The organism is Butyrivibrio sp. FCS014 (assembly GCF_000526935.1).
In the GTDB taxonomy this organism is placed as follows: Bacteria; Bacillota; Clostridia; order Lachnospirales; family Lachnospiraceae; genus Butyrivibrio.
This window is the reverse complement of record NZ_JAHA01000006.1, coordinates 459,819-548,546: the sequence shown is the minus strand read 5'-3', so window position 1 is coordinate 548,546 and position 88,728 is coordinate 459,819. Positions and strand designations below refer to the sequence as shown.

Sequence of the window (88,728 nt, the reverse complement as noted above, 5' to 3'; positions counted from 1 at the left end):
TCGCCGCCGTCAACAGGCTTCTTTACGGGAGCCTTTGCATCAGCAGGTCTGTCCAAAAGAAGGCTTTGCTGCCTCTTCCTTTCGGGGAGCAGCGCTCTCTTTTGCAGCAGGAGCCTCTTTTACCTCGGGGAGCTTTCTTCTCCTCTTTGGCAGGCTCTGCCTTCTTGTCCAGCATTATCAGACTTGGCAGGCTTATCTTCTTTTCCTGAAGTCTTACCAAAGTGCTTCTTGGCCACTTCAGCGTCTGTCTCTTCGATAGAAACTGTTGGAGCGTTTTGCCTCTATCCCATTCTCCTGCAAAAAAGCTATCAGCTCTTTTGACTCGCATCCAAGCTCAAAAGCAAGTTCGGATATTTTAATTTTTGCCATTCACATTTCCTCCGTCCTCTTCTTCTATCATCAGTAAGTTCTTCCGAAGTGACTCAGACAGCCCTGGTGTCTGTTATTGCCAGACTTGTTCGAACATCCTTACCCTATTGCGTGTCCCAGGCTTTCCTTATCACCAAAAAGAAAACTATTGGGACCTTTGTAAAACTTACATTTATCACTGAACTGCTTGGTGGTGTTATCCGAAGCATCACTGCTTACTATCACCAGTTTGGCAGTTCCCCTTGCGGATAGCTTCCATGGTGGCAAACTCTCCGCTCTTTAGCTTCCCTGCCCTCATACAAAGGCCAAGAAGCGAATAAACTTTATTTGAATCCAATATATCAGCCAAGCTCCTTTTCAATACGCTCAAGCACATCGGCGGGAATTGAAGATTTAAGGGATCTCTCAAGGCCCTTGTTCCTGACAGCTTTTCTGAAGCACTCTGCATTGCTGCAGATGTATGCCCCTCTGCCGTTGGCCTTGCCGGTGGGTTCCACGAGGATCTCTCCCTCAGGGAGTTTTGATGATCCTGATGAGTTCCTTCTTCTCTTTCATCCTTCCGCATCCGACACATTTTCTGGTTGGAATTTTCTTTTGCATAGATAACCCGATCTACCTGGGATTACTCTTCTGAGCCCTCATCGGCTGCATCCTCAGAAGCCTCGGTATCGTATTCTTCATATCCCTCGTACTCTTCATCATCCTCGTCATCCATATAGTCCTCAATACGGAATCCGGGAGCATCCTTAGCCTGAGTCCTCGCTCTTGATATCGATCTTGTATCCTGTAAGTCTGGCAGCAAGTCTTGCGTTCTGACCTTCCTTACCGATAGCAAGTGAGAGCTGGTAATCAGGAACAACAACCTTTGCACTCTTCTCCTCGGGATCGGCAAATACTGCTACGATCTTGGCAGGTGAAAGAGCATTCTGGATCAGGTTACCGGGGTTCTCATCCCAGTTGATGACATCGATCTTCTCGCCGCTGAGCTCATCAACGATGAGGTTTACTCTGTTTCCGTTTACACCTACGCAGGCACCTACGGCATCAACGTTGGGGTTGTGGGAATAAACCGCGATCTTGGTACGGCTTCCTGCCTCTCTTGCGATGCTCTTGATCTCTACTGTTCCGTCCTGAATCTCAGCAACCTCCTGCTCGAAGAGCTTCTTAACAAGGTCGGGATGTGTACGGGAAACAAGGATCCTGGGTCCCTTTGAACCGTTCTTAACTTCAAGTACATATACTCTAAGACGCTGTGTAGGTCTGTAAACTTCTGTCTTAACCTGCTCGTTCTCATTGAGGATGGCATCTGCACGGCCAAGGTTGATGCTGATGTTCTTACCGATAAATCTCTGAACAACACCTGTTACAATGTCGTGCTCCTTCTCAAAGTACTCATTATAGATGGCGCCGCGCTCTTCCTCGCGGATCTTCTGAAGAATAACGTTCTTGGCATTCTGTGTGGCAATGCGTCCAAACTCCTTGGAGTTAAGGGATACGCTTACCATATCGCCAACCTTTGCCTTCTTGCTGATCTTCTTGGCATCATCCAGAGAGATCTCAAGCATGGGATCCATAACGTCATCGGCTGTCTCAACAACTTCCTTGTCGGCATAGCACTTGAAGTCACAGTTGTCTCTGTCAATCTCAACTCTGATGTTGTCAGTCTTGCCAAAGTTATTCTTGCAGGCTGTGATCAGAGAGTTCTCGATCGCATCAAACAGAGAATCCTTGCTGATGTTCTTCTCCTTCTCTAAAAGCTCAAGGGCATCCATTAATTCTTTACTCATCGTAATCTCCATTTCCGTCCGGATTAAAAATCCAGAGCAAGCTTAATAACTGATATCTCTTTTTCTTATAAAAGTTTCGTCTTTGTCATTTATAGTTACGGTAACTTCCGAATCGGTAAAACTCTTCAGTGTACCGGCGAACTCTTTAACACCGTCCCTTGGCTTGTAAAGCTTGAGCTCCACATCCTTCCCAAGAGAATTCTGAAGGTGCCTGTCCCTTCTTGAGCTGGCGGCCAAGTCCGGGACTTGAAACCTCCAAAGTGTAGGCTTCCTCAATAAAATCATCTTCATCAAGGGCATCCGACAAGGCATGATTAACATTGACCGCAATCATTGATGTCCACGCCCTCAGGCTTATCAATGTAAGCTCTCAGGTACCACTCCCCCGCTTCCTTGACATATTCCACATCATAGATGGAAACGCCGTTGGCCTGCGCGATAGGGATCAGGATATCCTCGGTCCTTTTTTCAAATTTCATTTTTCTTCATAGAATAACCTCGTTCATTTTCTTTATGCCTTTTCATGGCATAAAGAAAGTGGGCTCTTTGCAAGCCCACTCTCAACAGTTACCTTATATCCTCTGCTAAAATACCACAGTTATGCCCATTAGTCAAGTCTTAAACTTATCCCAGAGTGTAAAATACTACGATCCCGGCCAATATGAGCACGACACCGATGATCTTTCTTGGGGTGATCTTCTCTTTAAATACGATTCTCGAGAGGATCATGACCATGATGTAGGCCATGGGCTCCATTACAACAACCCCCATGTATCCAAGGCGGCCGTAACAGAAAATGGAAAGAACCATGGATAAAACCAGAAGGCCATAGCCACCTATAACAAGAATATTGAGGTATTCCCTTATAAATGAAGGATACTCTTTCTGGGCACTCTTCTTTAAAAGTATCTGAGATGTGGAGGCAAGAAGCTCCGCAAAGATCATAATAATAAAGAATACATTAATCATTGCTGCCACCTCCCAGATTCATTACTACAACTCCGGCCATGACAAGAAGTACACCGGCAACCTTCCCCGGTGTAATGCCCTGGCTGAAAGATCAGGAAGTTCCACAGCATCGACCACAATAAGGTCACAGACTTGTTGCAATAAGCGATGGACAGCTCAAATCTCTTGATCACCTGCTGCCACAGTACCGCATAAACCGCAAGGATTACAAACTCAAGTCCAAAGAACAGGATGTACTTCCCCGAGAGGAATTCATTCTGTCCCCGCCATATTACCCTGCTACTGTCGAAAGTGAATATACGACAACCGAAAGTTCCAGGAGAAGTAAATCTCCCAAAGCAATTTTCTTTTTCATTTAAAACAGTCCCCTTTCCCGGTAAAATACAGGCTTTTATTATAGCATAAAAAATTTTTTTGAAAAAATTTAAATTTAGGGCTTGCATTTTGTTTTTGATTTGTAATAATATAAACAAGTCGCCGCGATGCGGACGACTTAAATGCCTCGTTGGTCAAGCGGTTAAGACGCTGCCCTCTCACGGCAGAATCAGCGGTTCGATTCCGCTACGAGGTACTAGCTATTAAATGAATAGCCCAACCCGAAACCCGGAACACATCAGTGTTCCGGGTTATTTTTTTGTTTTCTCAGCCCGCGGCAAAACCCGGCTTTCCCCTATAAAAATGTAACATATTTTTTCATTTTCATTTTTTTGACTATTAAATTTTAGTATGAGAAAATTAAATATATCTGCTCACGTATCATCGTTTTTCTTGTAAAAGGAGTATCCATGGGCAAAAACTTCGATTCTGTTGACGGAAACATGAACATCCTCATGTACAACAATACAGTCAAGAAGATCAAGGATGTCAAAAAAGGCGATACTGTTTATGGTGTACGCTATAATGGGGACAAATACCAGTATGTCAAAAGCGAGGTCCTCATCATTAACAAGCGCAGGAGCAATGCCGTTAAGATCACCTTAAACGATGGACGAACTCTTATATGCAGTCCCACTCATCAGTGGCTTACAAAAATGGGCTGGATGTTTTCTTTTGATGATGACACCCTGGGCCACGGTAAGTTCTTTTTGGAAAAAGATGTCAAAATGTCCGGCATTTCAGGAAACCTGAAGGATTCCTACAAAGAGTCCAGGCTCTATATGCAGGGCTATTTTATCGGTTCCCAGATCAACTGCAAAAACATGACCCGCTTTAAAGGCGGCGAAACTGCGTCCTTAGTATTACAGGAAGCCGGAGTTACCGCCCGGCTGTACAATTATCTTCTGTACCTGGGTGCAGATGCTACTTTGGACTACTGTTTTGCCCATGATAACGACACCAATGAATATTACGTTACAGCAAAGCTCAGCATTCCATATGTTCAGCTGGTAACTTTCTCCGAGCGTTTCTCCAAAAAACAGGGATAAAGAAGATTTCCTAAGAGGCTTCGTTGGAGGAGCCTATGATGCGGAAGGCTCAGAAAATCCCATGGTCAAAAGAGTCCGCCGCTGCAAGCGGGATTTCCTCAATCTGATGAAACAGGGTCTTCAAATGTACGACTTTGAGTATGTATTTGACAGTCAGGAAATGACCGCTTCTCTCGTGGGCGGGCCCTCAGAGCTTCTTAGATTCTACAATGTCTTTCAGCCGGTCACCACGAGCAATATAGAAAACTTTGAGATCATATACAATCATCCTGACACTCTCAAGGTAATATCCGTTGAAGAGGCCAAATGTGAAGATATGTTTGAGATCATCACTTCCTCAAGGAAACTTTATCGCCAACGGAGTAATATCCCACAATTGCACCACCGGGCTTGCAAAGGAGGTGTGATATATGAGATATGTCAGCAGCAAAGACCTCCAGCCTGGGATGGTCATCTCCAGTAATCTGTATGACAACAACGAGAAGATACTTCTTAAAGCCAATACTCAGTTGACGGAGTATTTTATAAACAGGATCAGCAAACTTCAGTTTGACGGTGTCTATATCTTTGAAAAAGATGATGTGGCAAAAGCCAGACAGATCGTATCCGACGAAACAAGGATGAAGGCCATCAACAAACTGAAAAGGCTTGATATAAACGCCTGTATATTCCTGGCAAACGACATCGTAAACGAGATCAGAAGCTCAAAATCCCTGATCATTGAGCAGATGTCCTTAAGTTCCTATGACAGCTACACCTATGTACACAGCGTAAATGTTGACGTACTGTCCGTCATTATCGGAATAGGTATGGGGCTCAGGAACGAAGAACTTGAAAAGCTTTCCCAGGCGGCTCTTCTTCACGACATAGGAAAATGCGACGTTCCTCTGGAAATCGTAAATAAGCCCGCTAAACTAACCTCGGAAGAATACGAGGAAATGAAAAAACATCCTGAGTACGGACTTAAGAGACTGCGTGACGGAAGATCCCAGGGAACTGAAGAAATACACGCCGTTGTAAAAAATGCAGTATACTCACATCATGAAAACTGGAATGGAACCGGATACCCCAGAGGACTTAAGGGGGAGGCCATCCATTTATTTGCAAGGATCATTCACGTAGCTGACGTTTATGACGCTCTCACAGCCAAAAGAGCCTACAAAGATGCCTCGAATCCCTCAGATGCCATAGAATACCTGATGGCGAACAGCGGGTCCATGTTTGACATTGACGTAGTCAACACCTTCATTAAATACCTGGCGCCCTATCCTATCGGCTGTGATGTTCTTCTGTCCACGGGTCAGCAGGGTACCGTCATCGAAAATAATGAGAAGTACCTGTCAAGGCCCAAGATTAAGCTCACCTCAGGTGTCATCATCGATATGATGAAGAAACTGAATGTAACAATCCTGAAAATACTGAACTGACACTGACCCGGATCACTCCTGAGTGTTCCGGGTTTTCCATGCCCGTTAAGTTTATTTCACAATTGTTAAATATATGTTCATATATGAAATATTTCATAAATATTTCAGAATTTAAACCCAGACTGAACACAATTTGTATATACAATTAACTTGTGAATCTTGAGGGGGTGTTCCAATAAAACACTTACAGGAGGTAACAAATATGGGTGAATTGAAAGGTATCGCGCAGTATGAGGTAAATCTGATGAGGGACAGACTTCATGCGCAGGCACTGCATCGCAGGAATGTTTCTCTTCTGAAAAGAGAGGTTCAAAGAGAAGCACAGGAAATGAAAAAGTTACTCGGCAACCGTTAAGAGTGTAAGAAAAAGGCTGTAGCTCTAAGCGTCATCTACGCTTAAAGCCACAGCCTTATTTTTATTGTCTTATCTTCGCATTCCGAAATTCCGCAGATTCATCAGGCCTGTTTCATCAGGTCAAAGATACTGATCTGATTGGAATCCGGTATATCTCCAAGAAGTCCCATATCAGACATCTTGTCGATAACGGTCTGGGGACACTTGGTCCTCTGACGGAAGTCATCCTTTGAAAGGAAAGGACCGTCCTTGGCAGCTTCCACGATCTGGTCGGCAGCCTTCTCACCCATGCCGTCGATACTGGTAAGGGAAGGCATGATCTTATCTCCGATCACCTGGAACTCCCTTGACTTGGCCTTGAAAATGTCGATGGGCATGAAATCTATGCCTCTCTCATACATCTCCTCCACCAGTCTCATATCGCCGTACTCGGCCTGCTGGGCATTGGTAAGCTCGTCTTTCCTTGAATTGTAATCCTTCATGATCCTTCTGAGATGGGCTTCACCCTGGCACATGTGCTCATAGTTGAAGGCCTTGGCTCTTATACTGAACCATGCGGCATAGAATGCCTGAGGAACATAAACCTTAAAGTATGCGATTCTCCAGGCCATCATTACGTAAGCCGCAGCATGGGCCTTGGGGAACATATACTTGATCTTCTTGCAGGACCAGATGTACCAGTCGGGAACACCTGCCGCCACCATGGCCTCCTCCATCTCGGGAGTAAGGCCCTTACCCTTACGAACAGACTCCATGGTCTTGAAGGAAAGGGACTTGTCCATTCCCTTCTGGATAAGGTAGATCATAATATCGTCTCGACAGCAGATACAGGTGTCGATGGTAGCTGTGCCCTCCTGGATCAGGGTCTGGGCATTGCCCAGCCATACGTCCGTTCCATGGGACAGTCCCGAGATCCTTATAAGGTGGGACAGGGACGAAGGCTTGGCATCGATAACCATCTGCATGGCAAAGTCCGTACCAAACTCTGGAAGACCAAGGCATCCAAGCTTTGTTCCTCCGATCTGTTCAGGCTCTATGTTCAGAGACTTCGTATTCATGAAAAGACTCATCACGTTCTTGTCATCCAGCGGCACCGTCTTGGGATCAAGTCCGGTACAATCCTGAAGGAACCTTATCATTGTGGGATCATCGTGTCCCAGAATATCAAGCTTTAACAGGTTGTGGTCGATGGAATGGTAATCGTAATGTGTGGTGATGGTGGCCGTTGTCATATCATTGGCCGGATGCTGCACGGGACAGAAGGAGTTGATGTCCTCTCCCACAGGAAGAACTATGATTCCTCCCGGGTGCTGGCCGGTTCCTCTTCTGATGCCGGTACAGCCCTGCACTATCCTGTTGATCTCACTTTTTCTTTTTACTATTCCAAGTCCGTCGTAGTATTTCTTGACGAAACCGTAAGCTGTCTTATCCGCCAGGGACGCAATGGTTCCCGCTCTGAAGGTCTGGCCGTAGCCAAAGATAACCTCGGTATATTTGTGAGCTTTGGACTGATACTCTCCCGAGAAGTTAAGGTCGATATCAGGCTCCTTGTCTCCCTTGAATCCAAGGAAGGTCTCGAAAGGAATATCAAATCCGTCCTTGTACATATAGGTTCCGCACTTGGGACATTTCTTATCCGGCATGTCACAGCCGGAATTGCCGCCGTACTTAAGAACATCCTCGGAATCGAAATCGCTGTACTTGCACTTGGGGCAGACATAGTGCGGGCTAAGGGAGTTAACCTCCGTTATACCGGAAGTGAATGCCACAAAGGAAGATCCTACCGATCCTCTTGATCCAACCAGATATCCGTCCTCATTGGACTTCCAAACCAGCTTCTGGGCAATAATGTACATAACCGCGAAACCGTTCTTTATAATGGAGTTCAGCTCTCTCTCAAGCCTCTCCTTAACGATCTCGGGAAGCTCCTCGCCGTAGATCTCGTGAGCCCTGTCATAACAGATCTTGGTAAGGATCTCATCACTGTTCTCGATGACGGGAGCGCATTTGTCGGGACGAACGGGAGAAATACTCTCGCACATATCCATGATCTTTCTGGGATTGTCGATAACTATCTCTTTTGCCTTGTCCATGGAGAGATAATCAAACTCTGCCATCATCTCATCGGTGGTACGAAGGTAAAGGGGCGCCGGCTCCTCGTCGTCCATACCCTTACCTGCCTGGATGATGGTCCTGTAGATCTCATCCTCGGGATTAAGGAAGTGCACGTCGCAGGTTGCAACAACCGGCTTATTGAACTCCTCGCCCAGTCTTATGATCTCTTTATTTATCTCCCTGATATCCTCATCGCTGTTGATATCTTCATATCTCTCACTGGTTATCATGAAGCGGTTATTGCCAAGAGGCTGAACTTCAAGATAATCGTAAAAGCTCACAATATTTGCTATTTCCTCGGGGGGCCTGCCCTCAACAATGGCGCCGTAAAGCTCGCCTGCACAGCAGGCACTTCCTATGATGAGCCCCTCCCTGTACTCCATCAGCAAGCTCTTGGGAATAAGAGGGAATCGTCCGTTAAAGTAATCAAGGTGTGACTTGCTGACAAGGGTATAGAGATTAACCCTTCCCAGAGTATTCTTAGCAAGGATAATACAATGCTTGGGCCTTAAGTGCTTTACCATATCCGGCGTTGGCTTACCAAGGATGTTGACATCCGTAAGGTTAGCTGCTCCCTGCTCTTTCAGCATGGGAATAAATTTATTGAAAATAAGGGCCGTACATTCCGCATCATCCACGGCTCTGTGGTGATGCTCCAGCACAATGTTCATGATCTTTGCTACCGCATCAAGAGTGTGTTTGGCTCTTGTAGGGTAGAAATATCTCGACAGCCACATGGTATCTACAGTGGTGTAATCCACATCTATACCAAGGTCTGTACAGTTCTGGTTTATAAAGCTTATGTCAAAAGAGACATTGTGTCCCACCAGTACCGCGTCTTTGCAGAACTCAACGAACTTAGGGACGATCACTTCCCTGGTAGGTGCATCCATTACCATTTCATCGGTAATGCTGGTGAGTTTCTCGATCCTGTAGGGAATAGGTACCTGAGGATTGATGAACTCCGAGAATCTGTCGATTATCTCGCCGTTTTTGATCTTCACCGCACCGATCTCAATGATCCTGTTTTTGATGGGAGAAAATCCCGTAGTCTCGATATCGAAAACAACAAAGGTGGTGTCATCAAGACTCTGACCCTTATTGTTGGTTACAATCTCCTTGAGGTCATCCACAACATAGGCCTCTACACCCTGAATGATCTTGAAGAAATCCTGTCTCTCGATGGGCGGCTCTCCGGCCTCCTTGCGGCGCTTGTTCTCGCCCTTAAGGAGATCTTCCCAGGCATGGTTTGCATCGGTGAGCGCCTGCACAACGCCGTGATCCGTGATGGCAATGCCCGGCATGCCCCACTTATAGGCCTGCTTGACGATGTCCTTAACCTCGGATACACCGTCCATATCGCTCATCTTGGTATGGCAGTGGAGCTCTACTCTCTTGACCTCTGCCCTGTCCTCTCTCTTGGTGGTAAAGTCCGGTATCTTCTTGACACCAACCACTGACTGTATGGACAGCTCATGATCAAATCTGTCGATGGCTGCGATTCCCTTTATCTTTACGAAGGCTCCCATCTTGATGTCCTTGGTGATCTCGGGAACATCCTCTGTGTTTACAAACATCTTTACGGCTATGGAATCCGTAAAGTCAGTGATGGCAAATATGAGAATGGTCTTCTCATTCTTGATGTCTCTTGTATCAAATTCGATGATCTTGCCGTGGACGGTTACTTCACCAAGCTCGTCCATAAGGTCCACCAGCTTCATCGCATCGTCTTCAAAGTCTCTGCCATAAAGCACATCAGGATTATCGGATCTCTTGTAGCCGCCTCCGAAATCTCTTTTACCGCCCCATTTTCCGCCCTTGTTAAAGGCAGGCTTTGCGGTCTTTTCCGTGGTGGCGGTCTTTACCTCTTCTGCAGCTTCCTTTGCCTTCTCTTCCTTTGCGGCAAGAGCAGCTTCTTTTTTCTCCTCGGAAGCCTTCTCCATGGCCTCAAGCTTCCTAGCCATATCGGCGGACTCTGCGCCGTAATCAGGCGCCTCCTCCTTGTCCTCTACAGGAACAAATTCAGAAGAAAGACATGCTGAAAGACCGCACCTCTCGTTGATGATCTTTGACAGCACGCGAACAAGGTCGGGGCCTTTCTTCTTGCCAACGACCGTATCCTGCAGCTGCATTATTATGTTGTCCTGATCCGGATACACAAAAGACGCAGAGCGAAAAAGACTATACTGCATATGGTCATAGTCTTTAAGCTCCAATTCTATGCTCTCCCTGTACAGCTCCAGAAGATTCTCCGGTGTGTACTGGGCGGAAAGACTGAATTTCTCGTAGATCTTGATGGTTATATCCTGATTGTCAAAGAGCTGTTTCTTGATGCTCTTCTCGGTCTTAATGATATCTGTCTTGTCGATCAGCTTGTTACTGGAAATATATATACGAATAAAGTCCTGCTTCCTGGTGGTGGAAACCTTCTCCACCACTGCCTGCTCCATGATCTCCCTGACATGGCTCTCAAGCGTCAAAGAAGGGAACACTTCAAAAAACAACTTCCCCATACTACAAAAATCCTCACTACAAAAATCAAAAGGAAGTTCTGCTCTCGACTAAAGTCTCGCCAGAACACGTTCGAACTAAGCTCGAAAGAATCTCGCTAAGTTCTCACAGCCAGTTATCAAGTTCTTCCTTAAGCACTGAAAGAAGATCCTGTTCCGGTACCTTTTTAACTATCTCTCCGTTCTTGATAAGAAGGCCTTCCCCGATTCCGCCGGCAATTCCTATGTCAGCTTCCTTGGCTTCTCCCGGGCCGTTTACCGCACATCCCATAACTGCCACCTTGATATTAAGATGGTCATATCCCTGAACCATGGTCTCAACCTTATTGGCAAGTCCGATTAGATCGATCTTGGTCCTTCCGCAGGTAGGACAGGAAACAACCTCTATTCCGCCCTTTCTGATATCCAGAGTCCTAAGGATTGCCTTGGCGGATTTGATCTCCTCCACGGGATCTCCCGACAGAGATACTCTTATGGTGTCACCGATGCCCTCATTAAGGATGATGCCAAGACCTACAGCAGATTTGATGTTTCCGCCATAAACAGTTCCCGCCTCGGTAATGCCAACGTGAAGAGGATATGCGCACTGCTTAGCAAGAAGTTCATGAGCCTTTACGCAAAGCATGACATTAGAAGACTTGATGCTGACAACCATGTTGTCGTATCCAAGGTCCTCAATGATGCCCACCTTGTCCAGAGCGCTCTCCACAAGGCCCTCGGCTGTAACACCGTGATATTTTTCCACCAGCTCTTTTTCCAGGGAACCGCTGTTAACTCCAACTCTGATGGGAATCCCACGCTCTCTTGCGCAGGAAACCACAGCCTCGATCTTGTCCCTTCCGCCGATGTTTCCTGGATTGATCCTGATCTTGTCGGCGCCGTTCTCCATGGCTGCGATTGCCATCTTGTAATCGAAGTGGATATCCGCAACGATGGGAATATGTATCTGCTTCTTGATCTCCCCGAGGGCTTTTGCTGCCTCAAGGGTAGGGACCGTGCTCCTTATGATCTCGCATCCGGCCTCTTCAAGTCTCATTATCTGCGCTACGGTGCCCTCAACGTCCTCGGTCCTTGTGTTGGTCATGGACTGGATAAGGATAGGATTGCCTCCGCCTATCACTCTGTCACCGATATGTACAACCTTAGTATTATCCCTGTAACTCATATACATCCTTTCATAATGCAGTTCTGCTCCAACGCTTCTTACCTTGTAAACTTAGTTATGTCGTTAAACAGAACAAAGACCATAAGTCCCATCAGGGCAATCATGCCCACCATGTGCACAAAGCCCTCTTTCTCGGCCGGCACGGGTTTTCCTACGATCACTTCAATAAACTGGAACACCAGTCGTCCGCCGTCCAGTGCAGGAAGGGGCAAAAGATTCATCACTCCCAGGTTCACTGAAAGCAAAACCGTAAGGGAGAGCATTGTAAGAAGCACCGCGGAAATGCCGTAGGGCTTGACCTCCTCATAGGTGTCATCCACGATCTTGACCATTCCGACAGGGCCTGAAACATCGTCCTTTGAAAGTCTTCCCTTTACAAGAAGTGCAAGGCTTCTGTAGGTAGTCTTAAAGTAGTAGCGAACCTCATACCAGGCATACTTTAAGGTCTGCGGTCCTTTGATCTCACCGTACTGTCCAAGGTAGATACCCATGTAATAGCGGGCATCTTCCTCGCTGTACTTGGGGATAAGGGTAGTCTCATGAAGTTCACCGTCACGCTCGTACACGATATCCATTGGGCTGCCTTCGGCAAACTGGGAAATGAGGGTTACCTCTCCCGCCATGTATACCTTCTCCTTGTCAACGCTGATGATCTTGTCACCGGGCATAAGTCCTGCCTCGGCTGCGGCGGAATCATCCGTCATCTTGCTGATAACAGGGAAGTTCCAGGCTGAAAATCCAACCAGCACCACTGCAAGAAGATAAGCTATAAGGAAATTGGCAAAAGGTCCCGCAAACAGGGTTGCTATCCTTCTCCACACGGGAGCATTAAGGAAGGAGTGCTCGTCGTAATCCCCCTTCTCCTCTGCCACAGGGTCCATGCCGTCAAAGACGCAGGCACCGCCGATGGGAAGGAGCTTGATGCTGTAGAGGGTATCACCCTTTTGCTTTTTCCAGATGGTGGGGCCCATTCCCACAAAAAACTCGTTGACTCTGATACCGCCTGACTTGGCCACAAGAAAATGTCCCAGCTCATGGGAGGTAACCAGTACCCCGAAAATTATAAAAAAGATTATTACACTTACTATCATATGTTGTACTTCTCCGAAAGAAATCTGTAGGTTTCGGCCTCCGCCTCAAGGATTGCCGCAACATCGGGATTCTCTATCCTGTCATGATGCTGCATTGCCTCCTCGATCATATCGTAGATCTCAAGGTATCTGATATCTCCCTTTAAGAATCTTTTTACTGCCATCTCATTGGCTGCATTGAATACTGTCGGCATGCTGCCGCCGATCCCGGCAGAATCGTATGCAAGTTTAAGTCCTCTGAAAGTCTCGGTATCCGGCTTTTCAAAGGTCAGGCTTCCCAGTTCAAAAAGATCCAGTCTCTTCTCGGCCATTGGTCTTCTGTCCGGGTAAAAGAGTGCGTACTGGATGGGAAGTTTCATGTCGGGAACACCAAGCTGTGCGATCACTGCACCGTCCGTGAACTGAACGCCGCTGTGAACTATGCTCTGGGGGTGAACAAGAACCTGTATCCTGTCAAGGTCAACTCCAAAGAGCCACTTGGCTTCCATAACTTCAAGTCCCTTATTTACAAGGGATGAGGAATCGATGGTAACCTTGGGTCCCATATCCCAGTTGGGGTGCTTAAGGGCATCGGCTGCGGTCATATTCTCAAGCTCCGCTCTTGTCTTGCCCCTGAAAGGTCCGCCGCTGGCTGTAAGCAGGATCTTCTCTATCTTGTCCTTGGGCTCTCCGTTGAGGGACTGGAAGATAGCGCTGTGCTCGGAATCTACCGGAAGCATCTGAACACCCTTCTCTTTTGCAAGAGGCATGATGATATGCCCTGCGCACACAAGGGTCTCCTTGTTGGCAAGAGCTATATCCTTGCCGCTCTCTATGGCCCGTATGGTGGGACGGATTCCGATCATACCCACAACTGCTGTTAATACAGTATCTGCCTCGGGAACGGATACAATCTCCAAAAGTCCGTCCATTCCGGACAGTACCTTTATGCCGGTATCGCTGATCTTCTCCTGCAGCTCTTTTGCCGCATCAGCTTCATACATGCAAACGTAGCGGGGATGGAACTCGCGAACCTGCTTCTCCACATCCGCAACTCTGCTGTTGGCTGCAAGGCCCACAACCTCAAGCTCAGAGCTGTTATTTCTTACAACATCCAGGGTCTGGGTTCCGATGGAGCCCGTAGAACCCAAAAGTACTATCTTACGCATATTTTTCCCTCAAATGAAAAGCACCCTGCAGAGGTCTCCCAAACAGGGTGCATATCAAAGTTTTAATTAAGAAGTGGCACCAGAACCGCTGCCAGAAAATAAATACAAGGTGTCACGAATATGACACTGTCGAACCTGTCCATGATACCGCCGTGACCGGGAATGATATTCCCGTAGTCCTTGATCTGATGATCTCTCTTGATCCCTGAGGCAAGAAGATCACCAAGCTGGGAGATAAGGCTTCCCGCAAAAGTGATGATCATCAGGATGGGAATGACCATGGCATCATGAGTCTCGTTTCTGTAAAGAAGATATCCGAAGATCGCACCCACCAGCACTGAGCCTAAAACTCCGCCGATGGCTCCCTCCACGGTCTTCTTGGGAGACAGAACCGGAACCAGTTTATGCTTGCCGAAAGCTCTTCCGGCAAAATATGCACAGGTATCACAAACCCATGCTATAAAAGGTATCCACGCAAAATATATTCCAAGATGACTGATCCTTAGCAAATACACAAAGGAAATATTAACGGGTACATAGATAAAGCAGAAAAAACAGGTGATGGCCTGAGTTGATGTATACCTCGGGAACCTGAGTACGTAGCACACCATTATGAGAAAGAACGCAAACATAATGGAGAAAACGTAGTACCTGTAATCCTTTATCAGTATCATCTGGATGTAATGGACCAGAATGGAAATGTATCCGCCTATCTCCAGTCCGTTCATCTTCTGCCCCTCGGTATGGATCCCGGTAGCCCTTGTCAACTCAAAGAAGCCGATACAGGAAACCACCAGAAGTGCCGAGGCTAAGACATATCCGCCGGGTATAAGGACTGCCGCAAGAACTATGGCAATGACCACCCCGCTTATAACTCGTGTTCTCAACTTATCTTACCAGCCTTGTCATTATTGTCATTGTCACACCTGATCCTGTTTAAGTCCGCCGAACTTCCTGTTCCTTCCGGAGTAGGACTCGATGGCCTTTACCAGCTCCTGCTTGTTGAAATCAGGCCAGGCAACAGGCGTGTAGTAAAACTCTGTATAGGCGCACTGCCACAACAGATAATTGGAAATCCTCTGCTCATTACAGGTACGGATGAGAAGATCGGGATCCGGGAGGAAGTTTGTGTCAAGATTCTCGGCTATCATCTTCTCGGTGATATCCGCTGCCGCAAGCTCTCCCTTTTCTACCTTATCGGCCACTTTCCTTACTGCTCTTGTGATCTCGTCCCTGCTGCCGTAATTGATGGCAATGGTAAAGGTAAGACCGGTATTGCCCTTGGTCGCCTCTTCAAGCTCTGCGATGGCATCCTGAATGTCCTGTGAAAGTGCTGTTCTGTCACCGATGACACGGCACCTTACATTGTTCTTCATGGACTTCTTGATACTGGTCTTTAAGTAATTGCGAAGGATCGTCATGAGGGCGGAAACCTCCGCCTCGGGACGACTCCAGTTCTCTGTTGAAAATGCATAAACGGTAAGATATTTGATTCCCAGATCCCTGGCATCAACCAGGATATCCTCTACCGCTTTGGCTCCCTGCATGTGTCCGTAGTTTCTTGGCATTCCTTTGGCTTTGGCCCATCGGCCGTTGCCGTCAAGGATTATGGCCACATGTTCGGGAATATTTAAATTCTCTTCCATAAAACTTCCTTTATACGGTCATTACTTCCTTACATTTTTCTTCTACTGCAGCATCGATGTCCTTGATGAACTTGTCAGTAGTCTTCTGAAGCTCGTCGTTAAGATCCTCGATCTCATCCTCGGAAACATCGGTTCCCTTAAGCTTCTTGAAGGCATCATTGCCGTCACGTCTTACGTTTCTTACTGCAACCTTGGCATCCTCACCCTTCTTGCGGATGTCCTTGGTGAGCTGTTTTCTGCGCTCCTCAGTGAGCTCGGGGAAAACAAGTCTTATCACAGCGCCGTCGTTGCTGGGAGTGATTCCCAGATCTGAAGCCATGATGGCCTTCTCAATATCCTTGATAAGGCTCTTGTCCCAGGGTGCGATCTGAATGATACGAGCCTCGGGAATTGATACGTTGCCCACCTGCTGAATGGGTGTAGGTGTTCCGTAATAATCTACCTTGATCTTGTCAAGAACATGGGGATTGGCTCTTCCCGCACGGATACCTGCCAGATCATCCTTAAGGAAATCAAAGGATTTCTGCATTTTGTCGTTGTAAACTTTAAGCCTTTCGTTCATACCTTAACCTCCTTGATCAGTCTGCAGTAACGGTAGTTCCGTTGAACTTGCCGCTTGCAGCCTTAACGATACTGTTTTCTTCCTGAAGAGCAAATACTCTCATGGGCATCTTGTTGTCCCTTGCCAGAATGGATGCTGTCATATCAACAACCTGAAGATTCTCTTTGATGACATCATCGATGGAGATCACATCATATCTCTTGGCATCCGGATTCTTGGCGGGATCGCTGTCATATACACCGTCAATAGCCTTTGCAAGAAGCATATAATCTGCCTCAACCTCGATAGCCCTGAGCACAACGCCGGTGTCTGTTGAGAAGTAGGGATGACCTGTTCCTCCGGCGAAGAAAACTACCATATTTTTTGAAAAATATTTATTAGCTCTGTCCTTGGAAAAGAGCTTGGTAAAAGAGCCGCACTCAAAGGGAGTGAGGATGCTTGTCATCATTCCCTCGCTCCTGAAGATCTCGGAAACATAGATGCAGTTCATTACGGTAGCCAGCATTCCTATCTGGTCTGCCTTTACCCTGTCTATAGCTTCGCTGCTTCTTCCTCTCCAGAAATTACCGCCGCCGATGACGATACCAACCTGTGTTCCGGCATCTACAAGCTGCTTGACCTGCAGTGCCACCTTTCTGACGGTATCCTCGTCGAATCCGGTCTTTTTGTCGCCTGCAAGCGCTTCACCACTGAGCTTTAATAAAATTCTCATATCGTCTCCATTATAAGATTATTTATTCTTAAGTCCCTCAAAGAACTCTGAAGGATTAACATCAGCATATGCCTGTGAGCACATACCTTCGATAACAGCACCGTTGTTGATCTGCACGGACTGGGACTTGATGTTGCCCATTACGATGGCTGTTGTATCAAGAACAACAGGACCGTGAACGTCGATGTCGCCCTTTACAGCGCCTGCGATAACTGCGCTTGAGCCGAAGATGTTGCCAACGATAACTGTGCTCTGGCCAACCTTAACACTGCCCTTACTTCTAACCTCTCCGGTGATCCTTGCTGCCTCTGCATAGATCTCGGCTGCGTTTGAATCTCCGTTGATCTCGCCGGTAACGTTCAGCTTGCCAAGGCATCTGATGTTACCTGTGATCTTACCGATAAGTTCAAGTGATCCTGTGGTCTGAATGTCGCCGTTAACCACCATTCCCTCGGTGATGCTGGCAATCTCATCTGTAGGTGTCTGCTGTTCAAAATCCATTGTCTCAAATCCCCCATGCTTTGTTATTTGTTCTGTTTCTGCATTTTTATCTGCAACATATTTGTCGATATGAACAGGATCGATAGCTTCAAGAGCACTCTTGGGCTCCTCCACAACTTTTTCAAGCTCAGCCTCGGTCTGCTCCTCAATCTTCTGCTCAAGAGTCTCTTCCTTGGGCTCCTCAACTGCTTCCCTGAAATCGTCCTCTTCCGGTTCCTCCCCGGCAGGTTCTTCCTCGACAGGTTCCTCCTTGGCAGGTTCCTCTTCCTCCTCGGCAACGCTCTCGTCCAGCTTGATATCGTCCAGACGCTCCAGCATGCTGCTTAAGTCGGCGGGCTTGCGCTCCTGCTCAGCCTTGTTCTCATCAAGACTTTCTGTCATCTCAGGCTTCTCCTCAGGCATCAGCGTGTTCACCGCCTGAGAGAGATCGCTTTTCAATTCAGAAAAAAATCCCATCTTGATCTCCTCCATTTCAATCTTCTTAGTTGTTGTTGATATGTTGAACCGGTAACGTATTGTCCGTTATCGGAACTATCACTGTGTCATCCATGGCCTGGATCGCCTCGATGATCTGGGGCAATGCATCCACTGTACTCTGCTTGTCTGCAGCATCATGCATAAGCACGATGCAGTGTTTAAACTTCGGAACGTTGGTGACTATGTTTGAATAAATACTCTCCTTGGTAGCTCCCGCTCTGTCGTCTCCGGCAGATACATTCCAGTCATAGTAGGTGATCTCTGCGCTGTTCAGGTGATCGATGAGTTCCTTCATGTCCACCTGGCTCACACCGTTGGAGCTTCCTCCCGGGAATCTGTAATACCTGGCCCACACTCCTGTGGTCTCGTATAAAAAGATCCTAAGCTTATCAAGATCGTCCTTGAAAGAATCCAGTGAAGAATATATATCGCTGTATTTGTGGCTGTAGGAATGCATTCCCAGTGTATGTCCGTCATCCACTATTCTTGCATATACATCCTTGTACTTGGCGCTTGGCTTGCCGCACACAAAAAAAGTAGCCTTTACATCGTACTCTTCCAAAATATCCAGTATCTCGTCAGTTGATGAACTCGGTCCGTCATCAAAGGTCAGATAGACATATCTGGTGCCCTCAATATCCTCCGGATTCTGGGCTCCGCTGACATCAATGGTGGCATAGTCAACATCCATTTCCTCATCAGCTGAGGCATCGGAAGTACTTACGGGAGAGCTCTTCGTTTCGGTGGCCGGAGATTGGGGTTCACCCTCCTCTTCTGCTCCGAGGATCTCCATTTCGCTGCCATATCTTGATCTATACCATTCAAGGTCCGCACTTGCCTGTTTATATCTGTCATTAAGCCTGTCATACCTCACCGCAAGGATCACACATATACAGGTGGGAATCAGGCAGGAAGCTGCTACTGTCGTAAGGATGAGTCTGCGTAAACGGCGGATTCGACTGCTGTACTCTTTGCGCTCTTTTTTTTCCGCTTTGTTGGACTCCATTACTGCAATTCTCTTTCAAATAATTATATATAACCAAACCTTAGTATAGCATAGTTTAGTCAACTCAAAAAGGGAGTTTTTCATTATTGAAAAACTCCCTTAGCACTATCTTTATCATGTTTGAAGGCCTTACTGAACCGAGGTATAGGTCACCAGATAATCGTCATAATTTCCGGCGAACATTCCCACCTCCTGAGAATTGCTGCTGCCACCGTGGAAGGTGATCCCTTCATCGGCAATATTCACTGTATCAAAGGCAACTGCCTCTCCGTCTTTAAGAAATACTGTCCTTACACCAACACCCTGAAGGTCCTTGTCAGAGTAGTTTGTTGCACTTACTGTCAGGGCTTCATCTGTTCTCTCGGCATCCAGCTTAACTGAGTTGTAAGCGCATCTGTCGGTGGGGCTTACTTCAAAGCTGTAATCATAGTCGGAAACGCCTTCTATCCTGCTGTTGGCAAACTGGCCGTATATGATGAACTGCTGTCCGTCCCTTACCGCCTCGTGCTGATCGTTAACTTTGTAGAGAGAATTTCCGTCGTTATCCTTAGCCACAAAGTCCGCTTCAACCGCTATATCTTTTCCCGTGTTATTGGTCGCTACAACAACATAATATGTGGAAAATCCGCAGCTGTCGGGGATAATGTACTCACTGTCCACAGTAATGCCCTCATCAGGCTCCTGTGCGGCGTATGAAATTTGGGCGGGATTGATACTTAAGAAAAGGACTGTAAGAATAACCCCCGATGTGATGATAATTGAAAAAAGACCCTTCTTCATACCGATTCCCTCCAAGAAAAAACAACAGATTCTGCATCAAACGATCAACGTTTCTGCATGAACTAATTATGAAAGAAAATCGGTGTCTGTGCCATAGGTTAAGCCCAGATTTTATGCACATTTAAGAAAGATTATCTTCTGTTTATAATCTCTTAATTTTCCCTGTAGATGAGGTGGTATCCGCCGAAGTTTTCCACAGTGTAACCTGCGCTTTCAGGGAAAAGAGAAAGCTCGCTGCTGGCCACCACAAACACGTCATCCGCATACTGTGATTCAGTCACATCCTCGGGAAGCTCGAATATGAAGTTGCCAAAGCTTCTTGCTATCCTGAATTCAGCGTAGGGGTCCTTGTACTCCACAGTGGAATAGAACTTGTGGGGGTCATACTCCGTGTAATACAGAGTCAGCATGAAGGGCGCGGAAAGTCCCTCGTAGGTTGAGCGCACCTGCCGCTCATCCCCCGCGATGTCGTAGGCTCTTTTCATGGCATCCCCGTACCCCGGCATGTAGATGCTGGTGGCATAGTGAGAGTAATCCGTGAAGTAGTCCCTGGTAAAAGATAAAGCGGCTACAAGGACGATCCCCGCAAGAACCGGAAGTGTCTTTCTTGTATTCTCAAGAATGAACACTCCGCCCTTTACAAAGAAATAGATGCAGGGAACAAAGAGCATCACAAGTCTGTTGATATCCGGGATTATCACAAGACCCAGAACAATGCTGGCAGCGGCAAATGCCACGAACACTGCGTTCATAATGCCTGCTCCATCTTCTGTCTCATCTTTCTTCCGGGCAAAAAACTCTTTGACGCCCACCACGATCCCGAGGAAAGTAACAGGGAAGGTGAACTCGTAAAGGGATGCATATCCCGGGTAATAGTGCGCTATGGTATGGGCAGAATCCCCTATGGTAACCGCAAGGAGCACGGACTTGAGATTGTGCAGAAGCTTGGCGGGAAGATCTCCGTTAAAGGCAATAAAAGCTTCTCCGGTTCTTGCCGAAGTGAATTTGTTAAAGGAAAAGTACGGGGTGAGGATCTCGGGAAGCCCAAGATAATTAACACCGTAAAATACCAGCAGCGGGAGGAAGATCACAAGGAACGTAACTCCTGAGATAATGAGCTGCTTGAAGTTAAGGGCCCTGTTTATCATGGCGTATATGCAAGCGATAAGAATGGTGACGGGCACAACGATTGTTGCTGCGCCATAGCTGTACATACATACGGCAAAGGAAGCGGCACTGAGGGCATAAAATCCCGTGCTCTTCTTTCTTGCAACCAGTACGAAGAAATAGATGGCCAGCATCATGTTAAAGGGCATGATATTGCAGTCAAGGCTCCACCTGGAAAGGATGATATGCCAGGGGCAGACCGCAAGAAATCCGGCCCCGATAAGAGCTGCCTCGTTGCGATAGCTCTTTTCCCTGAAACCTTCCCTTAATGTTGCGAAAAGAAGCGGAATGGTGGCTGTTCCAAGGATTGCAGGGATGAGTCTCAGCTTTGTGATCCCTGTGCCGAAAAGCTTTGTGGAGATCACGTTGAGATAGATAAGAAGCGGGCTTCCGCCGCCGCACCCCCAGGTGATGGGGTAAATTGGCCAGGGATAGCCGTTTCTGTCAATTCCGTAGTTTACAAGGCAGAAGGCATCGTATCCGATGGAGGCCTCGTCCTGCTGAAGTCCAAGGGGGATCTGTCCGATCTTAAAGAGGCGAAGAGCCGCTCCCACCAGGAATATCACCGCAAAGGCGATCATGGCTGCCTTATCGCTAAGGCTCTTTCGAGAGCTCTTTTGCCCCTTTCTGAAAAATACAATAACGGCCGCTGCGACCAGAAGGACGCAGGCAGCCGTTGCTATATAGTTGTAGATGTCTATTATTCGCATGAATAAGTCTTCCTTTATCTGGCGTGCATGGCAGCTCCCCAATCGGTGATGCCCATATACTGCGCCGCCGCATTTATGTAGCTTCCCGCATTGCCGCCGCTCATCTGCTGGTAATACTCAAAGGCCAGCTTGCGGGATCCGTCGGTCCTTGTAAGGCCAAGGGCAAGGCCCTCTGAAATCTCCACAACCGAATCCGTCTGGCGGTTAAATACGATCATGGTGATATATCTGTTTGTCATAGCCCTCTGATAGGCATAGACAATGGCAGCCGCCTGGGCCTGATCTCCCTGGGTAGATGAATAGCCAACCTCTGTAAGAAGGATCGGGCGCACTGCTCCCTTTGTATTTAACATAGCCGGCTGGCACATGTAATCCGTCAGTGCCTCAATGTTCTCCATCGTAAGGAACGGAGTATTTATATCGTGGGTGACCATGGCTGCGTTCTTGGGTGTCCAGAAGCTGGTCCAGTTCATGGGATAATTGTAAGGATGCTCCGCCAGTCCCCAATCGATATTGCCCTGTGCAGTAATGCAGGCATTAACAGCCTCTATCATGCTGCGGGCCGAGTAATATGCGGCATTGTGGATGCGGGTCCAGTTCTGGTCCACGCTGATGCACACATAGGCATTGGCATTACGGCTCTTTATGGCATTGTAGCACACTCTTACCGAATCAGCATAGAGCTGAGCGTAAGTCATAAGATCAGATACGCCGGTCCAGTTCCAGATTGTCTTGGCATTTACCTCGTTGCCCACAACCCAGTTGTCCACCTGTCCGTAGCCGTTCTGGCCGTTATATCTGTATGCAAGATACGAAACCACTGCCTCCAGTGTCTCAAGACCCTGATCCTCAGAGGTATTCATCATGTAATAATGTGCCTTGCCGATTCCTCCTCTGGAATAGGGGGATATCATATATTCCTCACCGGGAACATAGGGGTTCAAAAGAACCATAGTCATTCCCATACCCTGTGAAGTACTGGTCCTTACGCAGTGATCATACTGACTAAGATATGCGGAATCGAAGTGATAGGTTTTGCCGTTGTAATCATAGGTAACAGCGCCGTTTCCGCCCACTACGTCCTCAAGATTTATGTTGTAGGCTGCCTGCTGGACTCCCAGCTGCACAGACTCGTTGTTGCCGTTGCCGATCTTGGCACCGTCAAGGATAAGACCCTTCTTGCCCCCGTTCCGTCTTCCGGGAGATGATGTGGCAAGGGCTTCGGGATTTGTGATATATCTTGCGCCTGACACCGCAACGAAGCTGCCACCCTGAAGGACGGCAACCTGGAACTTGTCATAGAGATGACAAGATGTGGTCTTGTAACCAAGTGAAAAACTAAAGACGGCTGAAGAGCCGATTGGAACCTGGGCCACGGGACTTCCGGCCGGTGACACCTGATAGGGCTTCTCCGCAAAAAGATAAAACATTCCGTCGTCACTTGAAGGCAGATCCGAAGCAGAAACGTTTACCACCACGTTCTCTCCTGCAATGGTCGCGGAATTAATGCTGACAGCCCCAAGGCCTGCAGCGCAGGATGTGATGCTAAAGCCGCTGAGTGTGCTGAGCATTATTGCAGCTGAAACTATAAATGTAACAAGGAATCTGAATGAAAATCGCCTTGATCTTTTCGCCAAAATAACCCTCCTATATGATAACTCTCAAAAAATACGGTTAACAATATAATGATAATAGATATTCGTGTTATAAATCAAGGGATTATCCTGGAGGTGATGTACCTGTAGCGATGGCGAGGATGGGATAATCTCTGAATCAATAATCTACCTTCATCATGCACAGCCCCTCAGGACGAGCTGTGGGTCCTGCCTTCTGACGATCACAGGCTTCAAGTATGTCCTTTACCTCATCGGGACTTATGTTGCCATATCCCACCTCAAGAAGAGTTCCCGTAAGGATCCTTACCATATTCTGGAGAAAGCCGTTGCCATGGAAGTAAAGTCTTATGTAATTGCCGCTCTCCTCGATGTTGATGGTATCTACGCTTCTTACGGTGGACTTCTTCATCTTGGTGTTGCCGCAAAAGCTCTTGAAATCATGGGTTCCCACAAGGTGCTCTGCCGCCTTTTTCATAAGTTCAACGTCGGGACGCTGTTCAAGGACAGTCACATATTTCCTGTCAAAGACCGGTTTTGAAGTACCGTACCAGCAGGTGTAGCGGTAGGTTTTTCCGATAGCATTATATCTTGCATGGAACCTGTCGGAGCAGGCTTTCACGTCGTTGACGCTGATATCCTCAGGAAGATATTCATTCATGTATCTTTGGATCTCTTCCTCTGTCATGTCTGTTTCAAGGATCGCATTGGCAGTCATGGCCCTTGCATGGACTCCCGCATCGGTGCGGCCTGCGCCAATAAGATTCACAGGGTTATCCTCAGGGGCATTTGTCATTCTTGAAAGAACCGACTCAAGCTTGCCCTGGATCGTCATGTCTTTGCCGGGCTGCCTCTCCCATCCGTAATACCTGGTTCCGTCGTAGCTTATGATGAACTTGAAATTTCTTTTACTTGCCATGAGTTTGACCTGCCTTGCTTATATTCTTTCGCTTGTATTCTCTATGATATTACGTCCGGGCTGAGTTGACAAACCATCTTAAAAGAAAAGCGCCCGCCATGAAGACGAGCGCTTTCCTTTGGTTAAGGAAAAAAGGTGTGGAATAAACTAATAAATAGGATTATTTCTTTCTGAAAACTCTAAGGTAAGCAATTCCGCCTGCTACCGCAGCTGCAGCGAGTGCTGCAAGTATTACGATAAGAAGGGTATTTGATCCCTGCTGTGCAGGTTCTGCTGCAAGAGGAGTTTCAGCATCTGCAATATCCTCTGTCTGCGCAGGAGCTTCCTTTGTTTCTGTCTCTTCGTTATCAATCACAACTTCAGCGGGTTCCTCTACTGCAGGTGCTTCTACTTCTGCTTCCTCAGTCTCTGCCTCGTTGTTGTCTGTATTGGACTCTGTTGTTGTGGTTGTGGTTGTTGTAGTTGCTGTGCTGCTCTTGCCGCTTCCGGATCTTCCTGAAGCCTTTGTGGTTGTACCTGCATTTGATGCAAGAGCTGTATCACCTGTTCTTGTTGCGCCAAGAACCTGTGAATTCTGGCCGGCTGCTGCCTGGTTTCCGGTTGTGCTCTGGTTTGAAGAACCGCTGCCGTGGTTTGAAGAACCTGAGCCGCTTGTGCTTCCTGATCCTGCATTTCCTGAGCCGGAACCTGCATTACCGGATCCGCTGTTGCCGGAACCAGCGTTGCCTGAGCCGGAGTTGCCTGAACCACCGTTACCGCCGGTTGAGCCGCCATTTCCGGAATTTCCACCGGTTGATCCGCCATTGCCGTTTTCGGGCTCTTCGTTGTCACCGCTACCGGTTACAGGAGCTTCAAAGTTGTCATCATCTACATTGTCATCATTATCAATATCAGTACCGGATGAAGTTTCTTTTACAAGATCAAGACTGATACCCTTGAAGGTGAAAGTCATATCTCCTGTAGCTGCGCTGTTACCGAAACCGAAGTTAAGGTGACAATCATCCATGGAAGCCTTTGATACAAATTCTGTCTCGTAGGTGTAGAATCCGTCTGCATCAGGTATAAGTCCGTTAGAATCAACCTTTACAACATCCTGCGCAACTGTCCATGATCCGCCGTTCTGCTGAACGATGTACTCAAAGGTTCCATTGTTAGTTCCGGTCATCTTGTACTTAAGTGAAAGCTTATACTTGCGGCCTGCCACGATTGAGAAGTTGCTGCTGCCAAGCTGAGGTGAATACCATGATCCGCCGCTGGCAATACCACTCATTGTCTTTGAACCGTCTGCGCCTGTAGTAACTCCGATTGAAGAACCTGCTCCGCTGTCTCCTGTCCATGTGGTTGAATCGTCAACAGGGTTCTCATCGGCGCCTGATGCCTGGTTCTCACCGGTCATCTTCACATTATCAATCTGTACGCTTGTGCCCTTAGCAAATGTCAGAACGATTGCTGCATTTGCAATGTCTTCTGTTGTCTCAAATGTAAGAGAATATCTTCTTACTCCATCATTAGCATTGTAAGAAGCCTTTGCGGAAGTAACTTCTCTTCCAAGGGATACTATATCACCTACAGTATTTGTAGTGTAAACAGAAGCCTTAACTGCTGAGTCTGTATCTGAGAACAGATCAAATGAGAGTGTGTACTTGTCAGCTGTCATCTTAATACCGGGCTGATAGATAGCAGGAGATCCGCCATTAGCAGATACCTCTCCTCTTCTCTCATAGTACTTGATACCATCCGGGATATTCTCATAGTTAGTCATGGATGCAATGTCTTTTACCTTTACATCTGATGACTGAAGAGCTCTTGTAGTATATCTGGGAACGCTGATGCTTGTTCCTGCTGCGGGCAGCCAATATGCTGTGTGGCCGTTGCCCTGATCAAAGGTGCCGTTGAAGATCATATTGCCGTCAGCAAGCACTCCGTGCGCTCCTGAAGGGTCTGTTGCACCTACAAGCTCGGGATCTACAATCTCAACTTTTACATTGCCGATATAAACTGTTCCTGTTCCCATTCCGCCGATGTTGAACTCGATACGGCAGTTGTCAAAGTCCTCTGACTGCTGGAACATGAAGGATCTTGTCTCAGGCTCTGCTCCAAGACTGAAGCTCTGGACTCCGTAGGTGCTCCATCCTGCGTATTCCTTGGAATCGCAGTTAACCTGCTTACCTACAAGGCCGCCCTCTGCATATGTATCATAAGTTACTCTGTATACATATCCTTTCTTGGCGTCATAGTGACCAATGAGCTGTACGCCATAGTCCTTGCTTCCCTGCTTTATAACATCTACCTTGGCCCACTGGGTTCCCTTATTATCTGTTACTACACTTGCTGTTGCAGAGGCATCATCCTGATTTGAAAGGTACCACTTACCGCTTCCCTTTGCGCCGTTATCATTATGTCCGCCGCCTGTTACATCAAGAGTTGCGTCTGTGATCTCTGCGATCTGGTTTATTCCTTCATACTCAGTCCAGTCAACAGCTGCTGATGAATCTGCTGACTTTGTTACAGAATCAGCGTATCCTTCGTTTCTCTGGAATACACGTACATAGTCAACATACATGTTGATGTCATCCTTGAAAGCTGCCTTGTTGGAGCTGCCGCCGAACTGACCGCTGTCTACAGCAAGGTTAAGGATCATATAGAAAGGCATATCAAAAGGTGCATCAAAACCAAGTGAATCTGAAGCTCCGGGAATTGCGCTTGACCAGTTGCTGGAAGTATAAATCTCTTTTCCATCATAATAGAAGGTCATCTTGCCGGGTTCCCAATCAACTGCATAGGTATGGAAATAGCTGATTTCAGAATCAAGTGCTGTATAGCCGCTTCCCTTGTATACATGGCTAGGAACACCCCAGTGAAGTGTAGAGCAAGCCTGATTGGTCTGAGTACCTGTTGTCTCAAGGATATCGATCTCACCTGATACAGGCCATCCGCCATAAATATCAGTGCTCTGAGGAAGCATCCAGAAAGCAGGCCATGCGCCGGGTGTCTGAGGAAGTGAGATTCTCGCCTCAACGTAGCCATAAGTGGTATTGAAGAGTTCACCGTTTGGCTTTGTTGTTCTAAGTCTTGCTGATGTATAGTTCTTGGCTGACTCATTGGCATACTGGTAACCGGGCTGGTTAACAGCAGAAATTCTAAGAACTCCTTCGCCCTGTCCGTCGCCGTCAAAGTCTTCGTTTACACCAACGTTGGTTTCCTTGTCTGTATAGCACTGGAGCTCATTATTACCCCAGCCGTAATTACCGCAGTCTGTTGTTCCGTCACCGAGCTGATATGCCCAGTTGTCAAGGTTAAGTCCGTTGGCATCTACGTTAGCTGATCCATAGTTTCCGTCAAACTCATCGGACCAGATAAGCTGGTAGCCATCTTTGCTTCTTCCTGGATCGGCATAATCAAATTCGGAATTCTTGTTGGCCCAATCGTACTCAGCGCCCTTTTCAGAACTACCTGTATTTTCGGAGGCCTCTGTAATCTTCATATTATTGATGACAATGGTACCTGCTAAGTCTGCAGCCTCACCTGCCATCTGTCCAATACCGAAGATGATGGATTTATCCCCGGTGAAAGTTCCGCACTCAACCTCTTCTTCATAGTGGGTAGTTACATTTGCTTTCAGATTAAGTGTAGTGGAAGTAAATCCCTGATTGTCGTTGTCAAGCTTAAAGAACACCTTCTTATCCACATTAGAAGTGATATCATACTCGATGTTATAAGTTGTATTGTCGATAAAAGGATATCCGTTGACAAAGTACTGCAACTGCCATTCACTGTTCTGATTACCGAAGCTTGTTGCATCGATAGTAAGAGTTGATCCGTCTTCTTTATAAATTGCTGCTGCATTTCCCCAGTTGCCTTTGCTGCCTTCATACCAGAACTGATCATACTCTTCGAAATTCACATAATCGTCTTCTGCTTCCTCTTCTCCGGCTTTTGTGATCTTTATGTTATCAATCACGAAAGTTCCGCTTCTGCCATCACCCTCGCCCATGTTACCAAGACCAAAGATGATATCCTTTGTTCCTGTAAACGTGCCGCAGTCTACAGTCTTGCTGTAGTGATATGGCTGACCGCCTGTAACAGAAACAACCTCCGCGATGAAGCCTGCTTCATTATCAAGTTTGAAAAAGAACTTCTTGTCAATCGTTGAAGTAACATCATACTCGATTGTATAAGTCTGATTGTCCTCAAACGCATAACCGCGGACAAAGTACTGGATTGCCCATTCATTGCCGCCATTACCAAAGTTAGCCACATCAAAAGTAACTTTACTGCCATCCTCGGTATATGTTGCAGCTGCGCCTGCCCAGTCACCTACGTACCAGTTCTCATCATAATCCTTAAGATTAAGATACTTGCCGTTTGGTGTATGAGGTGTTATGGGCTCTACGGGTGTAGGCTCTTCAATCTCACCTCCCTCGTAGATCTTCATGTTGCTGATAACAATCTGTCCACCTACGCTAGCGGGTTCTCCACCCATCTGGCCAAGGCCAAAAATAATATCCTTGTCACCGGCAAACACACCGCAGTCCACAGTTTTCTTGTAATGAAGGGTTTCATTTGCCTTTACGGAAACAGTATCAGAAACAAAACCTGCGTCTGCATCATTCAACTTGAAAAGGAATTTCTTATCTATAGTCGAATCAACATCATATTCGATAGTGTATCTTGTATTATCCTTAAATGGATATCCCTTTACAAAATACTGCATCTGCCATTCGTTTGACTCGGTTCCGAAGCTGGTTGCATCAATAACAAGAGAGGTTCCATTCTCTGTATAAGTAGCGCTGGCATTTCCCCAGTTATCCTGGCTTCCAACAAACCATTTTTCAGCATAGTCTCGATAATTTACATACTCGCTGCTTGTATTGTCTTCACCGGCTCCACCTTCTCCGGGATTATCGGTTCCGGACTCGCCGCCTTCGCCTTCATCACCGGTTCCCGTTCCGCCGCCTTCGCCTTCGTTGCCGGTTCCGGTTCCACTACCTTCACCACCGGTTCCTGCTCCGCTGCCTTCACCGGGCTCTTCCTGTCCGGATCCGTCTGAAGCAGCGCCGCCTGGGATAGTTATTGTAGCTGTAGCTGCCTGTGAAAGTTCGCCGTCCTGCTGGCCCTGGATCTCAATGAGATATTCTCCGGCTGCATATTCGTCAGGGTACCAGTAATTTCCCAAAGGCTGATTGGGATATACCTTCTCATAGTCATTGGCTTCACATGAGATAGTTACAGTATACAGATCGTATCCTGCAGCGCCCCATACAACATTAATACCTTTACCCTCTTCGTAATTAGCCACCTGGCCGAAGGGTATACCAAGGCCTTCGTTAATCGGTTCCTGTGCTGCAAAGGTCTGAATACCTGTCAGCATAGGTGACGAAAGTGACAGCGTAAGTGCGAATGCCAGTGCTATGGCCATTCTACTCTTATGATTTCGCTTCATCATAATAAAAAAACCTCCCATAAAAATAGTAAACTTGCCCCATTGGTATACTTATTGTAATTTAAACGATTAAGTATATTGAGGTGCTATTTTTCGTGAAGGTGTTTTTATTTTATAGAATATTTATACATTTATATTAATGTTTATATTTGGCTATGGTCTCCCTTATCCTGTCTGCAGGCTTAGTGAGCTGTGTCAGGCTTCCGCGCTTGTTCAGCGTATCGATGATAGCTGCAATATAGCGATTCATATTTACCGAACAGTAATACTCTTTGGAGAGCAGTTCCTCTTTCTGGTGAATAAGATTCGTTGTGAAGATCCTGGTGAAAAGACCTTGCTCATAAGCCTTATCGAATTTCTCAAAGCCGCTGGAGAAAAGGCCGAAGGTTGAAAAGATAAATACTCTCTTAGCTCCCAGTTTCTTGAGTTGTCCCGCAACATCGATCATGCTTCCGCCGGAAGCGATCATGTCATCCACAATCACCACATCCATTCCCTCAACGGAAGCTCCGCTGAAGTCATGGGCAACGATAGGATTTGATCCGTCGACTATCCTGGAGTAATCTCTTCTTTTATAGAACATTCCAAGGTTCACTCCAAACACCGATGCCAGGAAAACAGATCTTTCTGTGGCGCCCTCATCGGGAGCAATGAACATGAGATGATCCTTGTCTATCTGAATATCCTCATACTCTGTGAGAAACGACTGAACAAACTGAAGTGCCGGTGAGACATTGTCAAAGGATCTTAAAGGAGTAACGTTGCTCATCCTGGGGTCATGGGCGTCGAAGGTAACAAGGGAATGAACTCCCATATACTCCAGCTCTCTTAGCATAACCGCGCAGTCCAAAGATTCTCTCATGGTTCTTCTATGCTGCCTGCTCTCATAAAGAAAAGGCATCACAACGTTGATTCTTTCGGCCTTGCCGCTGCAGGCTGCGATAACACGTTTAAGGTCCTGGTAATGGTCATCGGGAGACATCCGGTTCTTTTCCCCGTCCATCTTGTAGGTCAGGCTGTTGTTGCAGACGTCCACTATGATATAGATGTCCTTGTCTCTTACGGACTCTCCTACGATTCCCTTGGCTTCGCCGCTGCTGAATCGCGGACATTCGCAGGGGATAAGGTAGTTGCCCCCGTCTCGCCATTTGGATATTATTTCATTAACTCTTTTCCCATTCTCAAGAGCTGATTCCAGCGCTATGATTCCCAGATTTTCATTCATGAATTAGTCCTCCTGTGTTGTAAATACGATTATCGCATGAATCCGGGGTAAAGTCAGCAAAAATGCGCTGTGAAATCATCTGCTGTTTGCGGCATCATCCATAAACTTGTCAATGACTTTGTAAATCTCGATGTTGGGATCGTCGGCCATATGGACATCGGTGTCAAGCTCAAGAAGCTTGTCCTGACCGAGCTGTCTCTTTTCCCATACAGGAAGTGCCTCGCCGGTGGAATTGCCCGTTCTATCAAGGATATAGCCGTTGGGATCTCCTGTTGCGGCGAAGTTGACCCAGTAGCTCTGCATGATATCAGAGAGCCTGTAATCCTCTTCGTCGTAGAGGCCTGGGTGTCTCCACAGATTGCCGTAGGCATATGGAAGCTCGCCCGCGTGGTAGTTGGAGAGAATGTTGTTGGTCTTAGTGAAGTGATACTCGTAGGCGGGACGCCCCTGCTCCACCATATAGTTGTTCCAGACGTAGTGTGAATAGCTGAACCACATGGCGCTGTAGGCTGTGTTCAGTGCTCCTTTGGCTTCTCCCATGGCATCAATGATAAAGGACTGATCCCTCTGAGGGAGTGTTGCGGGAACAACTTCTGCCATCTCCTGCGCATAATCCTTAATGTCTTCTGCAAGAAGTTCAACGTAATTGTCGTTTGTTGCCTTCGTATCAAGAAGGAAAGCATCCGCCTCTTTTGCATTAAAACCGTTAAGAAGAGCCTGCTCGTGATTCTCGCCCTTCTCGTAGGTGAGGTAGGGCTGCTCGACAATGGCATAGCCGTCAACGGTCATTGATGAATTCTGGGTCTTTGTCTGCACCAGTTTGTCAGCAGGGATATTGCGAAGCTCAGCGGAGGATGATACACCAAACTCCTCTCTCACTTCATCTCCCGTGGCAATGGCATCCTCAAAATATCTGAAGGTGTGGAAGGGCTCCTTGGGCACGATGCCGCTGGACTCAGCAATTGCGTATCTGAAAAGTCCCTTGGTAAGAGGAGAAACGCACAGAGCATTTACGCTGGAAGATCCTGCGGACTCACCTGCGATGGTGATCTTGTCAGGGTCGCCGCCAAAGGCCTCTATATTGTCATGAACCCACTGAAGAGCTGCAATCTGGTCGAGAAGGCCGTAGTTACCGGTGGTTCCGTTAGGGGACTCCTCTTTAAGATCGTCAGCTGCATAATATCCGAAAACGCCAAGTCTGTAGGCGCAGTTTACGAATACGACGCCTTTCTCAGCCAGGGACTCACCTCTGTATTCGGTATAGGAAGGCTGGCCTGTTGTAAGGGAGCCGCCGTGAATATAAAGGATAACGGGACGAAGCTCATCGCTGTCCTGCCCCGGTGTAAAGACATTGAGGTAAAGGCAGTCCTCGCTTACCTCCTCCACATACTCATCTCCGAATTTAACCTGATAGTCATGCCATCCAAGGATATGTGAAAGGGAATCGAACCATACAGAACCTCTCTGCTGCATGGCCATGGGACCGAAGTGATCAAAGGCTCTTACGCCATCCCAGCCTTCATCCTTCTGGGGCTCCTTGAATCTGAGCTCGCCCACAGGTGCCTTGGCAAAGGGGATTCCGGCATAGACTCTTGCTGTGTGATCTTCGTTATATACACCGGTGAGCTTTCCCTGCTCGATCTCGATGACATCCGTAACATCGGGATTCTTGTTGTCTACTGCGGGAACTCTCTTTACGGGAGGTGCTGTCAGGAATACATTGGCGATGAGCACAACTGCAAATATGGCAAAAGCAGCAAGGATGCCCTTTGCGCCGGTTCCTTTCCTGTAAAATTTAGCTCTGTATACCAGCATTCCGATCACAGCCAGGATTCCGATGATCCATCCGGCGATGACGTTCTTGGAAAGCTCCAGGAAGAAAAGATACAAAGCTCCGATCAGGATTACACAGATTGAATATAATACCATAGCGATTACCTCTGTTTAATTTGATGTGAATTATGTTGCGTTACAAAATGTATGTAGCGTATTAAATGTATGTCACGTTTTAGATTGTGTACGATTATATTGTTTAAGGCGGCGTTTGTCAAATCTAATCACATTTCTTCGTAGTCACTTCTTGGTGGCATTTATTGTTGGCGATTACTGCATGATTCTGATTTTCATTTCTGTACAGTAAAAAATTTGCTGTACAATATCATTTTTTCTGATCTGTGCCGTAGCACCGCACATCATTTACTGTACAGATTCTATTTTACATTTTCTACAGTAATAATTTCGTACATTTTCAGATTAATCTTACTGTATAAATTCAGTTTTTGTTTTTGTACAGTAATGAAAAAAAGTGCCTACTGTACAGAATTGAAATCCGATTCTGTGCAGTAAGCACCTTATATCATTTGAGTCAAAGAATGTCTCTCCAAACAGAAGCGTTCCACCGCTCTCACACGCTCTTAACGCCGGTGTTCTTGCGGTATTCGCTGGGGGATACCCCGACCATGGCTTTGAAGCTCTTCATGAAATGCTTCTCATTGTCGTAGCCGACCTTAGCGGAAATCTCATTGACCTTGAGGTCCGTCTCGGAAAGAAGGCGCTTGGCCTCATCCATTCGCAGCTCCTTGAGGTAGGTGACGAAGTTGGTTCCGGTGTAGTTCTTGAAAGCTGTGGAGAACAGCGAATAATTCATTGATACTTCATTGGATACAACAGCCATGTTAAGGTCCGAAGCGTAGTTCTCACGGATAAAGCGGACTGCCATCTGCATCCTGGCTTCCATCTGATCCTCGCCGGCGGCGTTCATCAGACGGCTGTTCTCTTCAAGGATGAACTCCATGAACTTCTCCCTGAAATCGGAAAGTGACACATAGGAGAAAGGCCGCAGGATGGACATGGGAATCTCTCTCTGATAAGTCTTGGAAAATTCCTCCGCAAACTGCTGCATTGCGGCTGCAAAATCCGAAGGAGTAACCTGGCCTCTTGAGGTAGCGGTAAAGAATCCGTTCCACTCCTTCTCAAGGCTGTCTACTCTGTCGGTTCCAACCAGCTGAACCCTGGCGGAGACGCTGCTCTTGCTGCAGAGCTTTAATCCATTCTCCAAGAGCTGCTCAGCCACATGAAGGTCTTCCACCTTGTCAAACAGTACTATATCTCTGCAAAAAGAAATCTCTCTTCTGCTCTTGGCCTGTCTGTAAGCCTTCTTAAGATCGGCGGCATTGAAATACACATCACTTATACCGGCATAGGATAAAAGATCTCCCTCAGACCCGGAAATCTTCTCTTTCAAAGCAAGAGCTCTTTCGCTGCTGATAAGGTAAACCACCATGCCGTCAACATCCATTACAGACTTGGAGTCCTTAAATTCCTCGTTGATGTCATCGTCCTCTGAAGAAACCAGAACCCTGTAAAGCTCTCCAACATCAGAACGAAGTCTCTTTTCCATCATCTCAAGACTCTCGCTCTGAGCCTCATCGTCAAGGAGAATGTATTTAAGAAGCTGCTTATCCATAGCTTCCGACTTGATATCGTTGTCTCTTTTTGCGGAGAGCTCTGCTTCAAGCTTCTCCATGATTTCCTTGAGCTTGTCTCGCTCCACGGGCTTTAAGATATATTCCCGGACGCCGTTTCTCATCATCTCAACAGCATATGAGAAGTCGTCATAGCCGCTGACCGCAATGGCAATGGGCGGTGAATCCAGTTCCTTCATGGCCTGCACCAGCTCGATGCCGTTCATCTTGGGCATGCGGATATCGGTGAATACCACATCCACCTTCTTCTCTCTTAGTACCTCCATTGCCTTAAGGCCGTTGGGGCACTCTATAACCTCATCCACAGGCACGCCGGTCCTCTTTATCATGGTGGCGATGCCCTGTCTTATTAACTTCTCATCCTCAACTACCATCACTGTACGCATAACACTGTCCTCTTAGTTCGCATATACAGGAGCAAGCTCATTTCAATGGCCTGTCCTCTCAGTTCGCATTTACATGAGCGGTGCTTTTGCCCACGCCTGTCCTTTTCATGGGAATCTTGACCCATACCTTAGTATAGCATCCCTCCATGGCTGCTACATCTATTCCATACTTATCGCCGTACTCCATCTTGATCCTGTCCTGAACGTTCTTAAGTCCGATTCCGTTTCCGGAGCCGCCGCCGGTCTGGATCTCGCCTGAGATCTTTTTCCGAAGGACCTCAAGTTCCTCCTCGTTCATGCCACGGCCGTTGTCGGTGATCTCGATGGTACAGTCATCACCGTTGACGATTCCCTTGACGTAGATGGTAGTATCGTCGGCCAGTTCCTCAATGCCGTGAATAATGGCATTCTCGATGATAGGCTGCAGACTCATCTTCGGTATCTTCTGTCTCATTATATCCTCAGGCAGGTTCACCGACAGATAAATCTCGTAGTCAAAACGAAGGTTGATAAGTGCCATGTAATTCCTGATATATTCCATCTCTTCGGATACCAGAACGGTATCGGAAGTCCACTTCATACTGTAGCGAAGGAGCTTGCCGAGGCTTGTGATGGCATCGGAGATATCATAGTCCTCCTTAACCTCAGCCATCATCTTGATGGATTCAAGAACGTTGTAAATAAAGTGTGCATTGATCTGGTTCTGGAGAGCCTTGATCTGGGAGTCCTTAACGATAACCTCCCTGTTGATGTTCTCCTTCATCAGATCCTCGATGTTATCAAGCATTCGGTTAACCTGATGGGCCAGCTCGCCCATCTCGTCGGTGTCACCCTCCTCAGGCGTTCTGACGGAGAGGTCTCCGCTTCTTACCTGCCTGATGGTGGTAAGAACCTCGTAGAACTTCTTGAGGACATGATTAACAAGAAGATCGATAACAAAGGTCAAAAGAACCAGTATCAAAATCATTCCTATAATGAAATTGGTCCTGAGTTTATATACTTCCGAAAGGGTACCGGAGATGTCATCCACAGATACCAGGGTTCCACCCAGCTCCGGGATATACATGCCGGCAATGATCCTCTTGGAGGATTTGTTGTAATTGGTCCTGATTCCAACGGCTTCACCTGATTCCGCAGCAGTCCTCATTTCCTTTGCAAGGCCCGTTGCGATGTCCTTGATGCTCTCATCCTGATTGCTTCCGTAGATGATCCTTCCGTTGTTGGTGACAAAGCAGCTGCTCTCTCCTTCGATATTCTCATACATGGAGGGGAACATGGTCTGCATTCGCATGTTGGCTTCAATAACACCGATATTGCCGTACTGCCTGTCGTACACGGGAGTTATAAGTGACAACAGCGGCGACGGGTCAGAAGTTGCAAACAGCCTGTCGCTGTAATCAAACACCCATCCGCCTCTCTCCGAAAGCGCATACCACTCCTGCTTCTGGAGCCTCGTATGGTTGAAAAGAACCGGCATCATCTCCTGGACGTTGTCGTTAACTGCATAGACCCTCACCCCTGCAAGAACCGGGTTGTTGTTGATAAGCCTCTCCAGCGCGGCTACATCGGTCCTGTAGATGGAGATCCATTCCTTGGTGGAATACTTGCCTCCTGTGGCAGCATTAATGAGCACCTTGTTCATGGTGTCGTTGGACAGGAAGAACTGGGTGGTCATATTGATGGAGTCAACGTTGGTGGCAATGCTGTCCCTGCGCCTTTGCATGGTGGATTCCATGAAGCTTACGTTCTCTCTGATGCTGGACTGTTCCATGTTGTAGAAAACAATACCGCCCAGTATCGCAACTGGTATCATAACAAACAGAAGGACAATGCCCGTGATCCTGGTATTCAGTTTAAGGCCTTTAATCCAGGCCCAGCTTTTTCTTAGCTTCCCTGACATATTGTAAATTCTTTTCCTGAAGCTGGTCGTATCCCAGCTCCGCTCTTTCCTGCTTAAAGTTCTCCAGTATCTCGTCAAACTCCTCGTCACTCTCCGAAAGAAGAAGTGCCGGAAGAGTCTTACTCCATAAGTTATCTATTCTGTCGCTGATGTATGCATCCTCGGTATCCGAGGGAAGGATCACATCGTATTGCCCCGTATAAGCTGAATATTTATAGGTCCACTCCTCGAGCTGAGCCGTGGGTCCGCTGTTCTCCGGCCTCCACTTCAGCTGCATTACATTATCCTGGAACATCCAGTAGGCGTCATCGGCGCCGTAGAGCTCATCATAGGTGGTCCTGTCTGTGTTAAGAAGCTCTAAAATCTCGGGCTTTACCACTTCCCTGCCATCCACAATGTCATAGGTAACTCCCTCTACACCGAGATAAACAAGCTTCTGGCCCTCCTCGGAGAGCATGAAATCTATGAACTTGATCGCCCGGTCCGGATGCTTGCAGTTCTTGGAAACAAAGGTGATGGTCCATCCGCTGACGGAGGATGTGGGAAGAACGTGGTCATCCCTGTTTTTGTTCTTGGGACCGTCTACTGCAATGTAGATGCTGTCGGGATTCTTGGCGTAAAGAGCCTTCTGCTGCGAGGCCATATCCGTTCTCTGATACAGCATGCAGAAATATCTCCCGTCCGCAATCTTCTCTTCCATCTGAACTCTCTGGTCAATAAAGATATCCGTGGCCAGATATCCCTGCTGGGCCAGTCTTCTGAACATCTTGAGCCATTCAATATATTCGGGGTCCGTGTTCCTGTCATAGAGCTTCCCGTCCTTTTCGTATGGAACGGCCAGGAAGTTCTGAAGATATTGGTCAAAAGAAACAGAGCCCGTATCGTCAAATATGTGTGAGCCCACAGGTATAAGGGGCTTGCCGTCAACCTCCGGGAACATGGCCGCTGCCTTTTTTACCGCAGCTTCAAAGCCTTCAATGGTGGTCATGTCCGGGCTTCCTATGGCTTCGTAAATATCCTTACGGACAAGGAAGGTCTGGTTGGACCCGATATTGTTATTGTTCTCAACATCGGCGGGGGTTATGGATGAATTGGGATACCCGTAGATATTGCCGTCGGACTGGGTATACCAGCTGACAGCCTGTGGATCTGAAACCTCCCAGAAATAAGGGTCATACTCATCTGCCAGTTCATTGAGAGCATAGACCATGTCTCCCTGAATGATCTCATTCATCTGCGGTTCCCACCAGCCCAGGGTAATAAGATCCGGAAGAGTTCCCGATGCTATCAGCGCATTGAGTTTCTCCTCCTCATTGCCCTGAGGGGTTATAAAGTTGATGTTAACTCCTGTTCTTCTGGTGATCTCCCTGGAAACCGCATTGTGTCCCCAGGGGGTGTTGTACCAGGAGTAATTGATGTACCAGTCAAAGGTTACCGTATCTTCCGGCAATGTATCTTTTTCAGACACAGAAACAGCCGGGGCTGAATCAGTCCCGGCGCCATCAGCAGCGCACCCTGTGAGAATTAGGGCCGAGAGTGCGCATGCTGCTGTTATGCTTCTGTATTTTCTCAAATTAAGTCTCATAATTGTCAAACACCATGATAAACGATCGCTTTCTGCAATCATTATACCATACGTTCCTTGAATTACTCCTTAACACTTCCTGCTGAAATACTGCTGATGATGTACTTGGAGCAGAATGCGAATACGATCATGATAGGCACTACCGAAATTGCTACGCCAAGATAGATTGCACCCTGGTTCTTCTGAAGATCCGTAGCCGCATTGAGGGTTGAGATCATTACAGGAAGAGTCATCTTCTTAGGTGTGTTCAAAAGGATCAAAGGAACAAGGTATGAGTTCCAGTTTCCGATAAAAGTACCGATTGACATGGTTGCAATTCCGGGAGCCATGATGGGAAGCACGATTCTGTGGAAGATGTGGATCTCTGAAGCTCCGTCGATTCTTGCAGCTTCCATAAGTGACTTGGAAAGTGTTGCCTTAACGTACTGACGAAGGAAGAACACGATTCCGGGTGAAGCAATTGCAGGAATGATCAGCGGAATATATGAATCGATAAGGTGCAGCTTCTGGCAGAGGTTGTAGAAACCGATAAGAGAAAGCTGACCGGGGATCATCATGAATACTACGATAATCTTGAATAAGAGGTTGTTTCCTTTCCACTCATACATAGCCATTCCAAATGCTGTGATAGCAGAGAAATAAGCTGTTAAGAGGGTTGCCGGGACAGCTACTTTTAAGCTGTTGAAGAATCCCAGGAAGAGATTCACGTAGTCGAAAAGGACTACCCAGTTATCATGCAGACTGTGTCCCGGCAGAAATGAAAAGGAATGCGTTATTTCTACACCTGAACGGGTGGCATTCACCATCATTAACCAGAAAGGAAGGAAACACGTAACACCCAGTGCAATGAGAAGTATGTAAAGAATACATCTTTTGATCTTTGTTGCCACTGTCTTAGTCCTCCTTTCCGCCGATGAACTTGAATTCCATAATGGAAACAAAAAGTATTATGAAAAACAGGGTATAGGCAATTGCCGCAGCAAAGCCAACCTGATGGGTTTCAAATCCAAATTTGTACAGATACATAACCGTAGTCTGAAGTGTTCCGCCGGGCTCACCTGCTGTGGAAGGACCGGTCATAAGGAACGGAAGATCAAAGAGCTGCAGACCACCGATAAGTGATGTAACTGCTACATACAGAAGGATGGGACGAAGAAGGGGAAGTGTAATGCTTCCGAATACTTTCCATCTTCCTGCTCCGTCAATGGCTGCTGCTTCAAAGTAATCAGAAGGAATACCCTGAACACCTGCCATGAGAATGATAAAGGAATTACCGAACCACATCCATGCCTGGATCACACCGATAACGGCCCATGCCGTAGATCTTTGTCCCATCCAGTTGATCTGCTGATCTACAAGATGTGTCATCAGAAGCAGCTGGTTGAATGATCCATACTTCCAGTCAAGAAGTGTCTTGAACAGGAATGCAACAGATGTTGCTGCTATAAGGTTAGGCAGATAATAAACTGCCCTGAAGATACCAAGGCCTCTTAATTTGTATTTAATATCAGAGAAAACAATGGTAAGAAGGAATGCAAGTCCCAGCTGAAGTACGATGTTCAGGGACCACATTTTTACTGTGTTGTAAAGTGAGCGCCAGAAGAACTTGTCTTTTAACACTCTGGTATAATTGGCGATTCCGTTAAAGGTCGGAGTGCCATATCCTTTATAAGTTGTAAAACTAAGATACAGTGTCCTTACTACAGGGTAAACACTGAAGATCAAAAATACGATGATGAAGGGGAGAACAAACAGATATGCTGCGTTATTCCTGTTTTTCTTCCTTGTCTTCACTGCTGCTTTCATATTGCCTCCCGGTCAGATCTTTTTTGAAAAATATCCGGGGCGAAAACCTTCGCCCCGAATACTATATGAGATAGAGATAAAAAAGAATTATCTGTTTACAGTGATCTCAGGATATGTAGACTCAACAACATCATAGAACTCGTTGATAGCTGTCTCTTTGTCTGCCTCACCTGTCTTGATAGCTGAAATAGCTGCGCCCCAAGCATCGCCGATAACCTTGTCATATCTTGTAACCTTTGAATAGTCGATGCCTTCAGCCTGCTTAAGCCAGAATGAGTAGAGGTGCTCACCGCCGTAGATGTCGTTTGCATCATCTTTGTGCTTGTCAAGAACAGAAACAAGTGAAACTGTGTCACCTTCTGACTTCTCGATCCACCACTCAGCTGTCTCCTCGTCAAGTGTTACCCACTTTACGAAGTCCCAGGCAAGATCTTTGTGCTCAGACATAGCTGAGATACCGATGAATGTACCACCACCGAATCCGTATGAAGGACCTGAGCAAACGCCCCACTTACCAGCGTTGTCGCCTACGTTGTCTCTCATTGTAAGAACGCCCCAGCTGGGAAGACCGAATGCGAATACTTCTGTCTTGTCAAGATCCTTAGTAGCCTCAGCGAATCCCTCTGCATCCCATACGTTGATGGAATCATCAGCATAGCTCTGAACAGCTGCTGTAAGGATCGGAACCTCACCGGCCATAGCCTGGTACCAAGGTGTTGACCACTGGTTAGCATATGCTGTAAGGTCATCCTGGTAAAGCTTTACTACGAGGTCCATGTAGTCAAGTCTAGCCTGATCTACATTAAGTGTGTCATTTACTACCCAAGCAGAATCGCCTGAGAAGTAGTTGATCTCTGCATCTGATGCGAAGATTCTGTAGCCTGCATCCTTAAGGGTCTGAGCTGTCTCAAGGATTGTGTCATAATCAGCAAAGAGCTTTCCGATCTCATCGGGATCATCTGTTCCGAATACTTCGGTAGCGATGTCTCTTCTGTAGTACATTCCGGCAGGTGTGATCTGGTAAGAGATTGCTCTCTGGATACCGTCAGCATCCTGACCAACTTTCCAAACGTAGTCAACGATCTGGCCTGCATAGTCCTGAGCGTTGTAAGGTGCTGCGTTCAGATCCTCGAAATATCCTGCCTCATAGAAATCCTCAAGCATCTGAGGCTCACCTACGATGATGTCAGGTGTTGTCTGTCCGCCGTTAAGAGCTGTCTGTACCTTTGTAACATAGTCAGCAGGCTCGATAACAACTGTCTCGATCTCAGCATCGTGAGTCTCTACATAGTGCTCAGCGAATGTCTGAAGATCCTTAGCCAGTGTCCAGATAACGAGTTTCTCGCCGCTTCCAACCTTCTCTGTGTTGGTGTTCTCTGCGGGTGCCTCGGTAGCCTCTGCTGTCTCAGTAGCTGCTGTTGTGTCAGCTGCTGTGTTAGCGCTTCCGTCGCTTCCGCATGCTGCAAGTGAAAGTGTCATAACACCTGCAAGTAAAGTCGCTATTACTTTCTTGTAATTCATTTACTTAATCCTCCCTCCAAATAGCGTTTGTTGGTTATGAACTCATTATAGAAATCGGGAGGGCACAAAAAAATGACACCTTTTTTATTAAGGTGTCATTTTTTAAAAACGTTTTAAAGCTGTTTATATCAGGCTATCGCAACAGTGATCTCCTTTACCAGACCGTCTCTGATATCCTTTGCAGTATCGCCGCTTGCAGTGCTGCCGCTGACATTCTGCTCCCTGCCGTCGGCATACTTAAGTGTCATACCTGTAATGCTGTATCCGCCCGGGAAGAAGTCGCCCTTCTTATTGAACTCGTAGGTAACCTTAGTCTTTCCAAGCATTGTGGAAGATACAAAGCACTTGCCGCCCTCTTCCTTAATGAGATACTCAGGGATTGCAGGCTGTGGTTCAAATACCAGCTCCCCATCCTTAAGGGAAAAGAGCTGTCGGCCAAAGAACATCAGCTTCCACATACTGATAAACTCGATTGTGGAGCCCGAAAGTCTTGCAACAAAGCCCTTGCCGTGGATCTGTTCGTTGGGGTTGAAGCTGCTGGCGATAAATGAAGAATTCTCCAGTGTGCTTCTTCCGTAGACCTCCTTATCAAGGAAAGGGACCGCTGCCTTTTTGAAGTCCTCGAAGAACTCCTTGTACAGGCCGCTTCTTATGAGCTCAAGCAGGTACTTGTACTCCATGTGGAGCCAGATGGACTCGTTCTCAAGCCATCCGGGAGTGAAGGACTTACATCTTCCAAGCTCGAAGCTTGCATTCTCAAGGGAAGCATTTACCTTGTACATGGAAAGCTTCTTATCATAGAGGTCGCTGCCCTTAACTCTCTCGTAGAGCTTCCTCTTCTCATCTTCCGTATTCTCAAGCTTAAGGAATCTTACCGGTCCCTCAAGGAAGAACGGCACTTTTCTAACCTCGAATTTCTTAGGATAGATGCCCTCTTCATCCTTGTCAAAGTCTGTAACTTCATAAGTAAAGTAAGCAGGAGCAATTCCGTCTCCCAGATCAAAGGCCTTGGAAATGCCATTCTCGATCCTCTTTGCAAAAAGATCAAGGATAGCCGCAGCTTCCTCAGTATCGAGAGTCTTCATATCTCCTGAGAGTTTGTCGTAAACAAGAGCTCTGTACTCTTCCTTGGCATCATTTCTCTTGTTCCAGGCATCCAGATCCGTGGTAAAAGAGCCTTCGATATCAGCAAGCTTCTTGGCAAATTCCACTGTTTCTGCGGGAAGCTCAACTCCGGCGCCAAACTTTCTTATGGAATCTCTTGTGTATCTGATCATGCGAAGGAGCTCATAGGTCTCATTCATGGAAGATCCGAACATTCCGGGCATTCCGTTAAGAGCATCGTACCAGCCGGGCTTTCCGCCTTCCATCTCAACACCCATTCCCTCTGCATCAAGTGCTGCAAACTTTACAGCTGACATAAGGAACAGCTTGGAGATCAGGGTGACATTGATCTGGCTGCCATCCTTTGAAAGCTCATAGGATCCGCCCTTTGCGGCATTGTCTCTTGCTGTCAGATAGTGGTACTGACGAAGTCCGTTTTCTGTCTCTTCATATTTCTTAGCCCTGGGAAGGATCTTAACCTTAGCTTCGAAGCTGCCAACCATTGTATCAAGAAGCAGCTCTTTTTCCTTGTCGGGATAAACCTCAAGGAAGTCGTCGATAAGATCTAAGTTGTAATCCCAGTGATCTGACCAGTAGCCCTCGCCGAAGTTGCCGTTGATGGTCTCGCAGGCGCTTTCCATAACCTTAGCGAAAGTCTCGTCAAGCTCTGCATCTGAGATTCCCTTCTTGGAATCCTTGATTGCTGAAATAAGCTGACCCGGTGTGAAAGGCTGTGCTAACTCAATTCCTGAAAGGGCGCTTTCAGGAGCTGTAAACTTGATCTGCTCGATTCCCAGAGGATTGTAGCCGTCCATCTGGATAAGGGAGTAGAATCTCTTGATATTCTCGTCCATGACGATGGGTGAGAAGAAATTGTCGCATCTTCTGTTCTGGTTAACGTCACGGAAGTTTCCGTTGCCCTGGGAATAGAACTCGGGAGACATTGCAAAGTAGTTGTAATCTCTCTCAAGATCGCCGTGCTTTCTTGAATAAACATAGAAGGTGTGGTCTCCCGGAAGTTTGATGGGAGTACCTCCTCTAAGCACGTTGTCCATATAGTTGTAACGTGTATAATCGTCAAAGGTCTTGTCTGAAGTCTCTGTAGCAACAGTATCTGTCAGCTCGTCTGTGAGCTTTTCTGCCTCTGCAAACTTCTCCTCAAAGTAAGCTGCATTTATGTCCTTTTTAAGGAAGTTGTCAAGGATCTCCTTGTTTCTTACCTGGCCGATGAGTTCAAAGAATGTGATGGATTCGCCGTTTCCCAGATTTGCTTCCTGTCCGAAGAAGCAGCAGGGGAACTCGTTGGAGTTGTTCTGCTTCTTTGCAAGAAGCCCGGAAAGCTTAGCATTTTCAAAGCCGATGGCCTCTGAGAGTGAAAGGTCATAGTCAAATACAACGCCGGGATCAACGATAGCAGCAAGCTTCTCACCCTTAGCGTTTACGGCAACTCCGAAGTTTCCGCCGGGAACTTTTTTAACAACGGCGGAGTCCTCCATGGAGAAACGAACCCTGAAGTAAGGTCTCTTCTCCTCATGGTCCTCAACCTGCATGTATGCCTTGGTGGTCTGAACCATGTTCTTCATTACGTCGATGTGACATCCGTAAGGGATAAGGGCAGGCATACCGTCAATAACCTCAAGGGCCATGTCCTTGCCGCTTTCGTTGGTGATGGTCACCACTCTCATAAGAGCGCCGATCTCCTCGCCGGGAAGTGTGGTGTAGCTTACCTTTGTGGAAAGGCCAAGCTCCCCGTTCTTCTCCTCAAGGAAAAGAGCATTCATATGTATCTCCATGCTGCTGCCGGCTGCCGGCTTCTGGAAAGGCTCATAGACAGCGCCGTTTGCCTTGATAAAGGTTCTGAAACCTGTGCGGTTTACGTTCTGATAAGCTGTGTGGGCGGGATAGAACTCCATGATGCTGTGGTCCTTGTCCTGCACACCAAAGCTGACAACCGCCTGGCCTCTGTTTACGTAGTAGCACCAGATGGGAGTTCCCTTGATGCCTGCGATTCCCGGAAGGAAGCTGGCAAAGGGAGTCTTTTTACCGAAATCGGTGATTGTATCCTTTACTGACACTTCATAATTCATACTCTCTTACTCCTCATAATCTATGTGATGGTTTTTGCCACAGTTCTTTTTACAGATATACTTCAAGTCTGTGATTTTCAGTGGTCCAACTGTCTATTCTGCTTGCGGGAACGCAGGCTGCATTCCTCTGATAGCCTGTGGCGTTTTCGCCGTCCACGATGAAGCGGCTTATCTCATACTCGCCAAAGGTCTTCCTGCCGGTGTTCTTAAACACAACCTCGAAGGTCTTGCCTCTGAAGGGAAGTGTTATGGAAGCCTCGCCCTTTTCATCGAACTGCTGGGGAAGGAGCTTGGGCTCAATATAAAGGTCTCCTGCATTTCCTCTTACACCAAAGTTCTCTGTAACAACGGTCATAAGATACCAGCTGGCAGCGCCTGTAAGGTAGTTGTAAAGGCCTCTTCCCTCGCTGTTGAAGTACTCGGGTACTCCGGGATAGATGCGGCTCACATCAAAGTTCATGGATGCCCTGTAAAGGGTATTAAGAGCCTTGAAGCCCTCTTTTGCAAAGCCCCTCTTATACAGTGCATTGCCGAACATAACTGCCATATGGGAAAAGACTGCTCCGTTTTCCTTATCACCATAGGAGAAACCGAACATTCTTCCAAGATCTGTTCGAAGCTCCTTAAAGTCTGTATTAAGGCGATATCCGCCGATGCCCTCGTTGTAGAGGTACTTGTCTGCACTGGCGATGATCTTCTTTACGCACTCCTTCTTGGCTGTGCCGGACATTACGGAGAATACCTGGCCTGTGAGCATCATTCTGATGTTCTTGCCCTCTTCGGTATCGAACTCTCCCTCAACCCTGCGGCCGAAATCGTCGTAGTAGCCGTTGAACCAGCCGTTGCCTTCTGAATCGGTAACCCACTCGTTCTCCCTGATCTTGTTCATCAGGAAGTCTGCCTTGTGATCAAGAGCTGTTGCGATCTCCTCGATCTTAAACTCTGCTCTTGCAGGTTCGATAGCGTGGCTTACTCTGTCCATGTATCCCCCAAGAAGTGATCTTCTTGCCTCGGGAGAATCAAGGAGCTTAGGATGTTCAGCAAAGATCAGCTCCCTTATTTCAGGTGTCAGAAGGCAGGTATCAAGGCCGGTCTTGGTCTTGTATATTCTGAGATAGGTGGCGATGTCCTTTAAGTTCCCCGCATAGCCGCAGGTAAAGGCAACGCTCTCACCCTTGTGGGTTGCCATGTCAAGAGCATCGTTCCAGTCCGCGCCGCGAAGTCTGATCTCTCCGTTGTCTCCCACATCAAAGAAGGCTGTGAGATTCTCAATAAGAAGATGCTCAAGAACGGTTCCTCTGTATATGTTTCCGTCTTCATCCTTCTGAATTACGCCGTAGTCGTCGTTGTACTTACTGTCTCTTTTCTCTGCTCTGTGAACCAGGCTGTCCTTGAAATAGGTGGCCTCCTCGCTGAGGATCTCCAGATCTCCTGTCTGGTCCATGTAGAGCTTAAGTGTAAGGAAGGGCCAGAAGCCGTGGTCCATCCACACTCTGGGGATTCCGTTTCTGTCTGCCTTGAACTCGCCGGGCTTGTCACCGATGATGGTGGCGTTGGTGCCGTCAAGTCTCACGCCCCCGAAGTTGTCCAGGATCATCTTCCTTACTCCGCTGGGATCCGTAAGAAGAAGCGCGAGGCAGTCCTGCCAGAGATCTCTCCATCCTCTTCCGCCCCGGCCGTAGTCGTGGTGAGGAAGGAAGGAGCATCCGTAAATTCTTCGCAGCTGGGGCTGGAATGCGATCCACTCCATGAAGCTGTCAAAGTCAGCATCTCCGGTCTTTACATGTATATTGGTAAGATTGTTCCAGTAATCTTTGATATCTTCAAAGGTCTTCTTAGCACCTGCCGCATCGGTTATGACCTTAAGGGCAGCCGCCATATCTTTTTCCGGCTCTGTGGTAGCACCGATGGCAAGAAGGAATTCCTTACTCTCACCGGCCTTTAAGGTGGTCTTCTCAAACTTCAGGGCTCCGATCATCTCTTTGCCGTCAACCTTAAAGGGCGCTTTTTTCCAGGAACTGCTCCTGTCCTTGCCGCAAAGAAGGCTTCTGGGACGAAGGAAAGTTCCGCCCTCTCCGATGAAGAGGTCTGCATCCGCGATGATCTCTGAAGGTGCGCCGCCCTTGTCATCTGAGCCAAGAACGTAGTAAGTGGTGTCGTTTATCTGATGTCCTCTCTCGTCAAAAGACAAAGTGGGCTTAACCACTACGCCTCTTTCAAGGACTTCACCTCTGTTAAGGAGCGAGGTCACGTGCCTGTGGTCCCTTAAGTTATCTGCACTTCTGGCATAAATGGGGATTGCTGCCACAGGGGTAAAAGAAATATCGCTGTCCGAACTGTTGGTGATCTTAACCGTCATGATCTCGCAGGATTCATCAAGAAGTGAGAACAGAGAAACCTGTGCTGTGATTCTGCCGCTGTTGTGCTTTCTTGTAACGGTCTGCCACATACGGCCGCCGGCAAGCTCAACCGCGTCCTCTCTGTCTGTAAATCTCGCTGCCTCCTGATCTGCGGAAGCACCGCAGGCTGACCACAGCTCATCTCCCATTACCACAAAGAAGTTTCTTGTGTCCCTGTCTGCATGGAGGTTGGATATGCTCTTGGGGGCAATCAGAAAGTGGTTCTGGTCCAGTTTGGCATCGCCGCCAAAGTCCGGGGAAACCGCACTTCTAAGTCCTGTATTTCCGGCAACCGGAAGATAGAGTCCGCTGGTATGCTGTGGATTCTTCATGGAAAAAGATCCGTGATCATCTGTAAATTTGTATCCGCTCATGTCTGTGTCCTTTGTAGTATGTGTGTATTAACGGTTCAAAATTCCTGATCAGTCAAACTTCAGGATAGTGTTTAAAATGTGCTCGGCGCAGGGCTCAAGGTCTGCTCTTGTAAGAGCGCCCATCTCCATTGCCTTCTTAAGTCTGTCGGGGAAGCCGCAGGCCATCTTAAGATCGTTGCCTGCCTTAACCTCCTTGTAGTGCTCGCCTCTGGTCCACCAGTCTGAGGTAACCATGCCCTTATAGCCCCACTCATCACGAAGGATTCCGGTAAGAAGGTCTCTTGACTCGGAAGCTCTCTCTCCGTTGATGGCATTGTAGGAGGACATGATGGTGTAAGGTTCGCATTCATGTACGATCATCTCGAATGCCTTGAGGTATATCTCACGCATAGCTCTCTCTGAAACTCTGGAGTCGCTGTGCTTTCTGTTGGTCTCCTTGTTGTTGCAGGCAAAGTGCTTAACGCTGGCGCCCACTCTGTTTCTCTGGATTCCGCGAACCATGGCTGCTGCCATGCGGCCTGTAAGGTAAGGATCCTCTGAGTAGTACTCGAAGTTTCTGCCGCACATGGGATTTCTGTGGATGTTGATGGCAGGTGTGAGCCATACGCAAAGGTTGTTCTCTTTAAGCTCCTCGCCGCCTGCAAAGCCGATCTCCTCGGCGATCTCTCTGTTCCAGGTGCAGGCGATAAGGGTTGAGCAGGGGAATGCTGTTGTAAGGATTCCGGTCTCGGGAGCGAGACGTACACCTGCAGGGCCGTCTGCTGTTACCGCATTGGGAACTCCGTACTCAGGCATGTTGCCCATTCCGAATACATTTCCAACACCTGTGTTGGGCTGTCCGCCTACCAGGTGGATAAGCTCGTCGTCTGAAAGCTGAGCCATAAATTCTTTTACCGTAAGTTTGCCTTCTGAAACCTCGAAGAAGTTCCTTGCACCCTCCTTGAAGGGCTTTGTGAGATAATGCATGCCTCTTGCCCTCTCGATGGGAGTAAGGGCCTCTTCTGTTCCGGGCTCGAGCTTTTCAAATATGCACTCGTTGATGTCCTTGTGCTGACCTAAAGGAAGCTCCTCGTAGCTTCCGTCGCAGAGCATTCTCTTTTTGAGCTCCACGGGAGCAAGCTTATGTGTAAGCTGACATACTGTGATGTCCTTGTCGTTGTTCCATGCAAAATCAACCTTCACCGCATCTCTTACGTTGCTTCCGATGAAGAATTCGTAAGTTCCTGCCTCGAGAACATAAGCTGCCTCCTGAACCTTTCCAAGGTCATCGTAGGAAGCCATTGTATAGCGGCTTACGCAGAGAGTAAGCTCCTGTGATGCACCGGGTGCAAGGTCAAGAGCCTTTGCAAAATCCCCAAGAGCTCTTGCAGGCTTTCCAAGCTTGCCTGCAGGTGCACCGTAGTAGAGCTGAACCACATCCTTGCCGGGTCTGTTTCCTGTGTTGGTAACTTTAACAGTAAACTCGAAGCCATCCTCTGTCTCTTTTGCCCCTGTTACAGCTGTCTCAAAAGAGCTGTAGGAGAGTCCGTAGCCGAAGGGATAGATAACCTTCTCTTTAGCTCCGGGAATGGTCTCGAAATATCTGTAGCCAACGTAAATGTCCTCTGTGTACTCAACGAAATCAAAGGACTCGTGGTAGTTCTCTGTGGAAGGATAGTCCTCAAGCTTACCTGCAAAGGTATCCACCAGTCTTCCGGAAGGATTGATGATGCCAAGAAGTGCCTCTGCTGCGGCATCTCCGCCTTCCATTCCGCCCTGTCCGATATAGAGAGCGGCATTTATCTTCTCATTATTTATGAAGCTGCAGTCGATGACTCCGCCGATATTGAGAACGACAATGATCTTCTTGAAGTTCTGCTTGGCAGTTTCAAGAAGTTTCTTCTCGTTGGCGGAAAGATAGAAGTCCCCGTCAGGGAAAATCTGTGCTGAAAAGGCGGGCATGCTGGTCTCGCCGGGCCATGGGTTGAACTCCCTGTTGCACTCGATGCTGCTGCGATCCCATCCCTCGCCTGAAAATCTGTTTATCATGAAAAGAGCAGTATCGGAAAACTCCGCTGCCTCTTTGACTAAATCGTCAGAAAGCTCGGGTTCTGCGGTCATGCCGGGCACTCGTCCAAGCTTATACTGCTCCCCTATCTCTTCTTTATAGAATGTGGCCAGTTTCTCGAAAACGCTGACACCACGGGCCTTGAGACCATCGTATACGGAGTGGATGTACTTGCAGTACACATCTCCGGATCCGCCGCCTCCCTTGACGTATTCTACCGATGCCTTGCCCAGAAGCACCAGATTTGTATCTTTATTAAGAGGAAGAGTTCCGTCATTCTTAAGAAGTACGATTCCCTCCTCAGCTGCCTTTCTTGAAATATCAATGTGTCCCTTGCTGCCGGTCACACGCCCCTCTTCATAAAGGGGAAGGTTCGGCTGAAAATTAAGTCTTGCCCATTTTTGCATAAAAAATCCACCTCCATTATCGCTTCCATAATTGTACCATCAAAGTACCGGCGTGAAAGGGTAATTTTTCTGTGAAGGTGGTTTTTTTATACTTTATTTATGAATATTCATATAGCTGCGTCTATAGCGAAGTTGTGCTCACTGGCATATTGCTTTATGAAGGCTCTGATGCCTGCGTCCCGATTAAGGCTGTCGGCAAAGCCGTAGCACTGACGTATCCTGCCGCCCCGCTCCTCTATGGTTATCAGGGGCTTGTCAGGTTTTGTGTTGTCCCGAAGAAACAGTATCCTGCATTCCTTTCTGGCCATAGCCTCAATATAGCCGCCGTGGCCCACGCAGTGGTGAAGGATCCTGCCTTCACGGATGATGTCAGTGGCATCCTTTGGCATTATTATTGAGTAATCCTTCCCGTAATACTCTATGTCTTTTGCCTCATGTTCTTTTCTTGAGATTATGTCCTTGTCGCACTCTGAGATGGTCTTATTTCTGGATAAGATTCCCACTATCTCACCCAGTTTATTGTGCATGTCATGGATCTTAGAGGGTTTGATATTGATGGGAGCATCTCCGAATGCAGCAATTTCCTGCCTTATGGGATCATCCTCTCGCATGTTCTCCATATAGGCCAGATAGCTTCGTCTCATCCTCAGGTAGTCTCTGTACTCAATGCTAAGCCTATATCTCTTTTCCCCGCTGTACTTCTCTATGGAGCAGATGGTGTTTGCTCCAAGACACAGATCAAGCCTTATCTGACGCGCGTCGTCCCTGTAGCATTCGAAGTAGCTGTTATAAGCCCAGTTCATGAATAAAGAGACAGCATATATGCGCTTTTGAATGTCGGGATAATACCGGATGAACCCGGCGTCCTTCATGTTCCGGCCAAATTCTTCAAGGTCATCGGTAAGATCGATTCCCTTAAAAAACTTAAGCTGCGGTCCGGTGACTCCCAGAAGCTCCGGAAGGGATCTTTGGCTGTCCCTTGTCTTTCCGCTGTATATACTTTCCAGAAGCCGGTGATACACAGGGCTCCCGGATTTTGCAGCCTGTTCTGCCGACAGGAAGCCCGCCTGGGCAAGGAGACTTCCGTATACTATCATATCAGGGTTGAGGCACCTGCCATGTACCGCATTTTCCGCAAACTGCTCCCCGAAGGTTCCCGTAAACAATTCCCTGTCTACAAGCCTTTCCCGAAGGTCCGTTTCAAGTTCAAAGTCTTTGGCAATTTCCTCCCTCTGCCACATTCCCGTCACTGCATTCTTTACAAAGTAATAGGCTTCTGTCGCATCAAAGTACACCCTTGTCTGTTCCTTAAAGTTCAGATAGCGACAGCTCTTTTCCCCGGTGACAACCACAAGATTTCTTGTAAGCCTCACGGCGCTGTGGTCCTTGTGACTTCTTCCGTAGAGTTCGTGGAGGATCAGCTTTGGGACAGAAGCAAAGGATTCATGGCGCATCTGCGCCCGGGCAGACGCCGATGCTTCATGGGGCAGCGGCTTTTGAGGGGAATGAAGAATTGCTCCGTCTTCCCGGCTTTTTATGTAGATTTCAAGGAACGGTTTGAATCCGAATTTTGGGTATCTGGTTTTTACATAGGGGAGAGTTCGAAGGATGGCCCACTTGTTTGAGATTTCCACTTTATCCCTGAACATATCAAAGAGCTTCCCGCAGAAGTAGTCATTGCTCTTTGCCGTGATGTCTTTGGCCTTATCACCGGTCAGGGTCTGCGGCGTAACTATCTCATAGACGCGGGTTCTGCTCTCTTTGACAATGATGTTTCTGTGGAATACATACCTGTAGTTCTCGCATGGCTTTCCGCTGATCATGGAGAAGCTGCGATATACCAGCCGGTCACCGATTATGGTGGCATATATGTAGTTGTTCTCCGCTCTCTCTGCTTCCGCCATTAGCTTCCCGGGGATGTCTTCGTCGAATCCAAGCTCTTCCCAGGTGGGTTCTATGTCCCTGAACAAGCAGGTGAAGCTTTCTTTTTCAATTGTCATCTCGGACATAAGGGCAATCTCCTCCTTATGAGTTTATCATAGGACGAATTGCCGGAAGAAACCATTAACCGCAGGTTTAGGTCCGATTGAGTCCATTGGATAATGAATTTAAAGAGACAGAAAAGTTATATCGTGCCGTATATCCGCCGGATGTCATGGACATGTTTTGGAAAAAAGATGGAACCATATCATCTGCTGCATTTGCTGATCCTAAAGGACTATCTGTCGATCGCGTGAATTACAGAACTGATTCTGAAGTCATTTCAGACATGAAAAAGAGATTTACCGGAAACATCGTATCTGTATATGTAAAAAACTGTTACGACGCAGGTGCAATAGTCCGATATCTTCCCTCAAAAAAGAATCAGTACCACAGTGAAATCCACGGTAGTACTGATACTCCTTTATTATCAAAATATCAACGCAGGTTCCTTGCCCAACGGGCAGTAACCGTATGTTAGAACTACATTGTTCCGGAAGTTAATGAAAGCCGTCACGACGACGGCTTTCTTAATTGCTCTATATACTGTCTGAGCTGGCCTTCCCAGTCTACGTTGTCTGAGAAGTACAGCGTCCCGAAGATCTCAGGATAGCTGTAATTCTGGTTGGAGCAGATGATTATGGGTACGTCCCACTTCTCTTTAAGAGCAATCTCCACAAGCTTATCTCCGCACTTCTCTTCGTCGGCTCCCCGGGTCGGCGGATACCACATGTCGGTGATAACAAGATCGTAGGGGTTTCCGGAGGCTATCGACTCCTTGTATGCGGATATGCCTTCATCAAGATATCCCACACGGTCTATGTCCGTAATCCTGCAGCTTTCCAGGACATCTCTGATCTTGCGATGCTTGATTGGTGTATCTTCAATGTTCAGTACTCTCATGAAACCTCCATATCTAATCAAATCAACGTAATCCCATTCCCACATGCTTCATGTATCTATTCTTCATGCATCCGTGCCCAGCTCTTCCATAAGGGCATCTGCAATTACATCTGCCATATAGAGCTTGTAGTCAAGCCTCGAGGACTGGCCGGGGACTTTACTGAAGTGCTCCTCTGTCCCGTATCTTGTGGCGATGGCAAAGTACACCTCTCCGGGAACGCTGTCCTCATTATTTGGATCAATATTTCCAAAGCTTCCTGTAACACCAATTCCTATATCAGCATCGTAGAAGTTTCTGCAGGCCATCGCCATTTCCGAAGCCGTTTCCCCGGAATAGACTCCGAATTTGTTGATCACATCGACGCTGACTCCGCACCTTATCTTGGCTTCATTGCTGTATGTGACAAAAGCTCCCTTCATTATGGCCGAAGAGCCTTCGGTATCCGTAATAAGGGATGCTATCTGTCCTGAAGTACAGCTCTCCATTGTGGTAATGGAGAGCTGCTTGCTTATCAGGGTATTTGTTATTCTTGTGTATTTCTCACGAACCGTATTTTCAAGCATTGTGATATTCCTGAAGGGATTTGATGTTGCCGCAGCCCTTCTCAAGAACCTCTTTGATTCCCTCTGCGGCTGCCTTGCCGGCTGCTACTGTGGTGATGTAAGGGATGCGGGCCTTGATGGCTGCTCTTCTGAGGTAACCGTCGTCGTGGGCTGCCCTGCGGCCGATAGGTGTATTGATAACCAGCTGTACTTCGCCGTTCTTGATAACATCCTCTACGTTGGGTCTTCCGCCCTCGTAATTCTTCATTATCTTCTTAGCTTCAATTCCGGCCTCGGTGATAAGCTCATGGGTTCTGCCTGTTGCATAGATCTTGAAGCCGCTGTCGGCAAAGCTCTTTGCAAGCTCAGCTGCATGTGGCTTATCTGCGGTATTAAGAGAGATAAGCACTGCTCCCTTGAGAGGAAGAGCCATGCCTGCTGCCTCTTCTGCCTTGAAGAAGGCTTCACCGGGAGTCTTGGCAAGACCAAGAACCTCACCTGTTGAACGCATCTCGGGTCCGAGAACAGGATCAACTTCAGGGAACATATTGAAGGGGAACACTGCCTCTTTTACTCCGTAGTACTCAGGCTCGGTGGTCTTCTTGTTCTCTATAAGCTCAGGTACAGGTGACTTTCTGCCTGTAAGCTCTGAGGTAATGATGTCTGTAGCAATGGGCACCATCTTGATGCCGCAAACCTTGGAAACCAGCGGAACTGTCCTGGATGCACGGGGATTGGCTTCAAGAACGTATACAGTGCCGTTCTCAATGGCGTACTGCATGTTCATAAGTCCCACAACGTTCATCTCTACAGCGATCTTCCTGGTGTACTCCTCGATGGTCTCAAGGTGCTCCTTGGAGATGTGCTTGGAAGGTATGATGCAGGCTGAGTCTCCTGAGTGAATACCTGCAAGCTCGATATGCTCCATAACAGCGGGAACAAAAGCATGGGTTCCGTCGCTGATGGCATCTGCCTCGCACTCAAGGGCATTCTGCAGGAATCTGTCTATAAGGATGGGCCTGTCGGGAGTTACGCCAACGGCGGCTCTCATGTAGCCCTCCATGCTCTCTTCGTCTCTTACTATCTCCATGCCGCGGCCGCCAAGAACGAAGGAAGGACGAACCATTACAGGATATCCGATCCTTGCTGCTATCTCCTTGGCTGTCTCTACATCTGAAGCCATACCTGCCTCAGCCATGGGGATTCCAAGCTTCTCCATCATGAGACGGAACTGATCTCTGTCCTCGGCAAGGTCGATAACTTCGGGAGTTGTGCCAAGGATGTTGACACCCTCTTCTTTAAGCTTGGCTGCCAGGTTAAGAGGCGTCTGTCCGCCAAACTGAGCGATAACTCCAAGAGGTTTCTCCTTGCGGTAGATCTGAAGAACATCCTCAAGAGTAAGGGGCTCGAAGTAGAGCTTGTCTGAGGTGTCATAATCCGTTGATACTGTCTCGGGATTGCAGTTTACAATAATGGTCTCAAAGCCCAGCTTCTTGAGTGCTATGGCTGCATGTACGCAGCAGTAGTCAAACTCGATGCCCTGACCGATCCTGTTGGGACCGCCGCCAAGGATCATGATCTTCTTAGCATCAGCTGCGCTGCCTGCATCGGGATTCTCAAGAGAAGCATCCTTCTTATAAGTAGAATAGTAGTAAGCGCTGCCATCGGTTCCGTATACGTGAACGCCGTCCCACTTCTCAGATAGGCCTGCATCCTCTCTGGCTTTTCTGATATCATCCTCGGAAACACCGAGCATCTTTGCAAGATATCTGTCGGAGAAACCGTCCTCCTTGGCCTTGATAAGAGCATCTGCAGAAGGTACGCTTCCCTTGCTCTCATCAATGAGCTGCTGCTCTTCGTCTACCAGTTCCTTCATCTGCTCAAGGAAGTAGTGCTTAACCTTGGTGATCTCATGGAGTTCTTCTACGGTAGCGCCCTTCTTCATGGCTTCATACATAAGGAAGTAACGCTCGGAGGAAGCTTCGTTGATCCTGATGAGAAGATCTTTTTTGTCCATCTTCTCGAATTTCTCGATTCCGCCCAGACCGTAACGGTCCTTCTCAAGGGAGCGGATTGCCTTCTGGAAGGCTTCCTTGAAGTTCTTGCCAATACTCATGACTTCGCCTACGGCACGCATCTGGGTACCGAGCTTGTCCTGTACGCCATGGAACTTCTCAAAGGCCCAGCGTGCAAACTTAACAACAACGTAATCTCCGTTTGGAACGTACTTATCCAGAGTTCCGAACTTGGAATCGGGAAGCTCTGCAAGGGTAAGACCTGTAGCAAGCTTGGCTGAAACAAGAGCAATGGGGAAACCTGTTGCCTTACTTGCAAGGGCTGATGATCTAGATGTTCTGGGATTGATTTCAATGACTATGATACGTCCGCTCTTGGGATCATGAGCGAACTGAACGTTGGTGCCTCCGATGACACCGATATGTTCAACTATCTTGTAGGCCTGACGCTGAAGCTCCTTCTGGAGGTCCTCGTCAATGGTAAGCATGGGAGCGGTGCAGAAAGAATCACCGGTATGAACTCCCACAGGATCTACATTTTCAATAAAGCAGACTGTGATCATGTTGTTGTCCTTGTCACGAACAACTTCAAGCTCCAGTTCTTCCCATCCAAGGATAGATTCCTCAACCAGTACCTGGTGGATGATGGAAGCCTGAAGGCCTCTTGAACAAACAGTCTGCAGCTCTTCTTTGTTATATACGAGGCCGCCGCCGGCGCCTCCCATGGTATATGCGGGACGAAGAACAACGGGATAGCCAAGGATATCGGCTTCCTCAAGAGCTTCCTCAACGCTGTAGACAGCCTTGGACCTGGCCATCTCTATGCCCAGCATATTCATTGTATTCTTGAACTCGGTCCTGTCCTCGCCTCGTTCAATGGCGTCTACCTGAACGCCTATAACCTTAACATTATATTTATCGAGAACACCAGCTTTATAAAGCTCGGCACAAAGGTTAAGTCCTGACTGTCCGCCAAGATTCGGCAGAAGTGCATCGGGTCTCTCCTTCTCAATGACAGCGGTCACTCTCTCCACGTTAAGCGGTTCGATGTAAGTCTTATCCGCCATTTCGGGATCTGTCATGATGGTCGCGGGATTGGAATTAACCAGTACGATTTCATATCCAAGACTTCTTAAAGCCTTGCAGGCCTGAGTTCCGGAATAGTCGAACTCACATGCCTGTCCGATGACAATTGGCCCCGACCCAATTATCAGTACCTTGTGAATATCTGTTCTCTGTGCCATGGTGCTCCCCTTTCAACTCTGTTCAATTTTTCTTCAAAACATTCTACCACAAAAAATGTTCTGTACAAAGGAAAATGATTGCACCAAAAAGTATATTTTTGAAGGGGCGGATTTACGCTTATTGTCCCAGTCTTGATTCGGGAAGCTTCACTGCATCTTCCCCTCCGAACTGATATTTTGTAACCTTAAGCTTGTTGGCCTTCACATAATCTGCGATCACAAGAGCATATTCTTTGTCCCTGGTCTCATCATCGGAAGCTATCTCAACGTACCGGTCATAGTACTCACCGAAAAGATCCTTGGCATCCTCATCGGTAAAGGCTTCATCCATGGTACCTACAGGTGAGTAGGAAGCGTTTTCTCCTTCACCGAATCGCTCAAGATGGATTATTCCGGGGCAATGTCCGCCGGATACGGCCACCAGGGTATCATCCTGCTTCTCAAATTCCCAAAGATAATAGTCGCCGTAGAGAAGAATGTCCTCAGGGTTATCCTCATCAATATCAACTATCTTCGCATAAGGGATAAGCACGTGGTCAACGTCGCTTACCCTGTTATACTCAAAGGCAAGATAGTCGTAGGCTGCTGCCTCCAAAGGGTCATAGCCAAGGTCCGCCAGAACCATGTTATAGGAAAACATGGGAAGAAAGTCTTCCCTATTATGATGTGCCTGCTCATGCTGCTGTGCCTGTTCGTCTGGCTGTTCCTGCCCCTGCGTGTTTTCCAAAGTTTCAGTAGTTTCTTCCGCGGCAGTTTCCTCCTGCGCCGTCTCTTCCAAAATCGTCCCCGATAAAGCATTACTCTCAGTAACATCACCTGCTGCGCAGGCCGTTGATCCAAGCGCCATTGCAGTTACAAGTGCAAACAACAGATTCTTTCTCATTTCTTTTCCCCTATAAAAACATCGTTTTCCGTGGCCGGGACCTCCCCGGCATTTATACAAGTTTAACATGTTAAATGCACTCAATTTGTAAAGAATATCTAAAAACAAAAGAAAAAAAGGAGCCCGCCAAAGCAGGTATAAGACCTGCCCTGACGGGCCATATATGGAATCCCACTTACGAAAAGAGGGCTTAGTTAACATCAATATTGCCCATAGCCACGTTTAGTGTGATCTCCTTATCTCCCTTAACAGAATATTTATCTCCTTTGTCATCACCATCAATGTTAACACGTCCAAGATCGCATTTTGCGGTGATGGCATAGTCGTCAACATCACCTTCAACATTAACCTGGATGTCTCCCATGTCGCAGTTTGCTTTCAGCTTGTCAAACTTACATTCCCTGATCTTGCAAGCGCCCATGTCGTTGTCTGCCTCAATGGTGTCTGCTGCAGTATCCGCAATATCAAGATCTCCCATGCTCATGTCAACTTCAAGCTTCTTACAGATAAGGCCGCTTATCTTAAGATTCCCCATATCAAGATCCGCCTCAACTCTCTCAAACTTATCAGAAGAAGGAACCGTCACTGTAAGCTGGCTCTTGTATTTGCTAAGATCAATGCCCTTGACCTTAACCTTCTTTGTCTGCTTGATATAAAGCTTACCGTCCTCAACCTTCACCTCGGGGGTAAGATCGCTGTGACCCTCAAAGTTTACATTAAGATCACTTCCTTCAATAATGGTCACATCTCCGAAGGCCATGTTTATATCAAGCTTATCTACATTCTCATAACTTTCGGAAAAAGATATATCTTTTCCCTCGGAGGATTTATCAGAGCCGGAGCCCAGAGAAATAATTGGCTTATCAAAGAAGCTTAAACCGCCTCCCACATGCATGTATGTTCCTGCAATGATGCAGATAATGGTAACAAGTCCAAGTACAGGCATAAAGTATTTCATGATATCACTCCTCTCTTGCACCCCAGATGTTCCAGATAACTGTCTTGGCTATGGCTGCAACAGGCCAGATGATCCAGGTGATGTGCCAGTCGAAGGTCAAAAAGCTCCAGATGAGATATACGCAGGTTATAATGGTCCAGTAGGATTTCATGAAGCCTGCGATCCCGGGATTTATGTAGCTGTCAGGCATATCCTGGCCCTTTCTGTAGGAGCCGGATACGGTGTGCGCGTCATTGAGGGCAAGAAGCTTGTTGATAGCTGTCTCTCTTCCGCCGGCAAAAATGATCATCATTACGCCGATTCCAACGAAGACGAATATAAGAGCGGGTCCGATACCCTCTGTAAACACAAAGTTCTTGAAAAGAGAACTGAATAAGATAACAGGAACGACGCTCAGGATGCACAGTGCAATGCCTATTGTCAAAAGAAGCGCCTTGTCTGCTCTGTGGGCTTCCTTCTCAAGCTTGAGCTGATTGGCTGTTGCGTAATCGATGCAGCAAAGCTGCTCATCCAGATATTTCCACTTGCTCATATTGATGCTGGTAAAAACTATAATACCTACGCCTGCTGCTATCATCAGGAAGAAGAAAGCAACTCCGATGACTTCGAAAGCTCCGATCCTGGCCATCGATGTGATAATTATACTCATGGGTGAAAAGATAAGGAGCATAACCCCAAGGCCAATCCAGAACCTGTGCTGGCTGTACTGCTGAACATACTCTTCCGCTTCCTCTGAAGGGATCTGATTCCTGTCAACATAGGTGTATTCCTGGAGCATCTGTCCGATTCCGATGGACTCTGCCACTTCATCAAGATTGCCAAACTCTGAGATCACGATCCCGACAGCCTCGTTCTCGGGCTTGCCCTCTGCGATAAGCTCGTTGTACTTGTCCTCCATCATTGTATAAAGTTCCTCTTTGGCCTTAAGCACCTCTACGGTGTTAGGCAGACTTGCAAACATTGATTCAAGATAATTCTTAAGAGTTTCCATTTTCCCCTCCTTCAGTTATAAAGTGCTCTATAACTTCCTTAGTAAGATTCCATTCCTCACATTTTTCGCGGTAATAACTGCGCCCTTGATCCGTTATCCTGTAATAGGTTCTCTTCTTGCCGCTCTCTGAATTCTGTGTATAGGATTCGATGTATCCGTTCTTCTCCATTCTGGTGAAGGCCGAGTATAGTGTGGTCTCCTTGATCAGATACTTCTCCTCGGATATGCTCTTTATCTTCTTGGATATCTCATATCCGTATGACGGTGAATCCAGAAGCAGGAAAAGGATTATGGTGTCGTTATAACCTCGGATTACATCACTGCTTATCTCGCCCATTCCTTCATCCTTTCTTGTGGCTGTGTCATCAGTATGTTTTCTCCGAAACCGTAATGCGCATTTACGATTGTCGGTGCAACGTCTGTCGTACTACTACTGTCGTACTTCATCTGTCGTAGTAAATATACCACGACAGTCGTACTATGTCAATAGGGGTATCACGACTTCCTTTCATTAGGACAAAAGACCCCGGAGTTCGCATAAACTCCGGGGTTTAACTGTTTTATTCCATTATTGATCAGGAATCAGAAAAGAATTATTGAAGGAATATAGGCAGCAAAACCTGATTTGAAAGCCACTTTACTCTTCCCTGTCTTGAGATCGCATACATTTAGCACAGTCCTGCCCCAGGATGAAAAAAAGGCTGTAGTATACGTCACATAGGCAAATTCGGTATTATCGGAGGATATGGAAATCATTTCCGCCTGATTATCCAGTTTCTTCAGATAAGTCTCTTCTCCGGTTTCAAGGTCGAGCTTATATAAAATCGAATTATATTCACGGCCAAGTCTTGTGAAGATTATAAACTTTTCGTCATTTGAAAGTGCATAAGTATGGACATTGGACGCTATGATCCCGCCACTGACTTTTTTACCGACTTCTCTTGTTATGAGATTCCAGTCACTTATATAGAACATGGTCTTCCCATCTCCGGTAATCATTGGTTCTTTCAGGCCTGTGGGTTTTTCTATTACTTTTGACTCTCCGCTTGAAAGGTCATATAACACAATTCCATTATCTTTATCACCATAACATACAGTAGACAGGTCGGAAGTAGCGGATATTCTCTGTTCTTCAATATTAGCAACCTGTGTGATCTTTGTGAGTGACTTTTCTTTTAAGTTGTAAGTTGCAACATAGCTGTCTGTTCCCGGTCCTTCACCATAGACTCCAAGTACTGTGTCATCATCAACCTTTGTCATGAAGCGCAGATATATATCATCCACTTTCTTTGTACCGCTGAATCTTTTCTGATAAAGCTCGCCATGTTCAAATTGTCCGTTGCTATCGCTGACTCTTTTGGTATATAAAAATCCGTCACTTGATCCTGCTCCACAGGCAGCTGTTCCAAGCGTCAGAAGACATATTATTACTGAGATAACTATTTTGTTTCTTATCATAATCAAACCTCACAAAAATCCATTCTTAAGTGAGAATGATATCACAAAAGCTGATGCTTTGCACGTAAAAAGGACCGCCAACGCGCTGATCATCACCATCTTCGCGAAAGCGGTCCTTACAGTATTATCTAAATATTTATAGCAGTTCTTCTATTCCGTCCCAGTCGATGTTCTTAAGAAGTCTTCCAATCTCTTTGATTTTCTTTTCATCCTCCGGCGGAAGCCTGTATTCCTTCAGTTCGCCCAGCACCATCTCCACAGCGTCGTAGTCCATCTGGGGAACGAATTCCTTGATGGCATCATAGGCATTGGCAAGATCTGCTTCCGAGATGGGGATCCTGTCATCATCCTCAGGCTCCTCCTTGATCCTTGAGAGCTTGTCCTTGTAGGCTCTGTACATGGAAAGAAGTGTTCCCGTAGAGCTCTCGATCTTTGCAATATCGCCGTTGTTGCCTGCTGCCTCAAGCTCCTCCGCCAGCTTTGAAAGCTGCATTGCTCCCATGATCCTCGCGGTACTCTTTAGGGCATGTACCTTGATGGTGTAGAGCTTGTAATCCTTATCCTCAAAGGCCTTCTCAATTTCCTCCGACTTCTCGTCCATGGTGTCATAGAAGGCATTCACAAATTTAATGAACTGGGCAGGCATTCCCGTGTACTTAAGGCCCTCCGACACATTCAGGCCCTCAACGTCATAGAGCCATCTCTCACTCTCGGGAAGAGCTATCTCCTCTTCCTTGGCCGCTGCCTCTTTTGCCGCCTGTTCTTCGTCCACATCCTGAACGATATCCTCCGGCAGGTAATACCGAAGTGCTGCCTCAAGCTGACTTGCATCAACAGGCTTGGAGAGGTAATCCGTAAATCCTGCCTTTACATAGAAATCCACGCCGCCGTTCATAACATTAGCGGTAAGGGCTATGACGATAAGGTCCGGGAACTTCTCCCTGATATGTGAAAGGGTCTCCACACCGTCCATCTCAGGCATCATATGGTCAAGAAGAACGATATGATAGGACTCTTCATCCAGTTTTTTAAGGCACTCTTTTCCGCTGGTCACAAGGGTGAGCTTCAGCTTCAAGTGCTTAAGAAGTCCCTTGATGACCTGAAGGTTCATCTCGTTGTCGTCAACAACCAGCACTTTTGCATCAGGAGCAATAAACGGCGGAACGTACTTGCTAAGGGCCGGACCTTCAACCTCCTCGGTAAAGGTACCGATAGGCTCCTTATTTACCACCTTCTGGGTAATTGTGAAAAAGAATGTGGAGCCTTCGCCGTAGGTACTGCTGCACTCAAGGTTTCCGCCCATAAGCTCCACGTACTGCCTTGAGATATCAAGGCCAAGTCCCGTGCCCTGAATGCCGCTGTTCTTAACCTCCTCAAGTCTCTTGAAGGCGGTAAAGAGCTTGTCCATATCCTCGGGCTTGATGCCGATGCCGGTGTCCTTAACTGCAAAGTATATCCTTGAAGCATCCCCCGCCGTCAGCATATTTTTTACAATAAGAGTAAAGCCGCCCTTGTCGGTATATTTCACGGCATTGGTCAGAAGGTTTAAAAGTATCTCCCTGAGCTTGTTGCAGTCTCCGTAAAGAGTCTTCGGAAGGGTCTCATCAATCTCGGTAGAAAAGGTAAGGTCCTTCTGGTTGCTTCTTACCCTTATCATCATGGTGAGAGACTTAAGCAGATCCTCAACGCTGTACTCCTGCTCCACCAGCTCCATCTTTCCGGATTCTATTTTAGACAGATCCAGAAGTTCATTGATAAGGCTCAAAAGAGATTCCGATGCAATCTTGATGTTTCTGGAATAGCCCTTTACGTTTTGGACATATTCCTCGGGATCTGAGGTGTCTGCTTCTCTTGCTATCATCTCATTCATGCCCATGATGGTATTGATAGGTGTCCTAATCTCATGGGACATATTTGCAAGGAATCTGGACTTAGCTGTGTTGGCTCTCTCCGCATCCTCCTTTGCTGCTCTTATCTGCTCGTACTGCCTGCTTATGATGGTGATATGCATAAGCCGCCATACTAAAAGCGCCATAAGACCCATGGCAACCAAAATGAACATCACCCTGAAGGCCGCATACTCATAGAAGGCCTTTTCCTTGTTGATGTTTATGGCAAACTCCTTCATGGATGTACCCCGGGCATCCTGGATGTCCATTACAAATCTGTATTTGCCGCCGGGAAGGTTCGTATAGCTTATGGTGTTAAACTCTGTCCTCTTGGCTGTGTACTTAGTGGTATCAAAGCCCTCAAGATAATAGGTTATGTACGGATTCATCAAAGAATATGTGAAAACATATCCCGTGATATCCACCTTCTTGGCATCGCTGGGGATTTTATACACACCATCTCCATCCGCATAGACAAAGTTTCCGTCCGCTTCGATATAGGGAACATCGACCTTGAGGGAGCTCACATCTTCAAAGGGCTGATTGATATTGACCTTGGCAACACCGGTACTTCCCGCAATATACAGATCACCGTTCCCGTTGATTTCGCTGTAGGAGTTTGCTGTTGCGATGCAGGGAAGGCCGTTTGTGGAATCATAGAAATCGTAGTCGTAGCTGTCTGCATTGCTAAGAAGCTGCTTGTCGGGAACCACATATATTCCGTTGCTGCTAAGGATCCAGGCCTGTCCGAATCTGTCAAAAAAAATATCGAAGTTGTTGGAATAGGGGAAGTTCCTCAGAATCGTAGGTTTTAAGTCCTTATCCAGATAGCCGATGGAGTTACTTAATACTATCCAGTTGATATCGGGTCTCTTGGGATCCTGCTTGATCCTCATGACAATATCCGACGCCAGACCGTCGTCTGTACCGATGTGGGATATTCCGGTATCGCTAATAACATAGATGCCGTCTCCGTCTGAGCCAACCAGGATCTTGCCGTCCTGCGTTTCAGTTACGGACAGGATTTCGGTATTGATGATGCCGTCTTCTTCGTCGTATCTGTCTACAATCTTTCCACCTCTTAAGATGACAACTCCGCCTATACTTCCGACAATAATGTCTCCGTTGGAGCGCTCGTAAACGATCCTTACCCTGTTGGAAGGAAGGCCGTCATCTTCCGTATAGCAGATGACCTTGCTTCCGGTAAAGCATATGAGACCATACTTGCTGTAGGTAGACATCCAGAGGTTGTTCTTCTTGTCCTTTATTATGGATCTTACAGTGACGCCCTTTAGCATCTCCAGAAGATTCTTTGCTATGATGGGTTTACCTGATGCAGTGACCGCCTCTGTAATTGCTATCCTGGAAGCCGCTGAATCTTTTCCCAGAACAATAAGACCGCCGTTCTTGTTGCCGATAAAGAGCTTGTTGTCGTAAAGACAAGTGGATGTAACGATGGTGGGTTCAAGGTTGTACTGCCTTGTAAGATCCGTGAACTGGTTGAAGGCGACCTTCATGACACCCTGCTTGGAGGAGATAAACCAGAGATTCCCCTGGTAATCGGTCATCATATCCTCGAGGGAATTTCTGAATTCAAGGTTGTCGTAGTAATGGATGGAATCATCGGAAACGGACCCGATGCCGTTGTCGGCGCAGACCCAGAGCCTGCCCTGCTCCATCCTGAGTGCATTGATATACTCAAGGCGCTTTAAGTTATAAGATTTTTCTGAGGTAAAAGACTTTTCGAATCTGCCGTAGTATACCTCGGAGCCCTGGGTTCCAAGGTAGGCATAGCCGGGATTTGCGGGATCCGGAAGGATTGCATGGGCGATTTCGCTAAAGCCAAGGCTATTTGCAGGATAAATTTCAAAAAGCTCCATCCCCTTTACGGTAAAGACGGTTCCATCCTTGGTAAGGCCGTAGATAAGCCCTTCCGGGCCCTTGGCCAATCTGTGGATGTACTCATCCTTGATCTGTGGTATATCCGGAACCGTGATATTCATGTCAGTGTCCATTATGCACAGGCCGCCGGTGGTGGCAATATAGATCTTTCCGTCGTCTCCCTCAACAATGGAGCGAACGGACAGTGCGGGAAGCCCGTCATGTTTGCCGAACATCTTAAGGTCGCCCTTTGTCATAAGGGCGAGGCCGCTGTCATTGGTCCCTATCCAGAGCCTTTGCTTTGAATCAACAAAGAGGCTTACAACGCTGGCAATTCCCGAGGCCGAATTGATCCTGACAAAGTTGTAGCCGTCGAATCTGATAAGGCCGCTGTAGGAGCCGATCCATATAAAGCCGTCATCGGTTTCCGCAATGGCGTTGGCTTCGGATGTGGGCAGACCGTTCTTGTTGTCATAGACAACGGTGGTGTATTTGCCGCTGTTGCTGGCAAGGCTGTCGGATAAATCCGTATCAGGACCGCTCTCTGCTGCCGCTGCAGCCAAAGAAGGCCCTGTAAGGGCACCTATCCCCAGACATAATATAAGTGCAAGCCGCACTGTTTTTTCAAGTGCATTTCTGATTATCATAACCTGTTAAAACCTTGGTTTCTTTACTCTGATATCGGTGAGAGCACACTGGTCTCCTGAAAGTGAGCAGTAAACTTCCTTTGTTTTTTCTAATAGTGTTGTAGTATTCCTCATGATAAGGCCCGCGCACTTTGTGGTGGTGATGATCTTATTTCCTCTTCTTGCAAAAGAGACATGGCATTCAACACCTTTTTTGTTGCGTTCCTCCCACTTCTCCCAGCTTTCGAATTTGTCGTCCTTCATTACCTGAGAGCTGTTCTCGGAGTAATTTCCCTGCCATTCATTTTCACCGTTCATCTTAAGATGGGCATACTCATGGTAGTTCTCTCCGAAGATGGTATTATCATCCGAGGAAAACAGCATTACATAGGCGCACTGCCACAGGAGTGATGCTGTAGGCAGGCTCATGGAATGAAACAAGAGTTCCAACCCGTCTTCCACCACAATTCCATTGGTGGCATCTGCTTTCGGGCCGTTTATCTGGATATTGGGGATGTCACTCTCCATCCTGTTGGTGTAATCAACCCTCTCAGCTATCCTTTCTATATCGCCTTCATACAGTATTTTTCCTGTCTCTTCCACCTGAATGTCGGTGATAAGACAATGCTCGCCCGTAAGTCCTATGAAGGCATATTTGGAACTGTTGGGAAGAGCTATGGTGACTTCGTTTGTCTCTTCAGGTGAGATCATGCGGATCTTGACATGATCCTCAAATCTTCCTGCCTGCACCTCATACTGTCTTGTCCTGTTCCTGCCCCTCGTTTCTTTTTTCGCATCAGGATCTCCCACAGGCTTTATCACCATATTCCTGGCCCCTGTGGAGATGATATGGCCGTCAAACCATATCTCGCCGTATTCGAGATAGGAGAAAGCCTTGATGGTCAGTTCGTCGTCATGAACAAGCCCGTCATAGGCATCAAATACTATCACGGAAGGTGCGCCAAACTGATCCTCGGAGGTTACTTCCCTCCTGCACATAAACTTAATGGATTTGACCCCGGGAGTAATAACGATACCCTCAAGGATATCACTTCTGTATTCATCGCAGGTAAGCTTTTCCTTGGGAGGAAGCTGCTCACCCTTCTCCTGCATCTTGTACTCGCTGTCAGCATCGATCATTTTGACCATGATGCCTGCAAAATCCGGATCAAACTGTGAACCGGCGCGCCTTATAACCTCATCCCTTACTACAGCCTGAGGCAGAGGCCCTCTGTAGCGCTTTCTGGTGGTCATCCTGTCGTAATGATCCGCCACGCAGATGATCCTTCCTATCTCCGGTATGTCTTTTCCCGAAAGTCCCTCGGGATATCCGCTTCCGTCGTACCTCTCGTGATGGTAATGAGCTCCGATACTAAGATAAGGATATTCGCTTACGCTGGAGAGGATACGCTGTCCGATGGAAACATGTTCCCTCATGACCTGTTCCTCTTCCTCTGTGAGCTTCTCGGATTTCTGCAGTATTGCTATGGGAATACCAATCTTGCCCACGTCATGCATCAGCGCGGAGTAATAGACTTCCTTGCACTCCTCTTCGCTCTTGCCGCTTCTTCTGGCAATCTCCGCGGAATAAGATGCAACTCTCTGCGAATGCCCTATACTGAAGGGCTCCTTCTCCTCAATGGCTCCGATGAAAGCAGCAGCCATCTGGCCAAAAAGCCTCTGGGCATTCTCGCTCTCCTGCTTCAGATAATTGATCTCAATAGTGTTGGCATGTCTGACCTTCTCGTTGATGTCCACCAGGGCAAAGATAAACAGAACCGCTGCCGCGATAATAAAGGCCATATCTGTAAAAGAGAAACCGTAGAAGAATATCTGTATGAATGACGAGATCAAAGGTCCTACGATAAACACTATCAGTGATATGTAGATATGCCTGCTCATCAGTCTTCTGTACTGATAAGCCACCGTAAACTCTATTATAGGCGCAATAATCGGCAGGATGTAACAGATCATGAACAGAGGAGCTCTGTGGTACTTATTGGATTCATCGAAGGTATAATAAAGACCCGTGAACTGCGAGATAACAACCAGCACCATGCCTACAGTCAGAATGATACCTGCAGCCTTTATCCGCTTTGGTACCTTCTTAATACCGCAGTCGATAACAAGAACATCCTCGATATACAGGTTAAAGGAAAAGATAACCACCAGCGTCATAAAGAAGACCAGGAAATTGCTGATGCGAACCATGTAATATCCCTTAATGCTCGGATCTCCGTCATACATGTAGGCAAGGCGGTCAAAGTTAAGAAGAATTATCGCGCTTATCTCCAGCATGACAAGGGCAATTCGCCTGTTTCTCGAAAGTGAACTGGCTATAATGGCAAAAAGGGTGATGATAACACCTATTCCGGTCAAAAACGAAATGATATTCAGTTGGTGCGCAAGCAAGAATTCCATCATATGTTTTACCTGTGGAGTGTGAAAAAGTCCTCCAGCTTCTCCAATAGTTCTTTCATCTCGATGCTTTTAAGGAAGTACCCTTCAGGCTTTAAGGACACTACTTCCATAACACTCTCTTTATCTCCTTTGCCGGTAAGGAACATTACAGGGATGTTCCTGGTCTCCTCTTCGCTTCGAAGCATCTCAAGAACCTGAGGACCCGTTGTAACCGGCATCTCATAGTCAAGAAGGATAAGGTCTACCTTGTTCTTTCCAAGGAACTTTATGGCCTGAAGCCCTGAATTAGCCATTGAGACTTTGTATTTGTCCTTAAGCCACTCCCTTACAAGGCCCAGATAGTTGGGATCGTCATCCACGATAAGGATGCTCTTCTTGAACTCTCCGGCACGGATCTTTGAAAAGATCTCGTTCAGGGTCTTAACATATTCCTCGTTATTTACCGGTCGGACAAAAGTCCTGTAGATCAGATTTGCAGGGACACGCTCCTGGATATACTGAACATCATTTTTTTCTCCTATAGCGAGCATCATCATCCCGCTGTCAGAAAGATGTTCTTTCAGGAAATGAACAGCATCATCCGAAGGCCTGTCTCCCTCATCCATGTAAAGCACCACAAGTCCGGTGTCTGCCCAGTTGGCATTGATATCATTGACGTTCCAGTGTGAAAACTTGCACTCTATTCCTGCCCCCGTGGTCTTACCTTCAAGAACCCTTACCAGGAATGTTTCTTTTTCACCCAGCATCATTACTTTTCTGTTTTCCATATACTTGTCTCCTTCTTAGACAGATCATCCTTCTATAAGCTTTTCCATCTCATCCCAGTCAAACATCTTCATGGCCTTTTCAAGTCCGGCCATCACCTGAGCATCTTTATCCGGGAGTTTATAGTCCTTAAGCTGGTTTACAACCATTTCAATTCCGTCATAGTCCATCTGAGGGATCAGTTCCTTAAGTGCCTCGTAGGCTCCTGCAAGATCCTGCTCCGATATGGGCTCCTTGTTATCCTCGTTCTCATCTTTGGTGCTCTCCTTGATAAGGGAAAGCTTTTCCTTATAGGAAAGATATCTGTCCATCATAGCGTCATGATGAGAGATAATGAACGCCTTATCCTCCCTGTTTCCGGCCGCCTCCAGCTCCTCGCACATGGAGGCCAGCTCCTTGTCTCCGATGATCCTGGCCGAGCTCTTAAGAGCGTGGACCTTGACGGTGTAAATCCTTATATTCTCGGAGTCATAGGCATTCTTTATAGCCTCTGCATTATTGTCTATGGTGTCATAGAAAAGATCCAGAGAGTAAATAAAGGCTTTGATTCCGCCTGAGTTCTTTATTCCCTCTTCTGTGGAAATTTCCGGTATATCCTCAATCCACATAAGGTTATCGGGAATTGCCTCAAGATCTTTCTCTGTATACTCTGAAGTAGGCTGCATCATGATCTCTTCAGGAATATGCTTCATGATGGTTTTCTCAAGGGTAAGACTGTCTATGGGCTTTGACAGATAACCGTTAAAGCCCTTGGAGATATAAAATTCCTCCCCGGATGTGGCATTGGCAGTAAGGGCATATACCGGAAGATCCGGATGTATCTCCCTTATCCTCTCAACGGTCTCAATGCCGTCCATGCCGGGCATCATGTGATCCAGCAGCACCACATTGAACTTGCCGTACTTGATCTTTTCAAGGCACTCTTCTCCGCTGCTTGCGGTGGTCACAAATACCCTCGTAGCCTTCAGAAGACTCCTTATAACCGACAGGTTCATGGGGTTATCATCAACAACCAGAACTTCCGCATCGGGCGCCACAAACTGAGGAACATAGGGTCCCTTGTTTTCGGCTTCAAGTCTCTCCTTGAATTGCCCGATAGGCGTATCATCCGTAATTTTCTGTCTCAAAGTCACAATAAACTCTGAGCCCTCTCCGTAAACACTCTCGCACCAGATCTTTCCGCCCATCATCTCAACGAAATGTCTTGAAATGTCAAGGCCAAGACCCGTTCCCTGAACCGATATGTTCTTTTCCTCGTCCAGCCTCTCATAGCGGGAAAAGAGCCTGTCCATGTCCTCGGGTTTGATTCCGATGCCGGAGTCCTTGACGGATATCCTGATATCACAGTATTCACCGCTGAAAGACTCGGCGCTTATCTTGAACAGGAAGCCTCCGCTCTCTGTGTACTTAACGGCATTGGTAAGAAGGTTCAGTATTACCTGTTTTATTTTCTTGTCATCACCGAAAAGTCCCTTGGGCAGATCCTCATCCACGTCCACTGTAAAAGTCAGGTCTTTTTCCCCGCTTCTGACTCTTATCATGGTCACAATGGATCTTAGCATATCTTCAAGGCTGTACTGTTCTTCCACCAGATGCATCTTGCCGGACTCGATCTTACTCATATCCAGAAGATCGTTTATCAGGGAAAGAAGGGACTCGGAGGCAGTCTTTATATCAATAGCATAGCCCACTACCGAAAGGAAATAGGGTTTGGGAACATCGGTGGGATCCTCACGAAGTATCATCTCATCCATACCCATGATGGTATTGATGGGAGTTCTCAGCTCGTGGGAGATATTTGCAAGGAAGCGGGATTTCGCATCATTGGCTCTCTCCGCTTTCTCTTTTTCCTCACTCATCCTGTTGAGGTCTATTAGGTCGAAAATATATACAACCACGGCTGTTCCAACAATAGTCATGTTGGTAAGGGACAGACCGTAAGCAAAGATCTGAGCTATGGACGCGACAAGAGGCAGTACCGTAAAGATAAGGAGCGGATAAAGCACAAACTGTCTCATGAGCTTTCTGTACTGCAGGATCAGCGTCAGCTGTATGATCAGTATCAGAAGAGGAATAAACATGGAAATATAGAATCCCGGTCCCCTGTGATAGAGATTTGCAGCGTCAAAATAGTAATACCAGCCGGTAAACTGCGAAACCACAAGATTAAGTAATCCAAAGGCGATGAGAATGTCGCCGACCATAAGTCTTCTGGGCAGTGGATCGAGCTTTAATGTGTTCTTGAGATGATCTCTCAGGTACATGTTGAAGGAATATACTATGGCCAAAGTGGTAAAGAACACGATAAAGTTGCTTATCCTCACCATCCAGTAGCCAAGCGTACTCATGTCGCCCCTGTAGATATAGGCGGCCCTGTCCGCTCCCAGAAGGAACATGGCGTTAATCTCAATAAGAAGAAGCGCTCTTTTCCTCTCCTTGGGAATGGATTTGGAAATGAACACAAACAGAGTGATGATGCCGCAGATACTGGCCAGAGACATCATTATGTTTAATTGGTGTTCTCTAAGAAAATCATACATAAGGGCTGACTTCCTCCGTCACATTTCCTGGAAAGTCTTGAGGACAATCCTGACTTCAGTCAACGAATCCATAAATGCCTCTACACACTTGGGATCAAACTGGGTCCCTGAACCCTCCTGGATGATCTCAAGGGCCTTTTCAAAGGAGAAAGCAGGCTTGTAGATTCTTTTGGAAACCAGAGCATCAAAAACATCCGCTACTGCCATTATCCTGGCTGAAAGCGGTATAACCTGTCCGTGAAGCCCTTCGGGATAACCTTTGCCATCCCACCTCTCGTGGTGGTAGGCAGCCATGTTTCTGGCCTCCTTAAGGTAGGATTCTCCCTGGGTTGTATTTATTGCCTTTTCCATGATATTCATTCCGGCTGTGGTATGAGTCTTCATGATCTCAAACTCCTCAGGGGTGAGCTTGCCGGGTTTATTTAAAATTGCATCCGGAATATGGATCTTGCCAATATCATGGAGAGGCGCAGAATTCACAATATCGTTTTCAAAGGAAGGCGTGATCTTCTCGGCGTAATAGCCCTTTCTCTTAAGCGCCTCCACTATTATCTTTACATAAGCCGCAGTCTTCTGAATGTGGGCTGCGGTGTCGGAATCCCTGTTCTCCACAAGGTCCGCCATGGTGATGATAAGGCCGCTCTGCATCTTTGAGGTAGCATCGGCGTAGTGACGAAGCTCTCTCATCTGCTCCGTCATATTGGCTTCCATCTCGCATATGGCCTTGTAGAGGTCCTCCACATCATCCATGGTGTGAATATCAAGGGCTCTTATCTTCTTGACATTGTCATCCAGCGACTTCTGATCCCTGTCCGAATCCACAAACTCCTGAACGCACTTGGTCATGCTGGTAATGGGGTAAGACAGATAGAATCCTGAATTCCAGATTCCGTATCCAAGTATAAGCACAAAGAAACCGGAGAAGATAAGGAAGATCTTCAGCAGGTATTCTTTGGTATAGTCGGACATGATGACCATTGAGGAGTCCGCTCCCGCATAGGCAACAGTCTTCCCGCTGCTGTCTTTGATGGGATAATATGCAGCCATTACCCAGCCGGAAATATTGTCGGACTCGATGGGCTCAATCTCCCTGCCTGCAAGGAATCCCTCAAGGTATGGCTCGAAATAACTCTCCACAGGAACCGCGTCCCCGGGTTCCATGGCGGGGAAATCGCCGGAATGAAGATCAAACACATAATAGATACTGTCCTGCGTGACCCTTATGACATACAGATATTTAAGTCCGGTAACATTGTCCCGGATCTTATAAAGCAGGGCTTCAGTCTGCTCATATCCCGGCACCGCTCTGCCCTTGGTAATGTAATCATCGATCCTGTCGCCGTCAACCACACTGGCTGCAAAACGCGCCGCTTTCCTGGCGTTATCGGTGTATTCTGCCTTGGTATTGCTGTAGAAAACGCTGATGCCGGTCCAGACCATAACAATTACTAGAAGGAGTGCTGTAACAGACAGTATCATACCCATCTTCTTCTGAATGGTCCGCTTGTTGGCAGATCTTACCCTCTCATACATCTCATCCCTTGAAACGGGTGCCTGTTTCCAGTTGCTGTCCCAGATAGCCTTTCTCTCAGCCTCAGGTATCAGCAGTATGATGAAAAGAGCTATCAACGCTGTGGTGGCTTTGTCCAATGCGTTTAGACCAATATCAATGAGCAGCGAAGCGGCAACATACCCTATATGGGTTTTTGCACTCAGCTGGTACGAAGCATACACCACCTCCGAGAAAGAGGGGCCTCCGCTTAGAAGCCACTGAACTCCGCCGTTATAAAGACCTGTCAGAACGACAAGTAAAATAAAATAAATGACAGGATTCTTTTTCTTCCTGAAGCCGCCCGCCCTGACAAACCAGACTGTAACCAGGGCAGCCATTACATTTGAAAGAGTATAGTAGAGGGCATCCCCACTGAAAAAGCAGCATAAAAGACTGGTAAAGACCGCAACAAAGATACCGGGCAGAAAACCGCCCAGGGATGCCATTATGATGGTGCCTATTGTATCAAGATACAAAGGCAGCCCAAAAGTGTGAGCCATATAAGCAAGGCTTACATTAAGAATTATGCAAAGAGTACCGTAAACCTTGCAGCGAAAGCTGCTTCGGTTAAGGCGTCGAAAGTTAATATCCACTCTATTTCCCCCCGAGGAAATGCCATGATATTAATTATACGATATTTAGTTAACTCCAACAATTAATGTTCTCTAAATTTTTCTTAAGTAAAAGTGCACAAATGCACGATTTTCAGTCTTCTTTAGTGAGCAGTACCACAGTCTCCACTCCGCGGGTAAAAGGGAACATATCCACAGGAACAGCCTTCTGAGCTTTATAGCCACCCTTTGTGATGAGTTTAAGGTCGTTGGCCAGGGACTCGGGACTGCAGGAAATGTACACTATCTTCTTTGGAGAAAGAGATACCATTGAAGTTATAAATTCAGGTGTGGATCCGCTTCTTGGAGGATCCATAAATACCAGGTCAACGCTGTCCCCGGAATCAGCCATCTGCTGCATGAAACGGGTAGCATCGTTCTGATAGAAGGTGATATTCTTAACCTCATTGATCTTAGCATTAAGGATAGCATCTTTAACCGCATCCTTGTTGAGTTCCACGGAGATAACCTCTTTCACATGAGGGCTGGCGATAAGTCCGATGGTGCCTACGCCGCTGTAACAGTCAAGGGCCACCTCGTCTCCCTTAAGATCTGCCATCTCAATGGCCGTGTTATAGAGAACCTCCTGCTGAATGGGGTTAACCTGATAGAAGGACTTGGGACTTATCTTGAACTTCATGCCGCAGCATATGTCATAGATAAAGCCCGGACCGTAAATGGGCTTTTCCTTGTCACCCAGGATCATGCTGGTCTGCTTGTCATTGACATTGAGCACGATGGTGGTGATCTCAGGATGCTCTTTCCTCAAGGCCTTAACAAAATTGTTCTTGGATGGGAAGATCGGAGATACGGTTACCAGTACCACCATGATCTCTCCGGTATTCCTGCCTATACGGATCAGGACATGACGAAGAAGACCATAACCGTTGTCCTCATCGTAGGTCTTAATCTTGAAAGACTTAAGCATCCCTCTTATGGATGCGATTATGGCATCAGCCTTCTGATCCTCCAGAAGGCAGCTCTCCACCGGCACAACCTCGTGGCTTCCCTCGCGATAAATTCCGGATAAGGGATTTCCCTTTTTGTCATGGGTGAAAACCGCATGAACCTTGCACCTGTAATGCTCGGGGCTCTCCATTCCGATAAAGGATTCCACCTTGCAGTACGGCTCAAGAAGCTCCTGCACTCTGGCGTGCTTGATCTTAAGCTGCTTTTTGTAGGGAGTGTCAATCATCTGACAGGCTCCGCATTTCTTGAAAACAGGGCATAGGGATTTAGCCCCATGCCCTGTGCTGTTATTATTCTTCACCATCCAGATCCTCTACCTGATTCTCAAACTTAAGTTTATTTGGAACATCCAGGCCAATATCTTCGGTAGTCTTTACAGCTTCGCTGCGTCTGCGGATACGCTCAGTGTTCTTCATCTCACCAAGATCCTTGAACTTGATGCCCTCGATTCCCTGAGCCAGTTCCTTGGCTTTTATCACATCTCCTCTGTTGATCCTGAAGGTGCATACTATCTTGCTGCCCTTCCTGTCCAGGAGCCTCTGTATAAAATTCTTCTCCTGCCATTCGATGAAGTATGAAATGCGGTGAGCCAGGAATCTCTCCTCGAGCTGCTTCTTGCTCTCAACGCTGTAAACTCTGCAAAATGGTACCTCGTTATTAAAAACCTGATTGTTCTGAATTATAGATGACATATAAACCTCTCAAAAACTTTTTTCGTACCTATGAATTATACAGCAATCAAGGGCAAAAAACAAACTGAGTGTTATAATAAAATGAGTCGTATAAAAGCAAATTGTTCAAAGTCGGAGATTTTATGAGAACATCCAAAGACAGACAGAATTCCACCGTCCGTGATATGACGGATGGTTCCATAATAAAACAGATACTGGTCTTTTCCCTCCCGCTGATGTTCGGCAACATCTTCCAGATGCTGTACAACACCGTGGATTCCATTGTCGTGGGAAACTATGTATCCACCCAGGCCCTTGCCGCCGTAGGCTCCACCACCATGATCACAAACATGCTGGTGTTCTTCTTTAACGGCTTCTCGGTAGGCGCCGGCGTTATCATCTCAAGATTCTTCGGGGCAAAAGAGACAGCTCGTCTCCACAAGGCCATCGAGACCACCATGACTGCAACCTTTATCTTCTGCATCATACTTACTATCCTGGGCGTTGCGGGGGTTAAGCCGATGCTTCGTTTCATGGCCACCCCCGATGACGTATTTGCGGATGCAACCACCTATCTTACCATCTACTTCCTCGGTTTCTCCGGACTTTTGATCTACAACATGGGAAGCGGCATATTGAGGGCCGTTGGCGATACAGTAAGGCCTTTGTACTTCCTGATTCTCACCAGCATGATGAACATCGCCCTGGATCTATTCTTCGTAAGGGGCCTTCACACCGGAATTGAAGGCGTTGCCTACGCTACCATCATCTCCCAGTTTGTGTCGGCGATCCTGATAGTGATGCTTCTTTTACGAAGCAAGGATGTATACCGGCTATCGCTACGAGACCTTGGCCTTGACCGTGACATTTTAAAGCTCATTTTCATGGTGGGCCTTCCCACGGGAATACAGTCAGTTATCACTGCCTTTTCCAACATTTTTGTGCAATCCTATATCAACTTCTTCGGTTCCTCCTGCATGGCGGGCTGGAGCAGCTACAACAAGCTTGACTCCTTCATAATGCTGCCCATGTCCAGCATTGCCATGGCCGCCACCACCTTTGTCAGCCAGAACATAGGAGCAGGCAAGATCAAAAGAGCCGACGAAGGCACCAGGGTCTCCATCGGCCTCGGAGTTACCGTTACCGCTGCCATCGCCCTTGTGCTGTACATCTTTGCACGGCCGGCCATAAGACTGTTCTCCGCCGAGGAAGCGGTCATCGAATACGGCTCACTGTTTATCCATGCCAATGTGTTCTTCCTTATCTTCAACTGCATTAACCACACCCTTGCCGGAGCCCTCAGGGGCCGGGGCGACTCCAAAGGTCCCATGGTGATCATGCTCTCGACCTTTGTGGCCCTGAGGCAGATATATCTTTTTACCGTGACTCACTATGTTGCCAACACTCCTTTCCTTGTGGGATTCGGATATCCCGTAGGCTGGATGAGCTGCTGCCTGGTTGAGATCACCTACTATTACCTGAAATACAGGTCCAAAAAAGCCTGAGAATTTACGGAGGTTTTCATGTTTACCTTTGAAAAAGCACAGCCTTCCAAAGTCGGAATTGCAGATGATGCCCCGGAGAGGATAATAAGGGATCTTAATGCCTCTCCCGTGACGCTCCACAACCTTCTTATCATGAAGGACGATCGTCTCATCTTTGAGAAATACTACGCTCCCTACGATGAGAACAATCTCCATCGAATGTTCTCCATCAGCAAGAGCTTCACCGCCATGGGCATATCTCTTCTTGCGGATGACGGTCTTATCGACCTTGACCGGTCTGTCTGCGATTACTTCCCGGAATACGTGGATGAGAATACCCATCCCTTTATCAGGATGACCACGATCCGGAACATGCTGCAGATGCGCTCCCCCCACGCCTCAACCACCTATAAGGTATGCATGAAGACCGACTGGGTGGAGAGTTTCTTTAAGGTGACCCCCACTCACAAACCCGGTACCGTGTTCCACTATGACACCTCCGCGGCCCATGTTCTGTGCGCTCTGGTAGAGAAGCTCTCGGGAAAAGATCTATTGACCTTCCTTAAGGACAGAGCTTTGCATTATGTGGATTTTTCAAAGGAATCTTATATGGTTAAGGACCCCTTCGGGGTCTCCATGGGCGGAAGCGGCCTTATGGCAACACCTATGGATATCATGAAGTTTCTTTTCATCCTGTACAAAAAGGGGACCATTGTCTGCTCAGACGGAAAAGAGCGGACTCTTTTTAATCCGGATTTTATAGCTGAGGCAACACGGAATATCACTGATACCTATATGACTGCTCCCGTATCTTCCGAGGCGCAGGGGTACGGCATGCAGATCTGGATGAACCAGAAGGGCGGCTTTACCCTGTACGGCATGGGCGGCCAGCTTGGAATATGCATCCCGTCAGAGAACCTCTTGATCGTCACAACCGCAGACACCCAGGGGCTTCAGGGCGGCAATCAGATAATATACGATGCCATATATAAGAATCTCATTGATGATAAAAAGGAAATGCCGGAGCAAAAATGCGGCGAAGAAAGCAGCGGGGATTACGGCGGTGACAGCTATGCAATCGGTTCCCCGAAACTTCCGGAGAGTTACAGGCTCTTTTTCCCGGAGTTTGATCCGGAGAAGATTCCGGAGTATGTACGGGGGATTGCAGGAAGCAGGTCCCTTACCCTTAAATACAGCCTTGCGGAAAACGGCTCAGGCTTTGAAGGCCTTACTCTTTGTCTTGCTCCGAATGGCAGCGGGCAGTCCTACATAGAATTTAAGCAGGGAAACAGCGGCCATCGCATAGCTTTCGGAATCGGAAGCATGGTCCGCGGCATCTTCCCGATCTATGAAACAAGATATGTTGCGGGGGCAGTATTTACAAGGGACAATGTTCTTTACATCAAAGCCCACCTCATCGGCGAATCCGTGGGATCCGTCCACTTCCAGCTGTACTTTGGTGACAACGACATTGTGGTATTCATGAAAAAAATAGAGGAGACCTTCTTTAAGGAATTCGAAGGTCACCTCTATGGCAGTCTTATTTAACCAATATCAGGTTCATCTTTTAATTCTATGGTCCCCGGAGCCTTTCCCTCGGTCTCGAAGATTACGATCTCATTCCTGCCCTCTCTTATGAGAGGTGCGGGAATATACAGCCTCTTTTGAGGTCCTATCTCCCAGAATCTTCCAAGGTTGAAGCCGTTGATGAAGGCAACGCCCTTGCCCCATCCCTCAAAGTCAAGGAAGGTATCGCCCTTTTCGCCGCCCTCAAACTCAAATCTGTAGAAGGCGGGAACATTCTCCTTGTACTCCTTGTCAAAGTCAACCTTATCGATGTTATCCAGCGGCAGTGTATAGATATCCCAGCCGTTGTGCATATGGCCGTTTATCTGAACGCAGCGGCAAATGCCCTTTCTCTGGGTCTCCATCATAGGTCCGAAGTTGACTCTTCCCATGTTCTCCACAAGAATATCAAACTTCTCGTTAAGCCCCATAAAGCTGCCTGTGGAAAGGCCTGCCTCGGAAATGGCTCCCATGGCGGTCTCGGGAGTTAAGCCGTTCTCTGCCATGAACTTACCCGCCAGCATCATTGCAGGGGTGCTGCAGGCAAGGTACTTATCAAGGGCAATGTCATGCTCACTCCCAAGTTCTTTGTCGTAGAGAGTGATAAGAGGGTTCTCATCCACAAATACATTAGCCCTGTCAGCGGTCTCCCAGAGGCGAAGCTTGGCAATTCCTGCCTCGCTGTGAAGATGAGATCTGTAGAGAATGTAGCCGTAGTTCTGGCCAAGGTCCTCCATATTTGTGGTGTAGGAAAGCTTCACCGGAGTGCTGAGATCATCAGCCACGGAAAAGAGACTTACCTTTCCGGTGCACTCGAGTTTGCCGTAGCTCTTTCTTGGTGCATCGGTAAACTCTAAAACCTCTGCCTTGCCGGTATGCTTTTCGATTATCTCTTTAAACTTCCTGTATTTCTCTGTTATTCGGCCGTCCTCGGTAAGAAGGCCGTCGTAGTCATAGCTTGTAACATCGGGAGTAAGGGCGTCATAGTAATTGGAGCCATTCATGAAGCCAAAGTTGGTGCCTCCCTCAAACATGTAGATGCTGACGTTTCCAAGCTCCAGCATCTTATCAAGATCCTCGCAGCTCTGCACAAGGTTGCCCTTCATGTGGCCGCCGTTGCCCCAGTGGTCAAACCAGCCAACCCAGAATTCAGCACACATGGAAGGTCCGCCATTTGTATACTCCGAAAGGACGCCAAATCTCTTTTCCGTACCTGATCCGAAGTTTCCTGTGGGAAGTGCCCCGGGAACGGAGCCGCCCCTGTAACTTTCATGATAGGGGCCGTCGGAGGTGATGAGTGGAACGGTTACTCCATGCTTTCTCATGAGTTCCACCATGGTGTTCATGTACTCATGATCGTTGGCGTAGTAGCCGTACTCATTTTCCACCTGCATCAGTATGATATTGCCGCCGTTGTCGATCTGATATCCCGTGATTTTCGGGAAAAGAACCTTATAATACTCCTCCACTGCATCAAGAAAAGGCTTGTAGCTAACGCGAAGCCTCATGTTTCTGTCCTTTAAAAGCCATGCGGGAAGTCCGCCGAACTCCCACTCGGCGCAGATGTAAGGGGATGGTCTTACGATGATATAGAGCCCGAGTTTTGTTGCCAGCTTAAGAAAGCCTTCCACGTCGCACATGCCCTCAAAATTGAATCTGCCCTGCTCGGGTTCAATGAGATTCCAGGGAATGTAGGTCTCGACTGTGTTGCATCCCATAGCCTTAAGCTTAAGGAGTCTGTCCTCCCAGTACTCGGGAACTGTCCTGAAGAAATGAAATGCTCCGGAGATTACCTTAAAGGGCTCTCCGTCCAGATAGAAAGTGTCTTTGATCTCAAATTTTGCCATAATATTCCGTCCTGTTCATAGTTCTTTTGACCAATGATCAGAAGCCCATGTAAACACTGGGGATATCGTCCTCGGTAAGGTGGAAATCGGAGGACTTGTCATCGGAATCCGCTGTCTCCATCTTAACTACATTTACATAGCCGTCATTGATCATGTCTACCATATAGGGTACCACATTTGGATCAAATTGTGTTGAGGATCCCTTCTGGATTTCCTCTATGATCTCGTCTTTGCTAAGGTGCCTTCTGTAAACTCTGTTACTGGACATGGCATCATAGGAATCGGCAACTCCCACGATCCTTGCATAAAGAGGTATGGACTCACCTTTAAGTCCCTCAGGGTAGCCTTTGCCGTCGTATCTTTCATGATGGTAAAGAGCCGTCTCTCGTATTCCGCGAAGTGAGGACAGCTGTTTTAGCATCTTTCCGCCTGCTACGGTGTGCTCCTGGATCTGCTTTCTCTCTTCATCAGTGAGTTTCCCGGGCTTATTCAGAACAGCATCGGGGATGCTTATCTTACCTGCATCGTGGAGAAGACCCGCATAATAGATATTCTGGACTTCGTCCTCCGAAAGCCTCATTCTCTTGGCAATTTCCGCAGCGTACATAGCAACACGCCTTGAATGGCCCCTGGTATAAGGATCCTTGGCATCAATGAAGCTGATGAATGTATTCATTGACTGAAGGATGATCCTGACATCGTTCTTCTGTTTCTCGCGGTAATTCTTGAGATTGAATCTGGTAACAAAAAAGCCAACGAACAAAAATGCCCATATCATGAAGGCCAGAAAGATAACGTTGTTGGCGATACTCTCAGCGAAGACGCCCCTCTGATATCCTGTAAAACCGAGCTTTTCCGGGTAAAAAGGCTCTTGGGTATTAATGACAATACTGAACTCTATGGGAGTATTTCTCTTTAGGGTAAGATGGTCACTGTCAGGTTCAAGTATTACTTTTCCCTTCTCGACGTTGACGCCGATACCGTTGTGCTGGGAAATGTCAGACCCTTCCGGAACTTCCATGGAGATGTTCCAGTTATTGATCTCGGAATTGCTGTGATTGTGCAAAACAAAATCAAACTGCGCACCATGCCCGTACTTGGTCGTCCACTGACTTGACCTTTTCACGGTGGCGTAGACCATATCAGACAGCCTTGCTCCCGTCAGATCCATTTCAAGATGATACTCCGAGGAAACATAGTCGACCACAGCCACCCTGCTGACATAATATGCACTGATAATAAACACAAAAGATATCAGGAAGATCAAAATCGACTCAGTTGTTTTGTCCAGCTTCATCAGTTCTCCTCCTTCTGTTATCCACAAGATGGTGCTTTCTCTTTTCATGATACATAAGCTCATCTATGGCTATCTGGAAATCCTTGGCACTCATCTTGGAGGCGGGGTCATATACCATGCTGCCGCAGCTTATGGCAAGTTCGTATGGTTTGCCGCCCCTGTAATTCCAAATCTCCAGCTCGTCTTCAAGTATATCAAGGCTGGAATCAAGTTCCTGTCTGCTGTTGATATCGGTTATAACGCAGAACTCGTCGCCTCCGTACCTTCCTATGCTCGCGCCCTGGTAAAAGACTCTGTAAAGTATGTCCGACACAGTCTTAAGGGCATAGTCCCCCTCCATATGGCCGTAGGTGTCGTTTATCTGCTTAAATCTGTCAAGATCCAGCATGATGGCGGAGAAGGTCTTTCCCCCGGCCTGCGCAATCCTTATGCGCTCTTCCATCTTGATATCCAGGCCTCTTCTGTTAAGTGCTCCCGTAAGATAATCCACATCCAGGTTGTTGGACTGAAGATTGCAGAACACGATAAGAAGTCCAATGGCAATTGAAGCATAGGTCATGTCCAGTTCTGCAAATACTATCTGGAGAAAGGCGCCGATCATCGCAAGGGTAGGCAGTGCAAAGATAGCTCCCCGGTAATCCGCGTAGATTTTTTTCCTGTAAACATAGGAGTATATGGAAAGAAGAAGACAGAATACCAAAAGGAGCACTGCTCTTACGTAGAACAGCGACCCGCGGAAATACTCTGCGCCCTCAAAATAATAGAGAAGTTTAAGGTCAAAAAGAGTCGAAACGGTAACAACAATGAGGTTTGCTGCCACAAATATCTTGTAGGCGGCAGTTACGAGCTTTCGTCCCATGCTCTTCTCGCCTTCATTTATCCAGCAGTCAATGTAAAGAATGGCAAAGAGATAGCACGCCGGGTCAAGGGCATAGATGATATAATATCCTATCTTTGACAGCAGTATGAGGTCGCCGGAAATCTCTCCGAAATGGCCAACGGTCTCTGCGGCAAGAAGGATCAGGGTCATTACGTCCAATCTGATAAACCTGTCTCCTGATTCCGTACGGGTTGTTCTTCCCTGGAAAAACAGGAGCAGGATCAAAAGAAGAGCCGTATAAAAATTAAGAATCATCCAGCCTTCCGGTACCACTGCGTCACCTCGTATGCTACATACTCGTTCAGTCTACATTATAAAAAAAAACGCCATGCATTTAAATAACGCATGACGCTTTTTAATTCTTTTTTTATCTTTATATCATTCCAAAAAAATCATCTCTGGATACGACCTGAGCCGTCTCCGCCTGCAAGCTTCTTGACCTCATCAACGGATACAAGGTTGAAGTCTCCCTCGATGGAGTGCTTGAGAGCTGATGCGGCAACTGCAAACTCGATGGTCTGCTGAGGATCGAAGCCGTTTACGCAGCTGTAAATAAGGCCGCCGCCAAAAGAGTCTCCGCCGCCAACTCTGTCAACGATGTGAAGAGCATACTTCTTGGAGAAGTAAGCCTGTCCATCGGTGTAGAGCATTGCGCTCCAGTTGTTGTCGTTTGCTGAGATGGACTCACGAAGTGTGATGGCAACCTTCTTGAAGCCGAATCTGTCTGTGAGTTTCTGGGCAACCTCGATGTAGCCCTCTCTGTTGAGCTTACCGGTTGTTACATCTGTGGAAGAAGCTGCGATACCGAATACGTCGTTGGCATCCTCTTCGTTGGCGATGCAGACATCAACATATTTGCAAACCTCACCCATAACCTTGCCTGCCTTCTCCTTACTCCAGAGCTTACCTCTGTAGTTAAGGTCACAGGATACTGTAAGGCCGTGCTCCTTGGCCTTCTTAACAGCCTCAAGAGTGATGGCTGCAAGAGAATCGCTTACAGCGGGAGTGATGCCTGTGAAGTGGAACCACTCTGCTCCCTCAAAGATCTCATCCCAGTTAAAGTCTGCGGGAGATGCCTCAGCAATGGCTGAATGTGCTCTGTCGTAGATGCACTTGGAACCTCTCTGGGAAGCACCCTTCTCGTTGAAGTAGATACCTACTCTGTCACCGCCTCTGGTGATCTTGGATGTATCAACACCGTATTTTCTAAGGGAATTAACTGCTGCCTGTCCGATCTCGTGAGCAGGAAGCTTTGTAACATATACAGAATCAAGTCCGTAGTTAGCAAGAGAAACTGAAACGTTGGCCTCTCCGCCTCCGAATGTTGCCTCAAGGTGATCAACCTGAACGAATCTTAAATAGTTATCAGGCTGAAGGCGAAGCATGATCTCTCCGAAAGTTACTACTTTTTTTGCCATGATTATTTATCCTCCGTTTTATTCATAGTGAAGTTCTCAGTTTTTGCCAAGGTGTACTCTGAAGCCGCCAAAGTCGTCCTCAAGATAAGCGTTCTTTAAGTGTCCGTCAGCATCGTAGGAAAGTGATGCCTCCTCAAACTTAACACCCTGTCTTTCAAGGTGATAAACGGCTCTGTCGATATTGTTGCAGCCGATGGCGATATGTCCGCAGTCTCCGCGGCCCTTTGCCTTCATTACTTCGATGAAGGATCCTGCAAATACTGAAGAGTTACCAACCTTCTTGGTGAATCCAAAGAGGTTATCGAACATGTCGGCAACCTTCTCGGCATCGCCTTCGCTGTTCTGGTTGATTCCGATGTGCTTGAGCTTGAAGCCAAGCATTGCGCTTACAGCGTCTCTTGTCATAGCCTCGATCTCATCGAACTTTCCGGCTGCAATGAGATCTTTTTTCACCATCCAGCTTCCGCCGCAGCAGAAAACTTTGTCAAAGCTAAGATAGTCATTTAAGTTGTTCTTGTTGATGCCGCCTGTAGGCATGAAGTGCATCTTGGTGTAAGGTGCAGCCATTGCCTTGATCTTGGCGATTCCGCCGTTCTGCTCGGCAGGGAAAAACTTAACGCAGTCAAGTCCAAGCTCTATAGCCTGCTCAACTTCACCGGGAGTTGCGATTCCGGGAACCACGGGAACACCGATGCTCTGAATGTACTCAACATTTGATCTGTTAAATCCGGGGCTTACGATGAACTTTGCTCCTGCTGCCTTGGCTCTGTCAGCCTGCTCGGCATTAAGCACTGTTCCTGCTCCAACGATCATCTCGGGGAATTTCTCGGAAATGATCCTGATTGCCTCCTCGGCTGCTGCGGTTCTGAAAGTAACCTCAGCTGCGGGAAGTCCGCCTTTTATAAGTGCCTCGGCAAGGGGCTCTGCATCTTTTGCATCGTCGATTGCGATTACCGGCACGATACCGATCCTGTAAAGTTCTTCACAAATCTTATCCATTTCTATGCCTCTCTTTATGAAAATAATCTTACGAAATTACTTGTGCTGTCCGCACTATTACTGAGCTGTGCTCTCGTCAATGTCAGTGAACTTGGAAGGATCAAGGTTTCCGGGATCCTGTCCGATGTATGCGGAGATACCGCCATCGATATAAACAACCTGACCATTGATGAAATCAGAAGCGGGAGAAGCAAGGAATACTGCAAGACCCATAAGGTCCTCTGTTCTGCCCCATCTCTGAGCGGGTGTCTTGGAACGGATAAATCTGTCGAAGGGATGCATTGATCCGTCGGGCTGCTTCTCACGAAGAGGTGCAGTCTGAGGTGTTGCGATATAGCCGGGTCCGATAGCATTGCACTGAATATTGTACTGACCGTACTCAGAGCAGATGTTTCTTGTGAGCATCTTAAGTCCGCCCTTGGCAGCTGCATAAGCAGATACTGTCTCACGGCCAAACTCTGACATCATTGAGCAGGCGTTGATGATCTTGCCTGAGCCCTTCTTCATCATTGCGGGAAGAACTGCCTTTGAGCAGATGAAGGGGCCTGTAAGGTCTACATCGATAACCTGGTTCCACTGCTCTACGGTCATCTCATGCATGGGGATTCTCTTGATGATACCTGCATTATTAACAAGAATGTCGATTGAACCAACTTTGGCTTCAACATCGGCAACAAATTTCTGAACCTGATCTTCCTTGGTTACATCACAAACTGCACCGTAAGCATCGATGCCGCGCTTCTTGTACTCCTCAAGGCCTCTGTCAACCAGTTCCTGATTGATATCGTTGAAAACAATCTTAGCTCCGCTCTCTGCGTAAGCTACGGCATAAGCAAGGCCAAGTCCGTAGGATGCGCCTGTGATCCATGCTACCTTGCCCTCAAGTGAAAAGTTCTTTAAAAAGTCTCCCATTACATTTTCCTCCTATTGAATCGTGATGGTGTAGTGATTTGTGTTTATCTATTTGTCATATCAGAGAAGATCGGTCATTGCACAGTCGTCCATGTCGTCGAAATCCTGGTTCTCTCCTACCATTCCCCAAATGAATGTATAAGCCTGGGTTCCGCATCCTGAGTGGATGGACCAGCTGGGGCTGATAACGGCCTGCTCATTTCTCATTATGATGTGTCTTGTCTCTGTGGGTTCTCCCATGAAGTGCATTACCAGTGCATCCTCGGGAATATCAAAGTACAGATAAACTTCCATTCTTCTGTCGTGGGTGTGGCAGGGCATTGTATTCCATACGCTGCCGGGCTTAAGCTCGGTCATACCCATCTCCAGCTGGCAGGTCTCAACCTGGCCGGGAAGAATATACTTGTTGATAACTCTGTGGTTGGCCTGTTCAAGGCTTCCAAGTTCCTTCTTGTTCTCATCCTTGATGATGACAACGTCTTCCGAAGGTGTTCCCTCTCTCTTAATAAGAACAGTGGGATAGGTCTTGTGGGCAGGTGCGCTGTTGATATAGAACTTGGCAGGCTTTGCGCTGTCTGTGCTGGCAAATGATACATCTTTTGCCCCCATACCAATGTACATGCCCTGCTTGTAATCTACGTCATACTTCCTGCCGTCGATGGTGATAACACCGGCTCCGCCGATATTGATAACCCCCATCTCGCGTCTCTGCAGGAAATACTCAGCTCTAAGCTCGTCTCCTGCTGTGAGCTTCAGCTCTTCCTTAACCGGTACAGCGGATCCTGTAATGATCCTGTCGATGTGGCTGTAAACCAGCTTAATGGTATCCGGCTGAAACAGATCATCGATGAGGAATTCCTCTCTCAGTCTCTTGGTGTCATAGTATTTCTCGTCCTTGGGTGAACAAGCTGTTCTAAGTTCCATAATGCCTCCAATACATATAAATCGTTGTGAATTGCCGTGAATCAGCATGATACTTCGTGATTCATTGCGGGTTTATCTTTCGACTTCTATATCATCATAAGGTAAATCAATTCCATTTTCACTTCATTTTTATGTCAAAACCTTGCAAATCTTGTCCAAATGTAAGTGCTTTCACAAATTTTACATATCTCATGAAAAATTTGACAAATCCTTCAATCCCTATTACATTACTTGATGAGCAGAATAAATGATCGCTGCCATGCAAACGAAAGGGCATGGGAGAGGAAAGTCCGGGCTTCACAGGGCAGGATGCCAGATAACGTCTGGTGGAGGTGACTCCCAGGATAGTGCAACAGAGAGATACCGCCAGTCTCTTCGAGGCTGGTAAGGGTGGAAAGGCAGTGTAAGAGACTACCGTGCTGGTGGTAACATCAGTAGCCATGTAAACCCCATCCGAAGCAAGACCGAACAGAGAGCTATGAGCCGGCCCGGTTCGCTCTCAGGTGGGTCGCTTGAGGCTGTTGGTGACAGCAGTCCTAGATAGATGATCATTCACGACATAACCCGGCTTACAGTTCTGCTCTTAAAAAAGAAAAAGACAGCGCCATGGAATCCTTTGGAGATTCTAAGGCGCTGTTTTTTGTTTTGTAACTGGGAAGCTGAAAAATGACCTTCCATTGAAAATCGCCAGATCACTTGAACCAACTCTTTATCGCTTCAAACAGATTTCTAAAGAATGTGGCAATCCTGCTAAAGAGGCTCGGCTTAGGCGCAGCTGTTTCCACAGGGGATGCCATGGGCCCCGGCTCTGCCACAGCTTCTGTCTTGTCGGTGCTATCCTGCGCGGTTACGCCTTCCGTATTGGCAGCATTCTCCGGCGCTGTTACGCCTTCCGACTCTGACGCAGTTGTATCGGTCTCCGAGGAAGGCTTCATTCCATCAAGCTGTATTGATTCGCCCTTGGCGCCACCCACTTCTGATGGTGCTGTACCGGTGGTTTTATCACCCTTTGCAGCTTCTTCTGCCCTTGGTCCCTCTTCTGCTGCTTCCTGCACAGCCGCATTGGTTTCCACCTGTAATGCAGTATCTGCAGGTGACTTTTCTGCCATCTCTGCCTCTGCTTCCGCCGGGGCTTCTTCCATCTCTGCTTCCGCTGCGGTCTCTGTCGCTATCGGTGCTTCAGCCTCATAAACCGCGCTCTCTGAATCGGCCATGGGCGCAGTTGTGGCACTTTCATTGGCCCTATGGTGCGGAATAACATTGAGGATAAGGAAGGTGCTCAGGATGAATACAAGAAGTCCTGCCGCCATTGGCATATACTTCCTGAATTCGAATTTGCGGATCTTACCGGGAGCATCTTCGCCGGCTGAAGTTTTATCCTCCGCTTCTGCATTCGGTTTGGTCTTCGTCTCAAAATCCCCTGATACTGCAGTTTCTTCTGTCTTCAGCTCTTTTTCTATATTCTGAAGGATCCTGGACTTCATCTCATCCGTGACTTCAATTTTGTTCATAATATCCTGATACTTACTCAAAGTCGTAGGCCTCCTTCAATATTTCTTTTAACTTATCTCTGCCCCTCTTAAGGTCCGAGCGAACAGTGGACTCATTTCTTTTAAGGATCTTTGCTATCTCTAAAGTACTGTAACCCTCCTGATAAAAAAGATGTATAACCTCCCGGAACTTCTCGGGAAGCTGCTTGACCGCCTCCCAGACAAAGGCAAGGTCCCGGTCTTCCTCTCCCACCAGTTCCTCTGCAAGCTCATCGGTCTTTCTAAGCTCGTTGTATTTGATCTTGTTCTTGGCCAGGTTCGCAGCCACGGTAAGGAGCCACGCCTTCTCGTGGTCACTGCCTGTAAATGCAGGAGCTTTCCTTATGTACTGGACCAGCGTATCCTGAAGGATGTCCTCCGCATCGCTCATGTTGTGAAGATACATATAAGCCGTACGCAGAATGCTGTTCCCGTAGTCATCAAGAATGGCGCCCGCTCTGGCAGCCCTGTCCTGAGAAGAGATGCCTTCTTCGCCTTCAGCTCCAAGGGCCTCCTGCAGCCTGGTGGCAAAGCTGTAAATTCCAAGACCATTTGCGACTTTGGCGGCAACGCTGTAAAGCCCCAGGGCATTTGCAGCTCTTGCCGCAAACTTCAAGGCTCCCTCGGCCATGATCTCAAGAGTCCGCCAAATCCTGTATTCATTTAGTCTTAAGACCAATTCGCTCATCTAAATCTCCCGGGAAAAGAGCTGTCTTTTTTGACCAAGTTCCCGGAAGATAGTATATCAGT

Annotated in this window: 59 protein-coding genes, 1 tRNA gene, 1 other RNA gene and 3 pseudogenes; 8 read left to right on the top strand and 56 right to left on the bottom strand. The window is 47.3% G+C overall.

Translation table 11 applies throughout. The annotated features are described in order from the left end of the window. Positions 1-209, top strand: a 209-nt coding sequence (locus tag T456_RS22905; RefSeq protein ID WP_207640360.1) for a hypothetical protein, incomplete at its 5' end; no start/stop codon positions are given. A gap of 28 nt (positions 210-237) precedes the next feature. Here the strand turns inward: T456_RS22905 and T456_RS21905 are convergent. From T456_RS21905 to T456_RS0106145, 5 genes and pseudogenes are all read right to left on the bottom strand, one after another. After that, positions 238-369: a translation initiation factor IF-2 N-terminal domain-containing protein gene (locus tag T456_RS21905; RefSeq protein ID WP_081748999.1), complete on the bottom strand. Its 132-nt coding sequence runs from the start codon at positions 367-369 to the stop codon at positions 238-240. A 341-nt stretch (positions 370-710) separates the two neighbouring features. Then, positions 711-969: pseudogene (gene rnpM, locus T456_RS24045) on the bottom strand (RNase P modulator RnpM). Positions 970-991: 22 nt separating this feature from the next. Beyond that, positions 992-2,156, bottom strand: a pseudogene (gene nusA, locus T456_RS19325) (transcription termination factor NusA). A gap of 23 nt (positions 2,157-2,179) precedes the next feature. Continuing rightward, positions 2,180-2,635 (bottom strand): annotated as a pseudogene (rimP, locus tag T456_RS24040) (ribosome maturation factor RimP). Between the two features lie 145 nt (positions 2,636-2,780). Then, positions 2,781-3,125 carry a multidrug ABC transporter gene (locus tag T456_RS0106145; protein ID WP_024865400.1) on the bottom strand — a complete coding sequence of 115 codons (345 nt, stop codon included), beginning with the start codon at positions 3,123-3,125 and terminating at the stop codon, positions 2,781-2,783. 499 nt (positions 3,126-3,624) lie between these two features. Between T456_RS0106145 and T456_RS0106135 the strand changes: the two genes are divergently transcribed. The 4 genes from T456_RS0106135 (at position 3,625) to T456_RS22355 (ending at position 6,331) form a co-directional block, all read left to right on the top strand. Beyond that, positions 3,625-3,696: transfer RNA gene (locus T456_RS0106135), tRNA-Glu, on the top strand. 214 nt (positions 3,697-3,910) lie between these two features. Continuing rightward, positions 3,911-4,549, top strand: a complete 639-nt coding sequence (locus T456_RS0106130) for a Hint domain-containing protein (RefSeq protein WP_024865399.1) — start codon at positions 3,911-3,913, stop codon at positions 4,547-4,549. 410 nt (positions 4,550-4,959) lie between these two features. Continuing rightward, positions 4,960-5,976, top strand: a complete 1,017-nt coding sequence (locus tag T456_RS19310; protein WP_024864366.1) for an HD-GYP domain-containing protein — start codon at positions 4,960-4,962, stop codon at positions 5,974-5,976. Between the two features lie 202 nt (positions 5,977-6,178). Beyond that, the gene (locus T456_RS22355; RefSeq protein WP_155837989.1) at positions 6,179-6,331 is read left to right on the top strand and encodes a hypothetical protein; all 153 of its coding nucleotides are present in this window, start codon (positions 6,179-6,181) and stop codon (positions 6,329-6,331) included. A 101-nt stretch (positions 6,332-6,432) separates the two neighbouring features. On the opposite strand, the gene T456_RS0106110 is transcribed toward T456_RS22355, so the two are convergent. The 42 genes from T456_RS0106110 to T456_RS19290 all read right to left on the bottom strand — a co-directional run bounded on the left by T456_RS0106110 (position 6,433) and on the right by T456_RS19290 (position 75,143). Then, positions 6,433-10,959 (bottom strand): PolC-type DNA polymerase III, encoded by a 4,527-nt coding sequence (locus tag T456_RS0106110; RefSeq protein ID WP_024865397.1) that lies wholly within the window; start codon positions 10,957-10,959, stop codon positions 6,433-6,435. Positions 10,960-11,062: 103 nt separating this feature from the next. After that, on the bottom strand, positions 11,063-12,121 hold the full coding sequence (gene ispG, locus T456_RS0106105) for a flavodoxin-dependent (E)-4-hydroxy-3-methylbut-2-enyl-diphosphate synthase (protein WP_024865396.1): 1,059 nt from the start codon (positions 12,119-12,121) through the stop codon (positions 11,063-11,065). 38 nt (positions 12,122-12,159) lie between these two features. Next, a complete protein-coding gene (gene rseP, locus T456_RS0106100; RefSeq protein ID WP_024865395.1) occupies positions 12,160-13,212 on the bottom strand; it encodes an RIP metalloprotease RseP in 1,053 nt (350 codons plus the stop codon). After that, positions 13,209-14,360 carry a 1-deoxy-D-xylulose-5-phosphate reductoisomerase gene (locus T456_RS0106095; protein ID WP_024865394.1) on the bottom strand — a complete coding sequence of 384 codons (1,152 nt, stop codon included), beginning with the start codon at positions 14,358-14,360 and terminating at the stop codon, positions 13,209-13,211. The genes rseP and T456_RS0106095 overlap by 4 nt, the downstream gene beginning before the upstream one ends. 62 nt (positions 14,361-14,422) lie before the next feature. Continuing rightward, positions 14,423-15,247 (bottom strand): phosphatidate cytidylyltransferase, encoded by an 825-nt coding sequence (locus tag T456_RS0106090; RefSeq protein ID WP_024865393.1) that lies wholly within the window; start codon positions 15,245-15,247, stop codon positions 14,423-14,425. A gap of 33 nt (positions 15,248-15,280) precedes the next feature. Next, complete coding sequence (locus T456_RS0106085) at positions 15,281-16,006, bottom strand: isoprenyl transferase (protein WP_024865392.1); 726 nt, start codon at positions 16,004-16,006, stop codon at positions 15,281-15,283. 10 nt (positions 16,007-16,016) lie between these two features. Beyond that, positions 16,017-16,568 carry a ribosome recycling factor gene (gene frr, locus T456_RS0106080; RefSeq protein WP_024865391.1) on the bottom strand — a complete coding sequence of 184 codons (552 nt, stop codon included), beginning with the start codon at positions 16,566-16,568 and terminating at the stop codon, positions 16,017-16,019. Between the two features lie 16 nt (positions 16,569-16,584). After that, positions 16,585-17,280, bottom strand: coding sequence for a UMP kinase (gene pyrH / locus T456_RS0106075; protein WP_024865390.1), 696 nt, complete (start codon positions 17,278-17,280; stop codon positions 16,585-16,587). Between the two features lie 18 nt (positions 17,281-17,298). Then, on the bottom strand, positions 17,299-18,237 hold the full coding sequence (locus tag T456_RS0106070; RefSeq protein ID WP_024865389.1) for a polymer-forming cytoskeletal protein: 939 nt from the start codon (positions 18,235-18,237) through the stop codon (positions 17,299-17,301). 25 nt (positions 18,238-18,262) lie between these two features. Continuing rightward, positions 18,263-19,264 carry a polysaccharide deacetylase family protein gene (locus tag T456_RS0106065; RefSeq protein ID WP_024865388.1) on the bottom strand — a complete coding sequence of 334 codons (1,002 nt, stop codon included), beginning with the start codon at positions 19,262-19,264 and terminating at the stop codon, positions 18,263-18,265. A gap of 129 nt (positions 19,265-19,393) precedes the next feature. Further along, positions 19,394-20,044 carry a hypothetical protein gene (locus tag T456_RS0106060; RefSeq protein WP_024865387.1) on the bottom strand — a complete coding sequence of 217 codons (651 nt, stop codon included), beginning with the start codon at positions 20,042-20,044 and terminating at the stop codon, positions 19,394-19,396. 152 nt (positions 20,045-20,196) lie between these two features. After that, entirely contained in the window at positions 20,197-21,921 is a 1,725-nt protein-coding gene (locus T456_RS0106055; protein WP_024865386.1) for an ArnT family glycosyltransferase, read from the bottom strand. A gap of 14 nt (positions 21,922-21,935) precedes the next feature. Then, positions 21,936-23,558, bottom strand: coding sequence for a DUF5722 domain-containing protein (locus tag T456_RS0106050; protein WP_024865385.1), 1,623 nt, complete (start codon positions 23,556-23,558; stop codon positions 21,936-21,938). Between the two features lie 136 nt (positions 23,559-23,694). Beyond that, positions 23,695-24,453 (bottom strand): tRNA pseudouridine(38-40) synthase TruA, encoded by a 759-nt coding sequence (truA, locus tag T456_RS0106045; RefSeq protein WP_024865384.1) that lies wholly within the window; start codon positions 24,451-24,453, stop codon positions 23,695-23,697. A gap of 160 nt (positions 24,454-24,613) precedes the next feature. Beyond that, positions 24,614-29,899, bottom strand: a complete 5,286-nt coding sequence (locus T456_RS21115) for a glycoside hydrolase family 16 protein (RefSeq protein ID WP_024865383.1) — start codon at positions 29,897-29,899, stop codon at positions 24,614-24,616. Between the two features lie 133 nt (positions 29,900-30,032). Further along, positions 30,033-31,121, bottom strand: coding sequence for a ribose-phosphate pyrophosphokinase (locus T456_RS0106035; RefSeq protein WP_024865382.1), 1,089 nt, complete (start codon positions 31,119-31,121; stop codon positions 30,033-30,035). Positions 31,122-31,196: 75 nt separating this feature from the next. Further along, entirely contained in the window at positions 31,197-33,050 is a 1,854-nt protein-coding gene (locus T456_RS0106030) for a carboxylesterase/lipase family protein (RefSeq protein WP_024865381.1), read from the bottom strand. Positions 33,051-33,525: 475 nt separating this feature from the next. Continuing rightward, positions 33,526-34,992: a response regulator transcription factor gene (locus tag T456_RS0106025; protein ID WP_024865380.1), complete on the bottom strand. Its 1,467-nt coding sequence runs from the start codon at positions 34,990-34,992 to the stop codon at positions 33,526-33,528. Positions 34,993-35,050: 58 nt separating this feature from the next. Further along, on the bottom strand, positions 35,051-36,892 hold the full coding sequence (locus tag T456_RS0106020) for a cache domain-containing sensor histidine kinase (protein WP_024865379.1): 1,842 nt from the start codon (positions 36,890-36,892) through the stop codon (positions 35,051-35,053). Further along, positions 36,855-38,465 (bottom strand): extracellular solute-binding protein, encoded by a 1,611-nt coding sequence (locus T456_RS0106015; RefSeq protein WP_024865378.1) that lies wholly within the window; start codon positions 38,463-38,465, stop codon positions 36,855-36,857. The genes T456_RS0106020 and T456_RS0106015 overlap by 38 nt, the downstream gene beginning before the upstream one ends. A gap of 74 nt (positions 38,466-38,539) precedes the next feature. Then, positions 38,540-39,367, bottom strand: coding sequence for a carbohydrate ABC transporter permease (locus tag T456_RS0106010; RefSeq protein WP_024865377.1), 828 nt, complete (start codon positions 39,365-39,367; stop codon positions 38,540-38,542). A gap of 4 nt (positions 39,368-39,371) precedes the next feature. Further along, on the bottom strand, positions 39,372-40,283 hold the full coding sequence (locus tag T456_RS0106005) for a carbohydrate ABC transporter permease (protein ID WP_024865376.1): 912 nt from the start codon (positions 40,281-40,283) through the stop codon (positions 39,372-39,374). A gap of 87 nt (positions 40,284-40,370) precedes the next feature. Continuing rightward, the gene (locus tag T456_RS0106000) at positions 40,371-41,804 is read right to left on the bottom strand and encodes an ABC transporter substrate-binding protein (RefSeq protein ID WP_024865375.1); all 1,434 of its coding nucleotides are present in this window, start codon (positions 41,802-41,804) and stop codon (positions 40,371-40,373) included. 128 nt (positions 41,805-41,932) lie between these two features. Next, the gene (locus T456_RS0105995) at positions 41,933-44,995 is read right to left on the bottom strand and encodes a hypothetical protein (RefSeq protein ID WP_024865374.1); all 3,063 of its coding nucleotides are present in this window, start codon (positions 44,993-44,995) and stop codon (positions 41,933-41,935) included. 49 nt (positions 44,996-45,044) lie between these two features. Then, on the bottom strand, positions 45,045-47,768 hold the full coding sequence (locus T456_RS0105990; RefSeq protein WP_024865373.1) for a GH36-type glycosyl hydrolase domain-containing protein: 2,724 nt from the start codon (positions 47,766-47,768) through the stop codon (positions 45,045-45,047). Between the two features lie 48 nt (positions 47,769-47,816). Then, a complete protein-coding gene (locus T456_RS0105985; protein ID WP_024865372.1) occupies positions 47,817-50,222 on the bottom strand; it encodes a glycoside hydrolase family 3 protein in 2,406 nt (801 codons plus the stop codon). Between the two features lie 107 nt (positions 50,223-50,329). Then, entirely contained in the window at positions 50,330-52,231 is a 1,902-nt protein-coding gene (locus T456_RS0105980; protein ID WP_024865371.1) for a PcfJ domain-containing protein, read from the bottom strand. 484 nt (positions 52,232-52,715) lie between these two features. Continuing rightward, the gene (locus tag T456_RS0105970) at positions 52,716-53,105 is read right to left on the bottom strand and encodes a response regulator (RefSeq protein ID WP_024865369.1); all 390 of its coding nucleotides are present in this window, start codon (positions 53,103-53,105) and stop codon (positions 52,716-52,718) included. Positions 53,106-53,168: 63 nt separating this feature from the next. Beyond that, the gene (locus tag T456_RS0105965) at positions 53,169-53,669 is read right to left on the bottom strand and encodes a CinA family protein (protein ID WP_024865368.1); all 501 of its coding nucleotides are present in this window, start codon (positions 53,667-53,669) and stop codon (positions 53,169-53,171) included. Then, on the bottom strand, positions 53,662-56,907 hold the full coding sequence (carB, locus tag T456_RS0105960) for a carbamoyl-phosphate synthase large subunit (RefSeq protein ID WP_024865367.1): 3,246 nt from the start codon (positions 56,905-56,907) through the stop codon (positions 53,662-53,664). Before carB ends, T456_RS0105965 begins: the two co-directional genes overlap by 8 nt. A gap of 118 nt (positions 56,908-57,025) precedes the next feature. Next, entirely contained in the window at positions 57,026-57,790 is a 765-nt protein-coding gene (locus tag T456_RS0105955; RefSeq protein WP_024865366.1) for a hypothetical protein, read from the bottom strand. Positions 57,791-57,980: 190 nt separating this feature from the next. Then, complete coding sequence (locus T456_RS0105950; RefSeq protein WP_024865365.1) at positions 57,981-58,748, bottom strand: DUF4097 family beta strand repeat-containing protein; 768 nt, start codon at positions 58,746-58,748, stop codon at positions 57,981-57,983. Between the two features lie 4 nt (positions 58,749-58,752). Further along, complete coding sequence (locus T456_RS0105945; protein WP_024865364.1) at positions 58,753-59,739, bottom strand: permease prefix domain 1-containing protein; 987 nt, start codon at positions 59,737-59,739, stop codon at positions 58,753-58,755. Beyond that, positions 59,726-60,076: a PadR family transcriptional regulator gene (locus T456_RS0105940; RefSeq protein ID WP_024865363.1), complete on the bottom strand. Its 351-nt coding sequence runs from the start codon at positions 60,074-60,076 to the stop codon at positions 59,726-59,728. Before T456_RS0105940 ends, T456_RS0105945 begins: the two co-directional genes overlap by 14 nt. A gap of 245 nt (positions 60,077-60,321) precedes the next feature. Next, positions 60,322-61,197, bottom strand: a complete 876-nt coding sequence (locus T456_RS0105935; RefSeq protein ID WP_024865362.1) for a hypothetical protein — start codon at positions 61,195-61,197, stop codon at positions 60,322-60,324. Positions 61,198-61,333: 136 nt separating this feature from the next. Continuing rightward, complete coding sequence (locus tag T456_RS0105930; protein WP_024865361.1) at positions 61,334-65,614, bottom strand: hybrid sensor histidine kinase/response regulator; 4,281 nt, start codon at positions 65,612-65,614, stop codon at positions 61,334-61,336. Positions 65,615-65,620: 6 nt separating this feature from the next. Beyond that, entirely contained in the window at positions 65,621-68,017 is a 2,397-nt protein-coding gene (locus T456_RS0105925; RefSeq protein WP_024865360.1) for an HD domain-containing phosphohydrolase, read from the bottom strand. Between the two features lie 5 nt (positions 68,018-68,022). Further along, on the bottom strand, positions 68,023-68,781 hold the full coding sequence (locus tag T456_RS0105920; RefSeq protein WP_024865359.1) for a response regulator: 759 nt from the start codon (positions 68,779-68,781) through the stop codon (positions 68,023-68,025). A 24-nt stretch (positions 68,782-68,805) separates the two neighbouring features. Then, positions 68,806-71,319: an ATP-binding protein gene (locus T456_RS19300; RefSeq protein WP_024865358.1), complete on the bottom strand. Its 2,514-nt coding sequence runs from the start codon at positions 71,317-71,319 to the stop codon at positions 68,806-68,808. Between the two features lie 18 nt (positions 71,320-71,337). Continuing rightward, on the bottom strand, positions 71,338-73,464 hold the full coding sequence (locus T456_RS0105910; protein ID WP_024865357.1) for an HD-GYP domain-containing protein: 2,127 nt from the start codon (positions 73,462-73,464) through the stop codon (positions 71,338-71,340). A 112-nt stretch (positions 73,465-73,576) separates the two neighbouring features. After that, complete coding sequence (gene rlmD, locus T456_RS19295) at positions 73,577-74,755, bottom strand: 23S rRNA (uracil(1939)-C(5))-methyltransferase RlmD (RefSeq protein ID WP_051464975.1); 1,179 nt, start codon at positions 74,753-74,755, stop codon at positions 73,577-73,579. Continuing rightward, on the bottom strand, positions 74,742-75,143 hold the full coding sequence (locus T456_RS19290; protein WP_035801230.1) for a hypothetical protein: 402 nt from the start codon (positions 75,141-75,143) through the stop codon (positions 74,742-74,744). Before T456_RS19290 ends, rlmD begins: the two co-directional genes overlap by 14 nt. A 122-nt stretch (positions 75,144-75,265) precedes the next feature. Between T456_RS19290 and T456_RS0105900 the strand changes: the two genes are divergently transcribed. Together T456_RS0105900 and T456_RS0105895 are read left to right on the top strand one after the other, a co-directional pair. Beyond that, positions 75,266-76,627 carry an MATE family efflux transporter gene (locus T456_RS0105900; protein WP_024865356.1) on the top strand — a complete coding sequence of 454 codons (1,362 nt, stop codon included), beginning with the start codon at positions 75,266-75,268 and terminating at the stop codon, positions 76,625-76,627. 18 nt (positions 76,628-76,645) lie between these two features. Further along, on the top strand, positions 76,646-78,154 hold the full coding sequence (locus tag T456_RS0105895; RefSeq protein WP_024865355.1) for a serine hydrolase domain-containing protein: 1,509 nt from the start codon (positions 76,646-76,648) through the stop codon (positions 78,152-78,154). On the opposite strand, the gene T456_RS0105890 is transcribed toward T456_RS0105895, so the two are convergent. From T456_RS0105890 to kduI, 7 genes are all read right to left on the bottom strand, one after another. Further along, a complete protein-coding gene (locus T456_RS0105890) occupies positions 78,151-80,019 on the bottom strand; it encodes a glycoside hydrolase family 35 protein (protein ID WP_024865354.1) in 1,869 nt (622 codons plus the stop codon). The genes T456_RS0105895 and T456_RS0105890 overlap by 4 nt on opposite strands. Positions 80,020-80,056: 37 nt before the next feature. Beyond that, positions 80,057-81,316: an HD-GYP domain-containing protein gene (locus T456_RS21110; protein ID WP_024865353.1), complete on the bottom strand. Its 1,260-nt coding sequence runs from the start codon at positions 81,314-81,316 to the stop codon at positions 80,057-80,059. After that, on the bottom strand, positions 81,294-82,451 hold the full coding sequence (locus T456_RS0105880) for a GGDEF domain-containing protein (protein ID WP_024865352.1): 1,158 nt from the start codon (positions 82,449-82,451) through the stop codon (positions 81,294-81,296). The genes T456_RS21110 and T456_RS0105880 overlap by 23 nt, the downstream gene beginning before the upstream one ends. Before the next feature lie 137 nt (positions 82,452-82,588). Next, positions 82,589-83,614 (bottom strand): sugar kinase, encoded by a 1,026-nt coding sequence (locus tag T456_RS0105875; protein ID WP_024865351.1) that lies wholly within the window; start codon positions 83,612-83,614, stop codon positions 82,589-82,591. Positions 83,615-83,650: 36 nt separating this feature from the next. Then, complete coding sequence (locus tag T456_RS0105870; RefSeq protein ID WP_024865350.1) at positions 83,651-84,613, bottom strand: bifunctional 4-hydroxy-2-oxoglutarate aldolase/2-dehydro-3-deoxy-phosphogluconate aldolase; 963 nt, start codon at positions 84,611-84,613, stop codon at positions 83,651-83,653. Between the two features lie 57 nt (positions 84,614-84,670). Next, positions 84,671-85,525 (bottom strand): gluconate 5-dehydrogenase, encoded by an 855-nt coding sequence (locus T456_RS0105865; protein ID WP_024865349.1) that lies wholly within the window; start codon positions 85,523-85,525, stop codon positions 84,671-84,673. Between the two features lie 60 nt (positions 85,526-85,585). Continuing rightward, complete coding sequence (gene kduI, locus T456_RS0105860; protein WP_024865348.1) at positions 85,586-86,449, bottom strand: 5-dehydro-4-deoxy-D-glucuronate isomerase; 864 nt, start codon at positions 86,447-86,449, stop codon at positions 85,586-85,588. A gap of 235 nt (positions 86,450-86,684) precedes the next feature. Between kduI and rnpB the strand changes: the two genes are divergently transcribed. After that, an RNA gene (gene rnpB / locus T456_RS21120) (RNase P RNA component class A) lies at positions 86,685-87,037 on the top strand. 104 nt (positions 87,038-87,141) lie between these two features. Here the strand turns inward: rnpB and T456_RS0105855 are convergent. Then, entirely contained in the window at positions 87,142-87,981 is an 840-nt protein-coding gene (locus T456_RS0105855; protein WP_024865347.1) for a hypothetical protein, read from the bottom strand. Then, entirely contained in the window at positions 87,974-88,666 is a 693-nt protein-coding gene (locus T456_RS19280; RefSeq protein ID WP_024865346.1) for an RNA polymerase sigma factor, read from the bottom strand. The genes T456_RS0105855 and T456_RS19280 overlap by 8 nt, the downstream gene beginning before the upstream one ends. Between the last annotated feature and the right edge of the window lie 62 nt (positions 88,667-88,728).

Excerpts from the sequence above, each read along its gene's own strand:
- T456_RS21905 (WP_081748999.1), bottom strand. The coding sequence starts at position 369 with ATGGCAAAAATTAAAATATCCGAACTTGCTTTTGAGCTTGGATGCGAG.
- T456_RS0106145 (WP_024865400.1), bottom strand. The coding sequence starts at position 3,125 with ATGATTAATGTATTCTTTATTATTATGATCTTTGCGGAGCTTCTTGCC.
- T456_RS0106130 (WP_024865399.1), top strand. The coding sequence starts at position 3,911 with ATGGGCAAAAACTTCGATTCTGTTGACGGAAACATGAACATCCTCATG.
- T456_RS19310 (WP_024864366.1), top strand. The coding sequence starts at position 4,960 with ATGAGATATGTCAGCAGCAAAGACCTCCAGCCTGGGATGGTCATCTCC.
- T456_RS22355 (WP_155837989.1), top strand. The coding sequence starts at position 6,179 with ATGGGTGAATTGAAAGGTATCGCGCAGTATGAGGTAAATCTGATGAGG.
- T456_RS0106110 (WP_024865397.1), bottom strand. The coding sequence starts at position 10,959 with ATGGGGAAGTTGTTTTTTGAAGTGTTCCCTTCTTTGACGCTTGAGAGC.
- ispG (WP_024865396.1), bottom strand. The coding sequence starts at position 12,121 with ATGAGTTACAGGGATAATACTAAGGTTGTACATATCGGTGACAGAGTG.
- rseP (WP_024865395.1), bottom strand. The coding sequence starts at position 13,212 with ATGATAGTAAGTGTAATAATCTTTTTTATAATTTTCGGGGTACTGGTT.
- T456_RS0106095 (WP_024865394.1), bottom strand. The coding sequence starts at position 14,360 with ATGCGTAAGATAGTACTTTTGGGTTCTACGGGCTCCATCGGAACCCAG.
- T456_RS0106085 (WP_024865392.1), bottom strand. The coding sequence starts at position 16,006 with ATGGAAGAGAATTTAAATATTCCCGAACATGTGGCCATAATCCTTGAC.
- frr (WP_024865391.1), bottom strand. The coding sequence starts at position 16,568 with ATGAACGAAAGGCTTAAAGTTTACAACGACAAAATGCAGAAATCCTTT.
- pyrH (WP_024865390.1), bottom strand. The coding sequence starts at position 17,280 with ATGAGAATTTTATTAAAGCTCAGTGGTGAAGCGCTTGCAGGCGACAAA.
- T456_RS0106070 (WP_024865389.1), bottom strand. The coding sequence starts at position 18,237 with ATGGGATTTTTTTCTGAATTGAAAAGCGATCTCTCTCAGGCGGTGAAC.
- T456_RS0106065 (WP_024865388.1), bottom strand. The coding sequence starts at position 19,264 with ATGGAGTCCAACAAAGCGGAAAAAAAAGAGCGCAAAGAGTACAGCAGT.
- T456_RS0106060 (WP_024865387.1), bottom strand. The coding sequence starts at position 20,044 with ATGAAGAAGGGTCTTTTTTCAATTATCATCACATCGGGGGTTATTCTT.
- T456_RS0106055 (WP_024865386.1), bottom strand. The coding sequence starts at position 21,921 with ATGCGAATAATAGACATCTACAACTATATAGCAACGGCTGCCTGCGTC.
- truA (WP_024865384.1), bottom strand. The coding sequence starts at position 24,453 with ATGGCAAGTAAAAGAAATTTCAAGTTCATCATAAGCTACGACGGAACC.
- T456_RS21115 (WP_024865383.1), bottom strand. The coding sequence starts at position 29,899 with ATGATGAAGCGAAATCATAAGAGTAGAATGGCCATAGCACTGGCATTC.
- T456_RS0106035 (WP_024865382.1), bottom strand. The coding sequence starts at position 31,121 with ATGAATGAAAATCTGGGAATCATAGCGCTGGAATCAGCTCTTGAGAAT.
- T456_RS0106030 (WP_024865381.1), bottom strand. The coding sequence starts at position 33,050 with ATGGTATTATATTCAATCTGTGTAATCCTGATCGGAGCTTTGTATCTT.
- T456_RS0106025 (WP_024865380.1), bottom strand. The coding sequence starts at position 34,992 with ATGCGTACAGTGATGGTAGTTGAGGATGAGAAGTTAATAAGACAGGGC.
- T456_RS0106020 (WP_024865379.1), bottom strand. The coding sequence starts at position 36,892 with ATGTCAGGGAAGCTAAGAAAAAGCTGGGCCTGGATTAAAGGCCTTAAA.
- T456_RS0106005 (WP_024865376.1), bottom strand. The coding sequence starts at position 40,283 with ATGAAAGCAGCAGTGAAGACAAGGAAGAAAAACAGGAATAACGCAGCA.
- T456_RS0106000 (WP_024865375.1), bottom strand. The coding sequence starts at position 41,804 with ATGAATTACAAGAAAGTAATAGCGACTTTACTTGCAGGTGTTATGACA.
- T456_RS0105995 (WP_024865374.1), bottom strand. The coding sequence starts at position 44,995 with ATGAATTATGAAGTGTCAGTAAAGGATACAATCACCGATTTCGGTAAA.
- T456_RS0105990 (WP_024865373.1), bottom strand. The coding sequence starts at position 47,768 with ATGAGCGGATACAAATTTACAGATGATCACGGATCTTTTTCCATGAAG.
- T456_RS0105985 (WP_024865372.1), bottom strand. The coding sequence starts at position 50,222 with ATGCAAAAATGGGCAAGACTTAATTTTCAGCCGAACCTTCCCCTTTAT.
- T456_RS0105980 (WP_024865371.1), bottom strand. The coding sequence starts at position 52,231 with ATGTCCGAGATGACAATTGAAAAAGAAAGCTTCACCTGCTTGTTCAGG.
- T456_RS0105970 (WP_024865369.1), bottom strand. The coding sequence starts at position 53,105 with ATGAGAGTACTGAACATTGAAGATACACCAATCAAGCATCGCAAGATC.
- T456_RS0105965 (WP_024865368.1), bottom strand. The coding sequence starts at position 53,669 with ATGCTTGAAAATACGGTTCGTGAGAAATACACAAGAATAACAAATACC.
- carB (WP_024865367.1), bottom strand. The coding sequence starts at position 56,907 with ATGGCACAGAGAACAGATATTCACAAGGTACTGATAATTGGGTCGGGG.
- T456_RS0105955 (WP_024865366.1), bottom strand. The coding sequence starts at position 57,790 with ATGAGAAAGAATCTGTTGTTTGCACTTGTAACTGCAATGGCGCTTGGA.
- T456_RS0105950 (WP_024865365.1), bottom strand. The coding sequence starts at position 58,748 with ATGAAATACTTTATGCCTGTACTTGGACTTGTTACCATTATCTGCATC.
- T456_RS0105945 (WP_024865364.1), bottom strand. The coding sequence starts at position 59,739 with ATGGAAACTCTTAAGAATTATCTTGAATCAATGTTTGCAAGTCTGCCT.
- T456_RS0105940 (WP_024865363.1), bottom strand. The coding sequence starts at position 60,076 with ATGGGCGAGATAAGCAGTGATGTAATCCGAGGTTATAACGACACCATA.
- T456_RS0105935 (WP_024865362.1), bottom strand. The coding sequence starts at position 61,197 with ATGATAAGAAACAAAATAGTTATCTCAGTAATAATATGTCTTCTGACG.
- T456_RS0105930 (WP_024865361.1), bottom strand. The coding sequence starts at position 65,614 with ATGATAATCAGAAATGCACTTGAAAAAACAGTGCGGCTTGCACTTATA.
- T456_RS0105925 (WP_024865360.1), bottom strand. The coding sequence starts at position 68,017 with ATGATGGAATTCTTGCTTGCGCACCAACTGAATATCATTTCGTTTTTG.
- T456_RS0105920 (WP_024865359.1), bottom strand. The coding sequence starts at position 68,781 with ATGGAAAACAGAAAAGTAATGATGCTGGGTGAAAAAGAAACATTCCTG.
- T456_RS19300 (WP_024865358.1), bottom strand. The coding sequence starts at position 71,319 with ATGTATGATTTTCTTAGAGAACACCAATTAAACATAATGATGTCTCTG.
- rlmD (WP_051464975.1), bottom strand. The coding sequence starts at position 74,755 with ATGGTGAAGAATAATAACAGCACAGGGCATGGGGCTAAATCCCTATGC.
- T456_RS19290 (WP_035801230.1), bottom strand. The coding sequence starts at position 75,143 with ATGTCATCTATAATTCAGAACAATCAGGTTTTTAATAACGAGGTACCA.
- T456_RS0105900 (WP_024865356.1), top strand. The coding sequence starts at position 75,266 with ATGAGAACATCCAAAGACAGACAGAATTCCACCGTCCGTGATATGACG.
- T456_RS0105895 (WP_024865355.1), top strand. The coding sequence starts at position 76,646 with ATGTTTACCTTTGAAAAAGCACAGCCTTCCAAAGTCGGAATTGCAGAT.
- T456_RS0105890 (WP_024865354.1), bottom strand. The coding sequence starts at position 80,019 with ATGGCAAAATTTGAGATCAAAGACACTTTCTATCTGGACGGAGAGCCC.
- T456_RS21110 (WP_024865353.1), bottom strand. The coding sequence starts at position 81,316 with ATGAAGCTGGACAAAACAACTGAGTCGATTTTGATCTTCCTGATATCT.
- T456_RS0105880 (WP_024865352.1), bottom strand. The coding sequence starts at position 82,451 with ATGATTCTTAATTTTTATACGGCTCTTCTTTTGATCCTGCTCCTGTTT.
- T456_RS0105875 (WP_024865351.1), bottom strand. The coding sequence starts at position 83,614 with ATGGCAAAAAAAGTAGTAACTTTCGGAGAGATCATGCTTCGCCTTCAG.
- T456_RS0105870 (WP_024865350.1), bottom strand. The coding sequence starts at position 84,613 with ATGGATAAGATTTGTGAAGAACTTTACAGGATCGGTATCGTGCCGGTA.
- T456_RS0105865 (WP_024865349.1), bottom strand. The coding sequence starts at position 85,525 with ATGGGAGACTTTTTAAAGAACTTTTCACTTGAGGGCAAGGTAGCATGG.
- kduI (WP_024865348.1), bottom strand. The coding sequence starts at position 86,449 with ATGGAACTTAGAACAGCTTGTTCACCCAAGGACGAGAAATACTATGAC.
- T456_RS19280 (WP_024865346.1), bottom strand. The coding sequence starts at position 88,666 with ATGAGCGAATTGGTCTTAAGACTAAATGAATACAGGATTTGGCGGACT.